Annotated in this window: 107 protein-coding genes and 1 riboswitch (1 of these 108 cut by a window edge); of the genes, 58 read left to right on the top strand and 49 right to left on the bottom strand. The window is 60.7% G+C overall.

Annotation, left to right across the window (positions count from 1 at the left end):
• On the top strand, window positions 1-1,271 hold the 3' portion of the coding sequence (ptsP, locus tag CKW15_RS09160) for a phosphoenolpyruvate--protein phosphotransferase (RefSeq protein WP_095057350.1). 1,009 nt of this gene lie to the left of the window's left edge; the window shows 1,271 of its 2,280 coding nt (coding positions 1,010-2,280); the start codon falls outside the window, past its left edge; the stop codon is at window positions 1,269-1,271.
• 126 nt (window positions 1,272-1,397) lie between these two features.
• On the opposite strand, the gene CKW15_RS09155 is transcribed toward ptsP, so the two are convergent.
• Window positions 1,398-2,144, bottom strand: coding sequence for an NRDE family protein (locus tag CKW15_RS09155; protein WP_095057351.1), 747 nt, complete (start codon window positions 2,142-2,144; stop codon window positions 1,398-1,400).
• A gap of 131 nt (window positions 2,145-2,275) precedes the next feature.
• On the opposite strand from CKW15_RS09155, the gene CKW15_RS09150 reads away from it, so the two are divergent.
• The 3 genes from CKW15_RS09150 (at window position 2,276) to CKW15_RS09140 (ending at window position 4,969) form a co-directional block, all read left to right on the top strand.
• Window positions 2,276-3,058, top strand: a complete 783-nt coding sequence (locus CKW15_RS09150; protein ID WP_095057352.1) for a sulfite exporter TauE/SafE family protein — start codon at window positions 2,276-2,278, stop codon at window positions 3,056-3,058.
• Between the two features lie 83 nt (window positions 3,059-3,141).
• Window positions 3,142-3,948 carry a prolipoprotein diacylglyceryl transferase gene (lgt, locus tag CKW15_RS09145; protein WP_095057353.1) on the top strand — a complete coding sequence of 269 codons (807 nt, stop codon included), beginning with the start codon at window positions 3,142-3,144 and terminating at the stop codon, window positions 3,946-3,948.
• A 49-nt stretch (window positions 3,949-3,997) separates the two neighbouring features.
• Window positions 3,998-4,969: a thymidylate synthase gene (locus CKW15_RS09140; RefSeq protein WP_095057354.1), complete on the top strand. Its 972-nt coding sequence runs from the start codon at window positions 3,998-4,000 to the stop codon at window positions 4,967-4,969.
• A gap of 114 nt (window positions 4,970-5,083) precedes the next feature.
• Here CKW15_RS09140 and cadR read toward each other — a convergent pair whose 3' ends face one another.
• A complete protein-coding gene (gene cadR / locus CKW15_RS09135) occupies window positions 5,084-5,533 on the bottom strand; it encodes a Cd(II)/Pb(II)-responsive transcriptional regulator (RefSeq protein ID WP_095057355.1) in 450 nt (149 codons plus the stop codon).
• 84 nt (window positions 5,534-5,617) lie between these two features.
• Between cadR and CKW15_RS09130 the strand changes: the two genes are divergently transcribed.
• The 8 genes from CKW15_RS09130 (at window position 5,618) to CKW15_RS09095 (ending at window position 15,170) form a co-directional block, all read left to right on the top strand.
• A complete protein-coding gene (locus tag CKW15_RS09130) occupies window positions 5,618-7,879 on the top strand; it encodes a heavy metal translocating P-type ATPase (RefSeq protein ID WP_095057356.1) in 2,262 nt (753 codons plus the stop codon).
• Window positions 7,880-7,895: 16 nt separating this feature from the next.
• Complete coding sequence (locus CKW15_RS09125; RefSeq protein ID WP_095057357.1) at window positions 7,896-8,759, top strand: LysR family transcriptional regulator; 864 nt, start codon at window positions 7,896-7,898, stop codon at window positions 8,757-8,759.
• Between the two features lie 222 nt (window positions 8,760-8,981).
• Window positions 8,982-10,058, top strand: coding sequence for a putative 2-aminoethylphosphonate ABC transporter ATP-binding protein (locus CKW15_RS09120; RefSeq protein WP_095057358.1), 1,077 nt, complete (start codon window positions 8,982-8,984; stop codon window positions 10,056-10,058).
• Entirely contained in the window at window positions 10,058-11,782 is a 1,725-nt protein-coding gene (locus CKW15_RS09115; RefSeq protein ID WP_095057359.1) for a putative 2-aminoethylphosphonate ABC transporter permease subunit, read from the top strand. Before CKW15_RS09120 ends, CKW15_RS09115 begins: the two co-directional genes overlap by 1 nt.
• 39 nt (window positions 11,783-11,821) lie before the next feature.
• Window positions 11,822-12,850, top strand: coding sequence for a putative 2-aminoethylphosphonate ABC transporter substrate-binding protein (locus CKW15_RS09110; protein ID WP_095057360.1), 1,029 nt, complete (start codon window positions 11,822-11,824; stop codon window positions 12,848-12,850).
• A gap of 112 nt (window positions 12,851-12,962) precedes the next feature.
• On the top strand, window positions 12,963-14,096 hold the full coding sequence (locus CKW15_RS09105; protein ID WP_095057361.1) for a TIGR03364 family FAD-dependent oxidoreductase: 1,134 nt from the start codon (window positions 12,963-12,965) through the stop codon (window positions 14,094-14,096).
• Entirely contained in the window at window positions 14,096-14,659 is a 564-nt protein-coding gene (locus CKW15_RS09100) for a phosphonate degradation HD-domain oxygenase (protein WP_095057362.1), read from the top strand. The genes CKW15_RS09105 and CKW15_RS09100 overlap by 1 nt, the downstream gene beginning before the upstream one ends.
• 88 nt (window positions 14,660-14,747) lie before the next feature.
• Window positions 14,748-15,170: a hypothetical protein gene (locus CKW15_RS09095; protein ID WP_095057363.1), complete on the top strand. Its 423-nt coding sequence runs from the start codon at window positions 14,748-14,750 to the stop codon at window positions 15,168-15,170.
• Between the two features lie 105 nt (window positions 15,171-15,275).
• Here CKW15_RS09095 and CKW15_RS09090 read toward each other — a convergent pair whose 3' ends face one another.
• Both CKW15_RS09090 and CKW15_RS09085 read right to left on the bottom strand, forming a co-directional pair.
• A complete protein-coding gene (locus CKW15_RS09090) occupies window positions 15,276-16,652 on the bottom strand; it encodes a GTPase/DUF3482 domain-containing protein (RefSeq protein WP_095057364.1) in 1,377 nt (458 codons plus the stop codon).
• Window positions 16,645-18,015, bottom strand: a complete 1,371-nt coding sequence (locus tag CKW15_RS09085; protein WP_095057365.1) for a DUF2868 domain-containing protein — start codon at window positions 18,013-18,015, stop codon at window positions 16,645-16,647. The genes CKW15_RS09090 and CKW15_RS09085 overlap by 8 nt, the downstream gene beginning before the upstream one ends.
• Before the next feature lie 85 nt (window positions 18,016-18,100).
• Here CKW15_RS09085 and CKW15_RS09080 point away from each other — a divergent pair, with 85 nt between their 5' ends.
• Window positions 18,101-18,613, top strand: coding sequence for a dihydrofolate reductase (locus CKW15_RS09080; protein WP_095057366.1), 513 nt, complete (start codon window positions 18,101-18,103; stop codon window positions 18,611-18,613).
• A gap of 89 nt (window positions 18,614-18,702) precedes the next feature.
• On the opposite strand, the gene CKW15_RS09075 is transcribed toward CKW15_RS09080, so the two are convergent.
• Window positions 18,703-20,094 (bottom strand): L-cystine transporter, encoded by a 1,392-nt coding sequence (locus CKW15_RS09075; protein ID WP_095057367.1) that lies wholly within the window; start codon window positions 20,092-20,094, stop codon window positions 18,703-18,705.
• 243 nt (window positions 20,095-20,337) lie between these two features.
• On the opposite strand from CKW15_RS09075, the gene CKW15_RS09070 reads away from it, so the two are divergent.
• Entirely contained in the window at window positions 20,338-21,393 is a 1,056-nt protein-coding gene (locus CKW15_RS09070; RefSeq protein ID WP_095057368.1) for a phosphorylcholine phosphatase, read from the top strand.
• A 127-nt stretch (window positions 21,394-21,520) separates the two neighbouring features.
• Here CKW15_RS09070 and ilvD read toward each other — a convergent pair whose 3' ends face one another.
• The 3 genes from ilvD to CKW15_RS09055 form a co-directional block, all read right to left on the bottom strand.
• The gene (gene ilvD, locus CKW15_RS09065; RefSeq protein WP_095057369.1) at window positions 21,521-23,362 is read right to left on the bottom strand and encodes a dihydroxy-acid dehydratase; all 1,842 of its coding nucleotides are present in this window, start codon (window positions 23,360-23,362) and stop codon (window positions 21,521-21,523) included.
• 354 nt (window positions 23,363-23,716) lie between these two features.
• Window positions 23,717-24,175: a transposase gene (locus CKW15_RS09060; protein WP_095057370.1), complete on the bottom strand. Its 459-nt coding sequence runs from the start codon at window positions 24,173-24,175 to the stop codon at window positions 23,717-23,719.
• 208 nt (window positions 24,176-24,383) lie between these two features.
• Entirely contained in the window at window positions 24,384-25,580 is a 1,197-nt protein-coding gene (locus tag CKW15_RS09055) for a class I SAM-dependent rRNA methyltransferase (protein WP_095057371.1), read from the bottom strand.
• A 153-nt stretch (window positions 25,581-25,733) separates the two neighbouring features.
• Here CKW15_RS09055 and CKW15_RS09050 point away from each other — a divergent pair, with 153 nt between their 5' ends.
• Together CKW15_RS09050 and mutM are read left to right on the top strand one after the other, a co-directional pair.
• Window positions 25,734-26,603, top strand: a complete 870-nt coding sequence (locus CKW15_RS09050; RefSeq protein ID WP_095057372.1) for an HDOD domain-containing protein — start codon at window positions 25,734-25,736, stop codon at window positions 26,601-26,603.
• Window positions 26,604-26,634: 31 nt separating this feature from the next.
• Window positions 26,635-27,447: a bifunctional DNA-formamidopyrimidine glycosylase/DNA-(apurinic or apyrimidinic site) lyase gene (mutM, locus tag CKW15_RS09045; protein ID WP_095057373.1), complete on the top strand. Its 813-nt coding sequence runs from the start codon at window positions 26,635-26,637 to the stop codon at window positions 27,445-27,447.
• Between the two features lie 99 nt (window positions 27,448-27,546).
• Here mutM and CKW15_RS09040 read toward each other — a convergent pair whose 3' ends face one another.
• The 5 genes from CKW15_RS09040 to CKW15_RS09020 form a co-directional block, all read right to left on the bottom strand.
• A complete protein-coding gene (locus CKW15_RS09040) occupies window positions 27,547-27,798 on the bottom strand; it encodes a YfhL family 4Fe-4S dicluster ferredoxin (RefSeq protein WP_095057374.1) in 252 nt (83 codons plus the stop codon).
• 182 nt (window positions 27,799-27,980) lie between these two features.
• Window positions 27,981-28,460: a pantetheine-phosphate adenylyltransferase gene (coaD, locus tag CKW15_RS09035; RefSeq protein WP_046039203.1), complete on the bottom strand. Its 480-nt coding sequence runs from the start codon at window positions 28,458-28,460 to the stop codon at window positions 27,981-27,983.
• Window positions 28,461-28,575: 115 nt separating this feature from the next.
• Window positions 28,576-30,171, bottom strand: coding sequence for a GMC family oxidoreductase (locus CKW15_RS09030; protein WP_095057375.1), 1,596 nt, complete (start codon window positions 30,169-30,171; stop codon window positions 28,576-28,578).
• 152 nt (window positions 30,172-30,323) lie between these two features.
• A complete protein-coding gene (locus tag CKW15_RS09025; RefSeq protein ID WP_095057376.1) occupies window positions 30,324-30,869 on the bottom strand; it encodes a twin-arginine translocation pathway signal protein in 546 nt (181 codons plus the stop codon).
• Window positions 30,870-30,897: 28 nt separating this feature from the next.
• Window positions 30,898-32,328 (bottom strand): coniferyl aldehyde dehydrogenase, encoded by a 1,431-nt coding sequence (locus CKW15_RS09020; protein WP_095057377.1) that lies wholly within the window; start codon window positions 32,326-32,328, stop codon window positions 30,898-30,900.
• A gap of 146 nt (window positions 32,329-32,474) precedes the next feature.
• On the opposite strand from CKW15_RS09020, the gene CKW15_RS09015 reads away from it, so the two are divergent.
• On the top strand, window positions 32,475-33,146 hold the full coding sequence (locus tag CKW15_RS09015) for a TetR/AcrR family transcriptional regulator (RefSeq protein WP_095057378.1): 672 nt from the start codon (window positions 32,475-32,477) through the stop codon (window positions 33,144-33,146).
• Window positions 33,147-33,180: 34 nt separating this feature from the next.
• Window positions 33,181-34,035, top strand: a complete 855-nt coding sequence (locus CKW15_RS09010; protein WP_095057379.1) for a sulfurtransferase — start codon at window positions 33,181-33,183, stop codon at window positions 34,033-34,035.
• Between the two features lie 199 nt (window positions 34,036-34,234).
• Here CKW15_RS09010 and CKW15_RS09005 read toward each other — a convergent pair whose 3' ends face one another.
• Genes CKW15_RS09005 through CKW15_RS08990 form a run of 4 tightly spaced genes read right to left on the bottom strand, consistent with a single transcriptional unit; the run spans window position 34,235 to window position 38,736 of the window.
• Window positions 34,235-35,233 (bottom strand): hydrolase, encoded by a 999-nt coding sequence (locus CKW15_RS09005; RefSeq protein WP_095057380.1) that lies wholly within the window; start codon window positions 35,231-35,233, stop codon window positions 34,235-34,237.
• Between the two features lie 56 nt (window positions 35,234-35,289).
• A complete protein-coding gene (gene rsmD, locus CKW15_RS09000) occupies window positions 35,290-35,898 on the bottom strand; it encodes a 16S rRNA (guanine(966)-N(2))-methyltransferase RsmD (RefSeq protein WP_095057381.1) in 609 nt (202 codons plus the stop codon).
• On the bottom strand, window positions 35,898-37,388 hold the full coding sequence (locus CKW15_RS08995; RefSeq protein ID WP_095057382.1) for a pitrilysin family protein: 1,491 nt from the start codon (window positions 37,386-37,388) through the stop codon (window positions 35,898-35,900). Before CKW15_RS08995 ends, rsmD begins: the two co-directional genes overlap by 1 nt.
• Window positions 37,381-38,736, bottom strand: coding sequence for a pitrilysin family protein (locus CKW15_RS08990; protein ID WP_095057383.1), 1,356 nt, complete (start codon window positions 38,734-38,736; stop codon window positions 37,381-37,383). Before CKW15_RS08990 ends, CKW15_RS08995 begins: the two co-directional genes overlap by 8 nt.
• A gap of 342 nt (window positions 38,737-39,078) precedes the next feature.
• Between CKW15_RS08990 and ftsY the strand changes: the two genes are divergently transcribed.
• The 4 genes from ftsY (at window position 39,079) to rpoH (ending at window position 43,294) form a co-directional block, all read left to right on the top strand.
• Window positions 39,079-40,632, top strand: a complete 1,554-nt coding sequence (gene ftsY, locus CKW15_RS08980; RefSeq protein ID WP_095152073.1) for a signal recognition particle-docking protein FtsY — start codon at window positions 39,079-39,081, stop codon at window positions 40,630-40,632.
• Window positions 40,629-41,300, top strand: coding sequence for a cell division ATP-binding protein FtsE (ftsE, locus tag CKW15_RS08975; RefSeq protein WP_095057385.1), 672 nt, complete (start codon window positions 40,629-40,631; stop codon window positions 41,298-41,300). The genes ftsY and ftsE overlap by 4 nt, the downstream gene beginning before the upstream one ends.
• Window positions 41,297-42,319 carry a permease-like cell division protein FtsX gene (gene ftsX / locus CKW15_RS08970; protein ID WP_095057386.1) on the top strand — a complete coding sequence of 341 codons (1,023 nt, stop codon included), beginning with the start codon at window positions 41,297-41,299 and terminating at the stop codon, window positions 42,317-42,319. Before ftsE ends, ftsX begins: the two co-directional genes overlap by 4 nt.
• A gap of 120 nt (window positions 42,320-42,439) precedes the next feature.
• On the top strand, window positions 42,440-43,294 hold the full coding sequence (gene rpoH, locus CKW15_RS08965; RefSeq protein WP_056853991.1) for an RNA polymerase sigma factor RpoH: 855 nt from the start codon (window positions 42,440-42,442) through the stop codon (window positions 43,292-43,294).
• Between the two features lie 132 nt (window positions 43,295-43,426).
• Here the strand turns inward: rpoH and mtgA are convergent, their stop codons facing one another.
• Entirely contained in the window at window positions 43,427-44,149 is a 723-nt protein-coding gene (mtgA, locus tag CKW15_RS08960) for a monofunctional biosynthetic peptidoglycan transglycosylase (protein ID WP_095057387.1), read from the bottom strand.
• A 74-nt stretch (window positions 44,150-44,223) separates the two neighbouring features.
• Between mtgA and CKW15_RS08955 the strand changes: the two genes are divergently transcribed.
• The 4 genes from CKW15_RS08955 to trmB all read left to right on the top strand — a co-directional run bounded on the left by CKW15_RS08955 (window position 44,224) and on the right by trmB (window position 46,466).
• Window positions 44,224-44,604 carry a DUF423 domain-containing protein gene (locus CKW15_RS08955; RefSeq protein ID WP_095057388.1) on the top strand — a complete coding sequence of 127 codons (381 nt, stop codon included), beginning with the start codon at window positions 44,224-44,226 and terminating at the stop codon, window positions 44,602-44,604.
• A gap of 71 nt (window positions 44,605-44,675) precedes the next feature.
• The gene (thiS, locus tag CKW15_RS08950; RefSeq protein ID WP_162184594.1) at window positions 44,676-44,876 is read left to right on the top strand and encodes a sulfur carrier protein ThiS; all 201 of its coding nucleotides are present in this window, start codon (window positions 44,676-44,678) and stop codon (window positions 44,874-44,876) included.
• Between the two features lie 60 nt (window positions 44,877-44,936).
• A complete protein-coding gene (locus CKW15_RS08945; RefSeq protein WP_095057389.1) occupies window positions 44,937-45,731 on the top strand; it encodes a thiazole synthase in 795 nt (264 codons plus the stop codon).
• 9 nt (window positions 45,732-45,740) lie between these two features.
• Window positions 45,741-46,466: a tRNA (guanosine(46)-N7)-methyltransferase TrmB gene (gene trmB / locus CKW15_RS08940; protein ID WP_095057390.1), complete on the top strand. Its 726-nt coding sequence runs from the start codon at window positions 45,741-45,743 to the stop codon at window positions 46,464-46,466.
• 646 nt (window positions 46,467-47,112) lie between these two features.
• Here trmB and CKW15_RS08935 read toward each other — a convergent pair.
• The 9 genes from CKW15_RS08935 to CKW15_RS08895 form a co-directional block, all read right to left on the bottom strand.
• A complete protein-coding gene (locus tag CKW15_RS08935; protein ID WP_095057391.1) occupies window positions 47,113-47,436 on the bottom strand; it encodes a DUF3392 domain-containing protein in 324 nt (107 codons plus the stop codon).
• Window positions 47,437-47,458: 22 nt separating this feature from the next.
• Window positions 47,459-48,664 carry a radical SAM family heme chaperone HemW gene (hemW, locus tag CKW15_RS08930; protein WP_095057392.1) on the bottom strand — a complete coding sequence of 402 codons (1,206 nt, stop codon included), beginning with the start codon at window positions 48,662-48,664 and terminating at the stop codon, window positions 47,459-47,461.
• Window positions 48,661-49,257 (bottom strand): RdgB/HAM1 family non-canonical purine NTP pyrophosphatase, encoded by a 597-nt coding sequence (gene rdgB, locus CKW15_RS08925; RefSeq protein ID WP_095057393.1) that lies wholly within the window; start codon window positions 49,255-49,257, stop codon window positions 48,661-48,663. The genes hemW and rdgB overlap by 4 nt, the downstream gene beginning before the upstream one ends.
• A complete protein-coding gene (locus CKW15_RS08920) occupies window positions 49,254-49,688 on the bottom strand; it encodes a DUF4426 domain-containing protein (RefSeq protein ID WP_095057394.1) in 435 nt (144 codons plus the stop codon). The genes rdgB and CKW15_RS08920 overlap by 4 nt, the downstream gene beginning before the upstream one ends.
• A gap of 26 nt (window positions 49,689-49,714) precedes the next feature.
• Window positions 49,715-50,335: a methionine biosynthesis protein MetW gene (gene metW, locus CKW15_RS08915; RefSeq protein ID WP_095057395.1), complete on the bottom strand. Its 621-nt coding sequence runs from the start codon at window positions 50,333-50,335 to the stop codon at window positions 49,715-49,717.
• A gap of 7 nt (window positions 50,336-50,342) precedes the next feature.
• A complete protein-coding gene (locus CKW15_RS08910) occupies window positions 50,343-51,482 on the bottom strand; it encodes a homoserine O-acetyltransferase (protein ID WP_095057396.1) in 1,140 nt (379 codons plus the stop codon).
• Window positions 51,483-51,664: 182 nt separating this feature from the next.
• Complete coding sequence (locus CKW15_RS08905) at window positions 51,665-52,255, bottom strand: YggT family protein (protein WP_095057397.1); 591 nt, start codon at window positions 52,253-52,255, stop codon at window positions 51,665-51,667.
• Window positions 52,256-52,265: 10 nt separating this feature from the next.
• The gene (gene proC / locus CKW15_RS08900) at window positions 52,266-53,084 is read right to left on the bottom strand and encodes a pyrroline-5-carboxylate reductase (protein WP_095057398.1); all 819 of its coding nucleotides are present in this window, start codon (window positions 53,082-53,084) and stop codon (window positions 52,266-52,268) included.
• 21 nt (window positions 53,085-53,105) lie between these two features.
• Complete coding sequence (locus CKW15_RS08895) at window positions 53,106-53,804, bottom strand: YggS family pyridoxal phosphate-dependent enzyme (RefSeq protein WP_095057399.1); 699 nt, start codon at window positions 53,802-53,804, stop codon at window positions 53,106-53,108.
• 56 nt (window positions 53,805-53,860) lie between these two features.
• Here CKW15_RS08895 and CKW15_RS08890 point away from each other — a divergent pair, with 56 nt between their 5' ends.
• Window positions 53,861-54,895: a type IV pilus twitching motility protein PilT gene (locus CKW15_RS08890; protein WP_095152072.1), complete on the top strand. Its 1,035-nt coding sequence runs from the start codon at window positions 53,861-53,863 to the stop codon at window positions 54,893-54,895.
• A 139-nt stretch (window positions 54,896-55,034) separates the two neighbouring features.
• Here the strand turns inward: CKW15_RS08890 and CKW15_RS08885 are convergent, their stop codons facing one another.
• Window positions 55,035-55,652 carry a C40 family peptidase gene (locus CKW15_RS08885; protein WP_095057401.1) on the bottom strand — a complete coding sequence of 206 codons (618 nt, stop codon included), beginning with the start codon at window positions 55,650-55,652 and terminating at the stop codon, window positions 55,035-55,037.
• Between the two features lie 250 nt (window positions 55,653-55,902).
• On the opposite strand from CKW15_RS08885, the gene CKW15_RS08880 reads away from it, so the two are divergent.
• Window positions 55,903-56,331 (top strand): TM2 domain-containing protein, encoded by a 429-nt coding sequence (locus CKW15_RS08880; RefSeq protein ID WP_095057402.1) that lies wholly within the window; start codon window positions 55,903-55,905, stop codon window positions 56,329-56,331.
• Between the two features lie 97 nt (window positions 56,332-56,428).
• Here CKW15_RS08880 and CKW15_RS08875 read toward each other — a convergent pair whose 3' ends face one another.
• The 7 genes from CKW15_RS08875 to gshB form a co-directional block, all read right to left on the bottom strand.
• On the bottom strand, window positions 56,429-57,700 hold the full coding sequence (locus tag CKW15_RS08875) for a dihydroorotase (protein ID WP_095057403.1): 1,272 nt from the start codon (window positions 57,698-57,700) through the stop codon (window positions 56,429-56,431).
• Complete coding sequence (locus tag CKW15_RS08870) at window positions 57,697-58,701, bottom strand: aspartate carbamoyltransferase catalytic subunit (protein WP_007897943.1); 1,005 nt, start codon at window positions 58,699-58,701, stop codon at window positions 57,697-57,699. The genes CKW15_RS08875 and CKW15_RS08870 overlap by 4 nt, the downstream gene beginning before the upstream one ends.
• 27 nt (window positions 58,702-58,728) lie before the next feature.
• Window positions 58,729-59,232: a bifunctional pyr operon transcriptional regulator/uracil phosphoribosyltransferase PyrR gene (pyrR, locus tag CKW15_RS08865; RefSeq protein WP_095057404.1), complete on the bottom strand. Its 504-nt coding sequence runs from the start codon at window positions 59,230-59,232 to the stop codon at window positions 58,729-58,731.
• An 82-nt stretch (window positions 59,233-59,314) separates the two neighbouring features.
• Window positions 59,315-59,752: a Holliday junction resolvase RuvX gene (gene ruvX, locus CKW15_RS08860; protein ID WP_095057405.1), complete on the bottom strand. Its 438-nt coding sequence runs from the start codon at window positions 59,750-59,752 to the stop codon at window positions 59,315-59,317.
• Window positions 59,752-60,324 carry a YqgE/AlgH family protein gene (locus CKW15_RS08855; protein ID WP_095057406.1) on the bottom strand — a complete coding sequence of 191 codons (573 nt, stop codon included), beginning with the start codon at window positions 60,322-60,324 and terminating at the stop codon, window positions 59,752-59,754. The genes ruvX and CKW15_RS08855 overlap by 1 nt, the downstream gene beginning before the upstream one ends.
• A 182-nt stretch (window positions 60,325-60,506) precedes the next feature.
• Window positions 60,507-61,406: an energy transducer TonB gene (locus CKW15_RS08850; RefSeq protein WP_095057407.1), complete on the bottom strand. Its 900-nt coding sequence runs from the start codon at window positions 61,404-61,406 to the stop codon at window positions 60,507-60,509.
• 77 nt (window positions 61,407-61,483) lie between these two features.
• Window positions 61,484-62,437, bottom strand: a complete 954-nt coding sequence (gshB, locus tag CKW15_RS08845) for a glutathione synthase (protein ID WP_095057408.1) — start codon at window positions 62,435-62,437, stop codon at window positions 61,484-61,486.
• Window positions 62,438-62,796: 359 nt separating this feature from the next.
• On the opposite strand from gshB, the gene pilG reads away from it, so the two are divergent.
• The 15 genes from pilG to madM all read left to right on the top strand — a co-directional run bounded on the left by pilG (window position 62,797) and on the right by madM (window position 80,337).
• Complete coding sequence (gene pilG / locus CKW15_RS08840; protein ID WP_095057409.1) at window positions 62,797-63,201, top strand: twitching motility response regulator PilG; 405 nt, start codon at window positions 62,797-62,799, stop codon at window positions 63,199-63,201.
• A 57-nt stretch (window positions 63,202-63,258) separates the two neighbouring features.
• A complete protein-coding gene (gene pilH, locus CKW15_RS08835; protein ID WP_027926574.1) occupies window positions 63,259-63,624 on the top strand; it encodes a twitching motility response regulator PilH in 366 nt (121 codons plus the stop codon).
• A gap of 10 nt (window positions 63,625-63,634) precedes the next feature.
• Entirely contained in the window at window positions 63,635-64,174 is a 540-nt protein-coding gene (locus tag CKW15_RS08830; RefSeq protein ID WP_095057410.1) for a chemotaxis protein CheW, read from the top strand.
• A 138-nt stretch (window positions 64,175-64,312) separates the two neighbouring features.
• On the top strand, window positions 64,313-66,373 hold the full coding sequence (locus CKW15_RS08825; protein WP_095057411.1) for a methyl-accepting chemotaxis protein: 2,061 nt from the start codon (window positions 64,313-64,315) through the stop codon (window positions 66,371-66,373).
• Between the two features lie 37 nt (window positions 66,374-66,410).
• Window positions 66,411-72,413 (top strand): Hpt domain-containing protein, encoded by a 6,003-nt coding sequence (locus CKW15_RS08820; protein WP_095057412.1) that lies wholly within the window; start codon window positions 66,411-66,413, stop codon window positions 72,411-72,413.
• On the top strand, window positions 72,406-72,864 hold the full coding sequence (locus tag CKW15_RS08815; protein WP_095057413.1) for a chemotaxis protein CheW: 459 nt from the start codon (window positions 72,406-72,408) through the stop codon (window positions 72,862-72,864). Before CKW15_RS08820 ends, CKW15_RS08815 begins: the two co-directional genes overlap by 8 nt.
• A 218-nt stretch (window positions 72,865-73,082) precedes the next feature.
• Window positions 73,083-74,753, top strand: coding sequence for a malonate decarboxylase subunit alpha (mdcA, locus tag CKW15_RS08810; protein ID WP_095057414.1), 1,671 nt, complete (start codon window positions 73,083-73,085; stop codon window positions 74,751-74,753).
• Window positions 74,753-75,625, top strand: coding sequence for a triphosphoribosyl-dephospho-CoA synthase (locus CKW15_RS08805; RefSeq protein ID WP_095057415.1), 873 nt, complete (start codon window positions 74,753-74,755; stop codon window positions 75,623-75,625). The genes mdcA and CKW15_RS08805 overlap by 1 nt, the downstream gene beginning before the upstream one ends.
• On the top strand, window positions 75,625-75,924 hold the full coding sequence (locus CKW15_RS08800; protein WP_095057416.1) for a malonate decarboxylase subunit delta: 300 nt from the start codon (window positions 75,625-75,627) through the stop codon (window positions 75,922-75,924). Before CKW15_RS08805 ends, CKW15_RS08800 begins: the two co-directional genes overlap by 1 nt.
• The gene (locus CKW15_RS08795; RefSeq protein WP_095057417.1) at window positions 75,917-76,768 is read left to right on the top strand and encodes a biotin-independent malonate decarboxylase subunit beta; all 852 of its coding nucleotides are present in this window, start codon (window positions 75,917-75,919) and stop codon (window positions 76,766-76,768) included. The genes CKW15_RS08800 and CKW15_RS08795 overlap by 8 nt, the downstream gene beginning before the upstream one ends.
• Complete coding sequence (mdcE, locus tag CKW15_RS08790; RefSeq protein WP_095057418.1) at window positions 76,765-77,568, top strand: biotin-independent malonate decarboxylase subunit gamma; 804 nt, start codon at window positions 76,765-76,767, stop codon at window positions 77,566-77,568. The genes CKW15_RS08795 and mdcE overlap by 4 nt, the downstream gene beginning before the upstream one ends.
• The gene (locus CKW15_RS08785; protein WP_095057419.1) at window positions 77,562-78,182 is read left to right on the top strand and encodes a malonate decarboxylase holo-ACP synthase; all 621 of its coding nucleotides are present in this window, start codon (window positions 77,562-77,564) and stop codon (window positions 78,180-78,182) included. The genes mdcE and CKW15_RS08785 overlap by 7 nt, the downstream gene beginning before the upstream one ends.
• Window positions 78,179-79,090: a malonate decarboxylase subunit epsilon gene (gene mdcH, locus CKW15_RS08780; protein ID WP_095057420.1), complete on the top strand. Its 912-nt coding sequence runs from the start codon at window positions 78,179-78,181 to the stop codon at window positions 79,088-79,090. Before CKW15_RS08785 ends, mdcH begins: the two co-directional genes overlap by 4 nt.
• A gap of 64 nt (window positions 79,091-79,154) precedes the next feature.
• Window positions 79,155-79,571: a malonate transporter subunit MadL gene (madL, locus tag CKW15_RS08775; protein ID WP_053163237.1), complete on the top strand. Its 417-nt coding sequence runs from the start codon at window positions 79,155-79,157 to the stop codon at window positions 79,569-79,571.
• 1 nt (window position 79,572) lies between these two features.
• Window positions 79,573-80,337 (top strand): malonate transporter subunit MadM, encoded by a 765-nt coding sequence (madM, locus tag CKW15_RS08770; RefSeq protein ID WP_053163234.1) that lies wholly within the window; start codon window positions 79,573-79,575, stop codon window positions 80,335-80,337.
• 109 nt (window positions 80,338-80,446) lie between these two features.
• Here the strand turns inward: madM and CKW15_RS08765 are convergent, their stop codons facing one another.
• Complete coding sequence (locus CKW15_RS08765) at window positions 80,447-81,361, bottom strand: LysR substrate-binding domain-containing protein (protein WP_095057421.1); 915 nt, start codon at window positions 81,359-81,361, stop codon at window positions 80,447-80,449.
• A gap of 234 nt (window positions 81,362-81,595) precedes the next feature.
• On the opposite strand from CKW15_RS08765, the gene CKW15_RS08760 reads away from it, so the two are divergent.
• Entirely contained in the window at window positions 81,596-82,213 is a 618-nt protein-coding gene (locus tag CKW15_RS08760; protein ID WP_095057422.1) for a hemolysin III family protein, read from the top strand.
• Window positions 82,214-82,296: 83 nt separating this feature from the next.
• Here the strand turns inward: CKW15_RS08760 and CKW15_RS08755 are convergent, their stop codons facing one another.
• Window positions 82,297-83,016: a 16S rRNA (uracil(1498)-N(3))-methyltransferase gene (locus tag CKW15_RS08755; protein WP_095057423.1), complete on the bottom strand. Its 720-nt coding sequence runs from the start codon at window positions 83,014-83,016 to the stop codon at window positions 82,297-82,299.
• Window positions 83,017-83,195: 179 nt separating this feature from the next.
• On the bottom strand, window positions 83,196-84,602 hold the full coding sequence (locus CKW15_RS08750) for an adenosylmethionine--8-amino-7-oxononanoate transaminase (RefSeq protein WP_095152071.1): 1,407 nt from the start codon (window positions 84,600-84,602) through the stop codon (window positions 83,196-83,198).
• Window positions 84,603-84,824: 222 nt separating this feature from the next.
• Between CKW15_RS08750 and CKW15_RS08745 the strand changes: the two genes are divergently transcribed.
• On the top strand, window positions 84,825-86,549 hold the full coding sequence (locus CKW15_RS08745; protein WP_095057425.1) for a flavin monoamine oxidase family protein: 1,725 nt from the start codon (window positions 84,825-84,827) through the stop codon (window positions 86,547-86,549).
• A 408-nt stretch (window positions 86,550-86,957) separates the two neighbouring features.
• On the opposite strand, the gene CKW15_RS08740 is transcribed toward CKW15_RS08745, so the two are convergent.
• Entirely contained in the window at window positions 86,958-87,464 is a 507-nt protein-coding gene (locus tag CKW15_RS08740; protein WP_095057426.1) for a hypothetical protein, read from the bottom strand.
• 373 nt (window positions 87,465-87,837) lie between these two features.
• Between CKW15_RS08740 and CKW15_RS08735 the strand changes: the two genes are divergently transcribed.
• Together CKW15_RS08735 and CKW15_RS08730 are read left to right on the top strand one after the other, a co-directional pair.
• Window positions 87,838-88,389, top strand: coding sequence for a cytochrome b (locus CKW15_RS08735; RefSeq protein ID WP_095057427.1), 552 nt, complete (start codon window positions 87,838-87,840; stop codon window positions 88,387-88,389).
• Window positions 88,390-88,421: 32 nt separating this feature from the next.
• Window positions 88,422-89,009 (top strand): YceI family protein, encoded by a 588-nt coding sequence (locus CKW15_RS08730; RefSeq protein ID WP_095152070.1) that lies wholly within the window; start codon window positions 88,422-88,424, stop codon window positions 89,007-89,009.
• 399 nt (window positions 89,010-89,408) lie between these two features.
• On the opposite strand, the gene CKW15_RS08725 is transcribed toward CKW15_RS08730, so the two are convergent.
• The 4 genes from CKW15_RS08725 to ahcY form a co-directional block, all read right to left on the bottom strand.
• Window positions 89,409-91,283: a DEAD/DEAH box helicase gene (locus CKW15_RS08725; RefSeq protein WP_095057429.1), complete on the bottom strand. Its 1,875-nt coding sequence runs from the start codon at window positions 91,281-91,283 to the stop codon at window positions 89,409-89,411.
• Between the two features lie 225 nt (window positions 91,284-91,508).
• A complete protein-coding gene (locus tag CKW15_RS08720; protein WP_095057430.1) occupies window positions 91,509-92,324 on the bottom strand; it encodes an ABC transporter substrate-binding protein in 816 nt (271 codons plus the stop codon).
• A gap of 171 nt (window positions 92,325-92,495) precedes the next feature.
• A complete protein-coding gene (metF, locus tag CKW15_RS08715) occupies window positions 92,496-93,341 on the bottom strand; it encodes a methylenetetrahydrofolate reductase [NAD(P)H] (RefSeq protein WP_095057431.1) in 846 nt (281 codons plus the stop codon).
• A 174-nt stretch (window positions 93,342-93,515) separates the two neighbouring features.
• Window positions 93,516-94,925: an adenosylhomocysteinase gene (gene ahcY / locus CKW15_RS08710; RefSeq protein ID WP_095057432.1), complete on the bottom strand. Its 1,410-nt coding sequence runs from the start codon at window positions 94,923-94,925 to the stop codon at window positions 93,516-93,518.
• A gap of 23 nt (window positions 94,926-94,948) precedes the next feature.
• Window positions 94,949-95,051, bottom strand: a riboswitch (S-adenosyl-L-homocysteine riboswitch).
• A 198-nt stretch (window positions 95,052-95,249) separates the two neighbouring features.
• Here ahcY and CKW15_RS08705 point away from each other — a divergent pair.
• Window positions 95,250-95,654, top strand: coding sequence for an acyl-CoA thioesterase (locus CKW15_RS08705; protein WP_095057433.1), 405 nt, complete (start codon window positions 95,250-95,252; stop codon window positions 95,652-95,654).
• A gap of 73 nt (window positions 95,655-95,727) precedes the next feature.
• Window positions 95,728-96,615 carry a formate/nitrite transporter family protein gene (locus CKW15_RS08700; RefSeq protein ID WP_095057434.1) on the top strand — a complete coding sequence of 296 codons (888 nt, stop codon included), beginning with the start codon at window positions 95,728-95,730 and terminating at the stop codon, window positions 96,613-96,615.
• Window positions 96,616-96,627: 12 nt separating this feature from the next.
• Here the strand turns inward: CKW15_RS08700 and CKW15_RS08695 are convergent, their stop codons facing one another.
• Window positions 96,628-97,797 (bottom strand): MFS transporter, encoded by a 1,170-nt coding sequence (locus tag CKW15_RS08695; RefSeq protein WP_095057435.1) that lies wholly within the window; start codon window positions 97,795-97,797, stop codon window positions 96,628-96,630.
• Window positions 97,798-98,075: 278 nt separating this feature from the next.
• Between CKW15_RS08695 and CKW15_RS08690 the strand changes: the two genes are divergently transcribed.
• The gene (locus tag CKW15_RS08690; protein WP_095057436.1) at window positions 98,076-98,909 is read left to right on the top strand and encodes an EamA family transporter; all 834 of its coding nucleotides are present in this window, start codon (window positions 98,076-98,078) and stop codon (window positions 98,907-98,909) included.
• A gap of 49 nt (window positions 98,910-98,958) precedes the next feature.
• Window positions 98,959-99,342 (top strand): MAPEG family protein, encoded by a 384-nt coding sequence (locus CKW15_RS08685; protein WP_095057437.1) that lies wholly within the window; start codon window positions 98,959-98,961, stop codon window positions 99,340-99,342.
• Between the two features lie 90 nt (window positions 99,343-99,432).
• Here CKW15_RS08685 and CKW15_RS08680 read toward each other — a convergent pair whose 3' ends face one another.
• The gene (locus CKW15_RS08680; RefSeq protein WP_095152069.1) at window positions 99,433-100,608 is read right to left on the bottom strand and encodes a murein transglycosylase A; all 1,176 of its coding nucleotides are present in this window, start codon (window positions 100,606-100,608) and stop codon (window positions 99,433-99,435) included.
• Window positions 100,609-100,736: 128 nt separating this feature from the next.
• Here CKW15_RS08680 and CKW15_RS08675 point away from each other — a divergent pair, with 128 nt between their 5' ends.
• The gene (locus tag CKW15_RS08675) at window positions 100,737-101,186 is read left to right on the top strand and encodes a cytochrome c (protein ID WP_095057439.1); all 450 of its coding nucleotides are present in this window, start codon (window positions 100,737-100,739) and stop codon (window positions 101,184-101,186) included.
• 92 nt (window positions 101,187-101,278) lie between these two features.
• Here the strand turns inward: CKW15_RS08675 and CKW15_RS08670 are convergent, their stop codons facing one another.
• The 4 genes from CKW15_RS08670 to CKW15_RS08655 form a co-directional block, all read right to left on the bottom strand.
• A complete protein-coding gene (locus tag CKW15_RS08670; protein ID WP_095057440.1) occupies window positions 101,279-101,674 on the bottom strand; it encodes a DUF1090 domain-containing protein in 396 nt (131 codons plus the stop codon).
• Between the two features lie 83 nt (window positions 101,675-101,757).
• Window positions 101,758-103,437, bottom strand: a complete 1,680-nt coding sequence (ligB, locus tag CKW15_RS08665; RefSeq protein WP_095057441.1) for an NAD-dependent DNA ligase LigB — start codon at window positions 103,435-103,437, stop codon at window positions 101,758-101,760.
• Window positions 103,438-103,625: 188 nt separating this feature from the next.
• A complete protein-coding gene (gene metK / locus CKW15_RS08660; RefSeq protein WP_008050251.1) occupies window positions 103,626-104,816 on the bottom strand; it encodes a methionine adenosyltransferase in 1,191 nt (396 codons plus the stop codon).
• Window positions 104,817-104,834: 18 nt separating this feature from the next.
• Window positions 104,835-105,830 (bottom strand): metalloregulator ArsR/SmtB family transcription factor, encoded by a 996-nt coding sequence (locus tag CKW15_RS08655; protein ID WP_095057442.1) that lies wholly within the window; start codon window positions 105,828-105,830, stop codon window positions 104,835-104,837.
• A 261-nt stretch (window positions 105,831-106,091) separates the two neighbouring features.
• Between CKW15_RS08655 and tkt the strand changes: the two genes are divergently transcribed.
• From tkt to fba, 6 genes are all read left to right on the top strand, one after another.
• A complete protein-coding gene (gene tkt / locus CKW15_RS08650; protein ID WP_095057443.1) occupies window positions 106,092-108,089 on the top strand; it encodes a transketolase in 1,998 nt (665 codons plus the stop codon).
• A 163-nt stretch (window positions 108,090-108,252) separates the two neighbouring features.
• The gene (gene epd / locus CKW15_RS08645) at window positions 108,253-109,308 is read left to right on the top strand and encodes an erythrose-4-phosphate dehydrogenase (protein WP_095057444.1); all 1,056 of its coding nucleotides are present in this window, start codon (window positions 108,253-108,255) and stop codon (window positions 109,306-109,308) included.
• A 26-nt stretch (window positions 109,309-109,334) separates the two neighbouring features.
• On the top strand, window positions 109,335-110,498 hold the full coding sequence (locus tag CKW15_RS08640) for a phosphoglycerate kinase (RefSeq protein ID WP_095057445.1): 1,164 nt from the start codon (window positions 109,335-109,337) through the stop codon (window positions 110,496-110,498).
• Between the two features lie 35 nt (window positions 110,499-110,533).
• Complete coding sequence (locus CKW15_RS08635; RefSeq protein WP_095057446.1) at window positions 110,534-110,755, top strand: hypothetical protein; 222 nt, start codon at window positions 110,534-110,536, stop codon at window positions 110,753-110,755.
• A 56-nt stretch (window positions 110,756-110,811) separates the two neighbouring features.
• Window positions 110,812-111,144, top strand: a complete 333-nt coding sequence (locus CKW15_RS08630; protein WP_095057447.1) for an MliC family protein — start codon at window positions 110,812-110,814, stop codon at window positions 111,142-111,144.
• Between the two features lie 224 nt (window positions 111,145-111,368).
• Window positions 111,369-112,433, top strand: a complete 1,065-nt coding sequence (gene fba, locus CKW15_RS08625) for a class II fructose-bisphosphate aldolase (RefSeq protein ID WP_053163154.1) — start codon at window positions 111,369-111,371, stop codon at window positions 112,431-112,433.
• Window positions 112,434-112,600 lie beyond the last annotated feature (167 nt).

The following is a 112,600-nucleotide window of genomic DNA, read 5'->3' as shown; positions in this document are numbered from 1 at the left end:
TGACGCCGGCGATGCTCGGCGAGGTGCCCGAAGACAAACTGGTGGGTCTGGTGTCGGTACTCGGCTCGGGCAACTCCCACGTCGCGATCCTGGCCCGGGCCATGGGCATTCCGACGGTGATGGGCCTGGTCGACCTGCCGTATTCCAAGGTCGACGGCATCGGCATGATCGTCGACGGTCACCGCGGCGAGGTCTACACCAACCCCAGCGACGTGTTGCGCAAGCAGTTTGCCGAGGTGGTGGAAGAAGAGAAACAACTGGCCCTGGGCCTCGATGCACTGCGCGATCTGCCGTGTGTCACGGTCGATGGCCACCGCATGCCGTTGTGGGTCAACACCGGCCTGCTGGCGGATGTGGCGCGGGCGCAGAAGCGTGGTGCCGAAGGCGTTGGCCTGTACCGCACCGAAGTGCCGTTCATGATCAACCAGCGCTTCCCGAGCGAAAAGGAACAGCTGGCGATCTACCGCGAGCAGCTCGCCGCGTTTCACCCGCAACCGGTGACCATGCGCAGCCTGGACATCGGCGGTGACAAGGCGCTGTCGTACTTCCCGATCAAGGAAGACAACCCGTTCCTCGGCTGGCGCGGTATTCGCGTCACCCTCGACCACCCGGAAATTTTCCTGGTGCAGACCCGCGCCATGCTCAAGGCCAGCGAAGGCTTGAACAACCTGCGCATTCTGCTGCCGATGATCTCTGGCACTCATGAACTCGAAGAGGCCCTGCACCTGATTCACCGGGCCTGGGGTGAAGTGCGTGACGAAGGCACCGATGTGCCGATGCCGCCGATTGGCGTGATGATCGAGATTCCGGCAGCGGTGTACCAGACCAAGGAACTGGCACGGCAGGTGGACTTCCTCTCGGTCGGCTCCAACGACCTGACCCAATACTTGCTGGCCGTAGACCGCAACAACCCGCGGGTGGCCGATCTTTACGACTACCTGCACCCGGCAGTGCTTCAGGCGTTGCAGAATGTGGTGCGTGATGCCCACGCCGAAGGCAAGCCTGTGAGCATTTGCGGCGAGATGGCCGGTGATCCAGCGGCGGCGGTGCTGTTGATGGCAATGGGCTTCGACAGTCTGTCGATGAACGCCACTAACCTGCCGAAGGTGAAGTGGATGCTGCGTCAGATCAACCTGAGCAAGGCCAAGGAATTACTCGCCGAGCTGATGACCATCGACAACCCGCAAGTTATCCACAGCTCGCTGCAACTGGCGCTGAAGAACCTCGGGTTGGCGCGCATGATCAATCCGACTGCGGTCAAGGCCCTCTGAAACGCTGATGGCCCATCGCCGGCAAGCCGGCTCCTACAGAATTGATGAGTTGGCTTATTTTGCGAACGCCACGAAACCTGTAGGAGCCGGCTTGCTGGCGATAGCGTCCGCAGTTCCACTGAAAATCTAAACGCTGATTTCCACTTCCCCCAAATGCCCGCCATACGGCCCGAAACTCCGCTCGACCATATGCCGCGCCCCATCCGCCTGCACAATCAACGCCGTACTCGCCCGCGTTCCGTAACTCTGGCTGGCGATAAACACGCTCGACAACAACGTCTCGGTCGCCAGGCCGACGCCAGTGTCCGGAAGATCGGCAAACGGTGCCGTTTGTGCGTCGCTCAATAACGCCAACAACGCCTGGGGCTGTGGATCTTGCAGCACCTCGCTCAGGGCTGCCTTGGCCTTGAGCAGTTTCGGCCATGGCGTATCCAGCCCGGCGTTCGACAATCCATAGATCCCCGGCTGCAGCATCACAGCCTCTGAATCCCGCGCATTGAAATGCCAAAGCTCATGACTGTTGCCGATCAGCAAGTTAAAGCCGGCGTATTCGAGCGAACGTCGGACAACGTCGCCTAAATAGTCGTCGATGGATTGGTCGCCACTGAGAAATCCTGCCACCAGCTCGCCTCGAGACTTTCGTGAGGGTGGTTGGTGGGGATCGCGAATATTGGTCAGCGCGGCAAAGCGACCGTTGGCGCCGACACCCAACCAGGTGCCGCCCGCTTCAAGGTCGCGTCCGGCGTGCACATGCGGCGCTTCGGGCCAAGGTGCCAGCGGCAGGCTGGGGCGCGCATAGAACTCATCGCGGTTGGCCGCGACTACCAGCGGCTGGGCATGACCCGGTCGCCAGGCAAAAACAATCAGGCACATAGGGGGTCCTAGTGTGTTTTTTGCCCACTCTACGCAGACATCGCTCATCGATCCATCGCCTTGCACAGTGGAGCTTGAGGCCATGCATCCGTTACCATGCCGCTCGGTTTCGGGATCAGCGGGGACGCAAAATGGAATTTCTGCTCTATCTGGCGCTGGGTGCCTGTGCAGGCTTGCTGGCCGGGCTGTTCGGAGTGGGCGGCGGGATCATCATCGTCCCGGTGCTGGTGTTCAGTTTTACCTTGCAGGGGTTTGATCAGTCGATCCTGACCCATTTGGCGGTCGGTACCTCCCTGGCGACGATCATCTTCACCTCGATCAACGCCGTGCGTGAGCATCACCGTCGAGGCGCGGTGCGTTGGCCGATCTTTGTCTGGATGACGGTCGGCATTCTGGTCGGTGCCGGTTTCGGCGCCCTGACCGCCGAAGCGATCTCTGGGCCGAACCTGCAAAAAATCATCGGTGTGTTTGCCCTGGTGATTGCCGCGCAGCTGGCGCTGGACGCCAAACCCAAGGCCAGCCGAACGGTGCCGGGTAAACTCGGTCTGACCGTGGCCGGCAGTGTGATTGGCTGGGCCTCGGCGATTTTCGGGATTGGCGGCGGTTCGCTGACCGTGCCGTTCCTGACCTGGCGCAGCGTGCCGATGCAGCAAGCGGTGGCCACGTCTTCGGCCTGTGGTCTGCCGATCGCTTTGGCCAGTGCATTAAGTTTCATGATTCTGGGCTGGCACGATCCATTGCTGCCGGCCCATAGTCTCGGTTTCATTTATTTACCGGCGCTGCTGGGGATTGCTCTGACCAGCATGGTCTTCGCCCGCTTCGGTGCGCGGCTGGCGCACCATCTGTCGCCAAAGTTGCTGAAAAAGCTGTTTGCCGCTTTGCTGTTTTGCGTCGGGCTGAGCTTCCTGCTCTGACGGACGGCGCAATCCTGGCTTAATCCTGGCGTGACAGCGTCGCCTGGGACATTTTGAGATTTGAACTCTAACGAGGAGTCGCAATGCTGCCTTACCCGCAGATCGACCCGGTGGCCCTGGCCATCGGTCCGCTGAAAATCCACTGGTACGGTCTGATGTATCTGGTCGGTATCGGTGGCGCCTGGCTGCTGGCGTCGCGCCGGTTGAACCGCTTCGACCCGACCTGGACCAAGGAGAAACTCTCCGACATGGTGTTCTGGATGTCGATGGGCGTGATCCTCGGCGGACGTCTGGGTTATGTGCTGTTCTACGACCTGAGTGCCTACCTCGCCAACCCGCTGCTGATTTTCGAAGTGTGGAAGGGCGGCATGTCGTTCCACGGCGGTTTCATCGGTGTGATGCTGGCGGCGTTGTGGTTCGGTAAAAAGAACAACAAGTCGTTCTTCCAACTGATGGATTTTGTTGCGCCGATGGTGCCGATTGGCCTGGGTGCCGGGCGCATCGGCAACTTCATCAACGCCGAGTTGTGGGGCAAGGCAACCGATGTGCCGTGGGCGATGGTCTTTCCGACCGATCCGGCGCAATTGGCGCGTCACCCGTCGCAGCTGTATCAATTCGCCCTCGAAGGCGTGGCGCTGTTCCTGATTCTGTGGCTGTTCTCGCGCAAGCCGCGACCCACCATGGCGGTATCGGGGATGTTCGCGCTGTTCTATGGCATCTTCCGTTTCATCGTCGAATTCGTCCGCGTGCCGGATGCGCAACTGGGCTATCTGGCCTGGAACTGGCTGACCATGGGCCAGGTGCTGTGCGTGCCGATGATCCTCGGCGGGCTGTTCCTGATCTGGCTGGCGTATCACCGCGCTCCGGCGACTCCAGCGGCAGCGGTATAAAATTCGAACCCCGCAGCGATGGTTGCGGGTTCAAGGACACAGGTAATTCATGAAGCAATATCTCGAACTGGTCGCCCACGTCATCAAGAACGGCACCAAACAGGCCAACCGCACGGGCGTGAACACCATCAGCTTTCCTGGCGCGATGCTGCGTTATGACTTGCAGGAAGGTTTCCCGGCGATCACCACGCGCAAGATGGCCTTCAAGTCGGCCGTCGGCGAAATGTGCGGATTCCTGCGTGGGGTGAACAACGCCGCCGAATTCCGTGCGTTGGGCTGCAAGGTCTGGGACCAGAACGCCAACGAAAACGCCCAGTGGCTGGCCAACCCGTTCCGTCAGGGCGAAGACGACCTCGGCGAGATCTACGGCGTGCAATGGCGCAAGTGGCCGGCGTACAAGCAGATCCCGGTCAGCAACCCGGCTGCCATCGAGCAGACCCTGAGCCAGGGCTATCGCCAGATTGCCGAAGGTGAAGAAAACGGCCAGGCCTACGTGGTGCTGTACAAAGCCATTGACCAGGTTCGCCAGTGCATCGACACCATCATCAAGGACCCGGGCAGCCGCCGCATCCTGTTCCACGGCTGGAACTGCGCGCAACTCGATGAAATGGCCCTGCCGCCGTGCCATCTGCTGTACCAGTTCCACCCGAACGTCGAGACCAAAGAGATTTCTCTGACCCTCTACATCCGTTCCAACGACCTGGGCCTGGGCACGCCGTTCAACCTCACCGAAGGCGCTGCGCTGCTGAGCCTGATCGGTCGCCTGACCGGTTACACGCCGCGCTGGTTCACCTATTTCATCGGTGATGCCCACGTCTACGAAAACCACCTGGACATGCTCAACGAACAGCTCAAGCGTGAGCCGTTCCCGATGCCGAAACTGGTGATTTCCGACCGCGTGCCGGAGTTTGCCAAGACGGGTGTTTATCAGCCGGAATGGCTGGAGCGGGTGGAGCCGAGCGATTTCTCGCTGGAAGGTTACGAACACCACGCGCCGATGACGGCGCCGATGGCGGTCTGAAGCCGTACCGCCATCCAAATGTAGGCGCTGCCGGAGGCTGCGATCTTTTGATCTTGCTTTTCAAAATCAAAAGATCGCAGCCTCCGGCAGCTCCTACAGGGGGGTGCGGTGTTCTTAGTGGCCGTGACTGCGGCCTACATGGGAATGCTCCACCTCTGTCGCCACAACCCCGCCACTGACTTCCAAGCGCTGCAAAATCCCGCATTGATCGGCATCCGGCCCTTCGCCGCAACGACGGCGCAGGTCGAGCAGTTGCGTCTGCAAGGCCAGCAAACCGTCGATTCGCGCCTTCACATGGTGAATGTGTTCATCGATCAGCGCATTCACGCTTTCGCACTGGTCCTGCGGGCTGTCGCGGAACGCCAGCAGGCTGCGGATCTCTTCGAGCGTCATGTCGAGGGTGCGGCAGTTGCGGATAAAGGTCAGGCGTTCGGCGTGGGCCTGGGTATAAACGCGGTAATTTCCATCGCTGCGGGCAGGCTCTGGCAACAGGCTTTCGCGCTCGTAATAACGGATCGTCTCTACGGCGCAGTCCGTGAGCTTCGCCAGTTCTCCAATCTTCATGACGGCAATCTCCAAATCGGGGCTTGACCCTATAGTGGCTACAGGGTCTTAACTAGGCAACAGGCACTCTTATGGACGAACCCAATGAGCGATTCCCTGCATTCCCACAAACCCGGGGCTGAGCACGAACACAGCCACACCCTCAAACCTGTGCAAAAGCACGGTCATACCGGACATGGCGACGCCTGCTGTTCCTCCAGTGCGGCGGCACCTGTGTCAGTCACGCTGAGCGAAGCGCCGACTGCCGGATCCCGTCTGAGCAATTTCCGCATCGAAGCAATGGACTGCCCGACCGAACAGACGCTGATTCAGAACAAGCTAAGCAAACTGACTGGTGTGCACCAGCTGGAGTTCAATCTGATTAATCGCGTGCTGGGCGTGACCCACGACTTGCCCGGCACCGAGCCGATTGTCGAGGCGATCAAGTCCCTCGGCATGCACGCCGAACCCCTCGAACAAGGCGTTGAAACGCCCGCACCGGCACCGGTTAAAAAGCCTTGGTGGCCATTGGCGCTGTCCGGTGTCGGGGCACTGCTGGCGGAAGTTCTGCACTTTACGGGTGCCGTGCCGAACTGGGTGGTGGCGATTGTAGCGCTGGTATCGATTTTGAGTGGTGGCCTCGGCACCTATAAAAAGGGCTGGATCGCGCTCAAGAACCGCAATTTGAACATTAATGCACTGATGAGCATCGCCGTCACGGGTGCCATTTTCATCGGCCAATGGCCGGAAGCGGCGATGGTGATGTTCCTGTTCACCGTCGCCGAGTTGATCGAAGCCAAGTCGCTGGACCGTGCACGCAACGCCATCAGTGGCTTGATGCAGATGACGCCCGAACAGGCGACCGTGTTGCAGGCCGATGGCAGCTGGGTCGAGCAGGACGTCAAAACCATCGCGCTCGGCGCCCGGGTGCGGGTACGCCCCGGCGAGCGCATTGGTCTGGACGGGGAAGTGCTGTCCGGCAATTCGACCATTGATCAGGCGCCGATAACCGGTGAAAGCCTGCCGGTGGAAAAAACCGTCGGTGACAAAGTGTTTGCCGGCACCATCAATCAGGCGGGTTCGCTTGAATTCGCGGTGACTGCCGCCGCCGACAATTCGACGCTGGCACGCATCATCCACGCCGTGGAACAGGCCCAGGGCGCGCGGGCGCCGACACAACGTTTCGTCGACAGCTTCTCGAAAATCTACACACCGGTAGTGTTTGTCCTGGCCTTGGCGGTGGCGATCATTCCTCCGTTGTTCATGGGCGCGCTGTGGTTCGACTGGATCTACCGGGCGCTGGTGTTGCTGGTGGTGGCCTGCCCATGTGCACTGGTGATTTCCACGCCAGTGACCATCGTCAGCGGCCTGGCAGCAGCGGCACGCAAAGGTATTCTGGTGAAGGGCGGCGTCTATCTGGAGGGCGGTTACAAGCTCGATTACCTGGCCCTGGACAAGACCGGCACGATCACCCACGGCAAACCGGTGCAGACCGATTACCTGTCACTGGCCCCAAACGCTGACCAAATGGCCCCGGCCATTGCGGCGGCGCTGGCCGGGCGTTCGGATCACCCGGTATCGCTGGCCATCGCCAATGCGGCTGTGGATAAACAGTTTGCGGCGCTGGTTGTGGATAACTTCGAAGCGCTGGGTGGCCGTGGTGTGCGCGGCGAGATCAATGGTCAGCTCTATCACTTGGGTAACCATCGACTGGTCGAGGAACTGGGCCTGTGTTCGCCTGCCCTGGAAGAAACGCTGTTCGCCCTGGAAAAGCAGGGCAAGTCGGTGGTCTTGCTGCTCGATCAGTCTGGTCCGTTGGCGCTGTTTGCCGTGGCCGACACGGTCAAGGAGTCCAGCCGCGAAGCGATCCAGCAGTTACATGATCTGGGCATCAAGACCCTGATGCTCACTGGCGATAACGTCCACACCGCCCAGGCGATTGCCGCGCAAGTGGGCATCGATGAAGCCCGGGGTGATTTGCTGCCGAGCGACAAGTTGCAGGCCATCGAATCCCTTTATGCACAGGGTCACCACGTCGGAATGGTCGGGGACGGCATTAACGACGCCCCGGCACTGGCGCGATCCGAGATCGGTTTTGCGATGGCGGCAGCGGGCACCGATACCGCGATTGAAACCGCCGATGTCGCCCTGATGGACGACGATTTGCGCAAGATTCCATCGTTCATCCGCTTGTCCCGGCAAACATCAAGCATCCTGAAACAGAACATTGCGCTGGCATTGGTCATCAAAGCGATCTTTCTTGGGGTAACCTTCGCCGGGCTCGCTACCATGTGGATGGCGGTGTTTGCCGATATGGGCGTGAGCCTGTTGGTGGTGTTCAACGGTTTGCGCCTGTTGCGTAAATAACGGATGAGGGACGGTTGTGCTGAGTGCCGAGCTGAAGGCGTTTTACATGGTTGCCCGCCTGGGCAGCATTACCCAGGCTGCAAAAAAGCTCGGCCTGAGCCAACCGACCGTGACGACGCAGATTCGCAACCTGGAAAGTCAGTATTCGGTCGAACTGTTTTATCGCGGCGGCCGTCGTCTCAGTGTCAGCGAGGAAGGCGCGCGGCTGCTGCCGATGGTCAAGGTGTTGATACAGCAGGAGGCCGACATCGAGTTTTTCCTGCGCAACTGCGGCCAGGTGCAAGGCACGTTGCGCATCGCCGCCACGGCGCCGTATTACATCCTCGACCTGGTGAAAACCTTTCGCGAGCGCTTGCCGCAGGTGGAGGTGTCGGTGGAAATCGGCAACTCCCAACAAGTGCTCGAAGCGCTGGAGGATTACCGGGTGGATGTCGCCGCCTCTTCGCAGTTGCTGGAGGATGCGCGGTTGATTCGCCGGGTACTCGGCAGCGATCCGCTGGTATTGGCCGTGCATCGCAATCACCCGCTGGCGGTTCACGAACACGTTCCGCTCAGTGCGCTGGCGGGGCATACCTTGTTGATGCGTGAAACGGGCTCGACTACCCGTCGTTTGACCGAAGAGTTGCTGGCCAGCGCGGGAGTGACGTTCGGCCCGTTGCTGGAGATTGGCAGCCGCGAATCGATTCGCGAAGCGGTGCTGCGCAACATTGGCATCAGCATCATTGCCCGGCAGGAAGTGCCCCATGATCCGCACTTGCGGGTGCTGACCATCGAGCATGCGCCGCAAATCCCCGAATACCTGTACTGCCTCAAGGAGCGCAAAAACGCGCGGCTGCCGGCGGCGTTTCTGGGGTTGGCACAGGAAATGGCCCCGGCCTGAGATCTTCGGCCGCTGTTCAGGTCTCTTCGCTGGCAAGCCAGCTCCTACAGGGGAATGCGAAACCTTGTAGGAGCTGGCTTGCCAGCGAAGGCGTCAGTCATGACAGCACAGCAACTGAACCAAAATCCTCGAATACCACTATCGGCAGTTTTTGCCTTACTGCCATATGACGGACTCATTACAACTCTAGGATGGCCCCCATCTGCTAGATGAGGTCCGTCCATGAACAGCTCGATCGCAACAGCCCTGACCAACCCCGGCGCACCGATGAAAGTGCGCGGCGTACAGAAGCGCTTTGGCGCTTTCACGGCACTGGATAACGTTTCCCTTGATGTCGCGGCTGGCGAATTGGTATGTCTGCTGGGCCCGTCGGGTTGCGGCAAGACCACCTTGCTGCGCTGCATTGCCGGTCTGGAAAAACAGGACAGCGGCGAGTTGTACCTCGGTGACCGCGATGTTTCCCACCTCGCGCCCCAGGCCCGGGACTACGGCATTCTGTTTCAGTCCTACGCGCTGTTCCCCAATCTGACGGTCGAAGCGAACATCGCTTACGGCCTCGCCGGCAGCAGCCGCGACGAAGTGCGTCGTCGTGTCGGTCAGATGCTGGAACTGGTCGGCCTCAGCGGCAGTGAGAAAAAGTACCCTGGCCAATTGTCCGGCGGTCAGCAGCAACGGGTTGCGCTGGCTCGCGCCCTGGCGCCGTCACCGTCGCTGTTGCTGTTGGACGAACCGATGTCGGCCCTCGATGCCCGCGTGCGCGAGCATCTGTGCACCGAGCTGCGCCAGCTACAGCGCAACCTCGGCGTCACTACCCTGATGGTCACTCACAACCAGGACGAAGCCATGCTGATGGCCGACCGCATCGCCGTGATGAACAACGGCAAGGTCGAGCAGTACGCCACACCTCAGGAAATCTACAACCGCCCGGCCACGCCGTTCGTGGCGGAGTTCGTCGGCCAGGGTAATTGGCTGCCTTTCCAGCGCAGCAGCGACAGCCACGCCCAGGTCGGCGGGATGAACATGCGCCTGGCCGATGGTAGCGCCAAGACCGCGTCGGGTCGGTTGTTCTGCCGTCCGGAAACGATCAACGTCAACCCGTTGGTTCACGAAGAAAACCTGTTCCCGGCCAAAGTTCGCGAGATCACCTTCCTCGGCAACCGCTGCCGCATGAGCTTTGAACTCGATCATTTGCCGGGCCACGCCTTGCTGGCTGAACTGGCGCCGGAAGCCATGCCGCGCCTGGGCGCCCAGCAGATCATGGTCGCCTTGCCTCCGCGCAGCCTGCAGGTGTTTGCCTGATGAGCGCGAACATTGCGCTGCCGATACCGCACAAGCAGGTTCGGCAGATCTCCCGAGCCGAGATCGGCGACCGCGTATTCGTGGTCGGCGGCAAAGTCCTTCTGCTCGTGTTGCTTGGCGTCGCCGTGTTGATGCCGTTGCTGGCGATCTTCTGGAGGGGTTTCAGTGCCGACGCCGGGCAGGGCGGTGGTTGGGTTGCAGCCAAAGAACTGGTCACCAGTGAAAACTTCCACTGGCTGCTCGGTAACAGCCTGAAGGTTTCCCTCAGCGTCGCGGCCATCGTCGTACCGTTGGCCTACCTGTTTGCCTACGCCCTGCAACGCACGTTGATTCCGGCCAAGGGCATCTGGCGTGGCATCTCGCTGCTGCCTTTGATGGCGCCGTCGATGCTGCCGGGGATTGCCCTGGTTTATCTGTTCGGCAACCAGGGCATGTTGCGTGGCCTGCTTTCAGACAACATTTACGGCTTCTGGGGCATTGTGCTCGGCGAAGTCATCTACACCTTCCCACACGCGTTGATGATTCTGCTGTCGGCCCTGTCCCTGGCCGATGCGCGACTATTCGACGCCGCGTCCAGCATGGGTGCGAGTCCTGCAAAAGCCTTCCGCAGCATCACCTGGCCGGCGACACGCCAGGCCGTATTCGCTGCGTTCTGTCTGGTGTTCACCCTGACCATCACCGATTTCGGCGTGCCCGTGGTCGTCGGCGGCGACTATCAAGTGCTGGCGCTGGAAGCTTACAAAGCAGTGGTCGGCCAGCAGCAGTTCGGTCGCGGCGCATTGATCGGCATGGTCTTGTTGCTGCCGGCGCTGTTCAGCTTCGGCGTCGATGCGTGGTTGCGTCGGCGTCACGGCGACGCCATGAGCGGCCGGGCGCAGGTCTTCAAACCCGCGCCATCGAAACTGCGCGACGGCTGCTATCTGGCAATTGTCCTGCTGATCTGCGCGGCGTTGCTGCTGGTGTTCGGCATGGCGGTGTTCTCGTCGCTGGTGAAGTTCTGGCCGTACAACCTGTCGCTGTCGCTCAGTCATTACCAGTTCAACGAAACCGCCGGCGGTGGCTGGCTGGCCTACGGCAACAGTTTGAAGATGGCCTTGGGCACTGCGTTGATTGGCAGCGTGCTGATCTTTACCGGCGCGTACCTGATGGAGAAAACCAAGGGTCAGCAGGGTTTGAATCTGGCCCTGCGCATGCTCAGCTTCGTACCGATGGCGGTGCCGGGTCTGGTGCTGGGCTTGGGTTACGTCTTCTTCTTCAACCTCACCGGCAACCCGTTGCATGTGTTGTACGGGACCATGACCCTGCTGATCGTCTGCACCATTGCTCACTATTTGACCACTGCGCAAATGACCGCGACCACCGCGCTGCGCCAACTCGACGCCGAGTTCGAGGCCGCCGCGCTGTCGCTCAAGGCGCCGCTGTACCGCCATTACCTGCGCGTCACTGTGCCGATCTGCCTGCCGGCGCTGCTGGATATCGTGCGCTACCTGTTCGTCTCGGCCATGACCACCGTGTCGGCGGCAATCTTCCTCTACAGCCCCGACACCATCCTCGCGGCGGTGGCGGTGCTGAACATGGACGACGCCGGCAACGTCGGCGGCGCGGCAGCGATGTCGACCCTGATCCTGATTACCTCGGCGGGCGTGTCCCTGCTGCTGGCCTGGGCCTCGCGCGGCTTGCTGCGCCGCTCCCAGGCCTGGCGGCAGACCGTGCCCGGTCATTGAATCTGTACAACCCCTCAACTCAAAAAACAGGAAAAGATTATGTTCAAGCCTATGGCCGCCCTGGCCGCTGCTGTCCTCACCGCTTTCAGCCTGAACGCCTTTGCGGCGAAAACCGAGTTGACGGTGTACACCGCCCTCGAAGCCGAACAACTGAAGACCTATAAAGAAGCGTTCGAGAAGGCCAACCCGGACGTCGAAATCAAATGGGTACGTGATTCTACCGGCATCATCACCGCCAAGCTGCTGGCCGAAAAAGCCCGTCCGCAGGCCGATGCTGTGTGGGGCCTGGCCGCTTCCAGCCTGGCGATTCTCGATCAGCAAGGCATGTTGCAAAGCTACGCGCCAAAGGATCTGGGCAAGATCGGCGCGAACTACCGCGACGCCGCCAACCCGCCAGCCTGGGTCGGTATGGACGTCTGGGCCGCGACCATTTGCTTCAATACCGTCGAAGCCGAGAAGCAGGGCCTGACCAAACCCGTGAGCTGGCAGGACCTGACCAAGCCTGAGTACAAGGGCAAGATCGTCATGCCCAACCCGGCCTCGTCCGGCACCGGTTTCCTCGACGTCAGCGCCTGGCTGCAAACCTTTGGCGAGAAGCAGGGCTGGGCCTACATGGACGGTCTGCACCAGAACATCGGCCAGTACGTTCACTCCGGTTCCAAGCCTTGCAAACTGGCGGCGGCGGGTGAATTCCCGATCGGTATTTCTTTCGAATACCCGGCCGTTCAATTGAAACGCCAGGGCGCGCCGCTGGACATCATCCTGCCGAAGGAAGGCCTGGGTTGGGAGATCGAAGCGACTGCGGTGATCAAGGGCACTGCTCACGAAGAAGCCGCCAAGAAACTGGCTGACTTCTCTGCCAGCCCCGAGGCGATGGAACTCTACAAAGAAAACTTCGCCGTGCTCGCGCAGCCTGGCATCGCCAAGCCGCAGACCGAACTGCCGGCCGACTACGAGCAGCGCCTGATCAAGAACGACTTCGCCTGGGCGTCGAAGAACCGCGACGCGATCCTGACCGAATGGCGCAAGCGCTATGACGGCAAGTCCGAGAAAGTGGCGGCCAAGTAAGTACTTCATCGGCTGACAGGGCCTCATCGCTGGCAAGCCAGCTCCTACAGGGTTCGCGTCGCACTTGTAGGAACTGGCAGCGATAGCGGCCTTGAATTCAGGACACCTCTAGATGACACATCACAACGACATGCTGATCGTCGGCGCCGGCATCCTGGGTTTGTCCCATGCGTATGCCGCCGCCAAACGCGGTCTGAAGGTCAGGGTTTTTGAACGCAGCGAAACGCCCCTCGGCGCGACGGTGCGTAACTTCGGCCAGGCACTGGTCACCGGCCAACCGCCGGGCCCGATGCTGGAACTGGCCCGCGCCAGTCGCGGAATCTGGGGCGATTGGGCGCAACTCGCAGGCCTGCAACTCAAGCGCAACGGCTCGTACCTGTTCGCCCGCACCGAGGCCGAAGAGCACCTGTTGGAAGCCTTCTGCGAAGGCCGCGCCGTCGAACACGGTTACCGCGTCGACCTGCTGCGCGGCGCTGCACTGCGCGATTTGTACGGTGGTCAGTTCCGCCATCATCGCGCTGCTTTGCATGGCATGGACGACCAACAGCTGTATTCGCGCGAAGCGATTCCGGCGCTGATCGACTTTCTGCGTCGCGACCTGGGCGTCGAGTTTCACTTCTCCACCCTGGTGCGCGACATCGAGCCGGGCCGTTTACATAGCACGGCTGGCAGCTTCAGTGCCGAGCAAATCATCGTCTGTTCCGGCCACGACTATCAGACCTTGCTGGCCGAGCAGATCGCCGAACTCGACCCGCAAATCTGCCGCCTGCAAATGCTGCGAGCCCGCCCGCAGATCAATCTGAACCTGCAACACGCACTACTCACCGGTTTGAGCTGCGTGCATTACGGCGCCTTCGCGGATTTGCCGGAAGTCGCTGCGGTGCAGGCCGAAATTCTGCGCGCCGCGCCGCACCTGCACGAAAACGGCATCCACCTGCTGATCAGCCCGACACCCCATGGCGAGTTGATCATCGGCGATTCGCACCATTACGGCAGCGATCCGTCACCCTTCAATGCCGAGCAGGTCGACGACTGGATGATCGAGTTGGCCGAGCAGACTCTGGGCTGCAAGGTGCAAGTGGTCGAACGCTGGCAGGGTGTCTATGGTTCACGGGGGCCGGGACCGTTTTCGTTCTTGCGTCCGGCAAAGGGTCTGAGCGTGGCATTGATGCACTCCGGTGTCGGCATGAGTGTCGGGCCGGCGATGGCCGAACGAAACGTCGCAGCTGTATTGGGGGAAATCTGATGGAACGCAATGAACAAATCGTCGCTGAAGTATTCGCTCTGTACGAGCGTTTTGGTGACAGCGATTACATCGGCGAGCCGGTGTCGCAGATCGAGCACATGTCTCAGGCCGCTGAGCTGGCTATGGCCGAAGGCTTTGATGATGAAGTGGTGCTGGCGGCGTTTTTCCATGACATCGGGCACATCTGCGCCGAGAGTGCCGAGAGCATGGGTGGCTTCGGTGTGGTCAGTCATGAGCGCTTGGGCGCGGATTACTTGCGCCGTGCAGGTTTCAGCGAACGAATGGCGCGGTTGGTCGAATACCACGTTCAGGCCAAGCGTTATCTGACGCTGAAAGAGCCGGGGTACTACGAGCGTTTGAGCGAAGCCAGTCGCCGGACGCTGGAGTATCAGGGCGGCGTCATGACGCAAGCCGAGGCTGAGGCGTTCGCGCAGGACCCGCTGTGCGCCGTGAGTTTGCGCATGCGCCAGTGGGATGAGCTGGCCAAGGAAATGCACGTGCCGGTGATTGATCTCGGTCTCTTGAAAGGCAAGGCTGTCGAGTTGTTGTCCCGCAACGCGTGATGACTTGTCTGACGGGTGATAGAGAATGCAGGCATGGAATCCACGGTCGACAATGTTCAGGCTGAGCTTTTAGACAAGGAACGCAAGGATGCGATATCTAAAAGTCATTGCACAGGACCCCAGCGATTCGGGTCAGCCGGACAGCCTGTATTTCCGGTTTTATGAAGGCGAGCAGTTGTTGCGCGAGGCGACAATGCTTGAACGGCAGCAACTCACGACGTTGGGCACCACTTACCTGAAGTGCGCCTGGTTCAACGCCGGTGATCGTGAGGAGCGACACCTGCGGATTTTTTCGCTGAACCCTTCCGCTGACGGCACACCGGAATCGGTGCGGCTGCATTTTCACGAGGGTCCGACGATCATTTACAAAGCCGCGGCCCATGACCTCGATAACGATGGTGCATTCGAGGTGATTCTGAGCAGCGATGTGGATAACGACGGGCACGCCAATCGCACGGATCGGAACCGGGTCAGGGCGTTGGTGCGGGAGTACTTGAAGCTCGGCTGGTAGTGTTCACTTGGATCGCTGTCGTATTCAGATCCAGAGAACAACGACGAACCCTGTAGGAGCAAGCTTGCTCGCGATGGCGCCAGCCGCCTCACCACAATTTCAGAGCTAAAGCTGCTGCGCCAACACCTCAACCTGCTCCTGGCGTTCTGCCTGATTCAACTTCGCCTGTGGGTTCAGCGACGACCACTGTGGATGCGCCCGGGCTTTGTTCAGGGCCTCGGGCAACTTGCCTTCGCGCCAGGTTTTATCCTGTGGCGTGGCGACTTGAATGCTGTCCATCGCCGCATGGCCACGGGCATTCAGCGCTTGCAGCAATTGCCGCTGGCGCAGCGCCAACAGCCGGAGCACGTTGTCATCGACGGTCAGCTCGCGTTGGCCCTTGAGCTTGCCCAGCAAGCGGCTGCCATAACTGCGGGCGGTTTGCAGGGCGCCGCCGGCGATGGCCCCGGCCAGTGCCGCCGCACCGAGGGTGATGCCGCCGACCAGCAAATCGACCCCGGCCCCGGCCGCCGCACCTGCAGCGATCCCGCCACCGACCCTCACGCCCAGTTGCTTGAGAGTTTCCGGGTTGAACAGATCATCACCCCAGCGACCGTCGAGCAGTGGCAAGTCACTGGCAGCGGCGTCCTGCGGGCGGAAGGCATAAAGCTTGAGCAGCGCCTCAACGCAACGTTGTTCGCGTTGGCGCACGGCTTTGCGCAACTCGCTGATCGCCTGCTGTTCCTGTTCGACATCGGCGACCACGCTGCGGCGGCAGGCAGCGCAGTCGATCAACAATTCGGCAATCAACCGCGCCGCACTTTGTTGGCGGGCCAGACGTTGAGCTTGTTGGTCGGCGATCAGGCGTTCCAGTTGTGGTCGTGCGCTTTCCAGCAGCAGAGCGAGGCTTTCGTAGAGTCGGCGTTCGCCATCCTCGGGCGGCGCCACGCTGTCGAAGCGCACCAAGGCATGCAGGCCCAAACGCGCCAAGGCTTCACGCCACGCCGGTTCGCGATGGTTGGCGCTGCTGACGAAATTCAGCACCGGCAGCAGCGGTTTACCGCAACTGGCGAGCACTTCGAGTTCGTCGCGATACTTGGCGAGTACGGGCTCGCGGGCATCGATCACGTAAAGCCCAGCGTCCGAGGCCAGCAACTGGCGCAACACTTTGGCTTCCTGTTCAAACCGCTGCCGGGCTTCGCTGCCATCGAGAAAGCGCGCCAGTCGCGCCGGACCATCCAGACGTTCGCCGGGACGCTCCAGGCGTTCCAGATAATCGAGCAGGGCGATGGCGTCTTCCAGGCCGGGCGTGTCGTAGAGATCCAGCAGTGGCTCGCCGTCCACCGACAGCCGCGCACCTTCGACATGCCGCGTGGTGCTGGGGCGATGGGACACTTCGCCGAAACCGACATCGCGCGTCAGGGTGCGCAGCAACGAGGTCTTGCCAACGTTGGTGTGGCCGACAACGGCGAGTTTCAGAGGCTGCTTGCTGGTGTCAGTCATGACCCGTCTCCAGCCAGTTCATCGGTGCGCAATCGGCAAACGGCAGCTCCAGTTGTTGCAGCGCTACGTGCCAATCGCCGAGGCGTTCGGCGTCGAGTGCTTCGCCGGGCGGAGCTTGCAGCAGCCAGACGCGGGTGGCGCTGGCGCTGCGGGCCAGTTCGGCAATCAAGGCCAGGCTGCCGCGATCCGGCGAGCGCCGCGGATCGCAAGCGATCGCCAATCGCGTCGGGGGGAAGCGGCTCAGTTGTTCGAGGAGTTTGTGCCGCGATTCACGGCTGTTTAGAACGCCGGCGTTGCTGACGTTTTTCGGCAGTTGCGGCGGCCAGGGGCGATCGTCGTCCAGTTCGATGGCGACCAACAATGCACCGTCGCTTTGCTGTTCGCTGACGCCACTTTCCACGCGATGCAATTGTGCTGGCGCGGCATCGCTGACGCCGAGGCGTTCGCTGGTCGGCATGAGCCGTTCGCGCAGTTGGGCGTAACCGGGCAGGTTCAAATCGAGCTGCAAAGTGGATCGGCCGGAGTTCCAGCGCCACAGGCACAACAGCGCCAGTAACAGGCGCGGCACCACGCCGTAAATCAGCAGCACGCCGACCAGCCACGCGGCCCAGGCCTGACGGGCGCTTTCGATGTTCAGTGCGGCATCGCCACTGGCGCGGATCATCTCTTCGGTCGGCACGCTGAAACCGAGCACGGCCGGTAGCGCGCCGAGGGCTTGGGTCACGGCAATGAAAGTGTCGGCGCTGAGGATGGTGGTTTCCCAGACGAATCCGTAACGCCGGGTCGCCATCAGCGTCAGCAGAATGACCAAGGCACTGAGCATCGCCAGCAACCACAGGCTGTTGACCAGCAGACCGATGGCCCAGCGATTGAGTTTGCGGCGTTGCAGCAACAGCAGCAGGGCTGGCGCCAGTTGCGCAGCTTTGGCGTCGCGGGCGAATTTTTCACTCAGCCACAGCCACAAGCGTCCGAGGCTGGCGCCGTGCTCACCGGCAAACATCAGACCCAAGGCCCAGCTCAGCAGCAGGATCAGGTTTAGCCCCAACAGGCTGCCCAAGGCCCAGAACACATTCACCGGATGCAGGCCGTCACCCATGGCGGCAAAGGCCAGGCCAGCGCCGCTGACCACGGCCAGCAGCATCATCACGATCAGTGCCAGTCGCGCGCCTTGCAGCCAGTGCTTGAGCGCATCGGCCAGGCCATCGCGTTCGGCCAGCCAGAGGGCGCGGCGTTGAATGCGGGCCGGCAGGTCGCCGCCAGCACTGCGTGCCATTCGGTTGGCTTCCAGGTCTTCCAGGGGACCTGCGTGTTCTTCGCGCAGGCGGATGGTTTCTGTCAGCCAGAGGGTATTCAGTTCAGTCACGCGGCATCCCGTCGCTTAAATGAGCTGTGAGCATAACCGTTGTGGCGCTTATCGGCGAAAGCGCGGCTCTGGTATCCTCGCCGGCATGACTAAATCACTCCCCCTCAGCCTGATCGCAGCCCTCGGTGAAAACCGCGTGATCGGCGTCGACAACAGCATGCCCTGGCACCTGCCGGGGGACTTCAAATACTTCAAGGCCACGACGCTCGGCAAGCCGATCATCATGGGTCGCAAGACCTGGGACTCCCTCGGCCGCCCGTTGCCGGGCCGCTTGAACATCGTGGTCAGCCGTCAGGCGGATCTGGTGCTGGAAGGTGCGGAGGTTTATCCGTCGCTGGAAGCCGCCGTCGTTCGCGCCGAAGAGTGGGCGAAGGAGCAGGGCGTCGATGAGCTGATGCTGATCGGCGGTGCGCAGTTGTATGCGCAAGGGCTGGCGCAGGCTGACCGGTTGTACCTGACCCGCGTGGCGCTGAGCCCGGACGGGGATGCATGGTTTCCGGAGTTTGATTTGAACCAGTGGAAACTGGTGTCGAATGTGCCGAACCCGGCGGAAGGCGACAAGCCGGCGTACAGCTTCGAAGTCTGGGAAAAAGCCTAAAAGCATCGCTGGCAAGCCAGCTCCTACAGGGGAAACGCATTCCATTGTAGGAGCTGGCTTGCCAGCGATAGCGGTCTATCAGGCTCCGATCAAGCCTGCGCCAATGCCGAATGCTCATCCGCATCCAGCAATGCTTTATCCGTCTGCTGCATCACCTGGCTGGTAATCGCCCCCGCCGTCATCGACCCACTGACGTTCAACGCCGTACGCCCCATATCAATCAGCGGCTCGACCGAAATCAGCAACGCCACCAATGACACCGGCAAACCCATTACCGGTAGCACGATCAACGCGGCAAACGTCGCACCGCCACCCACCCCGGCCACACCGGCCGAACTCAACGTGACAATCGCCACCAGCGTCGCGATCCACAGCGGGTCCAGCGGGTTGATACCGACAGTCGGCGCCACCATCACCGCCAACATTGCCGGGTACAGACCGGCACAACCGTTCTGGCCAATGGTCGCGCCGAACGACGCCGCGAAACTGGCGATGGACTGCGGAATACCCAGGCGGCTGGTCTGCGCCTCGATGCTCAATGGAATCGTCGCAGCGCTCGAACGACTGGTGAAGGCAAACGTCAGCACCGGCCAGATCTTGCGAAAGAAGCGCAGCGGATTGATCCCGGCCGCCGATACCAGCAGGCCATGCACCACAAACATCAGCCCCAGGCCGATGTAGGACACCACCACGAAACTGCCGAGCTTGATGATGTCTTGCAGGTTGGAGCCAGCGACCACTTTGGTCATCAACGCCAGTACGCCGTACGGGGTCAGCTTCATCACCAGACGCACCAGGCGCATCACCCAGGCTTGCAGGGTATCGATGGCGTTGATCACTTTCTGACCTTTCGCCACATCATCCTTGAGCAATTGCAGCGCCGCGACACCCAGGAATGCAGCGAAGATCACCACGCTGATGATCGACGTCGGTTTGGCCCGTGCCAGGTCGGCGAACGGGTTTTGCGGGATGAACGAGAGCAGCAATTGCGGCACATTCAGGTCGGCGACCTTGCCGGCGTAGTCGTTCTGAATGGTTTGCAGGCGGGCCATTTCCTGGGTGCCGGCCACCAGACCTTCGGCGGTCAGGCCGAACAGGTTGGTCAGGCCGATGCCGATCAGCGCCGCGATGGCGGTGGTGAACAGCAGCGTGCCGATGGTCAGGAAACTGATCTTGCCCAGCGACGAGGCGTTATGCAGGCGGGCCACGGCGCTGAGGATCGAGGCGAACACCAACGGGATCACGATCATTTGCAGCAGCTGCACATAACCATTGCCCACCAGATCGAACCAGCCGATCGAGGCTTTCAGCACCGGGTTGCCGGCACCGTAAACGCTGTGCAACGCCACACCGAACGCAACGCCAAGGACCAGGGCGAGCAGGACTTTTTTCGCCAGGCTCCAGGTGGTGTGGCGCGTTTGCGCCAGGCCGAAGAGCAGGGCGAGGAATACCAGCAGATTGAGGATCAGCGGCAGATTCATGAGAACTCCGAGTAAGACTTGTGCCAGCTGCCTTCCGGCGCAGCTGCGAACCGGCAAGCCTAACAGCTTGAAAACTAATGATTTAATATCAAAAACGTCTGGCAACTGTCGTTTTTGAAATAAGCGGATGTCGCTGTCAGAAATGCAGCTGGCGCGATAGGGACGTGGACGGTCGCTGACAGACCAAGGCCGTCACACTTATTTGTTAGCGTCGATCTCCTCTAAATCAGGGAGATTTTCCAAATGAAGTTCGCACCGAAGTTTCTCGCGGCAGCACTTTGCCTCGGCCTTGTCGGCCAGGTGCTCGCAACGGATCTGAAACACTGGCCCGCCGATCAGGCCAAGGCACTGGACGCGATGATCGCGGCCAACGCCAACAAAGGTAATTACGCGGTGTTCGACATGGACAACACCAGTTACCGCTACGACCTCGAAGAGTCGTTGCTGCCGTTCATGGAGAACAAGGGCCTGATCACCCGCGACAAGCTCGACCCCTCCCTGAAACTGATGCCGTTCAAGGACACCGCCGACCACAAGGAGAGCCTGTTCAGTTACTACTACCGTCTCTGTGAACTCGACGACATGGTTTGCTACCCATGGGTCGCTCAGGTGTTCTCCGGCTTCACGCTGCAAGAACTCAAAGGCTACGTCGACGAGATGATGGCGTCCGGCAAACCGGTACCGGCGACGTATTACGAAGGCGATGTGGTCAAGAAACTCGACGTCAATCCGCCGAAAATCTTCACCGGCCAGCAAGAGCTGTACAACAAGCTCATGGAGAACGGCATCGAGGTCTACGTGATGACCGCCGCTTCCGAGGAGCTGGTACGCATGGTCGCGGCCGATCCGAAGTACGGCTACAACGTCAAACCGCAGAATGTGATCGGCGTGACGCTGCTGCTCAAAGACCCGAAAACCGGCGCACTGACCACCGCGCGCAAGCAGATCACCGCCGGCAAATATGACGAGAAGGCCAACCTCGGCCTGGAGATGACTCCGTACCTGTGGACACCTGCGACCTGGATGGCCGGCAAGCACGCGGCGATCCTGACCTACATCGATGAGTGGAAAAAACCGATACTGGTGGGCGGCGACACACCGACCAGCGATGGCTACATGCTGTTCCACGATGTCGACGTGGCCAAGGGCGGCATCCACCTGTGGGTCAACCGCAAGGATAAATACATGACCCAGATTAACGGCATGATGGCCAAGCACGCTGCGGCCCAGGCCAAGGAAGGACTGCCGGTGACGGCGGACAAGAATTGGGTGATTGTGAAACCAGAGGAGATTCAGTAAGACCGGGGTGCCTGCATCGCCAGCAAGCCGGCTCCTACAGGAGGGGCTTCGGTAATGGGTCGGTAAAAACGATCGGCAAAAAAATGCCCCGCACATGGCGGGGCATTTTTTGTTCAACGGTTAACGCTTACAGCCCGTCGAGCATCGCCTTGTTACGCACAGCACCCTTGTCGGCGCTGGTCGCCAGCAGGGCGTAGGCTTTCAGTGCGGTGGTCACTTTGCGTGGACGCACTTCCACCGGTTTCCAGCCTTTCTTGTCCTGCTCCACTCGGCGTGCGGCCAGTTCTTCATCGCTGACCAACAGGTTGATCGAGCGGTTCGGAATGTCGATCAGCACTTTGTCGCCGTCCTGCACCAGGCCGATTGCACCACCGGCAGCGGCTTCAGGCGAAGCGTGGCCGATGGACAGACCGGAAGTGCCGCCGGAGAAACGGCCGTCAGTCAGCAGGGCGCAAGCTTTGCCCAGGCCTTTGGATTTCAGGTACGACGTCGGGTAGAGCATTTCCTGCATGCCCGGGCCGCCCTTCGGGCCTTCGTAACGGATGATCACGATGTCGCCGGCCTGCACTTCGTCCGCGAGGATGCCGCGTACGGCGCTGTCCTGGCTTTCGAAGATCTTGGCATTGCCTTCGAACACGTGGATCGACTCGTCGACACCCGCGGTTTTCACCACACAGCCATCCAGGGCGATGTTGCCGTAGAGAACGGCCAGGCCGCCTTCTTGCGAGTAAGCGTGCTCGACACTGCGGATGCAGCCGTTTTCACGGTCGTCGTCCAGGGTGTCCCAACGGGTCGACTGGCTGAACGCGGTTTGCGTCGGAATGCCTGCCGGACCAGCCTTGAAGAAGTGATGCACGGCTTCGTCGGTGGTCTGGGTGATGTCCCACTTGGCGATGGCTTCTTCCATGCTGCGGCTGTGCACGGTTGGCAGTTGCGTGTGCAGCAAGCCGCCACGGGCCAGCGAACCGAGGATGCTGAAGATCCCGCCGGCACGGTGCACGTCTTCCATGTGGTACTTCTGGATGTTCGGCGCGACCTTGCACAGTTGCGGCACGTGACGGGACAGGCGGTCGATGTCGCGCAGGTCGAAATCGATCTCGGCTTCCTGGGCAGCGGCCAGCAAGTGCAGGATGGTGTTGGTGGAACCACCCATGGCGATGTCCAGGGTCATGGCGTTTTCGAACGCCTGGAAGTTCGCGATGTTGCGCGGCAATACCGACTCGTCGTTCTCGCCGTAGTAACGCTGGCACAGCTCGACGATGGTGCGGCCAGCCTGCAGGAACAGCTGTTCGCGGTCGCTGTGGGTGGCCAGGGTCGAACCGTTGCCTGGCAGTGCCAGACCCAGCGCTTCAACCAGGCAGTTCATCGAGTTGGCGGTGAACATGCCGGAGCACGAACCGCAGGTCGGGCAGGCGCTGCGCTCGTACTCAGCGACTTTCTCGTCAGAAGCGCTGGAGTCGGCGGCGATCACCATGGCGTCGACGAGGTCGAGGCCGTGGGAAGCGAGTTTGGTCTTGCCGGCTTCCATCGGGCCGCCAGAGACGAAAATCACCGGGATGTTCAGGCGCAGGGACGCCATCAGCATGCCAGGGGTGATCTTGTCGCAGTTGGAGATGCAGACGATCGCATCGGCGCAGTGGGCGTTGACCATGTACTCGACGGAGTCGGCGATGATCTCGCGGCTCGGCAGCGAATACAGCATGCCGTCGTGGCCCATGGCGATGCCGTCATCGACAGCGATGGTGTTGAATTCTTTTGCCACACCGCCAGCGCGTTCGATTTCGCGGGCGACCAGTTGACCCAGGTCCTTGAGGTGCACGTGGCCCGGTACGAACTGGGTGAACGAGTTGGCAATGGCGATGATCGGCTTCTTGAAGTCGTCATCTTTCATCCCCGTTGCGCGCCACAGTGCGCGGGCACCGGCCATGTTGCGGCCGTGGGTGGATGTTTTCGAGCGGTAATCAGGCATGAAGCACTCCGGGCGGCTAATCAGGTATCAAAAGGGAAGTGAGCTTCTATTGACGTCTGGAACACTCAGAAATGGCCGCGTGTCCGGAAGTTGCCGATAACTTTGCGGGATCGCCGCGCGCTTCAGCTTGAGCTCATAAACCCGCCGGGGATGACTGGCGATGAATGTTCGCGATTCTACACGGCTGGCGGCTGGAGGGAATGCCTGCAAGCATTCACGAGACGTGTGGAAAGACGCAACGCTGTAGGAGCGAGCATGCTCGCGATGAACCTGAGAGCGCTGCGGGGTGTCAGGTTGCCAGCGTTATCGTTGACGATCATCGCGAGCATGCTCGCTCCTACAGTGGGGCGGGCGTCAGAGCCACATAGCGTCCCAGAGTGGGTAATCGCCGATATGGTCGACGAGGCCTGCGCATAGGGGGTTGGCGATGATGTATCGAGCAGCGGCTTTCAGGTCCTCCTCCCGACGTAGTGCCCGGTCGAAATAACCTCTCTGCCATAGTCTCTCGGGCTGGCCCCGCTTGAGATTGATCGCGCGGGCACTTCGGGCTTTGGTGGCTTGCATCAGTTTCGGTAAATCACCGTTATGCAACTCGACCAGCCAGTGAAAGTGATCCGGCATGACTACCCAAGCGATAGAGGTGGCATTTCCTGTTTCATGAGCCTTTCTGAATTCATGCACGAGCAGGCGCCCCAAGCGCCAGTCTTTGAAGAACGGGGTTCGCTCGTGAGTAACAGCGGTGAGCAGATAGGTGCGGCCATGTTCTGAGTGGCGGCCGGTACGTAAGCGGTGGCCGTGTGGCGTGCTGGACATTCCGTTGTCCTCTTCTGTGATTGGAAGAGAAAACGTTAGACGCCACAGGCGGGGCTGTCGTTATGACAGCGAGTCAGAATGTGTCGCCAATGCTTGATCTGTAGGAGCGAGCAGGCTCGCGATGGACTCAAGGACGTCGCGGGGTGTCAGGTTCCCCGCGTTATCGTTGACGACCATCGAGAGCGTGCTCGCTCCTACAGAAATCGCGTTAGCTATTCGGCAACAACCGGCAAGTAATGCTCTTGATGTAACGGGTTTCAGCAATCGCCGGATGTACCGGATGATCCGGGCCCTGACCGCCACGTTCCAGCATCTGGATGTTGCGGTCCAGGTGACGGGCGCTGGTCAGCAGGATGTTCTGCAGGTCGTCTTCCGGCAGGTGCATCGAGCAGGAGGCGCTGACCAGGATGCCGTCCTTGCTGAGCAGGCGCATGGCTTGCTCGTTCAGGCGGCGGTAGGCGCCTTCGCCGTTTTTCATGTCTTTCTTGCGTTTGATGAACGCCGGCGGGTCGGCCACGATCACGTCGAAGCGTTCTTCGCTGGCTTTCAGTTCTTTCAGGGCTTCGAAGACGTCGCCTTCGATGCAGGTCATTTTCTCGGCGAAGCCGTTCAGTGCGGCGTTACGCTCAACACCGTCGAGGGCGAAGGCCGAGGCGTCGACGCAGAACACTTCACTGGCGCCGAATGCGGCAGCCTGCACGCCCCAACCGCCGATGTAGCTGTACAGGTCGAGCACGCGCTTGCCCTTGGCGTACGGCGCCAGGCGTGCGCGGTTCATGCGGTGGTCGTAGAACCAGCCGGTTTTCTGACCCTGGATGACCGGGGCTTCGAATTTCACGCCGTTCTCTTCCAGTGCAACCCACTCCGGCACCAGGCCGAAAACGGTTTCGACGTAACGGTTGAGGCCTTCGGCGTCACGGGCGGCGGAGTCGTTCTTGAACAGAATGCCGCTTGGCTTGAGCACTTGGATCAGCGCCGCGATCACGTCGTCTTTATGGGCTTCCATGGTGGCCGAAGCGATCTGCACCACCAGGATGTCGCCGAAACGGTCGACGACCAGGCCTGGCAACAGGTCGGAATCACCGTAGACCAGGCGATAGAACGGCTTGTCGAACAGGCGATCGCGCAGGGACAGGGCCACGTTCAGGCGATGCACCAGCAGGGACTTGTCCAGCGGCAGCTTGATGTCGCGCGACAGCAGGCGAGCGCAGATCAGGTTGTTCGGGCTCATGGCAACGATGCCCAGCGGCTTGCCGCCGGCGGCTTCGAGGATCGCCTGGTCGCCGGCCTTGAAACCGTGCAAAGGCGTAGCAGCTACATCGATTTCGTTGCTGTAGACCCACAAGTGACCGTTGCGCAGACGACGGTCGGCATTGGCTTTGAGGCGCAGGCTAGGCAGGGACATGTCGTCGCTCCGGAAAAAAGAGCGGGAGTATAGCGTGTTGAGCTCCCGGGTTGGCCTGTAAGTGGACATGTGGTGAGGGTTGTCATGCGAATTGGTATGTTGGATCCATCTTCATAAAGGTTAGAATCGCCGCCTGACCCAGAGTGTGCACAAATGTCCCAAGAGCTGACTTCCGAACAGATCCAACAAGCCCTGCAGGGCATCAGCGTTCCGGCCCAGCCGCAAATCATGGTGGATTTGCAGATGGAGCAGTACATGCCTGACCCGGATCTGGAAGTCATTGCCAAGCTGATCTCCCAGGATCCGGGCCTGTCCGGGTCCTTGCTGAAAATCGTCAATTCACCGTATTACGGGTTGAGCAACAAGATTGCTTCGATCCAGCGCGCGGTGAATCTGCTGGGCAGCCGTTCGATCATCAACCTGATCAACGCGCAGTCGATCAAGGGCGAGATGAACGACGACACGATTGTCACCCTGAACCGATTCTGGGACACCGCCCAGGACGTGGCGATGACCTGCCTGACGCTGGCCAAGCGCATCGGCATTCAGAACGGCGATGAAGCCTATGCGCTGGGCCTGTTCCACGACTGTGGCGTGCCTTTGATGCTCCAGCGTTTTCCCGATTACATGAGTGTGGTGGAGCAGGCCTATGCCAACGCCAGCGCGGAGTGCCGGGTGGTCGATACCGAGAACAAGGCGTTCAACACCAACCACGCCGTGGTCGGTTATTTCACGGCCAAGTCCTGGCGGCTGCCGGAGCATGTGTCTGCCGCGATCGCCAATCATCACAACGCCTTGGCGATCTTCAGCGATGAGTCCTCGAACAACAGTTCGCTGAAGAACCTGCTGGCGATCCTGAAGATGGCGGAGCATATTTGTGCCTCCTGCCGGGTGTTGGGGAACCAGACCGAAGACCACGAGTGGGACAGCATCGCGGCGTTGGTGCTCGATTATGTCGGCCTCTCCGACTACGACTTCGAGACACTTAAACAGACGATTCGCGACCTCGGGACTCATCGCTGAGTGTCGGAGGTTCTTCCTTCAAGAGAGCACCATGCCTGAACTGCCAGAAGTCGAAACCACCCGTCGCGGGATTGCACCGCACTTGGAAGGCCAGCGTGTCAGCCGGGTGATCGTGCGTGACCGGCGCCTGCGCTGGCCGATTCCCGAAGACCTCGATGTGCGGTTGTCCGGGCAGCGCATTGTGCTGGTGGAGCGGCGCGCCAAGTACCTGTTGATCAACGCTGAAGTCGGCACCTTGATCAGCCATTTGGGCATGTCGGGCAATCTGCGGTTGGTGGAGGTGGGGTTGCCGGCGGCCAAGCACGAGCATGTGGACATTGAACTGGAGTCGGGCCTGGCCCTGCGTTACACCGACCCGCGGCGCTTTGGCGCAATGCTCTGGAGCCTCGATCCGCTCAATCACGAATTGCTGATTCGCCTGGGGCCGGAGCCGCTGACCGACCTGTTTGATGGCGAGCGCCTGTTCCAGCAGTCCCGTAACCGTTCGATGGCGGTCAAGCCGTTCATCATGGATAACGCGGTGGTGGTGGGTGTAGGCAATATTTACGCGACCGAAGCGCTGTTCGCTGCCGGCATCGACCCGCGCCGCGAGGCCAAGAGCATTTCCCGTGCGCGGTATCTGAAACTGGCCATCGAGATCAAACGCATCCTGGCCGCCGCCATCGAGCGCGGTGGCACCACGTTGCGGGATTTTATCGGTGGAGATGGGCAGCCCGGTTACTTCCAGCAGGAACTGTTCGTGTACGGCCGTGGCGGTGAGCACTGCAAGGTCTGTGGCACAGGGTTGCGGGAAGTGAAGCTGGGGCAGCGTGCGAGTGTGTTTTGCCCGCGTTGTCAGAGCTGATGCGTTAGGCAAGATCAAAAGATCGCAGTCTTCGGCAGTTCCTACAGGGTTTTGCGTACACCGGTAGGAGCTGCCGAAGGCTGCGATCTTTTAAGTGAATCAGACCTTACCGGTAATCTTCCGGTACTTCTCCATCAACTGCTCTTCAGTCTCCGGATGAGCTTCGTCCAGCGGAATGCAATCTACAGGGCAGACCTGCTGGCACTGCGGTTCGTCGTAGTGGCCGACACACTGGGTGCACAGGTTCGGGTCGATCACGTAGATCTCTTCACCTTGTGAAATGGCGGCGTTCGGGCACTCGGGTTCGCAGACGTCGCAGTTGATGCAATCGTCGGTGATGATCAGGGACATGCTAACTCCAGCCGGGGCGGCAAGCCCGGGCGCAATAAACCAATGCGCACAATTGTGCCGCATTGGCGCCCGCGTTGCACGCAGGCGCGACGTACTGTAGGAGCCAGCCTGCTGGCGATGGCGGTGTGTCAGGTGTCCCGCGTTGTATTGATCGCCAGCAAGCCGGCTCCTACAGTCGTGTCTTACTTCTTGAAGCGTTCGGTCAGTGCGTCCGCCACCACAGGGTGCACGAACTTGGTGATATCGCCGCCCAGGGCTGCGATTTCACGGACCAGCGTCGAGGAAATAAACGAATAGCGCTCGGACGGGGTGAGGAACAGGCTTTCCACATCCGGCGCCAGCTGACGGTTCATGTTGGCCAGCTGGAACTCGTATTCGAAGTCCGACACCGCGCGCAATCCACGCAGGAACACATTGGCGTTCTTCTCTTTGGCGAAGTGCGCCAGCAGCGTCGAGAAGCCGACGACTTCTACGTTCGGCAGATGTTTGGTGACCTCGCGCGCCAGTTCCACGCGCTGTTCCAGAGGAAACAGCGGGTTTTTCTTGGGGCTCGCGGCAACGGCAATGATCACGTGGTCGAACAGGCGCGAGGCGCGTTCGACCAGATCGCCATGGCCCTTGGTAATAGGGTCGAAGGTACCTGGGTACAACACTCGGTTCATCGCGTCGTCCTGGCGGGAATCCGTTGGGGAGTCGGATGGTATCGCAGCCTTCCCGGTCGGCCAAGTCGCCTGTTGGGTAAGAAAGCACTATAGACGATAGGAATAATCGTCATTTTCACGGGTTTTTTAAACGTTCAGCCAGGGAAGTCGCCAGTTGCGCCGTCAGTCCGTAGACCGACAGTTGTGGGTTGGCGCCAATGCTGGTGGGGAACAGCGAGCCATCGTGGATCGACAGATTGCCCAGTTGATGATGCCGGCCGAGGCTGTCGGTCACGGCGTTTTCAGGGTCTTCACCCATCGCGCAACCGCCCATCACGTGGGCGCTGCCCAGGCGCGTGCGGTACAACTCCAGGCTCAAGCTGTCGATCAGTGTGCGGGCCTCGGCCAGGGTTTTGACGTAGCGAGCGTCAGCGTGCATTGGCATGACAGCCTTGGCGCCGCCGGCAAACTGGATTTCGGCCATGCTGTGGAACGCGCGGCGCAATCCGTCCCAAGCGTAGGGCGAAACCTGATAGTCGAGCACGGGCGTGTTGTCACCGCGCAATTCGACGCTGCCGCCCTGGCTGTCCGGGTGAAAACCGTCCCTGAGTAGCGCGAGCATGGCGTGGGTGTGGGGCAGGTTGGCCATGTGTTGTGAATTTTCCTGGCCGAACCCGCCCAGCAACGTCGCGGCGAGTGCCGGGTGCAGGGGCGGGACTTCCAGTTTATAAGCCATCTTGCCGCTGGTGCCGTCCAGCCACTGGAAATGGTCGGAATAGATCGACTGCGGCGCGCCATAGAACGGGTTGATCACTTCGTCGAACAACGCGGCGGACATGTTCACCGGGTGCAGGAATGTGCGCTTGCCGAGTCGCTTGTGCGGATCCGGCGCGCCGGAGCGCATCAGCAAGGCCGGGCTGTTGATGCCTCCGCCAGCCAGCACGAAATGCCGGGCCTTGACCGTGACGGTGCGCCCCGTCGGCGCAACACAGCGCTCGTCCATCGCCGAGCATCGTAGCCCCGTGACCTTGTCGCCGCTGATGATGAGTTTTTCCGCTCGGGTCAGGTAAATCAGCTCGCCGCCCTTTTCCAGGGTTGCTGGAATGGTGGTGACCATCATCGACTGCTTGGCGTTGGTCGGGCAGCCCATGCCGCAGTAACCGAGGTTCCAGCAGCCGCGCACATTGCGAGGGATGACATGCCAGCTGTAGCCAAGTTTTTCACAACCGTTGCGGATCACATCGTTGTTGGCGTTGGGTGGCACCCTCCATGGCGCGACGCCCAGGCGCTGCTCCATTTTTTCGAACCAGGGGGCCATTTCGGCCGGGCTGTGACCCTTCACGTTGTGCTCTTTGGCCCAATGTTCCAGGGTCGGCTCCGGGGTGCGAAAACTGGAGGTCCAGTTGATCAGCGTGGTACCGCCCACCGCACGGCCCTGGAGGATGGTGATCGCACCATCCTTGCTCATGCGGCCGATGCCTTCCTGATAAAGGCTGGCGTAGGCCTGGTCTTCGAGCAGTTTGAAGTCGGTGCTGGTCTTGAGCGGGCCTTCCTCGATCAACAGCACTTTGTAGCCGGCAGCGCTGAGGATTTCGGCGGTGGTGCCGCCACCGGCACCGCTGCCGATGATCGCCACGTCCGCTTCGAGGGTCAGGTCCTGGCTCAGTCGCGAGCCGTCATAGGTTTTCCAGCCACGGGCCATGCCTTCGCGGAACGGATCGGGTACGGGCATCTTCGGGTTCTCTTTTTATTATTGGAAATGTGGTGTGGCGGCTGACCCAATCGCGGGCAAGCCCGCTCCCACAGGGTCGAGTCGTTCACAATTGGTGCGGCCACCTCCAACCTGTGGGACCGTGGCTTGCCCGCGATGGGGTCGACTCGATTTCAAACGGTAGGCGGCCCGGGATACCCGCAATGCGCCCACGATTCCTTGCGCCCATACCAGCCCATCATCACCAGTTGCACCAACGAGCTGTGACCCATGCGCAGCAAGCTCAACGCGCTGTTTTCCCAGCGATCGAGGAACCGCCGGATGTCGTCGGCACTGGCGTTTTCCCAACTGCCCCAGATCCCGCTCAGCGGTCCGCGGGTGACGGCCATGCCCAGCACATCAAACAGTTGCTGGGTCAGCTTGAGCATTTCCGGGGACAGGTGATTGAGGTTGTAGTCCAGGCTTTTCAGGGTGCCTTCGACGGCATCGGTCATGCGTTCGACGGGCGCGGCGCCGTCGAGCATGACCGGCAGCACGGCCCGCAGAAACAGCAAGTCGGCATCGCGCAACGTGGCAAAACCATGCGCTGAAACACTCGACGAGCAGCCACTGAGGCTTGCGCCTAACCCGGCCGTGGCCAGAAAGGCGCTGGCGCCGAGGCTGAATTTCAGCAGGCCGCGCCGTGACAGCGCGGGTGTATCGGACAGGCTTGGGCTCATTATTGTTATTACCCGACAGTGACGATCGTTAGCGGATGAACAGCTTCTGGATCAGCTTCTGAATGGATTTACCGTATGGCGGGTAGATCAGTTTTGCCGCGTTGAGCCGTTGCTTGATCAGCACACCCTTGGCTTTGCTGAAGGTCAGGAACCCCTCATGACCGTGGTAATGGCCCATGCCCGAAGCGCCGATGCCGCCGAAGGGCATGTCGTCCTGGGCGACATGCAGCAGCGTGTCGTTCAGGCACACGCCACCGGAATGGGTTTCATGCAGCACGCGGTGTTGTTCGCGCTTGTCGTAGCCGAAGTAGTACAGCGCCAGCGGACGAGGGCGCTGGTTGATGTAGGCAAACGCCTGGTCCAGATCTTTGTACGGCACGATCGGCAGCAACGGGCCGAAGATCTCATCCTGCATCAAGGTCATGTCATCGGTGACATTGAGCAGCACGCTATGGCCCATACGCCGGCCCTGACCCTGTTCGAACAACGGAATCAGCAGCGCGCCTTTGCTGGTGGCGTCGCTGATGTAGCCGTTGAGTCGTGCCAGTTGTCGTTCATTGATGATGGCGGTGTAGTCCGGGTTGTCGGCCAGGGTTGGATAAAACCCGCGAACGGCAGTGCGATAGGCTTCGACGAAACCGCCGACACGGTCTTCCGGCACCAGCACATAGTCCGGGGCCACGCAGGTCTGGCCGGCGTTCAGTGTTTTGCCGAAGGCGATGCGTTCGGCGGCGTCCTTGAGCGGGACGTCGTGGGAAACGATGGCCGGCGACTTCCCGCCCAGCTCCAGAGTCACCGGCGTCAGGTTCTCGGCGGCGGCGCGCATCACATGTTTGCCGATGCTGGTGGCGCCGGTGAACAGCAGGTGATCGAACGGCAGTCGCGAGAACGCCACGCCGATGTCAGCTTCGCCCAGCACCACGCAGACCAGATCTTCGGGGAAGATTTTCGCCAGCAGTTCTTTCATCAGCAAGCCGGTGGCCGGGGTCGATTCACTGAGCTTGAGCATCACCCGATTGCCCGCCGACAGCGCGCCGACCAACGGGCCGATGGCCAGGTACAGCGGGTAGTTCCACGGCACGATCACACCGACCACGCCCAACGGCTGATAAATCACTTTGGCCGACGCTGGCTGGAAGGCCGCACCGACTTTGCGCCGCGAGGGCTTCATCCAGCTTTTGAGGTGCCGGCTGGCGTAATGAATGCCGTGCAGGCTGGGCATCAATTCCGCGAGCAGGGTTTCATCGGCGCTGCGGTGGCTGAAGTCCTGGCTGATCGCCTCGATCAGGGCCTGGCGTTCATTGCTCAATAAATCCTTCAGCGCCTTGAGCCATTGCTGGCGCTGGGCTGCCGGTGGCATCGGGTGGGCGGCATAGGCGGCGCGCTGAGCATCAAACTGGCGCTGAAGCTCTCCCAGCGGCTGCTGTAGGTTTTGCAGGTAGGAAATATCAGCAGTCATGGTCGGCTCCGGATTTATTGTAATGAGGTACTTTTTAGAGTCTATGCTCTAAAAAGTCAAATACCATCCAGGAACAGCTTGGTTTTATCCGCTCGCAGATAGATCTAAGATGCCCGCCAACGCACTCTGAAATTAAAGCTCAAGCCATGGCCCCACGGATCAAAACCAGCGAGCGCATCGTGCAGAACAGCCTCGAGCTGTTCAATCAGCAGGGCGAGCGCAGCATCAGCACCAACCACATTGCTGCCCACATGGAGATTTCTCCGGGCAACCTGTACTACCACTTCCCTAACAAGCAGGCGATCATCGCCGTGCTGTTCAGTGAGTACGAAAGCCTGGTCGACAGCTTCCTGCGTCCGCCCCAGGGTCGCGCCGCGACGGTGGAAGACAAGCGCTTCTATCTCAAGGAGCTGCTGTCGGCGATGTGGCGCTACCGGTTCCTGCATCGTGACCTGGAGCATTTGCTCGACAGTGATCCGGACCTCGCCGATCGCTATCGACGTTTTTCCCAGCGCAGCCTGATTCACGGAGCGGCCATCTATGAAGGCTTTGTCGCCGCCGGCATCCTGAAGATGGACCGGGTGCAGATCGAATCCCTGACGCTCAATGCCTGGATCATCCTCACCTCGTGGGTGCGTTTTCTGTGCACTACACGGGAGAACTCCAGCCATCTCAGTGAGCAGGCGATCAAGCGCGGGGTATATCAGGTGCTGGTGCTGGAGGCCGGGTTCGTCACGGATCAGGCGCGCGACGAAGTGAATGCCTTGTTCGAAGAGTTTTATGTGCCGCTGGCCCAGGCGCTTGAGGAAGTGAAGTAGCATCGAATTCCGAAAACAATCACAGGAGCCCGTTATGCCCATTGCGCAATTGATCAGCCCGCAAGCACTGGACCTGAAAAAGGACCAGCCGGGGTTGGTGATTCTGGATTGTCGTTTTGCCCTCGAAGACCCGGATTACGGTCAGCGCAGCTACGCCGAAGGGCATATCGCCGGCGCGGTGTTTGCCGACCTTGAGCGTGATCTCAGCGGGAAAGTGGTCAAGGGTGTGACCGGGCGGCATCCGTTGCCGGAGCCGGAAGAGTTGATCGAACACCTGCAAGCCTTCGGCATCAACGCCGACAGTGAAGTGGTTTTGTACGACGACGGCCCAGGTGCCTATGCGGCGCGGGCCTGGTGGTTGCTGGCCTGGCTGGGCAAGCGCGATGGCGTGTTTATCCTCGATGGCGGGCTCAAGGCCTGGCATGCGGCCGGTTTGCCACTGAGCCTGGACGCACCGTCGATCACCCTCGGTACGTTCATGGGCAGTCCGGATGCTTCGCTGCTGCTTGATGCCGAACAGCTGCAAAAACGTCTCGGCCAACCGTCGCTGACCTTGATTGATGCCCGTGCTTTGCCACGTTTCAAAGGTGAAGTGGAGCCGATCGATCCGATTGCCGGGCACATTCCCGGTGCGCAGTGTGCGGCGTTCACTGACAACCTTGGCAGCGACGGGCGTTTCCTGCCGGCCGATCAGCTCAAGCAGCGCTTTGCCGCGAAACTCGGCAATCGCTCACCCGACGATCTGGTGGCTTATTGCGGTTCCGGCGTGACGGCTTGCCACAACCTGTTCGCGCTGTGCCTGGCGGGTTATCCGCTGGGGTCGTTGTATGCCGGGTCGTGGAGCGAGTGGATCAACGAGCCTTCCCGAGGCATCGCCACCGGCGAATAAATCACCACAAATCTCCTGTAGGAGCGAGCTTGCTCGCGATGGCGGCGTTACATTCAGTATCTGGGTTGGCTGATACACCGCCACCGCTAGCAGGCTAGCTGTGTAAACCCACCACGTTGTTCACAAATGCTATCCGGCTAAACGGCGGCAAATAATTCAAACTGGCATGCGGGCGCCGGTCTTGATCAGCCTCCATGGCTCACTCGCGCCCAACGGCGGCGAGCCACTGGGGAATGCGTCGCTCCAGGTAGTAACCCGGTTGCCGTACCGTGCCGTCGACAAATCCGACATGCCCGCCCCTGGCCTGCAACTCGAACTGCGTGCAGGCGGACAACTCATCCGCGTGCGGCAAGCTGTGGGGAAATACGAAAGGGTCGTCGGCAGCCTGGATCATCAAGGTGGGTGTACGAATCTCGCCGAGGAAATAGCGGCTTGAGGCGCGGCGATAATAATCTTCGGCATCACTGAAACCGTGCAGCGGTGCGGTGACGCGCCCATCGAAATCCCAGAACGTGCGCATGTTCTCCAGTGAGCCGAGCGCGGCCAAGGCTGCCAGTCCATCCTCACGCCCGTCGTGCTGGAATTGCCGCTGCTTGTTCTTGATGTAGGCCACCATCTCGCGCATGAAATGCGCCTGGTAGACCTTGGAGAACCCCTGACCGATGCGGTCGGCGCATTGGTCCAGGCGAAACGGCACCGACACCGCCGCCGCGCCGAGTACGCCGCTGTCGCTGCCGGTCTCTCCGAGATACTTGAGCAGGACATTGCCGCCCAGCGAATAACCCACGGCATACAACGGCGCGAGGGGGCGCTTGGCGCGCAAGTGTCTGATGGCGTCGGCCAGGTCTTCGCTGGCGCCGGAATGGTAACTGCGGGGCAGCAGATTGGGCTCGCCCGAGCAACCGCGCCAGTTCAGCGCAACGCTGGCCCAACCCCGATCACCCAGTACTTTTTGCATCCCGGCCACGTAAGGCGAATTCGACGATCCGGTCAGACCGTGCAGCACCAGCACCAATGGTGCATCGACGCTGTGCGGGCCATGCCAATCGAGGTCGAGGAAGTCGCCATCGTCGAGCCAGAGGCGTTCTCGCTCGCGTTCGATGTGCGTGGTTTTGCGCCACAGCGGACCCCACAAGGTTTGCAGGTGCGGGTTGCCGAGGCCGAAGGCGGGGGTGAAGCGTTCTGGCAGATGGGACACGATGATTCTCGATGCAGCGGTGCGTACCGGGTACGCACCGTTTTCATGCCGGTCGATTAACCGGTGATCTCTGTCATACGTTGCCACAACGTGTAGTAAACGCGCCCGGATTTTTGCTCGCGGTGCAGGCGCCAGTTCTGTGGCAGGCCCTGCGTCGAAGGCGCGGATTCGCTTTCGGTGTACACCCAGGCTTCATCTGCCAGCCATTGGCGTTCTTCGAGCAAGGCGCAAACGGCGGGCAGCAGGTTCTGGTTGAACGGCGGGTCGAGGAATACCAGGTCGTAGGCCGTTGCGGTCTGGGTTTCCAGATAGCGCAGGGCGTCGGCGGTCTGGACCTGGCCGTTGGTGCAGCGCAACGTGCCGAGGTGTTCCTTCAGGCTGGATACCGCGATGCTGCTGGCGTCCAGCGCCTGGCCCATGGCGGCACCACGGGACAAGGCTTCAAGAAACAACGCGCCGCTGCCGGTGAACGGGTCGAGCACTTTCGCGCCCGGCACGTAAGGTGCGAGCCAGTTGAACAGGGTTTCACGCACGCGGTCCGGCGTCGGGCGCAGGCCCGGGGCGTCAGGGAAACTCAGCTTCCGGCTGCGCCATTCACCGCCGATGATGCGCAGTTGGTTCACGCCGTTATGGACGTTCTTGGCGGGTTTTTTTGGACTGGCCATTAATGCTCCGGAACCCCGAGCGGTTGCTCGGAAGGTTTATCAGTAGGGGCCGGTAACGGCTTTTGCGGCACGGTCGGGCCAGCGCTGACGATGACCATTTTGTCCGTGCTCAGGTGTTTGTTCAGTGCTGCTTTGACGTGTTCGACGGTCAGGCTCTGGGACTGTTGCATGAAGTCTTCCAGATGACTGAGCGGCAGATTATAGAAGCCGATGGCACCGAGTTGGCCGACGATATCAGCGTTGCTGGCGGTGGACAGCGGGAAGCTGCCCGCCAGTTCGCGCTTGGCGTCGTCGAGCTCTTTTTCGGTCGGCCCGGTTTTAAGGTAGTCGGCGAGCACATCCTGCACCAGTTTCAGGGTGCCTTCGCTCATCTTGGCGCGGGTTTGCAGGTTGATCAGGAACGGCCCTCGCACCTGCATCGGGGTGAAGCCCGAATACACGCCATACGCCAAACCACGCTTCTCACGCACTTCGCTCATCAGGCGGGTGCCGAAACCGCCGCCGCCGAGGATCTGGTTGCCCATGGACAAGGCGGCGTAGTCCGGATCGTCACGGTCGATGCCCAGTTGCGCGAGCATCAGGTTGGTCTGTTTGGACGGAAACTCGATGTGGCCGATGCTCGCCTTGGGTTCGGTCGGTTGCGCGATTTTCGGCAACGCCGGACCTTTGGGCAGGGCAGCGGAAACCTGGGCGGCCATCGCTTCGGCTTCTGCGCGGGACAAGTCACCGACCAGCGCGATCACCACGTTGCCGGATGCATAGGCTTTTTCGTGGAACTTGCGCAGCTGCGCAACGGTAATCGCCGGAATGGTTTTCGCCGTGCCATCGCTGGCATGTGCGTAGGGATGATCGCCGTACAAGCGGTTCATCAGCTCAAGGCTGGCCAGTTTGCCGGGACTCTGTTTCTGGTACTCGAAACCGGCAAGCATCTGGTTCTTGATGCGGGCAAACGAGTCGGCAGGGAAGGTCGGCTTGCCGACGACTTCGGCGAACAGTTTCAGGGCGGGTTCGCGTTTGTCCGAAGCGCTCAGGCTGCGCAGGGAGGCAACGGCCATGTCTTTAAAGGCACCGTTGCCGAAATCGGCGCCCAGCCCTTCGAAGCCTTGGGCGATGGCGCTGACGTCCTTACCGGCCACACCTTCGTTGAGCATGGCGTTGGTCAGCGTGGCCAGGCCCGGTGCGTCGCCGTCCTGGCTGCTGCCAGCGGAAAAGATCAGGCGCATGTCGAACATTGGCAGTTCGCGGGCTTCGACGAACAGCACCTTGGCACCTTCGGCGGTGCTCCAGGTCTGCACGTCCAGTGTGCGGTGGCTCGGTGCCTTGCCGTTCAGTTCGGCCAGCGATTGCAGTTTCTGGCTGGCCTTGGCCTTGTCGAGGGCTTCGCTGGCAATGGTTTCGCCGGAACGCGAGAGGTAGAACGCGGCAGAACCAATAACGGCAACGGCGACCAGGCCAATCAGGACCAGGCGGGAGGGTTTGCGCTCACTCATGAGTCGTCTCCAGTGGCAGTACATGGGCGACGCTGAGACGTTCGCGGGTGAAATACAGCTTGGCGGCTTTCTGGATATCTTCCGGCGTGACGCTTTCCAGGTCGGCCAGTTCGGTGTCCATCAGCTTCCAGGACAGGCCGACGGTTTCCAATTGGCCAATGGCGGTGGCCTGGCTGGTGATCGAATCACGCTCGTAGACCAACCCGGCGATGACCTGGGCGCGGACACGTTCCAGTTCTTCAGTGGACGGTGCGGTGGTTTTCAGCTGTTCGAGCAGCTTCCACAAACCGGCTTCCGCCTGGGCGATGGTTTTGTGTTTCTGAGCGTTTGGCGTCGCCGACAAGGTGAACAGACTGTCGCCACGGGTGTAGGCGTCGTAACTCGACGAACCGCCAGACACCAACTCTTCGCCGCGCTCCAGTTGCGTCGGAATGCGTCCGCTGTAACCGCCGTCGAGCAGGGCCGAGATCAGGCGCAGAGCGTTGATCAGGCGCTTGTCCTCGGCGGTGGCGATGCTTGGCACGTTGAACGCCAGCATCAGGCTCGGCAATTGGGTCTGCACATGCAGGGTCAGTTGGCGTTCACCAGGCTCGGCCAGCTCCAGCGGTTTTTTCGCGGCCGGCACATCGCGTTTGGCGATCGGGCCGAAATAGCGTTGGGCCAGGGTTTTGACTTCGTCCGGGGTGACGTCGCCGACCACCACGAGCGTGGCGTTGTTCGGCACGTACCAGGTTTCGTACCAGTGGCGCAGTTCTTCGACCTTCATGCGATCAAGGTCGGCCATCCAGCCGATAGTCGGCGTGTGATAGCCGCTGGCCGGGTAAGCCATGGCCTTGAAGCGTTCGTAGGCCTTGGACATCGGCTTGTCATCAGTGCGCAGGCGACGTTCTTCCTTGATGACTTCGATTTCCTTGGCGAACTCGTCGGGCGGCAGGCGCAGGCTGGCCATGCGGTCGGCTTCCAGCTCGAAGGCTACGCCCAGGCGATCACGGGCCAGCACCTGGTAGTACGCGGTGAAGTCGTCGCTGGTGAAGGCGTTTTCTTCAGCGCCGAGGTCGCGCAGGATCAACGACGCTTCGCCAGGGCCGACTTTGTCGCTGCCCTTGAACATCATGTGTTCCAGGGCGTGGGACAGTCCGGTGTTACCGGGCGTCTCGTAGCTGGAGCCGACCTTGTACCAAACCTGGGAAACCACTACAGGCGCACGATGGTCTTCACGCACAACCACCTTCAAGCCGTTGTCGAGGGTGAATTCATGGGTGGGTTGCGGGTCGGCAGCCAGGGCCGAAAGTGGCAGGCAGACTGTGCTGAGCAGCAGGCCTGCGGCGCGGCGGGCTAGAGCAATCATTCGTTTTTAAACCTTTGGGGCTGCCCGCTTGTTCTTAGCGTCAGCGGGCGAGAGGGTGCTAGGATACTGATCCGTTTTACTGGCGGCCACGCCTATCAGGCCTTTGACGGCCTGCAGGTTGCATGGGTTACCGGCAGAAACTTTGAGTTTGTCAGCTAAACTCTGCGTTTTCGCCGACGATGCCGTTCCAGTCCTTCGTATTAGTCGACCTTTGAGGCGCTGTTGGTGCCTCGACAAAATGTTGCGCGTGAACAAGCTGGATCAATCGCAGTCTGTTCTGCATCGAATATTTATTTGCCGGGGCGCCTTTGGCGCGTCGCTACCGTGAGATAGCCGTCCTCCATGTTTGGTTCCAACGACGACAAGAAGACCCCAGCTGCGGCTGGCGAGAAGAAAAGCCTGTTCGGATGGCTGCGCAAAAAGCCGCAGGAACCCGTCGTCGAACAGCCACAACCGATTCCTGAGCCCACGCCGGTATCGGTAATAGAAGAAGCGCCTGCGCCGGTTGTCCTGCCGATCGCCGAAGCGGTGCTGCAACCCACAGTTGAAGCCGTTCCCGAGCCTGTCAGCGAAATCGTCGCTGAGGCTCCTCCGACCCAGGCCGCTGCGCCGTGGCTGACCCTGCCGGTTTCGGAAGAGCCAGTGGCGCTGGTCGAAGATGATCGGGCGCCGCATGTGACACCGTCGATTCCGGCGCCGACAGGGTTTACGCCAGCGCCGGTTCAAGAACCTGTGGCTGAGCCGGTTATTGAACCTGTTGTTGAGCCCGTCGTTGTGGCCGAGCCAGCGCCGATTGCCAGCGAACCGGTGGCTCCGGTATTCGTTGCCCCGGTTGCCCCGGTTGCCCCGGTTGCTCAGATTGCTCCAGTCGCTCCGGAGCCCACACCTGTTCCCGCTCCGGTGCTTGAGCCGGTCGCTGCACTGGTCGAGACGCCGGTCGAACCCGCACGTACCGAAGAATCCAAAGCCGGCTTCTTTGCCCGCCTCAAGCAGGGCCTGTCCAAGACCAGCGCCAGCATTGGTGAAGGCATGGCCAGCCTGTTTCTGGGCAGGAAGGTCATCGATGACGAGTTGCTCGAAGACCTCGAGACGCGCTTGCTGACTGCCGACGTCGGTGTTGAAGCCACCTCGGTGATCATCCAGCGTCTGACCCAGAAGGTTGCACGCAAGGAACTGGCCGACGCAGACGCGCTGTACAAATCCCTGCAGGCCGAGCTCGCCGCGATGCTCAAGCCTGTCGAGCAGCCGCTGAAAATCGTCTCGCAGAACAAGCCGTTCGTGATTCTGGTGGTCGGCGTCAACGGCGCCGGCAAAACCACGACCATCGGCAAACTGGCGAAGAAGCTGCAGTTGGAAGGCAAGAAAGTCATGCTCGCTGCCGGCGACACCTTCCGCGCTGCAGCCGTCGAGCAGTTGCAGGTCTGGGGTGAGCGCAACAAGATCCCGGTGATCGCGCAGCACACGGGCGCCGACTCGGCCTCGGTGATCTTCGATGCCGTGCAGGCCGCCAAGGCCCGTGGCATCGACGTGTTGATCGCCGACACCGCCGGTCGTCTGCACACCAAAGACAACCTGATGGAAGAGCTGAAGAAGGTTCGCCGGGTGATCAGCAAGCTCGACGCCGATGCGCCGCACGAAGTGCTGCTGGTGCTCGATGCCGGTACCGGCCAGAACGCCATCAACCAGGCCAAGCAATTCAACCAGACCGTCGAACTGACCGGCCTGGCGCTGACCAAGCTCGACGGCACCGCCAAGGGCGGGGTGATTTTTGCCCTGGCCAAGCAATTCGGCCTGCCGATCCGCTACATCGGCGTCGGTGAAGGCATCGACGATTTGCGTACTTTTGAAGCAGAACCCTTTGTCCAGGCATTGTTTGCCGAGCGGGAGCGTTCATGATTCGTTTCGAACAGGTCGGTAAACGCTACCCGAACGGTCACGTCGGCTTGCATGAGCTGAGCTTTCGAGTCCGTCGGGGCGAATTTTTGTTTGTCACCGGCCATTCCGGCGCCGGTAAAAGCACCTTGTTGCGCCTGCTGCTGGCCATGGAGCGTCCAACCAGCGGCAAATTGCTGCTCGCCGGGCAAGACCTGAGCACCATCAGCAACGCGCAGATCCCCTTCCTGCGTCGTCAGATCGGCGTGGTGTTTCAGAATCACCAGTTGCTGTTCGATCGCACGGTGTTCAACAACGTTGCGCTGCCCTTGCAGATCCTCGGCCTGTCCAAGGCCGAAATCGCCAAGCGCGTGGATTCGGCGCTGGAGCGCGTGGCCCTGTCGGACAAGACCGACTTGTATCCGGGCGACCTGTCCACCGGTCAGCAGCAGCGTGTGGGCATTGCCCGCGCCATCGTCCACCGCCCGGCCTTGCTGCTGGCGGACGAACCGACCGGTAACCTCGACCCGCGTCTGGCCGCTGAAATCATGGGTGTGTTCGAAGACATCAACCGCCTCGGCACCAGCGTGCTGATCGCCAGTCACGACCTGGCCCTGATCGCCCGCATGCGCCACCGCATGTTGACCTTGCAACGCGGTCGATTGATCGGCGACGGGGAGGCTGCGGAATGAGTGCAACACGTAGTCCCAAGGTTTCCGAACGTGTGGCCCCGAAGGCCGCCGACCCACAGCCACAGAAGAAAAAGCGCGACGATGACGACGGGCCGGACTTTGCCACATTGTTCCGTGCCTGGATTGAAAGTCATCGCGCCAGCCTGCTGGACAGCCTGCGTCGGCTGGGCAAGCATCCCATTGGCAGTTTTTTCACCTGCATGGTGATGGCGGTGGCCCTGAGTTTGCCTATGGGGCTGTCACTTTTGCTAAGCAACGTCGAGCGTCTTGGCGGTTCCTGGCAGCGTGCGGCGCAGATCTCCCTGTACCTCCAGCTCGAAGCCAGTCCGGCGGAAGGCGAATCCCTGCGCGAGCAGATCAAAGGTATGCCAGGCGTGGCGGATGCAGAATTCGTCGGTCGGGATCAGGCGCTTGAAGAGTTCCAGCAGCAGTCCGGTTTGGGCGATGCGCTCAAGGAATTGCCAGAGAACCCGCTGCCAGGCGTGGTCCTGGTGACGCCGAAGGAAGTCGACAAGCCTGCGCTTGAAGCATTAAGACAAAAACTATCCGAGCTTCCGAAGGTACAACAGGCGCAACTTGATTTAGTGTGGGTCGAGCGTCTGGCAGCCATCCTCAAGCTGGGCGACCGATTTGTCTTCGGTCTGACCGTGCTTCTGGTTTCTGCATTACTTTTGGTGATAGGCAATACCATTCGTCTTCATATTGAAAACCGCCGCACAGAGATAGAAGTGATTAAACTGGTCGGCGGCACTGACAGCTATGTGCGCAGGCCCTTTCTCTATATGGGCGCGTTGTATGGCTTTGGTGCGGGGGTTCTGTCCTGGGGGGTGCTGGCGTTTGGCCTGGACTGGCTGAACGACGCGGTGGTTGGGCTGGCCGGTTTGTATGGCAGTGATTTTGCGTTGGCCGGTGTGCCGGTTGCCGACGGTCTGTCTCTCTTGCTTGGCGCGGTGCTGTTGGGGTATATCGGTGCATGGATTGCAGTCGCACGCCACCTGAGGGAGCTTGCGCCTAAGTAGTATCATTTTGCTCGTATTGACCTTTCAGCGTTTTTGGGTTTTTGGGAACTTGTTTTTCGGTTTCCGGTCAATTTTCGCAGTGCTGAACTGCACGAGTTTGTAAGTCGGAGGTTTTTTCGTATGACCAATTCTTTGCAACCTGCATATGCTCTGGTCCCGGGTGCGAACCTGGAGGCCTATGTGCACACCGTCAACAGCATTCCATTGCTGACGCCGGAGCAGGAGCGTGAACTGGCCGAGAGTCTCTATTATGAGCAGGATCTTGAGGCGGCTCGGCAGATGGTGCTCGCCCACCTGCGGTTTGTCGTACATATCGCCCGTAGCTATTCCGGCTACGGTCTGGCTCAGGCTGACCTGATCCAGGAAGGTAACGTCGGCCTGATGAAGGCTGTGAAGCGCTTCAACCCGGAAATGGGTGTGCGTCTGGTTTCGTTCGCCGTGCACTGGATCAAGGCTGAAATCCACGAGTTCATCCTGCGTAACTGGCGCATCGTGAAAGTCGCGACCACCAAGGCCCAGCGCAAGTTGTTCTTCAACCTGCGCAGCCAGAAGAAGCGTCTGGCGTGGCTGAACAACGAGGAAGTCCACCGTGTGGCGGAAAGCCTCGGTGTGGAGCCTCGGGAAGTGCGCGAGATGGAAAGTCGCCTGACCGGCCATGACATGGCCTTCGACCCGGCTGCCGAAGCCGACGACGACAGCGCTTTCCAGTCGCCGGCCAACTATCTGGAAGACCACCGGTATGATCCGGCCCGTCAACTGGAAGACGCTGACTGGAGCGACAACTCCAACCACAACCTGCACGAAGCGCTGGAAGTGCTGGACGACCGCAGCCGTGACATCCTCTACCAGCGCTGGCTGGCGGAAGAAAAAGCCACGCTGCATGACCTGGCGCAGAAGTACAACGTATCGGCCGAGCGTATTCGTCAGCTTGAGAAGAGCGCGATGAACAAGCTCAAAGTGTCGATCGCCGCCTAAACGCGGTACAGGCAATAAAAAAACGCCCCGATCATTGATCGGGGCGTTTTGTTTTTAGGGGCAAAAGATCGCAGCCTTCGGCAGCTCCTACAGGAATACGCGATCCAATGTAGCTGCCGAAGGCTGCGATCTTTACTGCGCCCAAGGCGCCCGGCGCGAATCATTAAGGCCGACCAGATAGCTGTCGCCACCCAGCTGGCTCATCTGCCGCCGAATCCAGCCGGCCCGCCGCGCCACGTACCCGGTCGGATGGCTGGCACTCCATACCCGAGGATTGGGCAATACGGCAGCGAGCATGCTCGATTGTTGACGGCTGAGGTTCTTGGCGCTCACACCGAAATGATGCCTGGCTGCCGCTTCGGCGCCAAACACGCCGTCATCCCATTCGACACTGTTCAGGTAAACCTCAAGGATCCGCTGCTTGGGCCAGAAAATTTCGATCAGCCCGGTGAACCAGGCTTCCAGGCCTTTGCGCAGCCAGCTGCGGCCGGACCACAGGAACAGATTCTTCGAGACTTGCTGGCTGAGCGTGCTGGCACCGCGGATGGTGCCGCCAAGTTCGTTGTGGGCCAGGGCTTTCTGAATCGCGCCGAAGTCGAAACCCCAATGCTCCGGGAATTTCTGATCTTCGCCCGCAATCACGGCGAGCTTCAGGTCATCGGAGATCTTGTCCCAGGGTTCCCAGTCACGTTGCAGATCGATAGGTTCGCCGTCGAACCAGGATTCGATCTTGCGCTCGACCATCAGCGTCGTCCCCGGTGGAGGCACGAACCGAAAAATCAGCACCAGCAAAACGCTGCCGCCCATGAACCAGAGCACGGCCTTGGTGAAACGACGGAAATAGATACGCAGCATAGAGATGGCTTGGCCGAACCCGTTGAGCGGGCCATTATACAGACCCTGCTGATCGAGACTGACTGGAGTTCTTCATGCTGCGTGGCTTTTTGATGCTGGCCGCTTTTTTCGGTTTCACCGGTGTCGGTCTTGGGGCCTTTGCCGCCCATGGATTGAAAAACCGCCTGAGCGCCGAGTACCTGGCGATTTTCCATACCGGCGTCACCTACCAGTTGGTGCACACACTGGCGTTGTTGGGCGTCGCATTACTGGCCACGCAGATTCCCGGGCGTCTCGTGACGTGGGCGGGTGCATCGTTTGCCATCGGTATCTTGTTGTTCTCCGGCAGTCTGTACGTGTTGACGCTGACCGGTGTCAGCAAGCTCGGGATCATTACGCCTTTCGGTGGCCTGGCCTTCCTGGTGGGCTGGTTTTGCCTTGGGTTGGCCGCCTGGCGCTTGCCACTGACCGCTTGACGCTTGTTGCTGACCTTTAGGTCATGATCGGGCTAGAATGCCAGCCCCTAAAAATGATGGCGGCATTCGGCATGCGCATTCAGTTGAACGGCGAATCCTTGGAACTGCCCGACGGTGAAACCGTTGCGGCCCTGCTTACCCGTCTGGACCTGACCGGTCGCCGGGTGGCGGTCGAACTCAATCTGGATATCGTCCCGCGCAGTCAGCATGCAGACACTGCATTGAACGACGGCGACAACGTCGAAGTGGTGCACGCCATCGGCGGCGGCTAGCAGCCTCGGCCCAGTGGCCACAGAATTCTGCAAGTACCTCACCCCTACAGAGGATTTCCCATGAGCATCGTTCGTAGCGACAAGCCTTTCGTCCTGGCCGGTCGTACTTACCAGTCGCGTTTGCTGGTCGGTACCGGCAAGTACCGTGACATGGAAGAAACCCGCCAGGCCATCGAAGCCTCGGGTGCCGAGATCGTCACTTTCGCCGTGCGCCGCACCAACCTCGGTCAGATCGAGGGCGAGCCGAACCTGCTCGAAGTGCTGTCGCCGGATCGCTACACCTTCCTGCCAAACACCGCCGGTTGCTACGACGCTATCGAGGCCGTGCGCACTTGCCGTCTGGCCCGTGAGCTGCTCGATGGCCACAATCTGGTGAAGCTGGAAGTGCTGGCCGATCAGAAAACCCTGTTCCCCAACGTGATCGAAACCCTCAAAGCCGCCGAAACGCTGGTCAAGGAAGGTTTTGACGTGATGGTCTACACCAGCGATGACCCGATCATCGCCCGCCAATTGGCGGATATCGGCTGCATCGCGGTCATGCCGCTGGCCGGTCTGATCGGTTCGGGTCTGGGCATCTGCAATCCGTACAACCTGCAGATCATCCTGGAAGAAGCCAAGATTCCGGTGCTGGTGGATGCCGGTGTGGGTACCGCGTCCGATGCCACCATCGCCATGGAATTGGGTTGTGATGCGGTGCTGATGAACTCGGCCATCGCCCACGCCCAGCAGCCAGTGATGATGGCCCAGGCCATGCAACACGCCATCCTTGCAGGTCGCATGGCCTACCTCGCCGGCCGCATGCCGAAAAAACTCTATGCCAGCGCCTCTTCGCCGCTGGATGGTCTGATCAAGTAAGAGCCATTGATGACTGAATCGAACGACACGCCAATCCCGACGGAAGAAGGCGACGAGCGCCAACACCGCCGCATCAAGAGTTTCGTGATGCGCGCCGGGCGCATGACCGAAGGCCAGCAAAAGGGCCTGGAGCAGGGCACGCCGCTGTTCGTGCTGCCACTGGCCGATGCGCCGGTGGACTTCGACCAGGTGTTCGGTCGCTCGGCTCCGCGCTCGCTGGAAATCGGTTTCGGCATGGGCCATTCACTGCTGGAAATGGCCGCGGCTTCGCCAGACCAGGACTTCATTGGCGTGGAAGTACACCGTCCGGGTGTCGGCGCGCTGCTCAATGGCGTGCTGACGCAGGGCCTGACCAACCTGCGGGTCTACGATTGCGATGCGATCGAAGTGCTCAACCGTTGCGTGGCCGATAACAGCCTCGATCGCCTGATGCTGTTTTTCCCGGACCCGTGGCACAAGAGCCGTCATCACAAGCGCCGTATCGTTCAGGCATCCTTCGCTGAGCTGGTGCGCAGCAAGTTGAAAGTCGGCGGCATTCTGCACATGGCCACCGATTGGGAACCGTACGCCGAGTACATGCTGGAAGTGATGAACGTTGCGCCGGGTTATCGCAACCTGGCTGAAGACGGCAAGTGCGTGCCCCGCCCGGCCGAGCGCCCGATCACCAAGTTCGAACGCCGCGGCGAACGTCTTGGGCATGGCGTGTGGGATTTGAAGTTCGAAAAACAGTCCTGACCCGTACAACCTGTAGGAGCCGGCTTGCTGGCGATGGAGTGTCAGTCGACATTGAGGTGGCTGACCCACATCGCCAGCAAGCCGGCTCCTACGGTTTTTTGTGCGTCCCGAAATCAGCGGCGGTCGGCAACTACGCCAGTCCCCGTAACCCGGCTGAATACGGCAAGTGCGTATCACGTCCAACCTGTAGGAGCCGGCTTGCTGGCGATGGCGTGTCAGTCGACATTGATGTGGCTGACCCACATCGCCAGCAAGCCGGCTCCTACGGATTTTTTGTGCGCCCCGAAATCAGCGGCGGTCAGCGACCACGCCAGTCAACGCCGGTACCCGTAACCCGGCTGAATACGGCAAGTGCGTATCACGTCCAACCTGTAGGAGCCGGCTTGCTGGCGATGGAGTGTCAGTCAACGTTGAGGTGGCTGACCCACATCGCCAGCAAGCCGGCTCCTACGGTTTTTTTGCGCGCCCCGAAATCAGCGGCGGTCGGCAAACGCCAGTACCCGTAACCCGGCTGAATACGGCAAGTGCGTATCACGTCCAACCTGTAGGAGCCGGCTTGCTGGCGATGGAGTGTCAGTCAACGTTGAGGTGGCTGACCCACATCGCCAGCAAGCCGGCTCCTACGGTTTTTTTGCGCGCCCCGATATCAGCGGCGGTCGGCAACTACGCCAATCAACACCAGTACCACCAGCAACACCGGCGCGAGGCTGTAGTTGTTGAACTGGCTCAGGCCGCGAACAACCCAAGGCGTGGCATAGATCAGCGCAGCGCCGCTGCCGATCATGCACAGCAGGGCCATCATCGGTACGCGCAGGGCGCCGGCAATGTTGCCCAGGCGTTGCTCGACCCAGCCTTTGAAATCCGCACCGAACAGCACCAGCAGGCAGCCCACCAGGGCCAGGGCGATTTCCGAGAGATTGCTGCGGCTCCAGCGAGACACGGTGGCGAGCAGGTCGAGTACCAAATCCATTCGTTTTCCCTTAAGGCTGAAATCAGCTCAGAAATTTCTGCAACAAGTCGTTGAGGAAGAGTTGTCCGCGCTCGGTAGCCGCCAGACGTGACGGTTCGACCTGCAATAGGCCGCTTTGTTCGGCTTCGCGACGCGCTTCGGCGAGGCTTTCCAGTGTCATGCCGGTGCGCTCCGGATAGAGCCGCGATTCGACGCCCTCCGTCAGGCGTAGCGCGTTCATCAGGAATTCGAACGGCATTTCATCGTTGGTCAGCGCTTTCTCGCCCGCCTTGAAGCTTTTCGACGGGTTCAGGTAATCCTTTGGCAAACGCGTCTTCCAGGTGCGGACGATGCGCCCGTCCGGATGGCTGAGCTTGCCGTGGGCACCGGCACCGATACCGATGAAGTCACCGAAACTCCAGTAATTGAGGTTGTGCCGCGCCGGGCGACCGGGTTGGGCATAGGCCGAGACTTCGTATTGCGCGTAACCGTGTTCGGCCAGCAGCGCTTGGCCCGCCTCCTGAATGTCCCACAAGGTATCGTCTTCCGGCAGCGTCGGCGGCTGGTTCCAGAACACCGTGTTCGGTTCCAGAGTCAGCTGATACCACGACAGGTGCGTCGGTTTCAGGGCGATGGCGGTGCGCAGGTCATTAAGGGCGTCGTCCAGGGATTGATCGGGCAAACCGTGCATCAAATCCAGGTTGAAGTTATCGAACCCGGCCTGACGTGCCATGCCCGCGGCGCGGACGGCTTCGTCACCGTTGTGAATCCGGCCCAGCGCCTGGAGTTTTTCCTGCTGAAAGCTTTGGATGCCGATCGACAGGCGATTGATCCCCAGTTTCCGGTAGGCCACAAACTTGTCTTGTTCGAAGGTTCCCGGATTGGCCTCCAGGGTGATTTCGATGTCGCTGGCAAACGGGATGCGCTGTTCGACGCCTTTGAGCAAGCGACCCAAGGCCTCGGCACTGAACAGGCTCGGCGTGCCTCCACCAAAGAAGATCGAACTCAACTCGCGGCCATAAACGGCGTGCAGATCCTGATCGAGATCCGCCAGCAGTGCATCGACGTACTCCTCTTCCGGCAGCACGGGGCTGGCGGTGTGGGAGTTGAAGTCGCAATAAGGGCATTTACGCACGCACCACGGGATGTGGATGTACAGCGCGAGAGGGGGCAGCACGGGCAGGGCGGCCCGAGGCGATTGCGCATCGCCGCCGAAGATCAGCGGCGACGCGGTGGATTCGCGGGTCATTTCAGGCCCAGACGCTGGCGCAGCAGATCCATTGCACGGGCGCGGTGGCTGATCTGGTTCTTGTCGGCCGGGCTCAACTCGGCGCTGGAGCAGTTGCGCTCCGGCACCCAGAACAGCGGGTCGTAGCCAAAACCGTGTTCGCCACTGGCAGCGGTCAGGATGTGCCCGTGCCACAGGCCTTCGCAGAGGATCGGTAACGGATCGTCGGCGTGACGCACCAGCGCCAACACACAGACGAACTGTGCACCGCGTTCAGCTTCAGGCACGTCTTTGAGCACGTCGAGCAGTTTGGCGTTGTTCGCCGCGTCGCCCTTGCCGTCGGCGTAACGCGCCGAATAGATGCCTGGCGCGCCGCCGAGGAAATCCACCGCCAGCCCGGAATCGTCGGCCAGCGCCGGAAGCCCGGAAATGCGTGCGGCATTGCGTGCTTTGAGGATGGCGTTTTCGACGAACGACAAACCCGTCTCTTCAGGCTCGATGCTGCTGAACTCGCCGATCGAGCGCAGGTGCACCGACTCGCCGAGCATGGCCTGGAGTTCTTTGAGTTTGCCGGCGTTATGGCTGGCCAATACGAGTTGCGTGAAGTTGATCATTGGCCGGGGAAGAGCTCTTGGTTGAAATTGATGGTGTTGATTTTGTCACCGGTCTGCACCTTGATGTCGAAGGTGCGGACTTCCTGCTGATCCACCGGAAATTGCGCGATGTAGTAGATCGCGCCTTGCTCGGTGATCTGCTTGAACTTCAGAGGCACGGTTTGGCTGGTCAGGTCTTTGACCGAGCCACTGACCTGGGCCATCAGTGGCTTGCCCTCCTTGATGACCGAAATGTTGATCACACCCTGGTTCTTGCTGCGGATCAGTTCAGCCGATTTGGCGATATCGGGTGTCAGGTACGTGGAGTTGAAGGTGTTGTAGTGCACCGTCACGTCGCCAAAGGTTTCCTGGCGCTCGCCCTTGATGGCGTCGGCGGCCGCGGCGGTGACGCTCAGGCAGGCAGTGAGTAGAAACAGCGCTAGACGACCCATGATCGTTCTCCTCGAAATGTGGTGGTTCAGACCGCGACCTTGTGGTCTGCAAGCCCGGGGCTGCTGACGCGGTAAATACCGATCTCACCTAACAGATTAGGCCAAAGCTTACTGGCCCACCCGTGTCGATGCTGTTGATCCACGGCAAGCCGATCAATGACCTTCGCTTCACGTTCGCGGCACAAGGCTTCAAAGTCGGCGAAGGTGCAGAAGTGAATGTTCGGCGTGTTGTACCAGGTGTACGGCAGGAATTCGGAAACCGGCATCCGGCCCTTGCTCGCCAGGTACCAGCGGCAGCGCCAGTGGCCGAAATTGGGGAAGGTGATGATGCATTGGCGGCCGACGCGCAGCATTTCGTCGAGGATCTTGTCCGGGTAATGCACGGCTTGCAGCGCCTGGGTCATGACCACGACGTCGAAGCTGTTGCTGGCGAAGTTGCCCAGGCCCTTGTCCAGGTCCTGCTCGATGACGTTGATGCCCTTGGCTATGCACTCGGCGATGTTGTCCGCGTCGTTTTCCAGGCCGTAGCCGGTCACTTGCTTGTTGTCGCGCAGCCACGTCAGCAGCTCGCCGTCGCCGCAACCGAGGTCGAGCACGCGGCTGCCGGCGGGGATCCATTCCTGGATGATTTCCAGATCAGCTCTCATGGCTATCTCACAACGTAATGCGGTTCATGTAATTGCCGAACGCCTGCAAGTAACGCGGGATCGGAATCAGAAAGGCGTCGTGGCCTTGCGGCGCATCGATCTCGAGGTAGCACACGTCTTTGCGCGCCGCCATCAGCGCATCCACCAGTTCCCGCGAACGGGCAGGGGAAAAGCGCCAGTCGGTGGTGAACGACATCACGCAGAACTTGGCTGTGGCGTTTTCGAAGGTTTTTGCCAGGTTATCGTCGAAGTTGGCCGCCGGATCGAAATAGTCCAGGGCCTTGGTCATCAACAGATAAGTGTTGGCGTCGAAACGCCCGGAAAACTCTTCGCCCTGATAGCGCAGGTAGCTTTCGACCTGGAACTCGACGCTGTGGAAGTCGTAGTTGAGCTTCTCGCTTTTCAGGCCGCGACCGAATTTCTCGCCCATGGAATCGTCGGACAGGTAGGTGATGTGCCCGACCATCCGCGCCAGCATCAGCCCGCGTTTGGGGATCACACCTTGTTCCTGGAACGAACCGCCGTGGAATTCGGGATCGGTGAGGATCGCCTGGCGCGCCACTTCGTTGAAGGCAATGTTTTGCGCCGACAGCTTGGGGGCCGAGGCGATGGCCAGGCAGTGACGGATACGCTCAGGGTAGGTGATGCTCCATTGCATCGCCTGCATGCCGCCGAGACTGCCGCCGATCACCGCCGCGAATTGGCGGATACCCAGCAAATCGGCCAGCCGCGCCTGGCTGTGCACCCAGTCTTCCACGGTCAACACCGGGAAGTCGGCGCCGAACGGTTTGCCAGTTTCCGGATTGATGCTGCTCGGGCCGGTGGAACCGTTGCAGCCGCCGAGGTTGTTCAGGCTGACCACGAAGAACTTGCTGGTATCGATCGGTTTGCCGGGGCCGATGCAACTGTCCCACCAACCGGGCTTGCGGTCGTCGACGCTGTGATAACCGGCAGCGTGGTGATGGCCGGACAAGGCGTGACAGATCAGCACAGCGTTGCTCGCCGTGGCGTTCAGCGTGCCGTAGGTTTCGTAGATCAGGTCATAGGCTGGAAGCGAGCGACCGCAGGCCAACGCCAGGGGTTCGCTGAAGTGCGCCGTTTGCGGCGTCACCAGACCAACAGAATCGGGGGGGAAGGCAGCTGGCATCGACCCTGCTCTCATTGAAATGAGGCGTAAGTCTAAAGACCGCTGGGGTTAGCGGCAAGCAACGATCGGGCCTGAATTTTCCCTGTAGGACCGAGGTGTGGCCATCGCGAGCGAGCTCGCTCCTACAGGGGGAACGCATTCCAATGCAGGAGCGAGCCTGCTCGCGATGAACGATGACGCGATTAGATCAGAATGCGCAGGATTTCCGGCATCATCGTCATGGCAGCAAGGTTGTTGATCACCAGCATGTCGATCAGCTTGAGTGCCAGGAACGCGAAGATCGGCGACAGATCCAGCCCGCCCAGGTTGGGCAGGAACTTGCGGAACGGCGCCAGGGCCGGTTCGCAGAGGTCGTTGACCAGTTCAGCGCCCGGGTTATGGCTGCCCGGAGCGACCCAGGACAGAATCACGCTGATGATCAGGGCGAAGAAGAAAATCTTCAGGAACAGCGCGGTCACGCCGATGAGCGACCAAATCAGCAGTTGCAGCGGGTTGCCGGTGGTGCCGTAGGTCAGCAGCAGGGTCAGGGCCATCAGTGCCAGTTGCACCAGAATCGCCAGCACCAGCGAGGACATGTCCAGGCCGAACATGCTCGGGATGATCCGGCGCAGTGGTTTGAGCAGCGGCTGGGTAGCCTTCACGATGAACTGGCAGAGCGGGTTGTAGAAGTTCGCCCGCACCAGTTGCAGCACGAAGCGCATCAGCACGATCAGCAGGTAAAGGCTGCCGAGGGTTTGCAGCACGTAGACCGCTGCAGTGTTCAATCCAATCATGAAAAGCTCCTTATTTGCCCAGTTGTTCGGCCATCTCGGCCGAGCGGTGCGCGGCGGCGCCGAGTGCTTTTTCGACCAGAGATTCGAAACCGTTGGCCTGGAACGACTTGATGGCGGCTTCCGTGGTGCCCGCAGGCGAGGTCACGCGACGGCGCAACTCAGCGGCGTCGACGTCGCTGGAGACGGCCATATGCGCGGCGCCCAAGGCAGTTTGCAAGGTGAGTTGCGCTGCGATGTCCGTTGGCAGGCCAAGTTTTACGCCGGCAGCGGTCATCGCCTCGATCAGCAGGAAGAAGTACGCCGGACCCGAACCGGAAACGGCGGTGACGGCGTCCAGTTGCTGCTCTTCATCCAGCCACAGGGCGATGCCGACTGCGGACAGCAGCTCTTGAGCCTGTTGACGCTGATCGGCAGTCACTTCGGCGGTCGCGAACAAACCGCTCACGCCCTGACGCAACAGGGCCGGGGTGTTGGGCATGCAGCGCACAATCGGCTGGGCGCCGAGCCAGTTGTTCATGCTGGCGCAAGTGATACCGGCGGCAATCGATACCACCAGTTGATTGGGCTTGAGGCTTGGGCGAAGGGCTTCGCAGACGGTTTTCATCGCCTGGGGTTTGACCGCCAGCACGACCACGTCGGCGCCTTCGATGGCCTGGGCGTTGTCAGCGAAGGTTTCGATGCCGTGCTCGGCGCTCACGCGGGCGCGGGTTTCGTCACCCGGATCGCTGGCGCGGATCTGCGCGGCATCCAGACCCTTGGCCCGCAGGCCGCCGATCAGGCTGGCGGCCATGTTGCCGGCACCGATAAAGGCAATACGCGTCTTGCTCATGTCAGGTCCTTAAAAGAGAGTTCATGGTTGACCATGCATTTGTGAATAGTCGCGAGCACCAAACAGGGCGGTACCAATACGCACCCAGGTGGCGCCTTGGGCAATGGCCGATTCGAGATCGTGGCTCATGCCCATGGAAAGTGTGTCGAGTGGCAGGTTCAGGCTGACTTGCAGGCTTTGCACAGCAGCAAAGGCAGCATCCTGTTCGGCGCGGTCGTCAGTCGGCTCGGGAATCGCCATCAATCCGCGTAACTTCAAGCGCGGCAGGGCGCTGATGGCATGGGCCAGGGCCGGCAGGTCGGCTGGCGTGCAGCCGGATTTGCTGGCTTCACCGCTGACATTGACCTGGATACAGATGTTCAAGGGCGGTAAATCGGCAGGGCGTTGCTCGGACAGACGTTGTGCGATTTTCAGACGATCCACGGAATGCACCCAGTCGAAATGCTCGGCGATGGCGCGAGTCTTGTTCGATTGAATGGGGCCGATGAAGTGCCAGATCAAGGCCAGGTCAGCCAGTTCAAGCTGCTTGCCCAGTGCCTCTTGCAGGTAGTTCTCACCAAAGTCACGCAGGCCGGCTGCATAGGCTTCGCGCAGGGCTTCGGCGGGTTTGGTCTTGCTCACGGCCAGCAGCTGGACGCTGTTTTCGGCGCGGTTGGCAGCAAGTGTTGCGGCATGTATGCGCGAACTAACCTGAAGAATGTTGTCTGCTATGGTGGACATCAAGAGGCGCCAGCGGTCTGAAGGTTCGCGGCATTCTACTGGAATTGAGAGGCGCAATGGATATCACTGAACTGCTGGCGTTCAGCGCCAAACAGGGTGCATCCGATCTGCATTTATCTGCCGGCCTGCCGCCGATGATTCGGGTGGATGGCGATGTACGACGGATCAATCTGCCGGCGCTGGACCATCAGCAAGTCCAGGCGCTGATCCACGCCATCATGAACGACACCCAGCGAGGGGACTTCGAGAAACACCTGGAAACCGACTTTTCGTTCGAAGTGCCTGGTGTGGCGCGTTTTCGGGTCAATGCGTTCCACCAGAACCGTGGTGCGGGCGCGGTGTTCCGCACCATTCTCTCGAAAGTGCAAAGCATGGAAGAGCTGGGCATGGGCGAAGTGTTTCGCAAAATGACCGATGCACCACGCGGCCTGGTGTTGGTCACCGGGCCGACCGGTTCCGGCAAATCGACCACGCTGGCGGCGATGATCGACTACCTCAACACCCACCGCCATCACCACATTCTCACCATCGAAGATCCCGTCGAATTCGTGCACGAACCGCGTAAATGCCTGATCAATCAGCGCGAGGTGCACCGCGACACCCGCAGTTTCGCCGCAGCCCTGCGCTCGGCATTGCGCGAAGACCCTGATGTGATTCTGGTGGGGGAGATGCGTGACCTGGAGACCATTCGCCTGGCATTGACCGCCGCCGAGACGGGCCACCTTGTGTTCGGCACCTTGCACACCACATCGGCGGCGAAGACCATCGACCGGGTGGTGGACGTGTTTGCGCCAGACGAGAAAGCGATGGTGCGTTCGATGCTCGCTGAATCGCTGGTGGCCGTGGTGTCGCAGACACTGATCAAGAAGATTGGCGGCGGGCGCATTGCCGCGCACGAAATCATGCTGGGGACATCTGCGATCAGGAATTTGATCCGCGAGAACAAGGTGGCGCAGATGTTCTCGTCGATTCAGTCGGGCGGGTCGTTGGGGATGCAGACGCTGGATATGAGCTTGAAGGAATTGGTGAACAGAGGGTTGATCAGTCGAGATCATGCGCGGGAGAAGGCGCGGTCACCGGATGGTTTTTGAGGGATAGTGCTACCTGTGGCGAGGGAGCTTGCTCCCGCTGGGCTGCAAAGCAGCCCCAAAAATCTGGGAGCGCTGCGCACTCCAGCGGGAGCAAGCTCCCTCGCCACAAGTGTTCGGCTTCAGACGAGCACTTGGCTAATCAGCGCTGAACAACCCGCAACGCGTTCTGTTCTTTTGGCAGTACGCGCTTGGCAACCACGTAGTGCTTTTCCCAGTACGGCTTCTTCAGGGTGTCGATGGAAACCGACTTGCCACGACGCGGTGCGTGGATGAAGCGGTCGTTGCCCAGGTAGATGGCAACATGATTGACTCGACGGCTCTTGATGTTGAAGAAAATCAGGTCGCCCGGCTTCAGGTCTTCGCGATCCACTTTCTCGCCATGACCCTTGGCCATGGCATTGGACGTGCGAGGCAGGTCAAAGGTGGCGTCGTTGAACGCATACTTCACCAGACCGCTGCAATCGAAGCCTTTGCTCGGGCTGCTGCCGCCCCAACGGTACGGCGTACCCAGGACGTTCACAGCGCGGCTCAGCACATTGCTGCTTTCCTTGGATGCCATAGGTGGCACCAGGCTGCTTTTGCTGGTCAACTCTGGAGCGGTTTTGACCGATTTACTGCTTTTGCTGGAAGGGGCAGAAGCGTGGGATTTTGGGGTGTAACCATTAACGTTTGGAAGACGTTGCTCACGATTGGTGGCGTGGGCGGCCAGTGGCATCAAAAGGCAAATGGTTAGCCATGTCTTTAAAAATGAACGCATTAAGCAAGGCTCGGATAGGTGAACGCGCAACTTTATAACAGCTTTTTTTGCCGTTCCGAGGCCGTTGGTCGATTCAACCCGGAGGTCAACGGAACCAATCAAGCGGCATTTGGGTGAAATTGTCGGACAGAAGTCAGGTGCTATAAGGCTTTGGCGGGAATGACAGTAGCATTTGCCATACGTCGGGTGCCTGTAAAAAAGTCACAAAGAATTCAAGAATATTTATCTATCGTGTGAAACGAGGTTATCCATGAACCCCTATCAACAAACTGTTCAGCAGCAAGATACGCACAGCAAAGTCATCGGTTATTTGCTGTGGGTTTTTGGTTTTACCGGTGCTCACCGCTTCTATTACGGAAAGCCGGTGACCGGAACGATCTGGTTCTTCACCTTTGGATTGCTGGGGATTGGCTGGCTCATCGACCTGTTCCTGATTCCGGCAATGGACCGCGAGGCTGATTTTCGGTTTACCGCAGGGCCGATCGAATACAACGTGGCGTGGATTCTGCTGACGTTTCTCGGCGTATTCGGTGTGCACCGGATGTATCAGGGGAAATGGATCAGCGGGCTGCTGTACCTGGTGACGGGCGGGTTGTTCTTTTTGGGAGTGCTGTATGACTTCTGGACGCTGAATGATCAGGTTTCGGTGCGTAACGCCCAGAATCGCGGCGCCTTTTAAGTAAGCCATCGCTAGCAGGCTAGCTCCCACAGGGGATTTGTGTTGTTCACAGATCCTGTGTGGGAGCTAGCCTGCTAGCGATTGGGGCAACGCGGTCTTAAGCCTGGTGGCTGATCCGTCCGTCCACCAGGGTGTAACGCACTACGCCCGGCAGGCTGTGGCCAATGAACGGGCAGTTCTCGCCTTTCGACAGCCAGGTTTCACCCGCGACGGTCGAAGCCGCAGGGTCGAACAGCACGATATCCGCCGCACCACCCACCGCCAATTTGCCCGCCGGCAGGCGCAAGGCCTCGGCAGGACCGGCACTGAGGCGTGCCAGCAGCGTCGGCAAATCCAGCAAGCCGTCTTCCACCAGTGTCATCGCCAGGGGCAGCAGCAATTCAACACTGCTGATGCCCGGTTCGGTCGCGCCGAACGGTGCCAGTTTGGCGTCACGCTCGTGGGGTTGGTGGTGGCTGGAAATGGCCGAGATCACCCCTGACTTCACCGCAGCACGCAGGCCATCGCGGTCGGCGCGGGTGCGCAGCGGCGGCTGGACGTGATACAGGCTGCTGAAATCGATCAGCGCTTCGTCGGTCAGGATCAATTGATACAGCGCCACGTCCGCCGTGACGTTCAGGCCGCGAGCCTGAGCCTGGGCAATCAGTTCCACGCCACGGGCGCTGGTGAGCTGGCTGAAGTGCGCGCGCACGCCACTTTGCTCGACCAGAAGCAGGTCTCGGGCCAGAGCCACGGTTTCGGCGCTTTCCGGAATGCCCGGCAGGCCAAGGAAACTGGCAGTCGGGCCTTCGTGGGCCAGTCCGCCTTCGGCGAGGTCGTGATCCTGGGAGTTGAAAATCACCGTCAGGTCGAAGGTAGCCGCGTACTCCAGCGCCCGACACAGGGTGCGGGTGTTGCGGAAACTCTCCAGACCATTGCCGAAGGCCACGCAACCGGCATCGCGCAGGGCGACCAGTTCTGCCAGCTGTTCGCCGTCCAGGCCTTTGCTCAGGGCGCCGATCGGGAAGACTTTGGTGTTGCCGGCCTCACGGGCGCGGTCGAGGATCAGTTCGGCCACGGCCGAGGTGTCCAGCACCGGTTTGGTTTTTGGCGGACAGCACAGGCTGGTAACGCCACCGGCCGCGGCGGCGCGGGTTTCGCTGACGATCGAGCCTTTACGGCTGTAACCCGGCTCGCGCAGGGCGACGTTGAGGTCGACCAGGCCAGGCGCGGCCACCAGGCCTTGGGCGTCGAGGGTGTCGACGGCGACAAAACCGGCCGGTGCGGCGCCAAGGGCGACGATCTTGCAGGCTTCGATATGAATGTCGGTCACTTGATCCAGGCCGCTGCTTGGATCGATGACGCGTGCGCCGAGAATGCTGAGCTTCACTGGGCGTTCTCCTGCTCGAATTGGCGCTGGGCTGTCTGCCCGCTCATGGCCATGGACAGCACGGCCATACGAATCGCGATGCCGTAGGTGACCTGGTTGAGGATCACCGAGTGCGGACCGTCGGCCACCGCCGACTCAATCTCCACGCCGCGGTTGATCGGCCCCGGGTGCATGACGATGCAATCGGGTTTGGCCCCGGCCAGGCGCGCGGTGGTCAGGCCGAACAGGCGGTAGAACTCACCTTCGCTCGGCAGCAGGCCACCGGTCATGCGCTCACGCTGCAAGCGCAGCATGATCACCACGTCGACGTCTTTCAGGCCTTCGGTCATGTCGGTGTAAACCTTCACACCGTATTGCTCGATGCCGATCGGCAGCAGGGTTTTCGGTGCAATCACGCGAATGTCCGGGCAGCCGAGGGTTTTCAGCGCCAGCATGTTCGAGCGTGCGACCCGCGAGTGCAGGATGTCACCGACGATGGCCACCGAGAGGTTTTCGAAGCCACCCTTGTGCCGGCGAATGGTGAGCATGTCGAGCATGCCCTGGGTCGGGTGCGCGTGACGGCCGTCGCCACCGTTGATGATTGCCACTTGCGGGCACACATGCTCGGCGATGAAGTGCGCGGCGCCGGAGTCACCGTGGCGCACAACGAACATGTCGGCAGCCATGGCTTCAAGATTGCGCAGGGTATCGAGCAGGGTTTCCCCCTTGCTTGCCGACGATGTCGACACGTTCAGGGTAATCACGTCTGCCGACAGGCGCTGGGCCGCCAGTTCGAAGGTGGTGCGGGTGCGGGTCGAGTTCTCGAAGAACACGTTGCACACGGTCTTGCCGCGCAACAACGGGACTTTTTTCACAGCCCGTGCGCCCACTTCGAGGAAGGAGTCGGCAGTGTCGAGGATTTCCGTCAGCAACTCGCGGCGCAAACCGTCGAGCGAGAGGAAGTGACGCAGCTGGCCCTGATCATTGAGCTGCAGCGGGCGCTTGGTTTCTAGAGGCGTCATCGCGAGGGGGACTCTCAATAGGGCGAATTAAAGGGCGAGGTCTTGCAGTTCGAGCGCAAGCTCCGGACCGGACAGCTTCACGCGCTCGTGGGCGGCCAGCGACAGGGTCGCACCGACCACGTTCGGACGGATCGGCAGTTCGCCGGCGTCCAGGTCTAGCAGGCACACCAGCGTCACGCTGGCCGGACGGCCGTAGTCGAACAATTCATTCAGGGCGGCGCGGACGGTCCGGCCGCTCATCAGCACGTCATCGATCAGCACCAGGTGCTGGCCTTCGATTTCGAACGGTAGCGCCGAAGGGCGCACTTGCGGGTGCAGGCCGTTCTGGCTGAAGTCGTCGCGATAGAAGGAAACATCCAGGGTGCCGAGGGGCTCGTCGCTGCCCAGTTCCTTGAGCAAGGCCTGGGCGACCCAGACGCCGCCGGTACGAATGCCGATGTAGCGCGGTTCGCTGATAGCACGGTGTTCCAGATGGGCCTTTAGACGCGTGGCCATCTGGCTGATCAGTTCGGCGGGATTGGGCAGGCTCATGGTTGCTCCTTCTTGGGCCCGAGCCGGTGCTGCTTCAACGGCAGGCTCGGGTTGTAGCTAAGAGAGGCGTGTAAACGACTCGTCAGGATTCGAACAATGCAGTGTTTGCGTCGAGCCAGCCTTGCAGCAGCAGGGCGGCGGCGATGGCGTCGACCGGGTTGTCGCGGTAGCTGCCCTTTTGTCCGCCGCGATCACGTCGCTCGCCTTTGGCTTCAAAGGTCGTCAGGCGTTCATCGTGGGTGTAGAAGGGCAGGTTGAAACGGCCGTTCAAACGGCGGGCGAACTTTTCGGCTCGCAGGCACATGTCGCTCGGTGTGCCGTCCATGTTCAATGGCAGGCCAACCACCACGGCATCGGGTTTCCACTCTTTAATGAGGGCCTCGACCTGGTTCCAGTCAGGAATGCCGTTCTGCGCTTTCAAGGTGCACAGCTCACGGGCCTGGCCGGTGATCACCTGGCCGACCGCAACGCCGATCTGTTTGGTGCCGTAGTCGAATCCGAGAATCAGCCGCAGGGCCATCAGGCGTGCCCCGCCTGGCTGGTGAGCAGGCTGAGATTGACGCCCAGGTGTTTGGCGGCCGCTTCCAGGCGCATTTCGCTGCTGGTATTGAACAGGATGTCGGCGTCGAAGGGGCAATTCAGCCAGGCGTTCTGGGCCAGTTCGGCCTCCAGTTGACCGGCTTCCCAGCCCGCATAACCGAGGGCAATCAGGCTTTTAGCCGGACCGACACCGTCAGCGATGGCGAACAATACGTCCTGAGAGGTCGACAGGGACAATTCGTCCTCCAGATCAACGGTTGCCTGGAAGCTCAGACCTTTAGGGTGCAGCACAAAACCGCGATCGGTCTGTACCGGGCCACCAATGAAGATCGGCACATGCTGGCAGAGCGCTGGCGGCTCGATGTCCGGGCGCAATTGCTCAAGAATATCGGCCAGGCTCAGGTCTTGCGGACGGTTGATCACCAGCCCCATGGCACCATTGGCCGAGTGCTCGACGATATAGGTCAAGGTGTGCGCAAAGTTCGGGTCGGCCATGTGTGGCATGGCGATCAGGAATTGATGCTTGAGGTAGCTGGGGCTGACGTTTTTCATGAGCGCTAGTGTGGCGTTCGAGGGGCGAACTGACAAGCTGGGGAGTGATGTTTGCTTGAGATTGGTCGCTGGTTCGCATGGTCAAACGGGTGTAACGCGGTCCTGTAGGAGCCGGCTTGCTGGCGAATGCGATTTCAAGGACGCCATCGCCAGCAAGCCGGCTCCTACAGGTCATAGGCCCATCAGTTGCTGGACAGTCGATCGCCGCGGGCAAACTTCCAGGTGCGGATGATTTCCAGGCGGTCGATGTCCGACAGGTCGCCGGTAAACGGTGCAAAAGGCGCCGCCAGTCGCACAATCCGCTGGGCCGCCTGATCCAGCAGCGGTTGCCCGGAAGATTCCAGCACCAGCACTTCATACAACGAGCCGTCGCGGTTGATCGAAACCATCAGGCGCAGGTTGCCGTAGATCTGTTTGCGCCGTGCTTCGTCGGGGTAATTGAGGTTGCCGATACGCTCGACCTTCTTGCGCCATTCGTCTTTGTACCAGGCGCCCTTGTCGCGCATGGTCGAGGCGGCGCTCAGGCGGTGGATGCGCGGGCGCTTGGCGTACAGCTGTTGTTCGGCCGCCAGTTCCGCTTCGAGGCTGGCGATGTCGCTGGACAACTGCTCGCTGTCGAACGTCGGCGCCTGGACCATGGGTTTGGCTTCGGTCTTGGGCTCTTCGGTCTTGGCGGGGGCTTTTTTCGGTTTTGGCGCGATGGTGGTCACGGCAGCCTTTGGCGGCGCTTGCTGCACTTCTGGCTTGGCGGCCGGTGGTGGCGTGACCTTCTGTACTTTGTTGTCCTGGAAGGGCGCGACCTCGGTGGTCTTGGGAATCGCCTTTTTATCCAGGGTGCCGCTGCCTTGCTGATTTTCCTGGGCGAGGAAGTCGGCTTTTTCAGGCTTTTTTTCGCTTTTGAACGTGGCGAGGGTGATTTCCAGGGTTTTGCTGATCTGCTTGGGCTCGACCACTGCAAACCCGACGCCCAGCAACAGCGCCAAGTGGATCAGCGCCGCGAGAAACAGGGTAAAACCGAGGCGATCGGCCGGGCGCACGCCACGGTGGGCGAGTTCTGCGGGCAGATCGGACGGGAGTGTCATGACAAGGAAACCAACATCGCGTTTTTCACAGGCCGGGCATGATAACGCAATGTGGGTTCTTCATCGGCTGTTCTATATCAACGCGCTTTGAGCTTCTGATCGATGGCATCCATGAGCATGCCGCCGATGTCGGTGCCAAACGCGTTGTCAATCTCGCGAATGCACGTCGGGCTGGTGACGTTGATTTCGGTCAGGTGCTCGCCGATCACGTCCAGGCCAACGAACAGCAGGCCTTTTTCACGCAGGGTCGGGCCGACTTGTGCGGCGATCCAGCGATCCTTGTCGGTCAGCGGGCGCGCTTCGCCACGGCCACCGGCCGCCAGGTTGCCACGGGTTTCGCCCGCTGCGGGAATGCGCGCCAGGCAGTAGTCCACCGGCTCGCCGTCGATCATCAGGATGCGTTTGTCGCCGTCCTTGATCGCCGGCAGGTAGGCCTGGCCCATGATCTGCTGGGCGCCGAGGGCGGTCAGGGTTTCGAGGATCACCGAAAGGTTCGGGTCGCCAGCGCGATGACGGAAGATCGACGTGCCGCCCATGCCGTCCAGCGGCTTGAGGATCACATCGCCGTGTTTGGCGGCGAATTCACGCAGCACGTCGGCACGGCGGCTGACCACGGTCGGCGGCGTGCACTGCGGGAACAGCGTAGCGAACAGCTTTTCGTTGCAGTCACGCAGGCTTTGCGGCTTGTTGACGACCAGCACGCCGGCGCGCTCGGCCTGTTCCAGCAGATAAGTGGAGTAGACGAATTCCATGTCGAACGGCGGATCCTTGCGCATCAGGATCACGTCCAGATCGCTCAGCAACGCATCGCTTTCGGCGCCCAGTTCGAACCATTTTTCCGGGTTGGCGAACACCTGCAACGGCCGCATCCGCGCCCGGGCCTGGCCTTCGGCCTGGTACAGGTCGCGCTGCTCCATATAGAACAGTTCCCAGCCACGCTTCTGCGCGGCCAGCAGCATGGCCAGCGAGCTATCCTTTTTATAGGAGATGCTGGCGATAGGGTCCATGACAATCCCGACGCGAACGCTCATTGGGTTTTCCTCGAAATTTGGGGGGGCGAGAACCGCTTTTCTGTAGGAGCGAGCATGCTCGCGATGAACCCAAGAACACCGCGGGGTGTCAGGTTTCCCGCGTCATCGTTGACGTCAATCGCGAGCATGCCCGCTCCTACAGTTAATAGAAGCAGTGCCGTATAAAAGTGGCGTCAGAGTGGCGCTGAGTGTGTTCCCGGTCAAGGAAAAACCACCTTGAGGGTCGGCCGATAGATTGGTACTGGAGACTGTGCTAAAAAGACTGCCGAGTGGTACAGGCCCTTGAGTATCAAGGGCTTCGAGCCGCGTTAGCCGGCAAACGGACAATTTGTTTCGCAAAGGCGACGGTAGAGCATTTTATGGAACAGCAAACCAGCGCCTTGAAGGTCATGGTGATCGACGATTCGAAGACGATTCGCCGCACCGCCGAAACGCTGCTCAAGAATGTGGGTTGTGAGGTCATCACGGCTATCGACGGTTTCGATGCCCTGGCCAAGATTGTCGATAACCACCCAGGCATCATCTTTGTCGACATCATGATGCCGCGCCTGGATGGCTACCAGACCTGCGCCCTGATCAAGAACAACAGCGCGTTCAAGTCCACGCCAGTGATTATGCTGTCGTCCAAGGACGGGCTGTTCGACAAGGCCAAGGGGCGCATCGTCGGCTCCGATCAGTTTTTGACCAAGCCGTTCAGCAAGGAAGAATTGCTTGATGCGATCCAGGCCCATGTGCCGGGGTTCGCCGCTGTATTGCCGCAGTAGGACACGCACAGTGATGCTCGGCCAACGGGTCCGGCGTCGACAAAAATGGGGAAGACCATGGCACGTATTCTGATCGTCGATGATTCGCCGACCGAAATGTACAAACTGACCGGCATGCTGGAAAAGCACGGTCATGAAGTGTTGAAAGCCGAAAACGGTGCCGACGGCGTTGCGCTGGCCCGTCAGGAAAAGCCCGACGCGGTCCTGATGGACATCGTCATGCCCGGCCTCAATGGTTTCCAGGCGACCCGTCAGCTGACCAAAGACCCGGACACCGGGCACATCCCGGTGATCATCATCACCACCAAGGATCAGGAAACCGACAAGGTCTGGGGCACGCGCCAGGGCGCCAAGGATTACCTGACCAAGCCGGTCGATGAAGAAACCCTGATCAAGACCTTGAACAACGTACTGGCCGGTTGATCGGTCGCCCATGAACGAATCGCTGACGGCTTTCGAGCTGCTGCTGCAGATCGACCAGCGCTGTCGTTTGCTGGCGGCGGACTTGCCGTCCCAGCCGACTCGACGGGACAGTTGGAGCGGCATCGGTTTTCGCCTGGGCGAGCACTGGTACGTGGCTCCCATGAGGGAAGTCTGCGAGGTGCTGCACGAACCACGCTTCACTCAGCTGCCGGGGGTCAAACCCTGGGTCAAGGGTGTCGCCAATTTGCGCGGACGCTTGCTGCCGATCATGGATCTGGGGGGCTTCTTCGGGCATGAGCAGTCGGCGGCGCGCAGGCAACGGCGGGTGTTGGTGGTCGAGCATGAGGATGTGTTTGCCGGGCTGATGGTCGATGAGGTCTTCGGCCTCCAGCACTTTGCCCAGGACAGCCTGGAGCCGGTGTCGGCAGATGATTTGCGGGGGCCGATGTCGACGTTCGTCAAAGGGCGTTTTCAGCGTGAGCAGTGCTGGCAGGTGTTCAGCCCGTTTGCGTTGGCGCAGTCCCAAGGGTTCATGAACGTCGCGTTGTAACTGCGACCCTTGTAGGAGCGAGCTTGCTCGCGATGGTGGATCAGTCGACACCCATGTGGCTGACATCCATCGCGAGCAAGCTCGCTCCTACAGGGATTTCGGCAAGCTGCGCAAGTGTGGGTTAACAGGCGAGTACCGATGACAAAAGCAAAAGCAGGCAAGCCAATGGAAGGGTCGCGCAGCCGGTCGCAGATTATCGTGCTGTTCATCGCGCTGATCATCTTCATCATGCTGCTGTTCGCCAACTTCGCGTACCTCAACACCCAGGCCACCTACGATAAACAGTACATCGGCCACGCCGGCGAGCTGCGCGTGCTGTCCCAGCGCATCGCCAAGAATGCCACCGAGGCTGCCGCCGGCAAGGCCGCTGCATTCAAATTGCTTAGCGACGCGCGCAACGATTTCGCCTTGCGCTGGGGTTATCTGAAGAAGGGTGACCCGTCCACCGGCCTGCCTCCGGCACCGTCCGCCGTGCGCCCTGAAATGCGGGCCGTGCAGCAGGACTGGGATCGCCTGCTGAAAAACACCGACGCCATTCTCTCCAGCGAACAGACCGTGCTGTCGCTGCATCAAGTCGCTGCGACACTGGCCGAAACCGTGCCGCAGTTGCAGGTCGAGTACGAAAAAGTCGTCGAGACCCTTTTGCAACGAGGTGCGCCCGCCGCGCAGGTGGCGATGGCCCAGCGTCAGTCGTTGCTGGCCGAGCGGATTCTGGGTGCGGTGAACACCGTGTTGTCCGGCGACGAAAACTCGCAACAGGCCGCCGACGTCTTCGGCCGTGATGCGGCGCAGTTCGGCAAAGTGCTCAACGGCATGCTCCAGGGCGACCCGGCGCTCAAGGTCAGCCAGGTGGAAGACCGCGATGCCCGTGCGCGGCTCCAGGAGATTTCCGAGCTGTTCGAATTCGTCTCGGGCTCGGTGGATGAAATCCTCGAAACTTCGCCGGAGCTGTTCAAGGTCCGGGAGTCGGCGACCAATATTTTCAGCCTGTCGCAAACCCTGCTCGACGAAGCCTCGCAGCTGGCCGGTGGTTTCGAAAACTTCGCCGGCGGACGCGACACCCATACCATCGGCGGCTATGTGCTGGGCTTGGCGGCGCTGATGTCGATCATCCTCATCGGTCTGGTGATGGTCCGTGAAACCAATCGCCAACTGCGCGAAACCGCCGAAAAAAACGAGCGCAACCAGAACGCGATCATGCGCCTGCTCGATGAAATCGAAGACCTGGCCGATGGCGACCTGACGGTAACAGCCTCGGTGACGGAAGATTTCACCGGCACCATTGCCGACTCGATCAATTACTCCGTGGACCAATTGCGTGATCTGGTGGCGACCATCAACCTCACCGCTGGCCAGGTCGCCGCTGCCGTGCAGGAAACCCAGGCCACCGCCATGCACCTGGCCCAAGCCTCGGAACATCAGGCCCAGCAGATTTCCGAAGCGTCCACGGCGATCAACGACATGGCCGAATCCATCGACCAGGTGTCGGCCAACGCCGCTGAATCCTCGGCGGTGGCCGAGCGCTCCGTGGAAATCGCCAACAAGGGCAACGAGGTGGTGCACAACACCATCCACGGCATGGACAACATTCGCGAGCAGATTCAGGACACCGCCAAGCGCATCAAGCGTCTGGGTGAGTCCTCTCAGGAAATCGGCGACATTGTCAGCCTGATCGATGACATTGCCGATCAGACCAACATCCTCGCCCTCAACGCCGCGATCCAGGCTTCCATGGCGGGCGATGCCGGGCGCGGTTTTGCCGTGGTCGCCGATGAAGTGCAGCGTCTGGCCGAGCGCTCGTCGGCCGCGACCCGGCAGATCGAAACCCTGGTGCGGGCAATCCAGACCGACACCAACGAAGCGGTCATCTCCATGGAGCAGACCACCACCGAGGTGGTGCGCGGCGCGCGACTGGCGCAGGATGCCGGGGTGGCCCTGGAAGAAATCGAAGGCGTCTCCAAGACCCTGGCGGCGCTGATCCAGAGCATTTCCAATGCCGCACAGCAGCAGACAACGTCGGCCGGGCAGATTTCCCTGACGATGAACGTGATCCAGCAGATCACCACACAGACGTCGTCTGGCTCCTCCGCCACGGCCGAGAGCATCGGCAACCTGGCGAAAATGGCCAGTCAGTTACGCCGGTCGGTGTCCGGCTTCACCTTGCCGGCGGCCAAGGCGCAGGTTGTGGATAAAGCTTGAACCGCCCATGGGTATCTGAATTGTGATTGGAGTGGTTATGGGTGATCGGCACGACTATGTGGCCCTGGAGTGGGTCAAAGGCGAGATTGCCGAAACGCTGAAGCAGGCTCATCACGCGATCGAAACCGTGCTCGATGACCCGCAGGCGACGCACGCGCTGGATGAAAGCCTTTCGTGCATCCATCAGGTTCACGGCAGTTTGCAGATGGTCGAGTTCTACGGCGCGGCCTTGCTCGCCGAAGAGATGGAACAGCTCGCCCTGGCCTTGCAGGACAATCGCGTGAGCCATCGCGACGAGGCGTTGCACCTGTTGATGCAGGCCTTGGGGCAATTGCCGATTTATCTGGATCGGATACAAGGCGCACGCCGCGATCTGCCGCTGGTTGTGCTGCCGCTGATCAACGATCTGCGCAGTGCCCGTGGCGAAAACCTGTTGTCGGAAACCAGTCTGTTCAGCCCACAACTGCCCGACTTACCGTCGCTGACGGATGAGGCGCTGGCACAGCTCGAGCCGGTGGATTTCCCCAGTGTGGTGCGCAAGCTGCGGCAGATGTTGCAGATGGCATTGGTGGGGTTTCTGCGTGAGCAGGACAGCGAAACCAACCTCGATTACCTGGCCAAAGTCTTCGCCCGCCTCGAAGGCGTGTCCGGCAACGCACCCTTGAGCCCGTTGTGGCAGATCGCTTCGGCGTTGGTCGAAGGCATGCGGAGCGGCGTGATCGCCAACAGCCCGGCACTGCGCAGTCTGTTCAAGGACGCCGACAAGGAACTCAAGCGCCTGCTCGAACAGGGCATGCGCGGCATCAATCAGCCGGCACCGCCGGAGTTGCTCAAGAGCTTGCTGTTCTACATAGCCAAGGCCGAACATCCCACCGGGCAGATGCTGACCATGAAAGAACGCTACTCACTGGACGACGCGCTGCCCGACAGCGCGATGGTCGATGAAGAACGCGCGCGGCTGGCCGGTCCCGACCGCGACGCCATGCGCTCGGTGCTGGCGGCACTCTGCGAAGAGCTGGTGCGGGTCAAGGAGCGCCTGGACCTGTTCGTACGCAGCGACCGCCAGCACACCTCCGATCTCGACAGCCTGCTGGCGCCTTTGCGGCAGATTGCCGACACCCTGGCGGTGCTGGGTTTCGGCCAGCCGCGCAAGGTCATCATCGATCAACTGGCGGTGGTGCTGAGCCTCGCCCAGGGCCAGCGTGCGCCGGATGACGCGATCCTCATGGACGTCGCCGGGGCGCTGCTCTACGTCGAAGCGACGCTGGCCGGCATGGTCGGCACCGTGGAACCCGAGAGCCAGGAAGACAGTCGCCTGCCGACCACTGACCTGACGCAGATCCACCAGATCGTGATCAAGGAGGCCCGCATCTGCTTGCAGCAGGCCAAGGACATGATCGTCGACTACATCGACGCGGACTGGGACTGCCAGCATTTGCAGGCATTGCCGGCCTTGCTGACTCAGGTGCGTGGCGCGCTGGCGATGATTCCGCTGAGCCGTGCGGCGAGCCTGGTCGAGACCTGCAATCACTTCATTCGCGAGCATTTGCTGCTTGAGCCGGGTCAACCGGGTTGGCAGGAACTGGACAACCTCGCCGACGTGATCACCAGCATCGAGTATTACCTTGAGCGTCTCAGCGATGACCCGGAAGCGCCTGGCGAAAGTGTGCTCGACGTCGCGGAAAAAGGTCTCGCGACCCTCGGCTTTTTCCCCAGCGAGCAACATGTACCGGTACTGGATGATGTGCTGAGCCCCAGTGAAGCGCAGTCCATGCAACTGATGCAGGAACTGGATGATCCGCAGCTCGTTCAGACCCTGGCCGACATGCTCGCCAGCCCGGTATCGTCGTTGAACCCTCCCGCGCTGAACACGCCGGGCAGCCTGTTGCCGCCTCCCGCCGGTGAGGAGCCGGTGGACGAGGAGCTGCGGGAAGTCTTCCTGGAAGAAACCGACGAAGTCCTGGAAATCCTTCGCGAATACCTGCCGCGCTGGTCGATCAACCCCGACAACCGCTCGGACCTCAGTGAACTGCGTCGCGCCTTTCATACGCTCAAGGGCAGCGGCCGGATGGTGCGCGCGCTGGTGCTTGGCGAGCTGGCCTGGGCGGTGGAAAACCTGCTCAACCGCGTGCTGGAGCACAGCGTCGAACCGGGTGCCACGGTGCAACAGCTGATCGGCGATGTGCTGAACCTGCTGCCGGGGCTGGTGGCCGAATACGCCGCGAACACCCAGCGTCAGCGCAACGATGTCGATCAGTTGGCCGCCCGCGCCCATGCCTTGGCCAAGGGTGCCGAGCCGGTGTCCGACGAGGACACGCAAGACGTGTCGGCGCTCGATCCGTTGTTGCTGGAGATCTTCCGCAAGGAGGCCGAAACCCATCTCGGCAGCCTTGACCGCTTCCTCGAGCAGGCCGCCGAACACGTGCCGTTGCAGGCCAGCGACGAGTTGCAACGGGCCTTGCACACCCTCAAGGGCAGCGCCTCCATGGCGGGTGTCCTGCCGATTGCCGAACTGGCGACGCCGCTGGATCAGTTGGCCAGGGAATACAAGGCGCATCGGATTGCCCTGGACCTGGACGAAGTCGAATTGTTGCTGGAAGCCGAAGGGCTGTTTCACTTGGGTTTGCGTCAACTCAAGCGCGATCCGCTGGCGACAATTCCTGGTGCCCAGCGCGTGATCGAGCAGGCCAGGGCCTTGCTGGCCGAACGTCTGGAAACCCACCTGAGCGAGCCAAACACCGGGCTGCGCCTCAAGCGTGATCCGCAGTTGATCAACAACTTCCTCGCCCAGGGTATGGACATTCTGCTGGACGCCGAAAGCCTGTTGGAGCGTTGGCAGCAACACCCCGGCGAGCGTCAGGAACTCAGCGCGCTGCTGGACGAACTGACCACCCTGGGCGAAAGCGCGCACCTGGCCGACCTGCATCCGGTGGATGAATTATGCGAAGCCTTGCTCGACCTCTACGGCGCTGTGGAAGAAAGCAGCCTGGCGGTCAGCGAACGGTTTTTCCAGGAGGCGCAGGGGGCCCACGAGGCGCTGATCAACATGCTCGACGAACTGGCCGCGGGCCAGGAAGTCAGCCCGCAACCGCAGCGGATCAGGGCTTTGCGCGACTTGCTCGATGAAGGCCTCGATCCATCGGCCATGGGCCTGATTCGCAGCGACGGCAGCCGCACCCTGAGCATCCGTGAATTGGGCGACGCCACAGCGGATCTGGCACGTTCCAATGTAGGAGCTGGCTTGCCAGCGATGGACGTCAGCGAAGTCGCGTTTCCATTGGAAGAACACGGTGCCGGTGAGTCCTTCGCTGGCAAGCCAGCTCCTACAGAGGGCCGAGCGGCCGGGCTGGACGATGAAATCGTCGAGATTTTTCTCGAAGAAGCGGTGGATATTCTCGAAAGCGCCGGCCAGGCCTTGCAACGCTGGCTGCGCGATCCGGACAACGCCGCGCCGCTGTCCTCCCTGCAACGGGACTTGCACACCCTCAAGGGCGGGGCGCGCATGGCCGAAGTCGGGCCGGTCGGTGACCTGGCCCATGAACTGGAGAGCCTTTACGAAGGCCTGGTCGATCGCCGCTACGCTTTCAGTAACGCGCTGGCCTTGCTGCTGCAACAGAGCCATGACCGCTTGGCACTGTATCTGGAACAGCTGCAACGCAATCAGTCCCTGAGCGGCAGCGAAGAGCTGATTGAGTCCATCCGCGCCTACCGTCAGGGGCACGCGGGCAACGCCGACGTGAGCGAACCCGCCGCCAGTAACGACTCGCCGGGCCATGATCCCGAGCTGCTGGAGATCTTCCTGGAGGAAGGTTTCGACATTATCGAAAGCTCAGGTGCAGCCCTGGCACGTTGGCAGGCGCAGCCTTCGAACCGTCAGGAAGTGGAAACCCTGCTGCGCGACCTGCACACCCTCAAGGGCGGCGCGCGGATGGTGGAAATCACCGCGATCGGTGATCTGGCCCATGAACTGGAGTTTCTCTACGAAGGCTTGTCCACCGGCATATTGCAGCCGACCCCACCGTTGTTTGCACTGTTGCAGCGCAGCCATGACCGGCTCGCCCAAATGCTCGATGCCGCCCGCGCCGGCGAGCCGATGCCACCGGCCGATCGCCTGATCGACGCAATCAAGAATTTCAGCCACCCGGCCGTGCCGCAAACATCTGTTGCACCCGCCACAGCAAAACCCGAACCGCTGGCACCGCAACAGGATGTCGGTGCGGACATGGTCAAAGTCTCGGCGGAGCTGCTCGATGATCTGGTCAACCTGGCCGGCGAAACGTCGATTTTTCGTGGCCGGATCGAACAACAGGTCAGCGATGCGCAGATCGCGCTGAACGAGATGGAAACCACCATCGAGCGGATGCGCGACCAGTTGCGCCGTCTCGACACCGAAACCCAGGGGCGCATTCTCAGTCGTCAGCACGTCGACGCGGAGCGTCTGGGCTACGAAGACTTCGACCCGTTGGAAATGGACCGTCATTCACAGTTGCAGCAATTGTCCCGCGCATTATTCGAATCCGCGTCCGACCTGCTCGACCTCAAGGAAACCCTCGATCGGCGCAATCAGGACGCGGAAAACCTGTTGCAGCAGCAGGGCCGCATCAACACGGAATTGCAGGAAGGCCTGATGCGCTCGCGCATGGTGCCGTTCGAGCGGATGCTGCCGCGTTTGCAGCGCATCGTCCGCCAGGTGGCCAGCGAGCTGGGCAAGGACGTGGATTTCATCGTCGATAACGCCGAAGGCGAGATGGATCGCAACGTGCTTGAACGCATGGCCGCGCCGCTGGAGCACATGCTGCGCAACGCGGTCGACCATGGCCTGGAGTCCGCCGAGGCTCGGTTGGCGGCGGGGAAACCGGCTAAGGGCAAGATCACCCTCGACCTGCTGCGCGAGGGCGGCGACATCATTTTCGACATCCGCGATGACGGCGCCGGTGTGCCGCTCGAAGCGGTGCGGCGCAAGGCGATCAAGCGCGGCCTGCTCGCCGCAGACAGTGTCATCAGCGATCACGACGTGTTGCAGTTCATCCTGCAACCGGGGTTTTCCACCGCCGAGAAAATCACCCAGATCTCTGGGCGCGGCGTCGGCATGGACGTGGTACACGAAGAGGTGCGGCAACTGGGTGGGACCATGAGCATCGATTCGGTGCCGGGGCAGGGCGTGCATTTCCGTATTCGCCTGCCGTTTACCGTGTCGGTCAACCGGGCGTTGATGGTGCAAGGTGGCGAGGATCAATACGCGATCCCGCTCAACACCATCGACGGTATCGTCCGCGTACTGCCCAATGAGCTCGAAGGTCATTACCGGCTCGATCCGCCAACCTACGAGTACGCGGGTCAGCGTTATGAGTTGGTTTACCTGGGCGAGTTGCTCAAAACCAGTCCCCGTCCGAAGCTGTTGGGCCAGAGCCTGCCGCTGCCGGTATTGCTGGTGCAGTGCAACGAACGGCACATCGCCGTGCAAGTGGATGCCATGGCCGGCACCCGCGAAATTGTGGTCAAGAGCCTGGGGCCGCAGTTTGCAGCGGTGCAAGGCGTGTCCGGGGCGACGATTCTCGGCGATGGCCGGGTGGTGCTGATTCTGGATTTGCTGGCACCGATCCGCGCCCTGCAAGCCCATGTGCCGCAACGTGCGTCGGGCCACGAGGTCGAGGCCGAGCCACAGCGGCCATTACTGGTGATGGTGGTCGACGATTCGGTCACGGTGCGCAAGGTCACCAGCCGTTTGCTCGAGCGTCATGGCATGAACGTGTTGACCGCCAAAGACGGCGTCGACGCCATGTTGCTGCTCGAAGAGCACATGCCCGACCTGATGCTGCTCGACATCGAGATGCCGCGCATGGATGGCTTCGAGGTCGCGACCCAGGTGCGTAATGACGAACGCCTGCAACACCTGCCGATCATCATGATCACCTCCCGTACCGGCCAGAAACACCGCGACCGCGCCATGGCCATTGGCGTCAACGACTACCTCGGCAAGCCGTACCAGGAATCGGTGCTGCTCGAAAGCATCGCCCTGTGGAGCAAAATTCATGCTTGAGCACCGCACCCGTCACCTCACCGGCCTGCTGCTGCCCCTGTCCGACCGCAACCTGATCTTGCCCAACGTCGCCGTTGCTGAACTGGTCGATTATCAGCAGGGCACGTTCGATCTGGACACACCGCCGTGGTATCTGGGGCGGGTGACTTGGCGCAACCGGCAGATTCCGCTGTTGAGTTTCGAATCGGCCTGTGGCCAGAAAACCGTGATTGGCGAGCGTGCACGCATCGTCATTCTCAATGCCCTTGGCGGTCGTGCGGATCTGAAATTTATCGCCCTGCTGGTGCAGGGCATTCCGCGCTCCTACAAGCTCGACAGTCAGTTGAGTTACGTGGACGTGCCGTTGTGTTCGCTGGAGCAGGCGGCGGTGCAAGTGGGGGATCAAGTGGCCAAGGTGCCGGATCTGTTGGCGCTTGAGGCGTTGCTGGTGGATGCCGGGTTGATCGGCTGATCGCGAGCAAGCTTGCTCCTACAGAGTTATCGGATGTACTCGGCATTGGCGTACAACCGAAATACCTGTAGGAGCTGGCTTGCCAGCGATGGGGCCGCCATGAACGCCGCCCATATTGATCGTTAACCTGAGCGTAACGATCCTCCACTCTGCTTGATTGATACGCCCCACCCAACGCTCCTAAGGTAGCTCCACGACAGCGAACCCGTGGAGTGGTCATGACAACAACAATATCCCCCGACTCGCGATGGACGCGGCGGCGCAGCGAAAAGCAGCGGCGTCTCGAGCTGGTGCGAGGTCTTGCCGACGGCGTGGTGTTTCCCACCGATAACATCGTCGCGGCGCTTGAAGCGCTGATTCTGCCCGGTGACCGCGTGGTGCTCGAAGGCAACAACCAGAAGCAGGCGGACTTCCTTTCCCGCTCCCTGGCCAAGGCCGACCCCGAGAAGCTGCATGACCTGCACATGATCATGCCCAGCGTCGGACGTTCCGAACACCTGGACCTGTTCGAGCGTGGCATCGCCCGCAAGCTCGACTTCTCTTTCGCCGGTACCCAAAGCCTGCGCATCAGCCAGTTGCTTGAAGACGGCCTGCTGGAAATCGGCGCGATCCACACCTACATCGAACTCTACGCACGGCTGGTGGTGGACCTGATTCCCAACGTTGTGCTGTCGGCCGGGTTCATGGCCGACCGCGCCGGCAACATCTACACCGGGCCGAGCACCGAAGACACCCCGGCGCTGATCGAACCGGCGGCCTTCAGCGACGGCATCGTCATCGTCCAGGTCAATCAGCTGGTGGACGACGTCAGCGACCTGCCGCGTGTGGACATTCCCGCCTCCTGGGTCGACTTCGTGGTGGTGGCCGACAAGCCGTTCTATATCGAACCGCTGTTCACCCGCGACCCTCGGCACATCAAGCCCGTGCACGTGCTGATGGCGATGATGGCGATTCGCGGGATCTACGAAAAACACAACGTGCAGTCGCTTAATCACGGCATCGGTTTCAATACCGCTGCCATCGAACTGATCCTGCCGACCTACGGCGAATCCCTCGGCCTCAAAGGCAAGATCTGCCGTAACTGGACCCTCAACCCGCACCCAACACTTATCCCGGCGATTGAAAGTGGCTGGGTCGAAAGCGTGCATTGCTTCGGCACCGAGTTGGGGATGGAGAACTACATTGCGGCGCGGCCGGATGTGTTCTTTACCGGGCGCGACGGCTCCCTGCGTTCCAATCGGATGTTCAGCCAACTGGCCGGGCAATACGCAGTGGACCTGTTCATCGGCGCGACTTTGCAAGTCGATGGCGACGGTCATTCCTCCACCGTTACCCGCGGGCGCCTGGCCGGTTTCGGCGGGGCACCGAACATGGGCCACGACCCGCGCGGTCGCCGCCACGGCACTCCGGCCTGGCTCGACATGCGCAACACCGATGTGGCCGAACCGATGCTCGAGCGCGGCAAGAAACTCGTGGTGCAGATGGTCGAGACCTTCCAGGAGGGCGGCAAACCAACCTTCGTCGAAACCCTCGATGCGGTCGATGTGGCGAAGAAAAGCGGCATGCCGTTGGCGCCGATCATGGTCTACGGCGACGACGTGACCCACCTGTTGACCGAAGAAGGCATCGCCTACCTGTACAAGGCGCGCTCACTGGAAGAGCGCCAGGCGATGATCGCCGCCGTCGCCGGGGTGACCGCCATCGGCCTGCGCCACAACCCCAAAGACACTGCGCGCATGCGCCGCGAAGGCCTGATCGCCTTGCCTGAGGACCTCGGCATCCGCCGCACCGACGCCACTCGCGAGTTGCTCGCGGCAAAAAGTGTGGCCGATCTGGTGGAGTGGTCCGGTGGCCTCTACAACCCGCCCGCCAAGTTCAGGAGCTGGTAATGCGCGCACTTAACCTGCAACCCAAAACCCTGAGCCTGGCCGAATGGCTGGCGGACCTGGCGGTGGACGCGCTGATCGACGAAGCTGATCTGTCGCCGAAACCGGCACTGGTCGACCGTCGCGGCAATGGCGCCCACACCGATTTGCACCTGGGGCTGATGCACGCGTCGGCGCTGTCCTTGTGGTCGGCCTTTAAGGAAATGGCTGAAGCCGCCATCGAGTGCGGCGAGATCGGCTTACCCCTGCGCGAAGCCGTGGGTCGCATCGGTCGCGAAGGCGAGCAAGCCATGCTCGACACCACCGGCGGGGTGAACACCCACCGCGGGGCGATCTGGGCCTTGGGCTTGTTGATCACTGCCGCGGCGCTGGAGCCTCAATCCTGCAGCGCCAATAGCGTGGCGTTACGGGCTGCGCGGTTGGCCCTGCTCGACGATCGTTTTGCTCCACGCCCGCTCAGTCACGGTGTGCAAGTCGCCCAACGCTACGGCGCTCGCGGCGCCCGTGAAGAAGCGCAACTGGGTTTTCCGGCGGTGACCCAACGGGCTCTGCCACAACTGCTGCGCAGTCGCGCCGCCGGCCATGGGGAACAGAACGCCCGGCTCGATGCGCTGCTGGCGATCATGACGAATCTGGCCGACACCTGCGTGCTGTACCGCGCCGGGGAAGAAGGCCTGCATACCATGCAATCCGGCGCTCAAGCGGTGCTCGACGCGGGCGGCACTGCCAGCCTCGCGGGCCGTCGCCGTCTGCATGAACTGGATCAACAACTCATCGCATTGAATGCCTCGCCCGGTGGTGCCGCCGACTTGTTCGCCGCCACTCTGTTGCTCGACCGTATCGAGCGCGACGGCATCCTTCAGGGAGCGTTTTGATGGAAACCTTATCCTTTGAATTCCCCGCCGGGCAGCCGCCACGCGGTCGTACCCTGGTGGGCTGTGTCGGCTCGGGTGATCTGGAAGTGCTGATCGAACCGGGTCAGGCCGGCAAGCTGACGATCAACGTACAGACCTCGGTCAATGGCAGTGAACAACGCTGGCACCATCTGTTCGCACGGATGTTCGACGGCCAGACGCCACCGGCGATGGACATCGATATCCACGATTTCGGCGCGACTCCCGGTGTGGTGCGTCTGCGTCTGGAACAAGGCTTCGAGGAGATCGGCCATGACTGACAGCGCATCCCTGCTCAACAAGCTCAGCTTCGTCGAACTCGGTGCGCGGCAACGGGCCAAGGCGTTGCTCGACGCCGGTACCTTCCGCGAGCTGCTCGACCCCTTTCAGCGGATCATGTCGCCGTGGTTGTCGCGCCAGGGCGTGGTGCCGCAAGCCGACGACGGCGTGGTGATCGCCAAGGGCAATCTCGACGGTTTGCCGGTGGTGATCGCGGCCATCGAAGGGGCGTTCCAGGGCGGCAGCCTCGGTGAAGTCGGCGGAGCAAAAATTGCCGGCGCACTGGAACTGGCCGCCGAAGACAACCGCAACGGCATCCCGACCCGCGCCGTGCTGCTGCTGGAAACCGGCGGCGTGCGCTTGCAGGAAGCCAATCTGGGCCTGGCAGCGATTGCCGACATCCACGCCGCGATTGTCGATTTGCAGCGGTATCAACCCGTGGTCGGTGTGGTGGCGGGCAGTGTCGGTTGCTTTGGTGGCATGTCGATTGCCGCCGGGTTGTGCAGCTATCTGTTGGTGACCCAGGAGGCGCGACTCGGACTGAACGGCCCGCAAGTGATCGAGCAGGAAGCCGGGCTTGAGGAATACGACTCCCGCGACCGGCCTTTCATTTGGAGCCTGACCGGTGGCGAGCAGCGCTTCGCCAGTGGCCTGGTGGACCGCTATGTTGCCGATGACGTGGCGCAGATTCGACAGCAGGTGGGTGAGTTACTCCAGCAAGGTTTGCCGGCGCAACCCCGTAGCCAACAGGTCGAGCTGTTCCTGCAACGGTTGGCGCATCTGGACGCCGAACCGCAAATCGAGCCGTCTGTGGTTCGCGATCTGTACCAAGGAGAACGCCCATGAGTTCGTATTCCCTGCGAGGCTTGAACTGGTTCAACGCCTTGAGCGCCGGGGCGAAAGCGGTCGAAGGTTTACCGGCTTCGCTGAAGGTCGCGGACGGTTCGCTGGGCGATCAGCCGGTGCGTTTCATTGCGGTGGTGGCCGATCCGGAAAACCGATTCGTCCGTGCACGCAACGGAGAGGTGGGCTTGCTCGAAGGCTGGGGCCTGGCCAAGGCCGTGGATGAAGTCATCGCCGCCGATCAGAACAAGGCACACAAACGCGCCCTGATCGCCATCGTCGACGTGCCGAGCCAGGCTTACGGTCGACGCGAAGAAGCCCTCGGCATTCATCAGGCACTGGCCGCTGCGGCGGACAGTTATGCCCGTGCCCGTCTGGCGGGTCATGCGGTGATCGGTTTGCTGGTGGGCAAGGCAATGTCCGGGGCGTTTCTGGCCCACGGCTATCAGGCCAATCGCTTGATCGCCCTGCGCGATCCGGGGGTGATGGTGCACGCCATGGGCAAGGCATCGGCGGCGCGGGTGACCTTGCGCAGCGTCGAAGAACTCGAAGCCCTGGCGGCCAGCGTGCCGCCGATGGCCTATGACATCGACAGCTATGCCAGCCTCGGTCTGCTGTGGGAAACCCTGTCGGTGGAACAGATCGAGCAGCCGACGGCAGCGGATCTGGTGCGGGTGACCGAGTGTCTGTATCAGGCGATTGGCGATGTGGCTGCTGGTGACCGTGATCTGAGCGGTCGTCTGGGGGCGGCCAATCGGGCGGCGTCGAGCAAGGTTCGCCAATTGCTGAGAGCGCAGTGGTGAGCACGCTATTGGCTCACGACCTGCTGTGGGGCATGACCCCGCAGCAGTTGCCTGTGGATGCGCCTGCCTGGGTGATCGAGTCGATCAGTGCCGGTCAGCCGGTGGTGGTCCGTCGCGCCTTGAGCGCGGCGGGGCAGGTGGCTGTGGGCGTGCGCGGTCCGTTGCGCGAACAGCGATTTGCCGCGTTGATGCAAGTCTCTTCCCTTACGCGGCGGGTGCGGCCTGAAGAGCTTCGCCATGTTCAAGGCCAGCGCGATTTCCCGGCGCTGCGGGCCTTGGCGCAACTGCGCTCGCACCTCGATGACAGTGGTTGGGTCTGGGGCGTCAGCGGCAGCGCCGGGTTCGAGTTGGCCAGTGGATTTGCCGCTTTGCACGAGGGTAGCGACCTCGATCTGATCCTGCGTACGCCGAGTCCGTTGAGTCGTCGCGACGCCCAGGCGTTGGTGGCCGTTCTTGATGCCGTCTTGTGCCGCGTTGACCTGCAATTGCAGACACCGTCGGGCGCCGTTGCCTTGCGCGAATGGGCCGGCACTTCGTCGCGGGTCCTGCTGAAAAGTGCCACCCAAGCCACGCTGGTGACTGATCCGTGGAATCCTCAGGAGCAAGCAGCATGAGCAGCTTGCTGGTGTTCCCCGGCCAGGGCGCACAACAACCCGGCATGCTCGCGCGTTTGCCTCGGGAAACGTTGAACGAGGCAAGCGACCTGCTCGGTGAAGATGTGACGCAGCTGGACTCTGCCGAGGCGTTGCGGTCGACGAGGGCGGTGCAGCTTTGCCTGCTGATCGCCGGTGTCGCCGCTTCACGCCAGTTGGCCATGGCCCCGGACTACGTGGCCGGCTTGTCGATCGGCGCTTACCCGGCAGCGGTGGTGGCCGGTGCCCTGGGTTTCAGCGATGCGTTGCATCTGGTCAGCCTGCGCGGTGAGTTGATGCAACAGGCTTATCCACAGGGCTACGGCATGACCGCAATCATCGGTCTGGACCTGGCCACCGTGGAAGGGTTGCTGGCCCGGGTGCACTGCGCGCAAATGCCGGTTTATCTGGCCAATATCAACGCCGATAACCAGCTGGTGATTGCCGGTAGCGACGCGGCGATGAAAGCGCTGGCAGAGTTAGCGAAAGGTTGCGGGGCTGGCCTGGCCAAACGTCTGGCAGTGAGCGTGCCGTCCCACTGCCCATTGCTTGAGGCGCCCGCACAACGGTTGGCCGAAGCCTTCGCTCTGGTGTCGCTGCACACCCCGAAAATCGGCTACCTGAGCGGCAGTCGCGCGCGACCGCTGATCAAGCCCGAAGCCTTGCGTGACGATCTGGCCTTCAACATGTGCCGCATCGTCGATTGGCGCGGCACGGTACAAAGCGCTTACGAGCGCGGTGTACGTTTACAGATCGAACTGCCGCCCGGTGCGGTGTTGACCGGGCTGGCGCGCCGGGTGTTCGAGCAGGGGACCGTGATTGCCTACGACGGTGCCCGGCTCGATACCTTGCAGGCGCTGATGCGTGAGGAGGGAAGTCGCCACTCTTAAATCCCCGACTTAAGGCATCGAACAACAAAAACAACATTCGAAATGCACTTTGAGGACTACGACGATGATTATTTACGGTGTGGCGCTGTTGGCGATCTGTACGCTGGCAGGGGTGATCATGGGTGACATGCTCGGTGTGTTGCTAGGCGTGAAGTCAAACGTCGGCGGCGTCGGGATCGCGATGATCCTGCTGATCTGCGCACGGTTGTGGATGCACCGCCACGGCGGCATGACCAAGGATTGCGAACTGGGCGTCGGCTTCTGGGGCGCGATGTACATCCCGGTGGTGGTGGCGATGGCGGCGCAGCAAAACGTGGTCACGGCACTGCATGGCGGTCCGGTGGCGGTGTTGGCGGCGATTGGTTCGGTAGTGATCTGCGGTTGCACCATTGCCCTGATCAGCCGGACCCACAAAGGCGAACCCTTGCCCGATGAACCGGTGGATGTAACGCCGGTTGGCGCACCGGCAGGAGGTCGCTGATATGTGGGATCTCATCAAGAGCGGTCTGGAACACAACGGTCTGGTCACCGCATTCGCCTTTGTCGGCGTGATCATGTGGGTGTCAGTGCTGATTTCCAAACGCCTGACCTTCGGGCGCATCCACGGCTCGGCGATTGCCATCGTCATCGGCCTGGTGCTGGCTTGGGTCGGCGGCACAATGACCGGGGGGCAAAAAGGCCTGGCGGACCTGACGCTGTTTTCCGGCATCGGGTTGATGGGCGGTGCCATGCTGCGGGATTTCGCCATCGTCGCCACGGCGTTTGAAGTGCAGGCCACGGAGGCGAAAAAGGCTGGTTTGATCGGTGTGATTGCGCTGCTGTTGGGCACAGTGCTGCCGTTTATTGTCGGTGCTTGCCTGGCCTGGGTTTTCGGTTACCGCGATGCGGTGAGCATGACCACCATTGGTGCCGGTGCGGTGACCTACATTGTCGGGCCAGTGACCGGCGCGGCCATTGGCGCCAGTTCCGATGTGGTGGCGCTGTCGATTGCCACCGGTCTGATCAAGGCGATTCTGGTGATGGTCGGCACGCCGATGGCGGCGCGCTGGATGGGCCTGGATAACCCGCGCTCGGCGATGGTGTTCGGTGGGCTGGCCGGGACGGTCAGTGGCGTGACCGCCGGATTGGCGGCGACGGATCGGCGCCTGGTACCTTATGGCGCGTTGACCGCGACCTTTCACACCGGGCTTGGCTGCCTGCTCGGGCCTTCGTTGTTGTTCTTCATCGTTCGCGGGATTGTCGGCTAAACCGCGAGTTGTATTGCCTGGTCTGACGTCATCGCCGGCAAGCCGGCTCCTACAGGATTTACGCAGTCTTTGTAGGAGCCGGCGTGCCGGCGATGGGGGCAACACGGTTTCAAGCCTGCCGATTGGCGTACATCCGACATTCCGCCAGCAACGCAAGCAGATTCGGATCACGCTCCTTGGCTTTCAGGAACACCACGCCAATGTGTTGCTGCAACCGGTACTTTTCCTGCAATGGGATCAGCTTCACACGGTTCTCGTACACCGCCGCGATCCTTCCTGGCAGCAACGCATAACCGACGCCCGAACTGACCATGCTCAGCAGGGTGAAGATGTCGTTGACCTGCATCGCCACCTTCGGTTCGAACCCTGCCTGCTCGAATACCCGCTTGCCGTCCTGATGGGTGGCGAAGCCCTGGGTCAGGGTGATGAAGGTTTCGTCGCGAACCTCGGCCAGGTCGACTTCGGTTCGTTGGGCAAACTTGGAGTCGGCGGGTGTGGCGAGGAAGATGTCGTCGGAAAACAGCGGGATCTGCTCGCAATCCGGATCGTTGACACTGTCGTCCAGCGACACCAGGATCGCATCGACTTCCATGTTCTTTAGCTTGTAGAGCAGGTCGAAATTGGAGCCCAGAATCAGGTCGATGTTGAGTTCGCTACGGCGGATCTTCAAACCCATGATCAGCTGCGGCACGGTCTTCACTGTCAGTGAATACAGGGAGCCGAGTTTGAAGCGTTCGGCGGAGAACCCGGCGGCTTCGCGAGTCAGGCGCACGCTTTCGACGACATCCTGAATCAGCTTCTGCGCCCGCTCCTCCAGCACATAAGCGCTTTCCAGCGGTGTCAGGTTGCGGCCTTCGTGCTTGAACAACGGGCAGCGCAGGGCGCTTTCCAGGGAATGGATCGCCCGATGCACGCTGACGTTGCTGGTCTGCAATTCGGCAGCGGCCCGCGCCAGGTTGCCGGTGCGCATGAAGGCCAGGAATACCTCAAGCTTTTTCAGGGTCAACTCTTCATCGATCAGCATGGGGTGTGGCTCTTATTCGAATGCCTCGATTGTGCCTAATTCCATAAGCCCACGCAGGCCTTTGTAGGCGCTGGCTTGCCGGCGATAGCAATCTTGAAAGCAGCGCAAAATTCCATGGCCCCATCGCCGGTAAGCCGGCTCCTACAGGGGGATTTGTGTTCTGAAACATTGCGCTTTTACGCTTCAGGCCTGAGCCTTGCGTTCTGCGGCAATGAATTGCGAGGTGAGCAACCTATGTATCACGGGGAAAGACTGAACGCCTGGACGCACTTGGTCGGGGCGGTGGCGGCGACGGTCGGCGTGGTGTGGATGCTGGCGATCGCCAGCCTCGACGGCAGTCCATGGAAGATCGTCAGCGTGGCGATTTATGGGTTTACCTTGATGTCGCTCTACAGCGCTTCGACCGTTTACCACAGCGTGCGCGGGCGCAAAAAAGCGATCATGCAGAAGGTCGATCACTTTTCGATCTACCTGTTGATCGCCGGCAGCTACACGCCATTCTGCCTGGTGAGCTTGCGCGGGCCGTGGGGCTGGACGTTGTTCGGGACTGTCTGGGGGCTGGCGTTGATCGGCATCCTGCAAGAGATCAAACCGCGCTCGGAGGCGCGGGTCCTGTCGATCGTGATTTACGCGGTGATGGGCTGGATCGTGCTGGTGGCGGTCAAGCCGCTGTTGGTTGCATTGGGTATAGCAGGGTTTGCCTGGCTGGCGGCCGGCGGGATTTTCTACACCGTGGGCATTATTTTTTTTGCCCTCGATCATCGCCTGCGGCATGCCCACGGGATCTGGCATCTGTTCGTGATCGCCGGGAGCTTGCTGCACTTTGTGGCGATTTTCTTTTATGTCCTCTAGACCGCATCGCAGCCTTCGCCAGCAAGCCGGCTCCTACAGATGCCTTTGATCTTCGTAGGAGCTGGCTTGCCAGCGAAAGGGCCCTAGAAGTCACCCCAAAGCTGCTGGGCCACCGCCAATGCCACCACCGGCGCGGTTTCGGTGCGCAACACGCGCGGGCCGAGGCGGGCAGCATGAAAGCCGCTGACCTTGGCCTGCTCGACTTCCGCATCCGACAACCCGCCCTCCGGCCCGATCAGAAACGCCAGGGTCGCAGGCTTGGCGTGGCTGACCAATGGCTCCGCCACCGGATGCAGCACCAATTTCAATTCGGCTTCAGTCTGTTTCAACCAGTCGGCCAGCAGCAACGGCGGATGGATCACCGGCACTGTGGAGCGGCCACATTGCTCGCAGGCGCTGATTGCCACCTGACGCCAGTGCAGCAAGCGCTTGTCGGCGCGCTCGTCCTTGAGCCTGACTTCGCAACGGTCGCTGAAGATCGGCGTGATTTCGCTGACACCCAGTTCGGTGGCTTTCTGAATCGCCCAGTCCATGCGCTCGCCACGGGACAAACCCTGGCCGAGATGGATGTGCAGCGGCGACTCGACCTGGCCGGCAAAACTGTCGTCAATCTGCACCACGACGCGCTTCTTGCCGACCTCGACCAGCGTGGCGCGAAACTCCTGGCCCGAGCCGTCGAACAGTTGCAGCGCGTCACCCTCGGCCATGCGCAGCACGCGGCCGATGTAATGGGCCTGGGCCTCGGGCAGTTCGTGCTCGCCGATGCTCAGGGGGGCGTCGATAAAGAAGCGGGACAGTCTCATGCTGGGTCTCTGTAAAAGGTGCAAATCATCTGAAGGTCGTACCGACCTTATCGCTGGCAAGCCAGCTCCTATAGGTTAGGTGCCGCACACAAAGTTTGTGGAACACACCAACCCTTGCAGGAGCTGGCTTGCCAGCGAAAGCGGTCTACCAGATCCAACAGGATTACGGTTGAATTCAATCAACCCGGATCGCGGAAGCCGGGATGGAAATCCTTCGGCACCGCCACGCTGACGCTGTCGCGGGTGGCAATGTCGATGCCTTCGCTGGCGACTTCGGCGAGGAAGTCGATCTGCTCCGGGGTGATCACATACGGCGGCAGGAAATACACCACGCTGCCCAACGGCCGCAGTAATGCACCGCGCTCCAGCGCATGCTGGAACACCTTCAAACCACGGCGCTCCTGCCACGGATAGGCTTCTTTGGTTGCCTTGTCCTTGACCATCTCGATGGCCAACACCATGCCGGTCTGACGCACTTCGCTGACATTCGGGTGATCGACCAGATGCGCAGTCGACGACGCCATGCGCTGCGCCAGGGCTTTGTTGTTCTCGATGACGTTGTCTTCTTCGAAGATGTCCAGCGTCGCCAAGGCTGCCGCGCACGCCAGCGGATTGCCGGTGTAGCTGTGGGAGTGCAGGAAGGCGCGCAGGGTCGGGTAGTCGTCGTAAAACGCGCTGTAGACCTCGTCGGTGGTGATACATGCCGCCAGCGGCAGGTAACCGCCGGTCAGGGCCTTGGACAGGCACAGGAAGTCCGGGCGGATGCCGGCCTGTTCATAGGCGAACATCGTCCCGGTACGGCCGAAGCCCACGGCGATTTCGTCGTGGATCAAGTGCACGCCATAACGGTCGCAGGCTTCGCGCAGCAGCTTGAGGTACACCGGGTGGTACATGCGCATGCCGCCGGCGCCCTGGATCAGCGGTTCGACGATCACGGCAGCAACGCTGTCATGATTCTCTGCCAGGGTCTGTTCCATGGCCGCGAACATGTTGCGCGAATGTTCTTCCCAGCTCATGCCCGCCGGTCGCAGGTAGCAATCGGGGCTCGGCACTTTGATGGTGTCCATCAACAGCGCTTTGTAGGTTTCGGTGAACAGCGGCACGTCGCCGACCGACATCGCCGCCATGGTTTCGCCGTGGTAGCTGTTGGTCAGGGTGACGAAGCGCTTCTTGTTGGGTTGTCCACGGTTGAGCCAGTAGTGAAAGCTCATTTTCAACGCCACTTCGATGCAGGACGACCCGTTATCGGCGTAGAAGCACCGGGTCAGGCCCTCCGGCGTCATCTTCACCAGGCGCTCGGACAGCTCGATCACCGGTTGATGGCTGAAACCGGCGAGGATCACGTGCTCCAGCTGATCGACCTGATCCTTGATGCGCTGGTTGATCCGCGGATTGGTGTGACCGAACACATTGACCCACCAGGAACTGACCGCATCGAGGTAGCGCTTGCCTTCGAAGTCTTCCAGCCAGACGCCTTCACCGCGCTTGATCGGGATCAGCGGCAGTTGTTCGTGATCTTTCATCTGGGTGCAGGGATGCCACAACACCGCGAGGTCGCGTTGCATCCACTGATTATTCAGGCCCATTTTCACTCTCCTGGAGACGGTCCGAGACAAGCGCGGACAAACAATCGGGCAAGCCTATGCAATGCGTGGCACGGGGACAACCCATTGCGTGGATTGAGCTACTTTGTATAGGTCGATAGACGCCGCTGGCGGCGTTTTGAAGGCTGACGTATTCTTCGCCGTTCTTGGGCCGTCTGGCTCGCAAAAACTGCTGTTTTCTCTTGTATTTCCGGAGTTCGCTGAATGTCTGTCGGTTGGCTGCGCGCCTGTGCGCTGGTGATGTTGGGGCTGTTCAGCGTGTCTGCGCTGGCCAAGGATAAAACCGCAATCGTGATCGGCGGCGGGGTCTCGGGCCTCACGGCGGCTTACGAGCTGCAAAACAAGGGCTGGCAGGTCACTTTGCTGGAAGCCAAGTCGAGCCTGGGCGGTCGTTCCGGCATGGCCACCAGCGAGTGGATCGGCAACGACAAGACCCAGCCGGTGCTGAACAAGTACGTGTCGACCTTCAAGTTGAGCACGACGCCAGCGCCTGAGTTCGTGCGGACCCCCGGCTATCTGATTGACGGTGAGTATTTCTCCGCCGCCGACCTGACGACCAAGCAACCGGCCACTGCCGAGGCGCTCAAGCGCTACGAAAAAACCGCGGACGACCTGGCGCGTTCTATCGACGACCCGCAGAACCCGGCAGCCAACAGCACGCTGCACGCCCTGGACCAGATCACCGTGTCCAACTGGCTGGACCGCCTGAACCTGCCCGCCACGGCCCGTCAGTTGGTGAACCAGCAGATTCGCACCCGCTATGACGAACCTTCGCGCCTCTCGTTGCTGTACTTCGCCCAGCAGGGCCGCGTTTACCGTGGCGTGTCCGACCGTGACCTGCGCGCTTCGCGACTGGTCGGTGGCAGCCCGGTGCTGGCCCAGGCGTTCGTCAAGCAACTGAAAGCCATCAAGACCAGCTCCCCGGTCTCGGCCATCATTCAGGAAAAGGACGGCGTGACCGTCAAAGTCGGCAGTGTCGGCTATCAGGCGGATTACGTGGTTCTGGCCGTGCCGTTGCGCGCCCTGAACAAGATTCAGATGACTCCGGCGCTGGACGCCCAGCACCTGGCAGCGATCAAGGGCACCAACTACGGTTGGCGTGACCAGATCATGCTGAAGTTCAAGGCCCCCGTGTGGGAAAGCAAGGCGCGGATGTCCGGTGAGGTCTACAGCAACACCGGCCTCGGCATGTTGTGGGTCGAGCCAGCCCTCAAGGGCGGTGCCAACGTGGTGATCAACCTGTCGGGTGACAACGCGCGGGTAATGCAGGCGTTCGGCGACAAGCAGATGGCCGACCAAGTGTTGATTCGCCTGCACACGTTTTATCCACAGGCGCGTGGCTCGTTCACTGGTTATGAAATCCGTCGCTACAGCACCGACCCTTCGATGGGTGGCGCCTACCTGGCCTTCGGCCCGGGCCAGATCAGCAAGTTCTGGCGCCTGTGGGAACGTCCGATCCAGCGTGTAGCTTTTGCCGGCGAACACACCGACACCCTGTACCCGGGCACCCTGGAAGGCGCATTGCGCACCGGTCAGCGTGCGGCCGATCAGGTTGAAGACATGGCCGCGGGCAAGTCGTTTGAACCGGCCAAAGTGCTTCCGGCAGCCGCGGCATCTGGCGCAGCGGCGGCGAAGAAGGGCAACTTCTTCAGCAACCTGTTCGGTGGCTCGGATGAAGCCAAGAAACCAGAACCGGTCAAGGCACCTGAGCCAGTTGCACCGCCAGCTCCAGCACCTGCCCCGGCTCCAGTCGAAGCACCGAAGCCTGCTGCGGCACCGGCCAAAGCCGAGCCAGCCAAGAAAGCCCCGGCGAAGAAGCCAGCCGCCAAGACCGACGTGAAAAAAGCCCCGGCCAAGAAAGCCGAGCCGGCGAAGAAGCCAGCGGTTAAACCCGCAGATGCACCGGCAACGGATGCCAAGGCGCAGTAACGTTCAGGCGTAAAAAAGCGCGGCTCTTGAGCCGCGTTTTTTTTGCTTATCTATCAAGCGTGAGGCACCCGGCTATACCCAAGCAGTAACCAGGAATCGCACAATCCATCATCCGTTCCTACACGCTTCGGCGATATATCAGATACTTCCCACAAAAGCTTCGGAACGAAATGATGGACAAGGTCAGATTCTTAATTTTATGCTCTTCTGATAACGGGAGAGTATATGAAATCACTAGCAGTAATAATCGTGTTGGTTGCGCTTTCTGGCTGTGCAAACAGTGAGTGGTTTCCTAAGGGGTACGGTCACGAGCTAACCTATAAATGCGATATTAATCCGTACGATCCTGATTGTTTACAACCGCCTCCGGTTTTCAAAAGTTCTTAATTTTGTTAGTGGCTTACGCCGTTACAGCGGGCCTAATGAGAAATTCCAAGTCCAAATTTCCTTATCCTTAAATAAAATCTTGATTGGTTTTGCCTTGGGAATGCGACCAGGGACGAATCCAAAGCGGGCCCAGCACACGCTACCTGTACGTTGATCGTAGATGACCAAATTCCCATCATCTTGCATAACCATACACGTGTTGTACCAAAGCGATTTATCAATGCTGTGGTTGCTGTTAGCAATCCATAGGCGCTTTCTGGACGGATCATAAAGAAACCCATTGTTGCTGATTACAAACATCAGGCGCTCGGACATTTTTTTTCGATAGGTAGTTAAGCTGTAAGGCTGACGGGCATCTGCAAACCAGATTACAGCGCCATTGTCGGTGATGACTAAATTTCCATCAGCTTGCAATACCAATCGAAATCGTCCGTTCTCTGACATCAGGTACTGTCCTGCCGTCATCATTTGATTAGTAGGAAGTACCGGGGAGCCGCTCCCATGGAATGGTGTGTAAGTAATAGCCATGTTTTTACCTTGATCGATGAGTTTGGAGCCCTCATTCAATCAGGTTGAAAGTCGGCAATGGCGATACATATTTATAGCTTTTCCAAGTAGGGGCGAGCTCGCTCCTACAGGATCCATCACTGATCGCTACCGGGCGCCTGATCCGGGTTTATTTTGCCCGGAGAAAAAATGCGAGCAGGCATCGAATAAACCTTTCGATGCAGGTGTTTTCTGCTGTGTATTCACTTTTTTTCACAATTTCGGCTTTAATCTTTCCTTAACTTGCTTGCTTCAGGCTCTTGATCGCATTTTTCGATATTTCAAAGCGAAATTTTCGGCTTTAAATCGATAGATAAATCGATAGTCTTGGGCCAGCACTTACAGGATCTAGGCAATGCAGCTACGAAACTCTACTTCCCGTTACGGTTGGATCAGCATCGTCATGCATTGGGGTGTAGCGCTGGCGGTATTCGGTTTGTTTGCTCTCGGGCTGTGGATGGTCGGTCTCGACTACTACAGCACCTGGCGCAAAGACGCACCGGATCTGCACAAGAGCATCGGCCTGGTGTTGCTGGGTGTGATGGTGCTGCGGGTGCTGTGGCGCTTTATCAGCCCACCGCCACCGACCTTGTCGAACTACAGCCGCATGACGCGCCTTGGCGCCAGTTTCGGCCATGGTTTTCTGTATCTCAGTCTGTTCGCTGTGATGATTGCCGGTTACCTGATTTCCACCTCAGAAGGTGTCGGGATTCCGGTGTTTGGCTTGTTTGAAGTCCCTGCGCTGGTATCCGGTCTGCCGGACCAGGCAGACATCGCTGGTGCGATTCACCTCTATCTGGCATGGGCGCTGGTAATTTTTTCCGGCCTCCATGCGTTGGCAGCATTGAAGCACCACTTTATCGACCGTGATGTGACCCTCAAGCGAATGCTGGGTCGCAAAGCCTGAAACTCAACCTCGACTCCAAAGGAAAACAAAGCATGTTGAAAAAGACTCTGGCCGCTCTGGCAATCGGTTCGGCCCTGATGTCCGCCGGTAACGTGATGGCCGCTGATTACGTGGTCGACAAAGAAGGCCAGCACGCCTTCGTCGACTTCAAGGTCAGCCACCTGGGCTACAGCTACATCACCGGTACTTTCAAGGACATCGACGGCAAGTTCAGCTTCGACGCCGCCAAGCCTGAAGACAGCAAGATCGAGTTCAACGTGAACACTGCCAGCGTGTTCACCAACCACGCCGAGCGTGACAAGCACATCTCCAGCAAAGACTTCCTGAACGGCAGCAAAGCCACGTTCGTTTCCACCAGCGTCAAATCCACCGGCAAGAACGCCGCGGGCAAGGACACTGCTGACGTAGCTGGCGACCTGACGATCCTCGGCGTAACCAAGCCAATCGTGGTCAAGGCCACTTTCCTGGGTGAAGGCAAGGATCCGTGGGGCGGCTACCGTGCAGGCTTCGAGGGCACTTTCAGCCTCAAGCGTTCCGATTTCGGCAAGCAGAAAGACCTGGGTCCAGCGTCTGACACTGTTGAAATGTACGTATCCATCGAAGGTGTGAAAGCGAAGTAATGCTGAGACCGTAGGAGCCGGCTTGCTGGCGATAGCGTCTTCCGCAACACAGCAGAACCGAGTTGCTGGCGATAGCGTCTTCCGCAACACAGCAGAACCGAGTTGCTGGCGATAGCGTCTTCCGCAACACAGCAGAACCGAGTTGCTGGCGATAGCGTCTTCCGCAACACAGCAGAACCGAGTCGCTGGCGATAGCGTCTTCCGCAACACAGCAAAACCGAGTCGCTGACGATAGCGTCTTCCGCAACACAGCAGAACCGAGTTGCTGGCGATGTCGTCTTCTGCAACACAGCAGAACCCGAGTTGCCCCATCGCCAGCAAGCCGGCTCCTACAGGTTATTCGCCATAAAAAATGCCCCGGTTCTTTCGAGCCGGGGCATTTTTTATTACTGCGTTAAATCAGCGATTGCGGGTCAGCAATGCCGGTTTTTCGCCGCGTGGACGGCTTGGCAGTTGATCCAGCTGCTCAGGTGTCGGGAAGCGGTCAGCCTTCGACTCCTTGTGCATGATCTTCGGTGCCGGACCGCGCGGGTTCTGCACGGCAGGCTCCGAACGCGGTTGATCGTCACGGGCCGGGCGGCGATTGCGTGAGTCTTCACGACGCGCCTGACCGTCACGTGGCGCACCGCTGCGTGGACCGCTGCGTTTGGCGGGCGGCGTACCGGTGCTGGCACCGTCGCTGCTGCGTGGACCACTTTGACGCGCACCCTGTGGCTTGCCGGTGCGTGGAGTGCCCGAGCCTGCGGCGGAGCCTTGTGCCGGAGCGCCCGGACGGCGGCCACGGCCTTGAGCAGGTTTTTGCTGCGGCACGTAGTCGACGCGGTTACCGAAGTTATCGACATCGTCGTCCAGGAACTCGTCCGGTGCACGATCAGCAGCGGCGCGTGGCGGCTGCGACGGCTGACGCTGTTCACGGGCCGGAGTGCCTTCGCGAGGCTTTTGCTGACGGGCAGGACGCTCGCCGCGTTCGGCCGCCGGTTTTTCCTTGCCCTTGTCCTTGCCTTTGTCCTTGCGACCGCCGCCACCACCACCGCCGTTCGGACCGTCGCCGCGCGGGCCACGTGGATTGCGCGGGTTGCGGATGTCCGGACGCTCGCGTACTTCGGGCTTTTCAGCCTCGATGGTGCTGGCATCGAAGCCCATCAGGTCGCCGTCGGCGATTTTCTGCTTGGTCATGCGTTCGATGCTTTTCAGCAGTTTTTCTTCGTCCGGGGCCACCAGCGAGATCGCCTCGCCCGAACGACCGGCACGGCCGGTACGGCCGATGCGGTGCACGTAGTCTTCATCGACGTTCGGCAGTTCGAAGTTGACCACGTGTGGCAACTGGTCGATGTCGAGGCCGCGGGCGGCGATGTCGGTGGCAACCAGGATGCGCACGGAGCCGGCCTTGAAGTCGGCCAGGGCTTTGGTGCGGGCGTTCTGGCTCTTGTTGCCGTGGATCGCGACGGCGCTGAGGCCGTGCTTGTCCAGGTACTCGGCCAGGCGGTTGGCGCCGTGCTTGGTGCGGGTGAACACCAGTACCTGTTCCCAGGCGCCAGCGGTGATCAGGTGCGCCAGCAGCGAACGCTTGTGGCTGGCCGGCAGACGGAATACACGTTGTTCGATGCGCTCGACCGTGGTGTTCGGCGGCGTGACTTCGATGCGTTCCGGGTTGTGCAGCAGCTTGCCGGCGAGGTCGGTGATGTCTTTGGAGAAGGTCGCCGAGAACAGCAGGTTCTGGCGTTTGGCCGGCAGACGGGCCAGGACCTTCTTCACGTCATGGACGAAGCCCATGTCGAGCATGCGGTCGGCTTCGTCCAGCACGAGGATTTCCACGTGGGACAGGTCGACGCTGCCTTGACCGGCCAGGTCGAGCAGACGGCCAGGGCAGGCCACCAGCACGTCAACACCACGGGACATGGCCTGAACCTGCGGGTTCATGCCGACGCCACCGAAGATGCAGGCGCTGACGAACTTCAGGTCACGGGCATAGACCTTGAAGCTTTCATGCACTTGCGCCGCGAGTTCGCGAGTCGGGGTCAGGACCAGTACGCGCGGTTGGCGCGGGCCGTGACGCTGGGATTTGTCCGGGTGACCGTTGGGGAACAACCGCTCCAGGATCGGAAGGGCGAAACCGCCGGTTTTACCGGTACCTGTCTGTGCCGCAACCATCAGGTCGCGACCTTGCAACACGGCGGGAATGGCCCGCTGTTGCACCGGAGTAGGCTCGGTATAGCCCGCTGCCTCGATGGCGCGGACTAAAGCCTCGGAGAGACCGAGGGAAGCAAAGGACATGAGTAATCCTGTTCTAAGTTAGGGCTTGGCCCAATGGGAGTCTTGCCTGGCGCGAATGGCGTTTAAGAAGAACGCAATCCCGTCCGGTCCTGCTTCGGTCACGAAGGTTCGTCTGGAGCGCTCGCGCGGGCTGCAAAGCTGCGCTGTAGCGGGGTCGAGATGCCTTTAACGATTCCGAGCGTCCGGGCGTGAGCCTGGCGGGAAGGCCGGAGTATAACAGAGCAATCACTGCGCGCTGCTTTCATGCTGCTCAACGGCTTTTTCCGTGGAAGCGGTGGTTTTATCGTTCTTCACGTTGATGGCCGGCCCCGCGCCGTAACGCGCGCTCAATTCGGCGTAGGCGGGTTCGCGCTTGAACCGTTTGAGTTCCGCGCCGAAACGCTGCACCAGCAGATCCATGCCGGCGTTGCGCCGCACGGCGAGATACTGGCTTTGCTGGCTGATGACCATCGGGTTTTCGGTGATCCTGTCACGAATCTTCAGCTCGTCGAGCAAATGCTGGCCGACCCGGCGATCGGTAATCAACAGGTCGATCCGGCCGCGCACCAGCTTGCCGAAGTTGGCTTCATGGCTCGGTGCCGGTTCGCGGGTGAACAGCGTCGAGTCGCTGAAATCCTTGCTGTAGAGGTAACCCGGTGAGGTGCCGATGGTCAGGCCGCGCAGGTCTTCGAGCGTGCGAAACGGATACGGCCGGTCATTGGCGTAGAACATCACGAACTGCACGTCGGAAAGAGGTTCGCTGGGGTAGAGCAGGGTCGCGTCGCGTTCGTCGCTGTGGAAAATGTCCAGTGCGCCATCGGCCTGGCCGGATTCGAGCATCGACAGGCAACGTTTCCACGGCAGGAACTGCCATTCGACTTCGATGCCCAGGCGTTTGAACACGATGGCGGTGGTTTCGTAGTCGAGGCCCTGTGGTTTGCCGCTGTCCTCATAGACGTAAGGTGCCCACGGCTCGGTGACAATGCGCAACTTCTCGCCCTGGGCGGCAAAGCTCAGGCAAGTGAAAACAAGCACGGCGATTAACTGTGTGATCAAAGGCATGGGCTGAGATTACGACGAGAAACCGGAAAGAGCCAGAAACCGACGGCAGATGCTCTAACTCCGTGGGTTGGCGCACAATTACAGTGCGTTAAAAGCAAAAGATCGCAGCCTTCGGCATCGCCTGTAGGCGCTGCCGAAGGCTGCGATCTTTTGATCTTGCTTGAGCGACTTTTAGCGCGGCAACTTCAGGTTGTTCCACACCGCCAGGCTCGCTTCAGCCTGATTCAAGGTGTAGAAGTGCAAGCCCGGAGCGCCACCTTGCAGCAAGCGTTCACACATCTCGGTGATGACTTGCTCACCAAAGCCTTGAATGCTTTGGGTGTCGTCGCCGAAGGCTTCCAGTTGCTTGCGGATCCAGCGCGGGATTTCCGCACCGCAGGCATCGGAGAAGCGCGCGAGTTTGCTGTAGTTGGTGATCGGCATGATGCCTGGCACGATCGGGATATTCACGCCCAACGCCCGTACACGCTCGACAAAGTAGAAGTAGCTGTCGGCGTTGAAGAAGTACTGGGTGATCGCACTGTCGGCGCCGGCGTTGGCCTTGCGCACGAAATTGGCGATATCGTCTTCGAAATTGCGCGCTTGCGGATGCATTTCCGGGTACGCGGCAACTTCGATGTGGAAATGATCGCCGGTCTCTTCACGAATGAATTCAACCAGGTCATTGGCGTGGCGCATTTCGCCGCTGGCCATGCCCATGCCCGAAGGCAGGTCACCGCGCAGCGCTACGATGCGCTTGATGCCGGCTGACTTGTACTGGCCCAGCAGGCCGCGCAAGTCATCCTTGCTGTCGCCTACGCAAGACAGATGCGGGGCGGCAGGCACTTTGATTTCGCTTTCGAGCTGCAACACGGTGTTGAGCGTGCGATCACGGGTCGAGCCGCCAGCGCCGTAGGTGCAGGAAAAGAAATCGGGGTTGTAGGTGGCCAGCTGACGAGCAGTGGCGAGCAGCTTTTCATGCCCAGCATCGGTCTTCGTCGGGAAGAACTCGAAGCTGTAGCGACGATCTTGGGACATGGTCATACCCTTTAAAACGCGTAAGCCTGTGAGCCGGTTTGCCCGCAATCGCCAGCAAGCCGGCTCCTACAGGATTTGCGTCGTACGCGTTACTCACATACGACCGTCCCTTGTGGGAGCCGGCTTGCTGGCGAATCAGGCGACGCGGTGTATCAGCACACCGCGATCAACCAATCAGTAGCGGTAAGCGTGCGGCTTGAACGGACCTTCGACGGTCACGCCGATGTAATCGGCCTGGGTCTTGGTCAGTTGAGTCACAACGCCGCCGAAGCCGCGAACCATTTCCAGGGCCACTTCTTCGTCGAGTTTCTTCGGCAGTACTTCAACGGTCAGGCGCTCGGCTTTCTGGGCTGGCGACAGGTCGGCGTACTTTTGGCCGAACAGGAAGATCTGGGCCAGAACCTGGTTGGCGAACGAACCGTCCATGATGCGGCTCGGGTGACCCGTGGCGTTACCCAGGTTAACCAGACGGCCTTCGGCCAGCAGGATCAGGTAGTCGTCGTTCTGTGGGTCGAAATCGCCAGCGCCGGTACGGTGGATCTTGTGAACCTGCGGCTTCACTTCTTCCCATGCCCAGTTCTTGCGCATGAAAGCGGTGTCGATTTCGTTGTCGAAGTGGCCGATGTTGCAGACAACAGCACGCTTCTTCAGGGCTTTGAGCATGTTCGAGTCGCAAACATTGACGTTGCCGGTGGTGGTCACGATCAGGTCGATCTTGCCCAGCAGCGCTTTGTCGATGCTCGCTTCGGTACCGGTGTTGATACCGTCGATGAACGGCGAAACCAGTTCGAAACCGTCCATGCAGGCTTGCATGGCGCAGATTGGGTCGACTTCGGAAACTTTAACGATCATGCCTTCCTGACGCAGGGACTGGGCCGAACCCTTGCCCACGTCGCCGTAGCCGATGACCAGCGCTTGCTTGCCGGACAGCAGGTGGTCGGTGCCGCGCTTGATCGCGTCGTTCAGGCTGTGACGGCAGCCGTACTTGTTGTCGTTCTTGCTCTTGGTCACCGAGTCATTGACGTTGATGGCCGGGATTTTCAGCTCGCCTTTGGCCAGCATGTCCAGCAGGCGGTGAACGCCGGTGGTGGTTTCTTCGGTCACGCCGTGAACGCGGTCCAGAACCTGCGGGTACTTGTCGTGCAGCAGCTGGGTCAGGTCGCCGCCGTCGTCGAGGATCATGTTGGCGTCCCATGGCTGGCCATCCTTCAGGATGGTCTGTTCCAGGCACCACTCGTACTCTTCTTCAGTTTCGCCTTTCCAGGCGAAAACCGGGATGCCGGCAGCGGCGATGGAAGCAGCGGCCTGGTCCTGAGTCGAGAAAATGTTGCAGGACGACCAGCGTACTTCGGCACCCAGGGCAACCAGGGTTTCGATCAGCACGGCAGTCTGAATGGTCATGTGGATGCAGCCAAGGATCTTGGCGCCTTTGAGTGGCTGCTCGCCGGAGTACTTGCGGCGCAGACCCATCAGGGCTGGCATTTCGGATTCGGCGATGATGGTCTCGCGACGGCCCCAGGCAGCCAGGGACATGTCGGCGACTTTGTAATCGTTAAAATCTGCAGGCGTGATAACAGCGCTCATGAAGAGCCTCCATTCGTAATGTATGCGAATGGGCGCCGTTGTGCGTTTAGTGTCCAGCCAGTGAAGGCCAGGCAACGCCCCATCCGAGCCTGACAGGTCAAACCTGCTGCAGCGCCCCTCGGACAGGTGGCGGGAAAACGGTAGCAAATGAAGATGACCGTTTTGAAACGGTGGCGATTATAGCGGGCTATGCTGATCTTCCAAAGCGTTTCTGTCGGCCAATGTCCGAACGGTAATCGAGGCGATAGTCCAGGCGTGATAGAGCTCTGGCCCGCGCTCTGCCAAGATACTGTCCATCATTCGGCAAGACGCTCAGGAGTGAACATGAACTTCCACACCCGCAAATGGGTAAAACCCGAAGACCTCAACCCCAACGGCACGCTGTTCGGCGGCAGCCTGCTGCGCTGGATCGACGAAGAAGCGGCGATCTACGCCATTGTCCAGTTGGGCAACCAGCGCGTGGTCACCAAGTACATTTCCGAAATCAACTTCGTCAGCGCCTCGCGCCAGGGCGACATCATCGAACTGGGCATCACCGCCACCGAGTTCGGCCGCACCTCAATCACCCTGACCTGCGAAGTGCGCAACAAGATCACCCGCAAGAGCATCCTGACGGTGGAGAAGATGGTGTTCGTCAATCTCGGCGAAGACGGCTTGCCGGCACCGCACGGCCGGACCGAGATCAAGTACGTCAAAGACCAGTTCCAGGATGGCGACGCCGACTCGTAATGCGAGCGCCTACAGAACGTAAGGCCAACCCCGCGTGTCGTAGCTAAATACCCCGCTACCGGTTGCGCACCCCATGAACTCGGCACAAGACGGCAAGACCCCTGATCTTTCCACGAAAGAGCAGCACGAGGTCGAAAAAAACCAGCCACCGCGCGCGGCGGTGTTGCACGAAATCATCCGAACCCAGGGCGATCAGGAGCTGGAGCGCAGCGTTGCCGCACTGTGGTGGTCGGCGCTCGCCGCTGGGCTGACCATGGGCCTGTCGTTGATGGCCATGGGGCTGCTCAACGCTCGCCTGCCGGACGGCGAGGGATTCAAGGTGATTGCCAGTTTCGGTTACTGCGCGGGGTTCCTCGCGGTGATTCTTGCCCGTCAGCAACTGTTCACCGAAAACACCCTGACGGCCGTGCTGCCGATCATGAGCAAACCGACGCTAGGCAATTTCGGTCGCTTATTGCGACTTTGGACGGTGGTGCTGTTCGGCAATCTGTGCGGCACTTTATTGGTGGCGTACGTGATGCTGGAATTGCCGATTTTCGACAGCAAGACCGACTTGGCCTTCCTCGACATCGGCCGCAAGGTCATGGAAAACGACGCCAGCCAGATGTTCGCCAAGGGCATCGTCTCCGGCTGGATGATCGCCACCATGGTATGGATGATTCCATCCATGGAGAGCGCCAAGATGTGGATCATCATCCTCATCACGTACTTCATGGCGCTGGGGGACTTCACGCATATCGTGGTGGGTTCGGCGGAGGTGTCCTATCTGGTGTTTGCCGGGGAATTGCCATGGCGTGATTTCTGGCTGGTATTCGCCGGTCCGACGTTGCTGGGCAATATCATCGGCGGCAGCTTTATCTTTGCCCTGATCAGTCATGCGCAGATTCGCAGCGAAAGCGGACCACCCAAGGAGCCTGCGACTCATGCACAGGCGCCTGAGTCGCAATCGCTCAAGAAGTAAATATCACGACACTCAGCCAGCCACGTTCAGTGCGGCGGCGGTTCGACGCTGGCGGTAGATAAAGTACAGCGCGGTCAAGACCGTCAGCACGCTGACCAGTGCACCGGTCCATGGCAGGTCCGCCAGATCGGCACCGCTGGCAACCACCAGCCCGCCAATCCATGCGCCGGCCGCGTTGCCGAGATTGAACGCGCTCTGGTTCAAGGTCGAGCCCAGGTTCGGCGCTTCGTGGGCCTGATCGATGATCAGCAATTGCAGGATCGGGCACAGCGCAAACGCAAAAATCCCCCACAGCACCAGCGTGATGGCGGCCGGGATCACCGAGTGGCTGGTCTGGCTGAAAGCGGCCAAAACCACTACGACGGCCAGCGCCATCCCCACCAGTGACGGCAACAAACGGCTGTCGGCCAGTCGGCCCCCGAGCATGCTGCCAGCGGTCAAGCCTACGCCGAACAACAGCAGCATGATGGTCACGCCGTGGGGGCTGACGCCGGTGATGTCCTGCAGGATCGGCGCGATGTAGGTGAATACGCTGAACAGGCTGGTCGAGGCCAGTACGCTCATACCCAGCGCCAACAGCACGTTGGCCTTGCCCAATACCTTGAATTCACTCGCGAGATTGGCTTTGTCCATCGCGATGTGTTTCGGCAGCCAGAGCCACTGCGCGATCGCGGCAATCACGCCTATCACCGACACCGCCCAGAACGTCGAGCGCCAACCTGCATATTGTCCGAGGGCTGTGCCCAGCGGCACGCCGAGCACGTTGGCCAGGGTCAGGCCGGTGAACATCATGGCAATTGCCTGGGCGCGTTTGTTCGGTGCGACCAGCCCTGCGGCCACCACTGAACCGATGCCGAAGAACGCGCCGTGACACAGCGCCGTCACCACCCGCGCGGCCATCAGCGTGGCGTAGTTCGGCGCCAGTGCGCAGAGCATGTTGCCCAGGATGAACATCAGCGTCATGCCCAGCAGTGTGGCTTTGCGCGGCATGTTGGCGGTGCCGACCGCGAGGATCGGCGCGCCAAACACAACGCCCAGGGCGTAGCCGGTGATCAACAGCCCGGCATGAGGAATGCTCACGGCAAGGTCACGGGCAACGTCGGGCAGCAGGCCCATGATCACGAATTCAGTGGTGCCGATGCCGAAAGCGGCAACAGCGAGGGCTAGCAAAGCGAGTGGCATGCGCAAGGTCTCTGTCGGTAGTCTTGACGCTGTGATCAGGCATACGCAGGCCGGTGTCCGCTCTCGATGAAAGCGGGCAGGGCGGGATTTTTTATTGGAGTTAGTCGTGCGCAACTGAGTGCGGCGTGGTCGGTTGCAGTATAAACAGCCACTGACATATGGCGAATCAATTCTCTACCCCCCCTTGTAGGAGCCGGCTTGCTGGCGATGGCGTTCTTAAGGTCGCTTCGCCAGCAAGCCGGCTCCTACAAAGGGGGGGACAATAAAAGGAGTGGGCCGTGCTTGCGACGGTGTTGGTGTTGGTGGCGGCGTTGTTGCACGCGGCGTGGAATACCCTGATCAAGTTCAGTGCCGAGCGGCTGCTGGTCGTGGCCTGCATGGACAGCGTGGCGCTGATTTTTGTCGCTCTGATGCTGCCTTTCGTGGAATTGCCACCGCTGGACATCTGGCCTTGGATTCTGGCCTCGGCAGCGTTCGAATTGCTCTATCGCTATTTGCTGATCCAGGCTTATCGGGTCGGCGATCTGGGGCTGGTCTATCCGTTGATGAGGGGCCTGTCACCGCTGGTGGTGCTTGCCCTCACGCTGATCTTTGCCGGGGAAGTGCTGAGCCATCAGCAGATCTTCGGCATCCTGCTGATTCCTTTTGGCATGTTGTGCCTGCTCTGGCAGGGCGGTGGCGGGGCGCGTCTGCCGTGGTCGATGCTGCCGGTGGTGGTGTTGATCGGCCTGTGCATCGGTTGTTACACCTTCATCGATGGCCAGGCACTGCGGCGCTGGTCGCATCCATTGGATTATCTGGTCTGGGTCACGCTGCTCAGTGCCTGGCCGTTTCCGTTGCTGGCATGGGTGAGCAAGCGGCCGGCGTTCATGCAGTTCTGGCGCGAGCAGTGGCGATTGGGCCTGGCCGTCGGATTCTGCGTGTTGTTCAGCTACGCTCTGGTGCTGTGGGCCATGCAGCTGGGTTCGATTGCCGAAGCGGCGGCGCTGCGCGAGATCAGTGTGATCCTGGTGGTGCTGTTCGGAATGCGTTACCTGAAAGAACCTTTTGGCGGGCCGCGCCTCTTAGCTTGTGGGCTGGTTTTGATCGGCATACTGGTGATGAAATTTTGACCGCCGTTGATGGAATAGAATTTCTATAACTTGAAGAAGGGACTGCGTAATGACGGTTGCTCTGTGGTGCATTTTGATTGCGATTATCCTGCCGTACGTATGCGTTGGCGTTGCGAAGGTCATTGGCGGATACAGGCTGAGCGACAATCATGACCCTCGGGATTTTCTCGATTCGCTGGAAGGTTTGGGTAGACGGGCCAACTCGGCGCAGTTGAACAGTTTTGAGGTGACTCCGGCCTTTGCGGCTGCGGTGATCGTGGCTCACCTGGCTGGCAATGCCGAGCTGGTGACAGTCAATGTGCTGGCGGTGTTGTTCATTACCAGTCGACTGCTTTACATCATTTGCTACCTGGCGGACTGGGCAATGCTGCGGTCGCTGATGTGGTTTGTGGGGATGGGGTTGATCATCAGTTTCTTTGTGGTTTCTGCTTAAAGGCTGGATCAAAAGATCGCAGGCTGCGCCAGCGCCTACAGGATTTCGAGTCATCTGTAGGCGCTGGCGCAGCCTGCGATCTTTTTGCTGTTAGAGCTTGTCAGCTACCTGCGGCACTTGCGGCAATGCCGCGCCTTTAGGCCAGAGCATCCAGATCTGCCCCTGTTGTTTCATGTCCCCGGCCAATTGCCCGGCCGCCTCGCCGGTGCCCCAGAACAGATCCGCCCGAACCTCGCCGGCAATGGCGCCGCCGGTGTCCTGTGCGGCGACCGGTCGAACCAGCGCCGTGCCGTCCGGCTTGGTGGTGGATAGCCACAACAAACTGCCCAGTGGAATCACCTTGCGATCCACCGCCGCGCTATAGCCTGCGGTCAGCGGCACGTTCAGCGATCCGCGAGGACCTTCGTTGCTGTCCGGGTTGCGAGTAAAGAACACGTAGCTCGGGTTGCTGCCGAGCAGTTCAGGAATGCGTGACGGGTTGGCCTTGGCCCACGTGCTGATGGCGCCCATGGTCACGTCTTCCTTTTTCAGCTCGCCTTGTTCCACCAGCCAACGTCCGATGGGGCGATACGGGTGGCCGTTCTGGTCGGCGTAGGCGATGCGCAGCTGACGCCCACTATCGAGCTGGATGCGTCCCGAGCCCTGGATTTGCAGGAATTGCAGGTTCATCGGGTCGGTCAGCCAGGCCACAACGGGTGCCTTGACCCCGTTGCTCTCGATAGTGGCTGCATCGTCGTAAGGCTTGAGCACGCGGCCTTCGAGCCGGCCGCGCAGGCGTTTGCCCTTCAACTCCGGATAAATGCTGTCGAGGGAAACGATGATCATGTCTTCGGGCACGCCATACACCGGGACATTCGCCACGTCGGTCTGGGTCAGGCTGCCGGGGTAGACCGGCTCGTAGTAGCCGGTGATCAGGCCGTTCGGGTTGTCATTGGCGGCGCGCAGGCCGTAGACGTCGAGGTTCTGCTTGAGGAAGCCGCGAATGTCGCTGGCGGTTTGCGGCACATTGGCAGCCGCGGCGCAGGTTCCGCCCCAGACAGCGTCAGCCTTGAGTCGCGTGCAGGCGCTACGCCATGAGCCGAAACCGGCGACGAGGTCGCTGTCGGACACCGCTGGAAGTGCTTCCCACGTGGCGCTGGAGTAGGTGGCCAGGGCATGGGTTTTCGGTTTGTTTTCATCACTTCCGCCGGTGCAACCCGCGAGCACGGCCACCATCGGAAGGGTCCAGGTCAGGCTGTGACGCCAGGCCTTGAAACGGCTGTTCATGGAGTGATTCCTTTGCCGGTTGCCCGAGTGCTCCATGCGCTCAAGCAACCCGTATTGATAATAGGGCTATTGGTCTTTTACCGATCAGGCGAGGATACTGGCCGCCGTTTCCGTGACCTGAAGCCACCATGACTCTTAAAAGACTTTCTGTTGTATTGCTGGCCTGTCTGACACTGACCGCCTGTGGCGGGGTCGACCCCAATTCGCCGCTCGGTCAGCGCAAAGCCATTTTCAAGCAAATGCTCAAGACCGGTGAAGATCTGGGTGGCATGTTGCGTGGCCGTATTGCGTTCGACGGTCCGAAGTTCGCTGAGGGCGCGGTGAAACTTGATGCCCTGTCCCGTGAACCGTGGAAACATTTTCCGCAGGTGCGTGAAGAAGATCACACCAGCGCCACGAGCGATGTCTGGGAACAGCAGGCGCGCTTTCAGGCAATGACTCGTGATCTCGAAACCGCCACCGGTGAATTGGTGATTGCCAGCCAGGTTCAACCCTACAAGGCCAGCAACCTGGGGCCGGCGGTGCAGAAGGTCGAAGATGCTTGCAGTGCCTGTCATAAAGCGTTTCGGGACCATTGATTCAGGAAAGGATCGCAGCCTTCGGCAGCTCCTGCGCCGAACTAATGTAGGCGCTGCCGAAGGCTGCGAACTGTTGATCTCAAGACGCGCAGTTACTGATCCAGCTCATCCAGCGCATCCTGCAATTCCTTGCGGGATTCGGCGAGCTTGTCCTTGCGCTTGTTGATCTTGTCGGGATCGCCTTTTTTCATGGCCTTGTCGAGATCGGCCTGGCGCTGGCTGACTTCGTGCTTGGCGTCGAGCACCTTGTTTTCCCGTTCTTTTTTCAGCGATGCGTCCGTGCAGTTTGCCTCGACTTCGCTTAGAGCCTTTTCCAGACCGGCCTGTTGTTCGAGATTAGCGTGGGATTTGGCCAGTTCGATCTGGTTGATGATGCCTTGCTTCTTGGCGGCGCATCCGGTCAGCCCCGGTGCTTCTTCATCCGCCATCAGCGGAGTGGCCAGCACGCTGCAAAGGGTCAACAGGGCCAGCGGTGAAAGAAGTTTCATAAAAGCTCCATGTAAGAAAGCAAGCGGGGTGGCGATGGCTTGTTTGAGCCGATCGACACCTTGGGGTTCCCGGTGGACGTCGGCTAAAAGCCTTCGATCCCGATGTCACGTAGCGTTTCACTCAGGGCCAGCACCTGCGGGTCGCGGAAAAAGGCGTTCAAATGCGCCGCGCGTCCCGGCCCGATACCTGCTTCGGCTTGCCATTGTTCGGTATTTCGTTGCGCCAGTACCTGCCAGGAGTCGGCCAGTTGTGCCTGGCCTGTCGGCGGCAATCCCAGGGCTTTGAGCCAGCGAGCGAACGGGCGTTGTCGGGCGCTGCTGAAACTGTCGGCAAGGCGCGCCGCGCTTCGTTCGCCGAAACCGTCAATGTTAGCAAGCTCTCGGACATCGAGGGTCATCCAATCCAACAGGCTGTTCAGGCGACCTGTTGCAAGAAGTTTTTCCCAGGTGCCGGCGCCGACATGGGGCAGGGCCAGACCGTTCTTGCCGCTGAGCCAGGTCAGGCGCGCAAGAAACTGGCTTTCGCAGCCTGGGGTCGGTTGCCAACAGCTCAAAGGGTGAAAGTCTTCGGCTTGCGGCACGTTCAATTCGACACGCTCGGTACTGCGAAACACGACGTCATCAAGCCTTGGAATTGTCAGGCCGGCCAGGCTGATCGAGACTTGGTCACCGGGGCGTATATCCAGCGCCTGCCAGCGCTGTAGCGAGCTGACGCTGACGCGTTTGATCTGCCGGTCATCCAGTTTCACCGGTCTCAGCTCCAGTACCGGAGTGATGCGCCCGGTTCGTCCAATCTGGAAGTGAACCTTGCGTACATCCGCCAGCGCCTGGGCAAAAGGGTATTTCCAGGCCACGCTCCAGTAAGGCGGTTTCGCCTGCCAGCGTTCGGCGGGTGGGCGCTGGTTCTGGCGCAGGACAATCCCGTCGCTGGCGAAGGGCAGGGTGGAGCGATACCAGTGATCACGCCAGCGCTCAGCGTCGGCAAAGTTATGGATCGGCTGGCTGTAAACGGTGGTGTTCGAGAAGCCCAGTTCATTCAATGCAGTCGCCCGTGTGAGCAGGTTCGCCGGGCCTTGGGGCCAGTCCCACGCAAACAGGCCGATCCCCGCGGCTTGTGCGGCATTCAACGTTTTGCGACCCATCAGCCCGGCCACCGTGGCGCGGGCATTAACGCTGCCGTCCCGGGCCTGTATGTGGTTGTCCAGGCGCCAATAGAGCTCGCCCTGCACAAGCAGGTCCAAAGGTTGTGACAACTGTTTGGGAATGACCTGGATCTGCCGTGCCGCAATCGTCCAGTCCTGCCCCTTCACGCCATCGCCGCGACTGATTGCCTGAGTCAGCAGGCCTTTGCGGTAAATCAGCGTGACTGCCACGCCGTCGATTTTCGGTTGCGCCCAGACATCCGCGCGGTCGCGCAGCCAGTTTTCGACAGCGCGTGCGTCGTGTAGTTTTTCCAGGCCGGTGTGGGCGATGGGGTGTGGGAGTGTGCCGCGAGCTGTGCGCAAGGGGTTTGCGGGTGGGGTCAGGTTGAAGCATTGGCGCCAATGGCTCAGTTGCGCCCGGGACTGATCGTAGAGTTCATCGGCAACCAGAGAGCGGCCCTGGCGGTGATAGCTGTCGTCCCAGAGGTCGATTTGCTGTTGCAGTTTGCCGACTTCGTCCAGGGCGCGTTCCGGTGACCAGTCGGGGCAATCCATGGCGCGGGCGCCGAGGCAGGTCAGCATCAGCAGAAAGGCGAAAAACAGGTGCAATGGCGGGAGCATCGTGAGCGTCCTTGCTCAATGAGATGCTTGAAGGTTAGGTCAGGATGGGTGGGTGTCAGGGCTGGGTGTTTTTCCGGGTATTTCGGGAGGCTGTGCCCGCGAAGGCCGCGCCACGGTGTAAAGCCAATCCCAATAAAAAGCCCCGCAGGGCGCGAGCCGTGCGGGGCTTTTGGGTGCAGCAGGAAGTGTTACAGACCGGCAGCGGAACGCAGGGCGTCGGCGCGGTCGGTTTTTTCCCAGGTGAACGTGGTGAAGGTATCGTCGCCCACGGTCTTGGTCGCCGGGGTGCGGCCGAAGTGGCCGTACGCTGCGGTTTCCTGGTACATCGGGTGCAGCAGGTCAAGCATGGTGGTGATCGCGTATGGACGCAGGTCGAACACTTCGCGGACCAGTTTGACGATCTTGTCGTCGCTGATCTTGCCGGTGCCGAAGGTGTTCAGCGAGATCGACGTTGGCTGGGCAACACCGATGGCGTAGGACACCTGGATCTCGCAGCGCTCGGCCAGGCCGGCAGCGACGATGTTCTTGGCCACATAACGACCGGCGTAGGCCGCCGAACGGTCAACCTTCGATGGATCTTTACCGGAGAACGCGCCGCCGCCGTGACGGGCCATGCCGCCGTAGCTGTCGACGATGATCTTGCGACCGGTCAGACCGCAGTCACCTACCGGGCCGCCAATGATGAACTGGCCGGTCGGGTTGATGTGGAACTGGGTGTCCTTGGACAGCAGTTCGGCAGGCAGCACGTGCTTGACGATCAGCTCCATCACGCCTTCGCGCAGGTCGTTGTACGACACTTCCGGGTTGTGCTGGGTCGACAGAACAACGGCGTCGATACCGACAACCTTGCCGTTTTCGTAACGGCAGGTCACTTGCGACTTGGCGTCCGGGCGCAGCCAAGGCAGCAGGCCGGATTTACGGGCTTCGGCCTGGCGCTGAACCAGCTGGTGCGAGAAGGTGATCGGTGCAGGCATCAGCACGTCGGTTTCGTTGCTGGCGTAGCCGAACATCAGGCCCTGGTCGCCGGCGCCCTGATCTTCAGGCTTGGCACGGTCAACACCCTGGTTGATGTCAGGGGACTGCTTGCCGATGATGTTCATCACGCCGCAGGTCGCGCCGTCGAAGCCAACGTCGGAGCTGGTGTAGCCGATGTTGGTGATCACGTCACGAACGATCTGCTCCAGGTCAACCCAGGCCGAAGTGGTGACTTCGCCGGCGATGATGGCCACGCCCGTTTTCACCAGAGTCTCGCACGCCACACGGGCGAACTTGTCTTCAGCAATGATGGCGTCCAGCACCGCATCAGAAATCTGGTCGGCGATTTTGTCCGGATGCCCTTCAGACACGGACTCGGAGGTGAAAAGGGAGTATTCGCTCATCTCGATGTTTTCCTGAAATTACCGATGGTGAGTGTCGCCAGCTGGCCGCTGAAAGTTACGGACCTGGATCTGGAAACCATTACGTAAGCCTACATAGAGGCTTTCCCCGGGAACGAGTCCCGCAGCGGTGGCCCAACGGGCCAGATCGTCCTGTTCAAACCCCAACCAGAGATCACCGCAGGCCTCCTTGGCCCAACTCTGGTTGTGGCTACATAACTCTGTCACTAACAGGCTACCGCCTGGTTGCAGCAAGTGGGCCATGTGCTTGAGCGCATCGGCCGGTGCGGCAAAGTGGTGCAGCACCATGTTCAGCACCACGCAATCGGCCTTGAGGGTGACGCCGTTCAAGGCGTCGGCCAGTTGCAGGCTGACGTTAGTCAGCTTGTCGCGTTCGCAGACCTGGCGCGCCAGTTCGAGCATCGCGGTGCTGTTGTCCAGCGCCGTGACCTCGGTGAAGCGGCGCGCCAGTTCGGGCAGAAATGCGCCGTCTCCGGGGCCGACTTCAATGGCCGTAGCGCCTTGACCGAAGCTCAACTTGTCGAGCAGGGCCACCACGCTGTCGCGGTACTGCGGCAGACCGGCGATCAGGTCTTGCTGGGCGCGAAACTTCTCCGCGACCCGTGAGAAAAAGTCCTGGCTGGCCGCTGCGCGTTGCCCGTGGACCTGTGCGATGCGCGCCAGTACGTCAGCCGGCAGCGTCAGGTTGTCCACTTCGTCGAGCAGCGCGGCGTGCAGTTTGCCGCCCAGCAACCCGGTGTGGGGCAGGGCGCGACGGTAAAAAATCGCGTTGCCTTCACGGCGGGTCGCCACCAGGTCGGCCTGGGCCAGTACCTTGAGGTGGTGGCTCATGCCTGACTGGCCGATGCCGAAGATCTGCGCCAGTTCCAGCACGCCGAACGAGTCGTTGGCCAGTGCGCGCAATACATTCAACCGCAGAGGGTCGCCGCCAGCCTTGCACAGGGCCGCCAGCTCATCGCAATCGTCATGTTGAATGGAAGGCACGCGTAAGTTCATAGGGCCGGCAGTCTAGTCATGGGTCGAAAGCATCGCAAGAGCAATATCAAAAAGTTTTGATATTGCTCGATAGATGGCACTTCTCGACGTTAGCTTCAGTCAACAAACGAACGGCGGAAAGGTTTCACCAGGCGAAACCGTCGTTATCCGTTGGAAAAACGCCTCCAGATGACTATCTGTCATTGCCCCGAGGCGTCCGGGTGAGGGAAAATGCTCGCCTTTTTTCCGATTCGTTTTAATCAAGCCCCCAGGAGAACAGCGATGCCTAGCCGTCGTGAGCGTGCCAACGCCATTCGTGCCCTCAGCATGGATGCCGTGCAAAAAGCCAACAGCGGCCATCCGGGTGCCCCTATGGGTATGGCGGATATCGCCGAAGTACTTTGGCGCGACTACCTGAAGCACAACCCGAGCAATCCATCCTTCGCCGACCGTGACCGCTTCGTGCTGTCCAACGGCCACGGCTCGATGCTGATCTATTCGCTGCTGCACCTGACCGGCTACGACCTGTCGATCGAAGACCTGAAGCAGTTCCGCCAACTGCACAGCCGCACCCCGGGTCACCCGGAACTCGGCTACACCCCGGGTGTTGAAACCACCACCGGTCCTTTGGGCCAAGGCCTGGCCAACGCCGTGGGTTTCGCCCTGGCTGAAAAAGTCCTGGCGGCGCAGTTCAACCGTCCGGGCCACAACATCGTCGACCACCACACCTATGTGTTCCTGGGTGATGGCTGCATGATGGAAGGCATTTCCCACGAAGTCGCTTCCCTGGCCGGTACCCTGGGCCTGGGCAAGCTGATCGCTTTCTACGATGACAACGGCATCTCCATCGACGGCGAAGTCGAAGGCTGGTTCACCGATGACACGCCGAAGCGCTTCGAATCCTACAACTGGCAAGTGATCCGCAATGTCGACGGTCACGATCCGGAAGAGATCAAGACCGCGATCGACACTGCCCGCAAAAGCGAGCAGCCGACCCTGATCTGCTGCAAGACCACCATCGGCTTCGGTTCGCCGAACAAGCAAGGCAAGGAAGACTGCCACGGCGCCCCGCTGGGTGACGCGGAAATCGCCCTGACCCGTGCGGCGCTGAAATGGAACCACGGCCCGTTCGAAATCCCGGCCGACATCTATGCCGAATGGGATGCCAAGGAAACCGGTCGCGCTGCCGAAGCCGAGTGGGACCAGCGTTTCGCGGCCTACTCCGCTGCCTTCCCGACCGAAGCCAACGAACTGGTGCGTCGTCTGAGCGGCGAACTGCCGGCTGACTTCAGCGAAAAAGCCTCGGCCTACATCGCCGAAGTGGCGGCCAAAGGCGAAACCATCGCCAGCCGTAAAGCCAGCCAGAACGCCCTGAACGCGTTCGGCCCGCTGCTGCCTGAGTTCCTCGGCGGTTCGGCTGACCTGGCCGGTTCCAACCTGACCCTGTGGAAAGGTTGCAAAGGCGTCACTGCCGAAGACGCCAGCGGCAACTACATGTACTACGGCGTGCGTGAGTTCGGCATGACCGCGATCATGAACGGTGTTGCCCTGCACGGCGGCCTGGTGCCTTACGGCGCGACCTTCCTGATGTTCATGGAATACGCCCGCAACGCAGTGCGCATGTCCGCTCTGATGAAGCAGCGTGTGATCCACGTCTACACCCACGACTCCATCGGTCTGGGCGAAGACGGCCCGACTCACCAGCCAATCGAGCAACTGGCCAGCCTGCGCTGCACGCCGAACCTCGACACCTGGCGTCCAGCCGATGCTGTTGAATCGGCCGTGAGCTGGAAATACGCACTGGAGCGCAAGGACGGTCCTTCGGCCCTGATCTTCTCGCGTCAGAACCTGCAGCACCAAACCCGTGATGCCGGCCAGATCGCCGACATCAGCCGTGGTGGTTATGTGCTGAAAGACTGCGCTGGCGAGCCAGAGCTGATCCTGATCGCCACCGGTTCGGAAGTCGGCCTGGCCGTTCAAGCCTTCGACAAACTGACCGAGCAGGGCCGCAAGGTTCGCGTGGTTTCCATGCCATGCACCAGCGTCTTCGATGCCCAGGACGCCGGCTACAAGCAATCGGTTCTGCCGTTGCAGGTCAGCGCCCGTATCGCCATCGAGGCTGCTCACGCAGACTACTGGTACAAGTACGTGGGCCTGGAAGGTCGCGTGATCGGCATGACCACCTACGGCGAGTCGGCGCCTGCGCCTGCCTTGTTCGAAGAGTTCGGTTTCACCCTGGAAAACATCCTGGGTCAGGCTGAAGAGCTGCTGGAAGACTAAAGCACAACGCGGTGTTCTAACGAACACCGCGGTCTCCTGTAGGAGCTGGCTTGCCAGCGAAGGCGTCCGTTCAGGCAGCATTTATGTTGACGCTGATGACCCCATCGCTGGCAAGCTAGCTCCTACAGGGGTTGTGTTGTTAGCGAATACTATCGAGAACCCCATGCCTCAACCGCGTCCTTACAAAGTTGCACTCAACGGCTACGGCCGGATTGGTCGTTGCGTCTTGCGTGCGTTGTTTGAGCGAGGCGACAAGGCCGGGTTTGAAATTGTCGCGATCAACGATCTGGCGGACATGGCCAGCATCGAATACCTGACACGCTTTGACTCCACTCACGGGCGTTTTCCCGGCGAAGTGAGAGTGGATGGCGATTGTCTGCATATTAATGGCGACTGCGTGAAGGTCCTGCGCAGTGCCACCCCCGAAGGCATCGATTGGGCGTCCCTGGGCGTCGATCTGGTGCTGGAGTGCTCCGGCGCTTACAACACGCGCGAAGACGGCCAGCGGTTCCTCGACGCCGGCGCCCCGCGCGTGCTGTTTTCCCAGCCGATGGCCAGCGAGACCGATGTCGACGCCACCATCGTCTACGGCGTGAACCAGGACTGCCTGACCGGCGACGAACTGCTGGTGTCCAACGCGTCCTGCACCACCAACTGCGGCGTGCCGTTGTTGCGTCTGCTGAACCAGGCGATCGGTCTGGATTACGTGTCGATCACCACGATTCACTCGGCGATGAACGATCAGCCGGTCATCGATGCCTATCACCACGAAGACCTGCGCCGCACCCGTTCGGCGTTCCAGTCGGTGATCCCGGTGTCCACCGGTCTGGCGCGCGGCATCGAGCGTCTGTTGCCGGAACTTGCCGGGCGAATTCAGGCCAAAGCCGTGCGGGTGCCGACGGTTAACGTGTCCTGCCTCGACATTACGATGCAGACCGCCACCGCGACCGACGCCACCGAGGTCAACCGAATCCTGCGCGAAGCTGCCACCAGCGGCCCGCTCAAAGGCTTGCTGGCCTACACCGAGTTGCCTCACGCCAGTTGTGATTTCAACCATGACCCACATTCGGCCATCGTCGATGCCAGTCAGACCCGCGTTTCCGGCCCACGGCTGGTGAACATCCTGGCCTGGTTCGACAACGAATGGGGGTTTGCAAACCGAATGCTCGATGTTGCAGAACACTATCTGCACACAGCCTCTACAAAACCTGCTCTCTAAGAACAGCTATTCAGGAAGTGCGACCCATGACCGTGTTGAAGATGTCCGACCTCGATCTGCAAGGTAAGCGCGTATTGATTCGCGAAGACCTCAACGTCCCAGTCAAGGACGGTGTTGTCACCAGCGATGCGCGAATCCTGGCCTCGCTGCCGACCATCAAGCTGGCCCTGGAAAAAGGCGCGGCCGTGATGGTTTGCTCGCACCTTGGCCGTCCGACCGAAGGCGAGTTCTCGGCCGAGAACAGCCTCAAGCCAGTCGCTGACTACCTGAGCAAGGCTCTGGGTCGTGAAGTGCCGCTGGTGGCGGATTACCTGGGCGGCGTCGACGTGAAAGCGGGCGACATCGTGCTGTTCGAAAACGTGCGCTTCAACAAAGGCGAGAAAAAGAACGCTGACGAACTGGCCCAGCAATACGCCGCCCTGTGCGACGTGTTCGTGATGGACGCCTTCGGCACCGCTCACCGTGCCGAGGGTTCGACCCACGGCGTGGCCAAATTCGCCAAAGTCGCTGCTGCCGGCCCGTTGCTGGCTGCTGAACTGGATGCACTGGGCAAAGCCCTGGGTGCTCCGGCCCAGCCAATGGCTGCCATTGTTGCCGGCTCCAAGGTGTCGACCAAACTCGACGTGCTGAACAGCCTGAGCCAGATCTGCAACCAGTTGATCGTGGGCGGCGGCATTGCCAACACCTTCCTGGCCGCTGCCGGTCACCCGGTCGGCAAATCCCTGTACGAGCCGGACCTGCTGGACACCGCTCGCGCCATCGCCGCCAAGGTCAGCGTGCCGCTGCCGGTTGATGTGGTCGTTGCCAAGGAATTCGCTGAAAGCGCGACGGCCACCGTGAAGCTGATCGCTGACGTCGCTGCCGACGACATGATCCTGGACATCGGCCCGCAGACCGCGGCGAACTTCGCCGAACTGCTGAAATCGTCGCAAACCATCCTGTGGAACGGTCCGGTTGGCGTGTTTGAATTCGATCAGTTCGGTAACGGCACCAAAGTCCTGGCCCAGGCCATCGCGGACAGCGCGGCGTTCTCCATTGCGGGCGGCGGCGACACCCTGGCGGCCATCGACAAGTATGGCGTTGCCGAGCAGATCTCCTACATTTCTACCGGCGGCGGCGCGTTCCTCGAATTCGTCGAAGGCAAAGTGTTGCCAGCCGTTGAAGTCCTGGAAAGCCGGGCCAAGGCCTGAGGGTCGCCCGTTTGACCAGGCAAGGGAGTGTTGAAATGGTCAAGACGTTAGTGCTGTTGATCGTCGCGGGTTCGCTGGCGGCTTGCGGGAGTAACCCGAAAGCCACGCCGGAACCTGCGCCTTCCGGGGCGGAAAAAAACTGCTACCAGGCCGACTGGCAGGCGGAAACCAACCCGGTGCTCAACAAGCGGTCCGGGCCTGATGGCCTGGACAAATACGAGACACAGACTCCCGCCAAGGAACATGGCTGCCCCTGACGGGTCTGACTCTTTACTCAGGGCTGGCGGCGTGTGCCGTCGGTCGAGGGACACGGATGAAAGGTTTTATCGCCGTTGCGGCACTGGCATTACTGGCAGGATGCGCCTATTTGAACCCGTTCCAGTCGTCCGCTCCTGTGGATAACTGGACCACCTGGACCTGTGACAGCCAGGCCAAGGTGCTATGGCGCTTCACTGACGACAGCCGCAAGGAAGTCGACGTGCGCCTGGGCGGTGCCGACCAGGTTTATCGCCTGAAAGAGGAACCGGGTGCGTCGGGTGCGCTGTACAGCAACGACATGCTGGCGTTTCACATAAAAGGTGAGGAAGGCCTGGTTTACTGGGTCGCCACCAATGATTTGATTGGCCGTGGCTGCAAGGCCGAATAACAACGCAAACCCTGTAGGAGCTGGCTTGCCAGCGATGAGGCCCTTGAGGCATGCACTGTCCAGGCGGACGCCATCGCCGGCAAGCCGGCTCCTACAAGGGATGAGTTGAGCAATTAGCGAATTCGCAGGCCGGGCCAACCCCCGATCTGCAATAACTTGAATAGCCGCCGCCGCTCCGGCAGGCTGGCACGATTAACGACCCTCAACCGGGAGAGATACACACAATGGCACTTATCAGCATGCGCCAGATGTTGGACCACGCAGCCGAGTTCGGCTACGGCGTTCCAGCTTTCAACGTCAACAACCTTGAGCAGATGCGCGCCATCATGGAAGCCGCTGACAAGACTGACTCCCCGGTGATCGTCCAGGCTTCGGCCGGTGCTCGCAAATACGCCGGCGCACCGTTCCTGCGTCACCTGATCCTGGCAGCCATCGAAGAGTTCCCGCACATCCCGGTGTGCATGCACCAGGACCACGGCACCAGCCCTGACGTCTGCCAGCGCTCCATTCAACTGGGCTTCAGCTCGGTGATGATGGACGGCTCCCTGGGCGAAGACGGCAAGACCCCGACCGACTACGACTACAACGTCCGTGTTACCCAACAAACCGTTGCCTTGGCTCACGCCTGTGGCGTTTCGGTAGAAGGCGAGCTGGGTTGCCTGGGTTCGCTGGAAACCGGCATGGCCGGTGAAGAAGACGGCATCGGCGCTGAAGGCGTTCTGGATCACAGCCAAATGCTGACCGACCCGGAAGAAGCCGCTGACTTCGTAAAACGCACTCAGGTGGATGCCCTGGCCATCGCCATCGGCACCAGCCACGGCGCGTACAAGTTCACCAAGCCGCCTACCGGCGACGTGCTGGCCATCGACCGCATCAAGGAAATCCACAAGCGCATTCCGAACACTCACCTGGTGATGCACGGTTCGTCTTCGGTTCCGCAAGAGTGGCTGGCGATCATCAACCAGTACGGTGGCGACATCAAAGAAACCTACGGCGTTCCGGTTGAAGAAATCGTCGAAGGCATCAAGCACGGCGTGCGCAAGGTCAACATCGACACCGACCTGCGCCTGGCGTCCACCGGCGCCATGCGTCGCCTGATGGCCACCAACCCGAGCGAGTTCGACCCGCGTAAATTCTTCGGCGCCACCGTCACCGCCATGCGCGACGTGTGCATCGCTCGCTACGAAGCCTTCGGCACTGCCGGCAACGCTTCGAAGATCAAGGCGATCTCGCTGGAAGGCATGTATCAGCGTTACCTGAAAGGTGAGTTGAACGCCAAGGTCAACTAAGCCTTAGCGTTTGAGTCGCATAAAAAACCCGCCGAAAGGCGTAATGCTGTTCACTTAAGCGGAGCAGCCTTACGGTCCACCGGAAACCGGGTCTTTGATATCTTCACCGTCCTTGGCCTCGAAGGCCTCGGACGGTGATCCAGAAACATCCCTCCTACACCCGCCCT

This window comes from Pseudomonas sp. Irchel s3b5 (genome assembly GCF_900187435.1).
In the GTDB taxonomy this organism is placed as follows: Bacteria; Pseudomonadota; Gammaproteobacteria; order Pseudomonadales; family Pseudomonadaceae; genus Aquipseudomonas.
Note: the sequence above shows the minus strand (reverse complement) of the source record. Positions and strands in the feature narration are given on the sequence as shown.

Bases quoted from the DNA above. Each gene is read 5' to 3' on its own strand.
- CKW15_RS09155 (WP_095057351.1), bottom strand. From the start codon at position 2,144: ATGTGCCTGATTGTTTTTGCCTGGCGACCGGGTCATGCCCAGCCGCTG.
- mdcH (WP_095057420.1), top strand. From the start codon at position 78,179: ATGAGCAGCTTGCTGGTGTTCCCCGGCCAGGGCGCACAACAACCCGGC.
- CKW15_RS09060 (WP_095057370.1), bottom strand. From the start codon at position 24,175: ATGTCCAGCACGCCACACGGCCACCGCTTACGTACCGGCCGCCACTCA.
- CKW15_RS08755 (WP_095057423.1), bottom strand. From the start codon at position 83,016: ATGAGACTGTCCCGCTTCTTTATCGACGCCCCCCTGAGCATCGGCGAG.
- cadR (WP_095057355.1), bottom strand. From the start codon at position 5,533: ATGAAGATTGGAGAACTGGCGAAGCTCACGGACTGCGCCGTAGAGACG.
- CKW15_RS08805 (WP_095057415.1), top strand. From the start codon at position 74,753: ATGCGCGCACTTAACCTGCAACCCAAAACCCTGAGCCTGGCCGAATGG.
- CKW15_RS08745 (WP_095057425.1), top strand. From the start codon at position 84,825: ATGTCTGTCGGTTGGCTGCGCGCCTGTGCGCTGGTGATGTTGGGGCTG.
- pilG (WP_095057409.1), top strand. From the start codon at position 62,797: ATGGAACAGCAAACCAGCGCCTTGAAGGTCATGGTGATCGACGATTCG.
- CKW15_RS09090 (WP_095057364.1), bottom strand. From the start codon at position 16,652: ATGACTGACACCAGCAAGCAGCCTCTGAAACTCGCCGTTGTCGGCCAC.
- CKW15_RS08905 (WP_095057397.1), bottom strand. From the start codon at position 52,255: ATGATTGGATTGAACACTGCAGCGGTCTACGTGCTGCAAACCCTCGGC.
- CKW15_RS08655 (WP_095057442.1), bottom strand. From the start codon at position 105,830: ATGAACTTACGCGTGCCTTCCATTCAACATGACGATTGCGATGAGCTG.
- CKW15_RS08750 (WP_095152071.1), bottom strand. From the start codon at position 84,602: ATGGGCCTGAATAATCAGTGGATGCAACGCGACCTCGCGGTGTTGTGG.
- CKW15_RS08630 (WP_095057447.1), top strand. From the start codon at position 110,812: ATGAAAGGTTTTATCGCCGTTGCGGCACTGGCATTACTGGCAGGATGC.
- rdgB (WP_095057393.1), bottom strand. From the start codon at position 49,257: ATGATCAACTTCACGCAACTCGTATTGGCCAGCCATAACGCCGGCAAA.
- CKW15_RS09100 (WP_095057362.1), top strand. From the start codon at position 14,096: ATGGAACGCAATGAACAAATCGTCGCTGAAGTATTCGCTCTGTACGAG.
- CKW15_RS08685 (WP_095057437.1), top strand. From the start codon at position 98,959: ATGACGGTTGCTCTGTGGTGCATTTTGATTGCGATTATCCTGCCGTAC.
- rsmD (WP_095057381.1), bottom strand. From the start codon at position 35,898: ATGGCCAGTCCAAAAAAACCCGCCAAGAACGTCCATAACGGCGTGAAC.
- CKW15_RS08680 (WP_095152069.1), bottom strand. From the start codon at position 100,608: ATGAACAGCCGTTTCAAGGCCTGGCGTCACAGCCTGACCTGGACCCTT.
- CKW15_RS09055 (WP_095057371.1), bottom strand. From the start codon at position 25,580: ATGTCCCTGCCTAGCCTGCGCCTCAAAGCCAATGCCGACCGTCGTCTG.
- CKW15_RS09130 (WP_095057356.1), top strand. From the start codon at position 5,618: ATGAGCGATTCCCTGCATTCCCACAAACCCGGGGCTGAGCACGAACAC.
- CKW15_RS08895 (WP_095057399.1), bottom strand. From the start codon at position 53,804: ATGTCCACCATAGCAGACAACATTCTTCAGGTTAGTTCGCGCATACAT.
- CKW15_RS09030 (WP_095057375.1), bottom strand. From the start codon at position 30,171: ATGCCCGTACCCGATCCGTTCCGCGAAGGCATGGCCCGTGGCTGGAAA.
- CKW15_RS08885 (WP_095057401.1), bottom strand. From the start codon at position 55,652: ATGCGTTCATTTTTAAAGACATGGCTAACCATTTGCCTTTTGATGCCA.
- CKW15_RS08955 (WP_095057388.1), top strand. From the start codon at position 44,224: ATGCTGCGTGGCTTTTTGATGCTGGCCGCTTTTTTCGGTTTCACCGGT.
- CKW15_RS09050 (WP_095057372.1), top strand. From the start codon at position 25,734: ATGTCCCAAGAGCTGACTTCCGAACAGATCCAACAAGCCCTGCAGGGC.
- metK (WP_008050251.1), bottom strand. From the start codon at position 104,816: ATGAGCGAATACTCCCTTTTCACCTCCGAGTCCGTGTCTGAAGGGCAT.
- CKW15_RS09140 (WP_095057354.1), top strand. From the start codon at position 3,998: ATGAAGCAATATCTCGAACTGGTCGCCCACGTCATCAAGAACGGCACC.
- CKW15_RS08730 (WP_095152070.1), top strand. From the start codon at position 88,422: ATGTTGAAAAAGACTCTGGCCGCTCTGGCAATCGGTTCGGCCCTGATG.
- CKW15_RS09010 (WP_095057379.1), top strand. From the start codon at position 33,181: ATGCCCATTGCGCAATTGATCAGCCCGCAAGCACTGGACCTGAAAAAG.
- CKW15_RS09025 (WP_095057376.1), bottom strand. From the start codon at position 30,869: ATGAGCCCAAGCCTGTCCGATACACCCGCGCTGTCACGGCGCGGCCTG.
- madM (WP_053163234.1), top strand. From the start codon at position 79,573: ATGTGGGATCTCATCAAGAGCGGTCTGGAACACAACGGTCTGGTCACC.
- CKW15_RS08670 (WP_095057440.1), bottom strand. From the start codon at position 101,674: ATGAAACTTCTTTCACCGCTGGCCCTGTTGACCCTTTGCAGCGTGCTG.
- CKW15_RS09080 (WP_095057366.1), top strand. From the start codon at position 18,101: ATGACTAAATCACTCCCCCTCAGCCTGATCGCAGCCCTCGGTGAAAAC.
- CKW15_RS09075 (WP_095057367.1), bottom strand. From the start codon at position 20,094: ATGAATCTGCCGCTGATCCTCAATCTGCTGGTATTCCTCGCCCTGCTC.
- ruvX (WP_095057405.1), bottom strand. From the start codon at position 59,752: ATGGCCCTGCGGCTGATTCTCGGATTCGACTACGGCACCAAACAGATC.
- gshB (WP_095057408.1), bottom strand. From the start codon at position 62,437: ATGAGCGTTCGCGTCGGGATTGTCATGGACCCTATCGCCAGCATCTCC.
- CKW15_RS08760 (WP_095057422.1), top strand. From the start codon at position 81,596: ATGTATCACGGGGAAAGACTGAACGCCTGGACGCACTTGGTCGGGGCG.
- ftsE (WP_095057385.1), top strand. From the start codon at position 40,629: ATGATTCGTTTCGAACAGGTCGGTAAACGCTACCCGAACGGTCACGTC.
- ligB (WP_095057441.1), bottom strand. From the start codon at position 103,437: ATGCTCCCGCCATTGCACCTGTTTTTCGCCTTTCTGCTGATGCTGACC.
- lgt (WP_095057353.1), top strand. From the start codon at position 3,142: ATGCTGCCTTACCCGCAGATCGACCCGGTGGCCCTGGCCATCGGTCCG.
- trmB (WP_095057390.1), top strand. From the start codon at position 45,741: ATGACTGAATCGAACGACACGCCAATCCCGACGGAAGAAGGCGACGAG.
- CKW15_RS08675 (WP_095057439.1), top strand. From the start codon at position 100,737: ATGACTCTTAAAAGACTTTCTGTTGTATTGCTGGCCTGTCTGACACTG.
- ftsX (WP_095057386.1), top strand. From the start codon at position 41,297: ATGAGTGCAACACGTAGTCCCAAGGTTTCCGAACGTGTGGCCCCGAAG.
- proC (WP_095057398.1), bottom strand. From the start codon at position 53,084: ATGAGCAAGACGCGTATTGCCTTTATCGGTGCCGGCAACATGGCCGCC.
- mdcE (WP_095057418.1), top strand. From the start codon at position 76,765: ATGAGTTCGTATTCCCTGCGAGGCTTGAACTGGTTCAACGCCTTGAGC.
- CKW15_RS08800 (WP_095057416.1), top strand. From the start codon at position 75,625: ATGGAAACCTTATCCTTTGAATTCCCCGCCGGGCAGCCGCCACGCGGT.
- CKW15_RS09040 (WP_095057374.1), bottom strand. From the start codon at position 27,798: ATGTCCCTGATCATCACCGACGATTGCATCAACTGCGACGTCTGCGAA.
- CKW15_RS08910 (WP_095057396.1), bottom strand. From the start codon at position 51,482: ATGCCAGCTGCCTTCCCCCCCGATTCTGTTGGTCTGGTGACGCCGCAA.
- ilvD (WP_095057369.1), bottom strand. From the start codon at position 23,362: ATGCCTGATTACCGCTCGAAAACATCCACCCACGGCCGCAACATGGCC.
- CKW15_RS08830 (WP_095057410.1), top strand. From the start codon at position 63,635: ATGAACGAATCGCTGACGGCTTTCGAGCTGCTGCTGCAGATCGACCAG.
- CKW15_RS08635 (WP_095057446.1), top strand. From the start codon at position 110,534: ATGGTCAAGACGTTAGTGCTGTTGATCGTCGCGGGTTCGCTGGCGGCT.
- metW (WP_095057395.1), bottom strand. From the start codon at position 50,335: ATGAGAGCTGATCTGGAAATCATCCAGGAATGGATCCCCGCCGGCAGC.
- CKW15_RS08640 (WP_095057445.1), top strand. From the start codon at position 109,335: ATGACCGTGTTGAAGATGTCCGACCTCGATCTGCAAGGTAAGCGCGTA.
- CKW15_RS09115 (WP_095057359.1), top strand. From the start codon at position 10,058: ATGAGCGCGAACATTGCGCTGCCGATACCGCACAAGCAGGTTCGGCAG.
- mtgA (WP_095057387.1), bottom strand. From the start codon at position 44,149: ATGCTGCGTATCTATTTCCGTCGTTTCACCAAGGCCGTGCTCTGGTTC.
- CKW15_RS08740 (WP_095057426.1), bottom strand. From the start codon at position 87,464: ATGGCTATTACTTACACACCATTCCATGGGAGCGGCTCCCCGGTACTT.
- fba (WP_053163154.1), top strand. From the start codon at position 111,369: ATGGCACTTATCAGCATGCGCCAGATGTTGGACCACGCAGCCGAGTTC.
- mdcA (WP_095057414.1), top strand. From the start codon at position 73,083: ATGACAACAACAATATCCCCCGACTCGCGATGGACGCGGCGGCGCAGC.
- CKW15_RS08695 (WP_095057435.1), bottom strand. From the start codon at position 97,797: ATGCCACTCGCTTTGCTAGCCCTCGCTGTTGCCGCTTTCGGCATCGGC.
- CKW15_RS08995 (WP_095057382.1), bottom strand. From the start codon at position 37,388: ATGAGTGAGCGCAAACCCTCCCGCCTGGTCCTGATTGGCCTGGTCGCC.
- hemW (WP_095057392.1), bottom strand. From the start codon at position 48,664: ATGACCCGCGAATCCACCGCGTCGCCGCTGATCTTCGGCGGCGATGCG.
- CKW15_RS09020 (WP_095057377.1), bottom strand. From the start codon at position 32,328: ATGACTGCTGATATTTCCTACCTGCAAAACCTACAGCAGCCGCTGGGA.
- madL (WP_053163237.1), top strand. From the start codon at position 79,155: ATGATTATTTACGGTGTGGCGCTGTTGGCGATCTGTACGCTGGCAGGG.
- CKW15_RS08735 (WP_095057427.1), top strand. From the start codon at position 87,838: ATGCAGCTACGAAACTCTACTTCCCGTTACGGTTGGATCAGCATCGTC.
- CKW15_RS09105 (WP_095057361.1), top strand. From the start codon at position 12,963: ATGACACATCACAACGACATGCTGATCGTCGGCGCCGGCATCCTGGGT.
- CKW15_RS09070 (WP_095057368.1), top strand. From the start codon at position 20,338: ATGAAGTTCGCACCGAAGTTTCTCGCGGCAGCACTTTGCCTCGGCCTT.
- CKW15_RS09095 (WP_095057363.1), top strand. From the start codon at position 14,748: ATGCGATATCTAAAAGTCATTGCACAGGACCCCAGCGATTCGGGTCAG.
- CKW15_RS08815 (WP_095057413.1), top strand. From the start codon at position 72,406: ATGCTTGAGCACCGCACCCGTCACCTCACCGGCCTGCTGCTGCCCCTG.
- CKW15_RS08820 (WP_095057412.1), top strand. From the start codon at position 66,411: ATGGGTGATCGGCACGACTATGTGGCCCTGGAGTGGGTCAAAGGCGAG.
- CKW15_RS08765 (WP_095057421.1), bottom strand. From the start codon at position 81,361: ATGCTGATCGATGAAGAGTTGACCCTGAAAAAGCTTGAGGTATTCCTG.
- tkt (WP_095057443.1), top strand. From the start codon at position 106,092: ATGCCTAGCCGTCGTGAGCGTGCCAACGCCATTCGTGCCCTCAGCATG.
- metF (WP_095057431.1), bottom strand. From the start codon at position 93,341: ATGTCCCAAGATCGTCGCTACAGCTTCGAGTTCTTCCCGACGAAGACC.
- CKW15_RS09120 (WP_095057358.1), top strand. From the start codon at position 8,982: ATGAACAGCTCGATCGCAACAGCCCTGACCAACCCCGGCGCACCGATG.
- rpoH (WP_056853991.1), top strand. From the start codon at position 42,440: ATGACCAATTCTTTGCAACCTGCATATGCTCTGGTCCCGGGTGCGAAC.
- CKW15_RS08945 (WP_095057389.1), top strand. From the start codon at position 44,937: ATGAGCATCGTTCGTAGCGACAAGCCTTTCGTCCTGGCCGGTCGTACT.
- CKW15_RS09015 (WP_095057378.1), top strand. From the start codon at position 32,475: ATGGCCCCACGGATCAAAACCAGCGAGCGCATCGTGCAGAACAGCCTC.
- thiS (WP_162184594.1), top strand. From the start codon at position 44,676: ATGCGCATTCAGTTGAACGGCGAATCCTTGGAACTGCCCGACGGTGAA.
- CKW15_RS08705 (WP_095057433.1), top strand. From the start codon at position 95,250: ATGAACTTCCACACCCGCAAATGGGTAAAACCCGAAGACCTCAACCCC.
- CKW15_RS08855 (WP_095057406.1), bottom strand. From the start codon at position 60,324: ATGAAAAACGTCAGCCCCAGCTACCTCAAGCATCAATTCCTGATCGCC.
- CKW15_RS08920 (WP_095057394.1), bottom strand. From the start codon at position 49,688: ATGGGTCGTCTAGCGCTGTTTCTACTCACTGCCTGCCTGAGCGTCACC.
- CKW15_RS08935 (WP_095057391.1), bottom strand. From the start codon at position 47,436: ATGGATTTGGTACTCGACCTGCTCGCCACCGTGTCTCGCTGGAGCCGC.
- CKW15_RS08990 (WP_095057383.1), bottom strand. From the start codon at position 38,736: ATGATTGCTCTAGCCCGCCGCGCCGCAGGCCTGCTGCTCAGCACAGTC.
- CKW15_RS08850 (WP_095057407.1), bottom strand. From the start codon at position 61,406: ATGACACTCCCGTCCGATCTGCCCGCAGAACTCGCCCACCGTGGCGTG.
- CKW15_RS08880 (WP_095057402.1), top strand. From the start codon at position 55,903: ATGAACCCCTATCAACAAACTGTTCAGCAGCAAGATACGCACAGCAAA.
- CKW15_RS08725 (WP_095057429.1), bottom strand. From the start codon at position 91,283: ATGTCCTTTGCTTCCCTCGGTCTCTCCGAGGCTTTAGTCCGCGCCATC.
- CKW15_RS08700 (WP_095057434.1), top strand. From the start codon at position 95,728: ATGAACTCGGCACAAGACGGCAAGACCCCTGATCTTTCCACGAAAGAG.
- CKW15_RS09150 (WP_095057352.1), top strand. From the start codon at position 2,276: ATGGAATTTCTGCTCTATCTGGCGCTGGGTGCCTGTGCAGGCTTGCTG.
- ahcY (WP_095057432.1), bottom strand. From the start codon at position 94,925: ATGAGCGCTGTTATCACGCCTGCAGATTTTAACGATTACAAAGTCGCC.
- CKW15_RS08890 (WP_095152072.1), top strand. From the start codon at position 53,861: ATGGATATCACTGAACTGCTGGCGTTCAGCGCCAAACAGGGTGCATCC.
- CKW15_RS08825 (WP_095057411.1), top strand. From the start codon at position 64,313: ATGACAAAAGCAAAAGCAGGCAAGCCAATGGAAGGGTCGCGCAGCCGG.
- mutM (WP_095057373.1), top strand. From the start codon at position 26,635: ATGCCTGAACTGCCAGAAGTCGAAACCACCCGTCGCGGGATTGCACCG.
- pyrR (WP_095057404.1), bottom strand. From the start codon at position 59,232: ATGAGCCTGCCCAATCCCGCCGAACTGATCAGCCAGATGGCCACGCGT.
- pilH (WP_027926574.1), top strand. From the start codon at position 63,259: ATGGCACGTATTCTGATCGTCGATGATTCGCCGACCGAAATGTACAAA.
- CKW15_RS08870 (WP_007897943.1), bottom strand. From the start codon at position 58,701: ATGACGCCTCTAGAAACCAAGCGCCCGCTGCAGCTCAATGATCAGGGC.
- CKW15_RS08720 (WP_095057430.1), bottom strand. From the start codon at position 92,324: ATGCCTTTGATCACACAGTTAATCGCCGTGCTTGTTTTCACTTGCCTG.
- coaD (WP_046039203.1), bottom strand. From the start codon at position 28,460: ATGAACCGAGTGTTGTACCCAGGTACCTTCGACCCTATTACCAAGGGC.
- epd (WP_095057444.1), top strand. From the start codon at position 108,253: ATGCCTCAACCGCGTCCTTACAAAGTTGCACTCAACGGCTACGGCCGG.
- ftsY (WP_095152073.1), top strand. From the start codon at position 39,079: ATGTTTGGTTCCAACGACGACAAGAAGACCCCAGCTGCGGCTGGCGAG.
- CKW15_RS08795 (WP_095057417.1), top strand. From the start codon at position 75,917: ATGACTGACAGCGCATCCCTGCTCAACAAGCTCAGCTTCGTCGAACTC.
- CKW15_RS09110 (WP_095057360.1), top strand. From the start codon at position 11,822: ATGTTCAAGCCTATGGCCGCCCTGGCCGCTGCTGTCCTCACCGCTTTC.